Genomic DNA, 115,343 nt, shown 5'->3' with positions numbered 1-115,343 from the left:
CACATAGGGGCAAGGGTACATAGTGGATTAACACGTCCCATCCACGCTTCGATGCTTGCTTCAAAATACGGCACATTGATTTGGCCGATATCGTTGTCTAACCATTCATCAAATACCGTGCACAGGAACTTGCCCCATTGCGACGGTGATACACACCAGCTTTCAACCACAGAGTTCGGGTGACTAGGATCCATTTCAGGCATGCCTTGGAATATAACTTCTTCATTTTTCCAATGTTGTGGTGCCGTAGTTTTAAAGCTTTTTGGTTCTACAATCGGGATAAATTGCATTTGCTTTGATTTAACGTCCTCGCGTAAAAAACGATATATTTCCAGTGCGTTATCAGCGGTTAAGTTGTTAACACAAGTCAGCGTGGCAAAATTGATGTTGTATTTATGCAGGATCTTGATGCCCGCAAATGTTTGCTTAAACGTGCCTCGCCCAGCTCGGTTTACGCGGTAAGTATTGTGGAGCATTTCTGGTCCATCAATGCTAATACCTACCATGAAGTTATTCTTTGCTAAAAACTTGCCCCATTCGTCATTAAGTAAAATACCGTTAGTTTGTATGTTGTTTTCGATAGTGACATTCTTTGGTGCGTATTTTTTTTGCAAGCGCACTACGTCACGAAAATAGTTAACACCCAGTAGTGTTGGTTCGCCACCTTGCCAATGGAAAACAATTTCTGAATGATTTTGTTGCTCGATATAAGTGCGGATATAATCTTCTAACATGGCGTCTTTCATGACGGGCTTACAACCGTCTTTATCACCGAGTAATTCATCCTTGCTAAGGTAATAGCAGTATTGGCAATCAATATTACAGGCTGAACCAGTAGGCTTGGTCATGATGTTCATGCGCTTGGTCGGCTGATGCGGGTTATAGCTGTTCACGTCTTTTTGCACTATCAGGTTATCAGTCATGGTGTCTAGATTATTAGTCATGCTATCTCACTTAATTATCGGCGGTATCGTGTGTTGGTAATGGCAAACTCTCCTTAGTTTGTCGTAACGAGCTACCTAAGCAGCTCGTTACTTGTGCATAATCAATTAGTCATGATTATTGGTATTGAGCACGTTCCCAAATTTGCATTTTCTCTACAATCTTATCGATTGAGAATGAACCAGGTACTTGACGTGGTGGGAATTCATTAAAGGTATTTAACCACTGGAAAGTATAACCAGCGCCCATATACATGTACGGTAGGTGTTCAACCATCCAAGTTTCATATGCGCCTGATGTATCAAATGCTTCTTCATACGGGTCTTGACGTAAGTTGAAGATATAAGGCATACGACCTTCAGTCATCGGACAGCGCCATGCTTCAATACCGTGACACTCTTGGTATGAATAAAGGATCTTCCAATCACCTACACGTACACCAGCAACATCACCGCTATCAGTACCATAAACAAAGGCTTTACGTGGCCAATCTTTATTATCATCAGCTGTGGTTGATTTGCCTTCGATAAGTTTTGGCAATAAGTTGTAACCATCTAAATGGACTTTATATTTTTTACCATTCAGCTTAGTGCCTTTTTTCAGGTCAGCCGCGATTGTTGGTTCGCCTGCGGCAGCAAGGAATGTTGTCGCCCAATCATTGTGCGCTGCAATTTCATTAACCACTTGACCCGCAGGGATCTTAGCTGGCCAACGCACCATCGCGGGTACACGGAAACCGCCTTCCCATGTGGTATTCTTCTCGCCTTTAAAGCGTGATGCACCACCATCTGGCCAAGACCATTTCTCAGCACCGTTATCGGTGGTATACAGAACGATGGTATTGTCAGCGATCTTAAGATCATCCAATTTGTCCAGTAACACACCTACCATGTTGTCGTGCTCTACCATACCGTCGCCGTATAAACCGCCACGCTTAGACAGACCTTGGCTTTCTTCTTTTAGATGCGTCCAAACGTGCATGCGTGTCGAGTTGAACCAAACAAAGAAAGGTTTGTTTTCTTTATGTGCACGATCAATGAAATCGATAGCTGAAGCAAGGAACTCTTCATCAACCGTTTCCATACGTTTCTTCGTTAACGAACCAGTATCTTCTGTACGGCCATCAGCATAAGAATGGATAACACCACGCGGGCCAAAACGTTTCTTAAAGCCAGCGCCTTTAGGGTAATCAGCGTGCTCCGGCTCTTCTTCAGCATTAAGGTGATACAAGTTACCAAAGAATTCGTCAAAACCATTAGCAGTCGGTAGCTGTTCAGGGCGGTCGCCTAAATGATTCTTACCAAACTGACCCGTCATGTAACCCTTGTCTTTCAACATGCCAGCAATGGTTGGATCTTCTTGACGCATACCTTGGGTTGACCCAGGCATACCGACTTTTGTTAAACCTGTACGAATTGGATGTTGACCAGTAATAAACGCAGCACGGCCAGCAGTACAAGATTGTTCGCCATAGTAATCGGTAAATAACACGCCTTCACTGGCGATTCGGTCGATATTGGGAGTCCAATGACCTGCTTGTCCATGCGTATAAGCACTGATGTTATCAATACCAATATCATCGCCCCAAATAGCTAAGATATTAGGACGGTTCTCATCGGTGGTCGCAAAACTTGCCGTTGCAGTCGAGGCAAGAACAGCACCTATCGACAATTGCAAAAACGTCTTATTTTTAAACATAATAATGTCCTGTGATTGTTTTACTAAGTTGTGAATAGAATCATCAGGGACTATTCTCCATATGCTAAGGTATTCAGTAAGCAGTAAATTTACTGAATAAAATAGTCAATTGACTTACATCACTGAAATCATAATCCAAGCTCACAAAGTCTGTTTTGCAGTATTTTTACGCTAGTACTTTTATCCTAGTACCTTCACACTCGCGCTTGCGTGTTAAAAATGGAACTAAGAATGCCTGAATCTCCTAATAATGATTTCGAACAACTGCTCATGGCGCAATCGAGCGCGTTAATTTCAAGCTCGCCAAAAGACTTCATTCAACTCTGGCGTCAGATAGCCATGGATGCATTAGATTGGTTTAATATTGATAGGCTTACACTGTTTCCTAACTCGATGATCTTACTTAATGATGGTAAAACCGAGTCGGTCGAAAAAGCCGGTATTCCGCCACTAATTAAACAGCATTTTATTGATGGTAATTATCAGGACTACTTTAAGTTATTAAAAACCAAGCATGATTGGAACAGCTTTACCGCGCAGGAATTACAAAAAGATAAGTGTCTGGTATTAAATAAGTTACACGAGCAAGGTGGACGCTGGCACTGCATTATTCCATTGCAACTGTTTGGACAAAACTGGGGAGCGCTATCTTTCACCCGATTTGGCGATAATGATCAGCCGTTAGGCAATGAGGATTTAAAGCGCCTCAAGCTATTGTGTGAAATGTGGTTATGCTATTGGCAGCATTCAACGCTTGCCCGCAACTTACAGCAAGATATAAATGAAAATGAAAAATTACTACTGCTGAGTAAAAAACAGTGTGCTGTCCTGACGTTATTGGCGCAAGGCTATAGCGCTAAACAGTGTGCAGATAAGTTGTTCTTAAGCTCACGCACTATCGAATCACATAAATATCGTATGCTCGATATTTTGGAATTCGATAAACACACAGAATTAATCCAATTTGCATTACGTAACGGCTTAGGGATCGCCAGCGATTAATACACAACCAGTAATTCTACTGCTTAATCCCGCCTTTATGTCATTTATCATTGCTGCAAAATTATGCTACTACATACACTAAACAGGCTAAGAGAGCAGTCATAGGCAGATAGTGGTAGCAATGATAAATCGATATCCATAACGCTTAATATAGCGCTAGCAAACCTACCGACTACTAAAATCGGTAATCAACACCGACAGAGACTGTGACTTCTTCTGATCTTTCTTCACCATCAGATAAATTACTTTGTTCTGTTTGGAGCTTCATCGCATCGTATTTGACTTCAAGCATGATGTTAATGGTCTTATCGGCGACGTGAGTCTTGATACCTTGTACCCACATAATATTAGCCACTTGCATATCAACGCCTGAATATGATGAACCAAGATTGACATTGAATACAGAGAAGTGAGTCTCGTTCCAAGGGTGTACCGCATACAGGTTTACGGAGCCAAGATGAGCATCATTACCTTTGAGTGTTTGCTGAATATCAGCATCACTTACTGAAAAACCACTCACAGATAATGGTGAACCAGCCATGCTCGAATTAGCGAGTTCGGACAAATCAGCGGTCTTAAAGTCGATATAAGTATAATTTAATGAAGGAAAAAACAATGTGCCATCATCACTTTCTAACGGCAGCATATAACCTGCGGTGTACATACCGGCAGCCTCGTCTAAGCGATAAAGGTCCATGTATGCGCCACCAAATCGGTCGAAATGAGCTGCGCGAACACGGGCATTGTTAGACTGAGTGTAATATTCCGCGAAACCGATTGTTTGCGATATATCACTGGTTAAGCCGCTAGCACCGCCACCAGCAAGTAGCTTTAACTCGCCAGCGTCACTAGCAAATACAGCTGCTCTAAAGTTACTGTTTCTCGGGTCGGCATCATGGTACTCCTGATCATGCTGAGATTCCTGAGACTCATTAGCAAATACACTTGTGCTACATACTGCGCTGATAACACCAGCTGAGATTAAAGATAATAACGTTTTATTCATACCCATGACTTTCTCCAAATAACGATATAACGAGTCGATTAACTTGGTGGGGAATATGAATTAAACAGCCATTTAATTCCACTTATAGCCGCTATTAGCGATGCTAATAAAACCACAAACACCGTAATGGAAAAGACTTATGCATACCACTTATAATGAAAAAATAAACCTGAATTACCTGCGGATATTTAATGCTATTTATCAGGCGAGAAGCACCACCATTGCGGCTAAAAAATTAGGTGTTACTCAATCCGCTGTCAGCCAAACATTAGCAAAGTTGCGGGCATTCACTGGTGACCGTTTATTTTATTCAGCCAACAATGAGTTAGCACCGACACAACGCGCGATCATCATCAATGAAGGCTTGAACGAGAATATTCAGGCTATTGACGATTTATTATTACCAGTGAGTTTTTTTGAGCCTGAGCACTTTCATGGCGAGCTTACGGTAGCTGTATCAAGTGTGTTTTTAGAAAGTTTTGCCACAGAGTTCACTACCTCAGTCATATTTGAATCCTTGCCCAATGCCAAAATAAATGTCACTACGTGGACAGAAAATACCATGAAAGACATAATTGAGGGCCGTGTACATATGGCGATGAATTTCGATCCAATCAGCACACCCAAATCGATACGCTGCATTCCATTAACCCAAAGCCAAGGCATGATCGTGGCCAGAAAAGATCACCCTTGGGTTACAGGCGGTATGCTACAAGCGGAGTTTAATCAATATCCACTGGGCGGCTGTCTATTACCCGATACCCTTGAAAGTGAATCCTTGTTCCAGTCTCGTGATTTTAAGTCATTCGATTTAAAATATCGCTCAGCAAGTATGTCCGTGCTTAACTGCTTGGCCAAGCATTCTGATATTCTAGCGCTCACAGAAACATTATCGGCCTCTGTTTGCGATGACGACATGGTGTGCATCCAACCGCAATGGCTGAACGACAAACTACCGAACAAAATTAATCATGCATTCTATTATCTTGAAAAAAACCACCACGTACCCTTATATAAATTTAGCGCAGACATCATCAAAAAAGTGATCGAAGATAAACTCAATAATGTACTTAGTCGTACCGTAATAGTTAGTTAACATAGTAATTAGAGTGGCTAATTAACATTATAATTTAACCGCAGTGCAGGCGTGTCGAGGTCGTAATAACTGTCTTATTAATACAAACTTGATTAGACTGGAAATGATTCCCTTTTAGCGGCAGGATAGGCATGAAAAAAGATCTCTATAACACATTAGATCTGAATTTATTAAAGGTCTTCCTGATCCTTTCTCAAGAACTCAATATGAGAAAAGCATCTGAACGACTGTTTGTGTCTCAACCTGCGATTAGCCAGTCATTGACCAAATTACGCCATCACTTTAATGATGAATTGTTTGTCAAAGTTCCCACGGGACTCAAAGCAACGCCATTTGCAGAAACGCTAGCGGCATCTATTGCGCCCCACTTAAACGGCTTAGCGAACAGCATTAATCATAGCCTAAAGTTTGACCCTGCAACGCTCAATACATCGCTAAGAATAGCCTTATCACCCGTGGTACTTTCCTGCCTATCAGGTTCGCTTTATCAAGCGCTTAAAGCATCCGCGCCCAATGCCAGTATTGAATTGGTGAGCTGGTCACGGTCGACGCTTGAAGACATTCAGAAAGACGATGTATACCTTGGTATTAATTATGAAATAGCCGCGCCTGCAGAAGTCTATAGTAAAAACTTAGCAGACTTACGCGGCCAAGTGATCGTCAGAGATACCCATCCAATTAAGCGCTCGTTAACCACCCCTGATGATTATGCCGGTTATGAAATTGCCTCGATGATATCTCCCGGTTGGAATGAGAGTTTTAGCCTAGCAGCAGAGACGATGAAAGCCCATGGCTTGAAACATAAGGTCGGATTTCGCTCTGAATTCATAATGGTATTGCTGGATATTATTCAACATACCGACATGTACTTACCCCACACTAACCTATTCCCTATTCAGCAATATCCCAATCTGCGCGCCATGGATGTGGAAATACAAGGTGAAGATTTCTATATTGGTGTCTACAGTTATTGTCATACCAGACACCGTAATAGTGCTCTGTTCAACTGGCTGCACGACTTAATCTCAGGTGTTATTCAAACACAATTACAGCTCAATAATAAGTAATGCTTATCAGCCATATAAGACATAACGTTTAGCCCTGCGCCGGATATTTAAATAGTATTAACGAAAAATTATTACTCTTTCAATACAGGCGCATCCTATGAATAAGACACTTATTCCGTTACTACTGCTCAGTTCAACATCTGTGCTGGCTAATACAGTACATATTTCTCCAGAAATGAAAATTGGCCCCTATGAGGGAACAGGTATTTCTGGTGCGGGCATACAGTTAGGTTTGACTGATACCTTAGGCTTGGATGCCGTCTATTTATCTTACAGCCATACTTCAGCAGAATTTTTATATCTCGATAAAGACAGACTAAAAACATATCGAATCGGGGCACAAAAACAGCTAGTAAATAGACCGAAAATGTCACTACAGCTAGAAGCCGGTTGGGTTGAATATGAGGGTCAGCAAAGACGATTTGCGAGTAATGAGGTAAGATTCGCAGAAGCTACAGGTGTCAGTATCTCGGCTAACTGGGTGATTGCAGTGACGGATAATATTGCCTTCAGAGCGGGGACAGATCTTAACTATATTGATCGAGATAAAACATTTTTACCCTATGACCTTAGCGCAATGTTCTCAACTGGCATTATCTTTAGTTTTTAGTATTCACTCATCATACAAAGACCTGTAGGGACAAATCCCCCTACAGACTTATATTTACGTTGCTATTTATCGTGTTATTTAATAATCGACACACCGTCAACTTGCGCCACAGTGCTCGCTTCAGTACGTTCGATGGTTTTAACCAGCACTGATTGAATTGTTTCGTCTTCGCGCGCATCACTTTTACTTAAAAACTTTTGCGCTTGTGGTGCCGCGCCTTCTTCTAACGTGAATGTCATAACAACTTCTGTCGCAGTATCTGCCGTTGCACCAAAGTACTCTATCGATACCATCGGGTAGCCTTTAAAGCCTTTTTTAACTAACTTTTCGATACGTTTTTTTGCTTTATCTACATTCATTTATCTGAATCCTAAGGGTCATGAAACCTGAACCTATATAGTACAAGATATCTGGTTATTATCTTAATTATATTTCAGCAATTAAACCGTATATATCGATACGCTGTCATACAACTTATTGGCTTCAGTATTAAGCACGTTGGACTGTTCATTAGCATCAATCGAGTTGTCGGATAAAATATCGGACACGCTATTGATGTTATTTACGTTTTCAGAGATCTCACCGGTAACCGCGGTTTGCTGCTCTACGGCCGTGGCTATCTGCGTCGACATGTCAGAAATTTTTTGGATAGACACATTGATGTCATTGAACGATTCAGCGACCAGATCGGACTCCGACACGGTAGACAAGGCTAATTTCTCACTTGATTTCATCAGTACAGTAGCTTTACCAACAATATCTTGCAGTGTTTGAATTGTTTTTTGGATCTCACCCGTAGAGCGATGCGTTTTTTGCGAAAGTGTACGAACTTCATCAGCGACCACAGCAAAACCACGTCCAGCATCCCCCGCTCGGGCAGCTTCGATAGCCGCATTAAGTGCCAATAGGTTAGTCTGGTCTGCTATCGTTTGAATAGCGACAAGGATGCTATTAATTTCCAGTACGTGTGAATTCAACTCTTCGACCACATCAGATGTCTGTTTAATCTCGGTAGATAGATTACCAATCGACTTGATAGAACCAGAAATAATGGCTATACCTTTTTGGGCACTTTCAGAGGATGCTTGCGCAGAACTTGCAGCCTCTTCGGCATTGCGCGCGATTTCAACGGTTGCAGTTGTCATTTCGTTAATAGCCGTGGCGACCATAGAAACTTCAATTTGTTGTTCTTTGATTATGTTACTGTTTTCATGTGATTTTGCTTTGCTTATTTCAGCCATAGATTTAAGCATGGTCGCTTGATGTTTCACTTCTTCGACTAAAGACCGCTGGCTTTCAGCAACATCATTAAAGGCTTGGCTCAACTCTCCTATTTCATCTTCATTATTCGCATCCAAGCGGTGAGTAAGATCACCATCTCCCGCCGCGATTTCTTTTAACGATTTTGTAACTGCAAGTAATGGGTTTAATAATTTTTGAATAAATAAGAACATAAACAAAGATACAATTAAACTGACCCCTAATGCCGCAAATAATTGTATAAAGGCATTATCTCTAATATCTTGGGTGATACTTGCTCTATCAATAACGATAATGGTTCTTAGGTTTGTACCTTTAATTGGCGCAACATATACGGCACTGTCTATGCCATTAATCATGTCATTATAAAGCTTGGGCTGTTCATTATTTAAATATTTATTATCTAAAGAAATATCCGTTAATCTCTTATTAATTAGCGCTGTATTTACATCTGCAAAAATTTCACCTTTATTAGACACAACAAATATTTTTCCATTTCCAGGAATAAGTGTTTGCGCTAAATTAGAAATTAAAATATCAATTTTAACATCCGCACCAATCACCATATAAGAATTATAAAATGTCATTGCCCGACTCATAGAAACGACTCTATCTCCAGTTGCAGCAGCAACCGTAGGGTTATCCATAAAAATATCATCCATCGAGGCATTTTTATACCAGCCCCATTCTCTTGGATCATCATTCCCTTCAGGAAGTTCTACATCATCGGCGTTCTTTTGTTGGCCATCAGGATAAGCAAAAAAAACATTTTCAAAACTACCCGCATTTTTAATTATTTTTAAGGTATTTCGAATCATCATTAAAGGCGTTTTTTCAGGCATGCTATTCAAGGTATCTGATTTAGAACTTAACCAATCAGTTAAAGATTTATTATATGAATGTGCGGTATTTTCGATTCTTGATAAAGTCTCATTTTCGATTCTATTTTTAGAAGATAAATAGCTAGTTGCTCCAACGGCTCCAGCACCAATAAAAACAGCAATAGATGCGGTTAATACCAATCGAGCTTTCAAGGTTATCTTATTCATTTTCATTTTACGTTCCAAATTATAAGGCAAAAAGAAATACCACATCTGTTATTAATTAACAGTCATCATGACTCTATAAATAGTTGCGTGTATCAGCATGATACTCAGAACGAAAATATTACCTTAGATTTGTTTCATGTAATGAAAACGAGTGTTTAGTTGTGACTGTCACCTAACAATGTAGGGCTCTTTTCTTTCGTTTGTTAATTAAAACGAAAGTTGTATGGGTCATAATAACGCCCCACAACAATTTAAAAATACGATAATGCTCAGATCAGATAAAGTCTATGCGTGATATATAAGGGTTGCTATTGGTCAGTGCTTGCGGGGATATTTGCTTGGTTAATACTGCCGATATGCGCATATAGGCAGTATTCATTTATCGTGTTTAAGACGAGCAGCTTAGCACCATATTACGTCCCCACTCCGGCGGTAACGCGGCTAATTTTTCAAACTCAGGATGTTCGGCAAAGGGGCTGGCTAATACTTCCCGTAATTGATTTACCAAGCTGTAGTCATAAGCCGTTGCTTGCTCAATCGCTTGCTGCGCTAAATAATTACGTAAAATATACTTAGGGTTCACAGCATCCATTGCAACTTTACGCTCATCATCAACGCTTGATTCAAGCGTCAAGCGTTGCTGATATTGTAGCGCCCAAGTATCAAACGCATCACGGTCGATAAACTGATCACGAATAGCGCTATTCATCACAGTTTCAGTACGCTCAAAACTGCTATCCAAAGTGCTTTCGAAAACGCTTAACGAACGGAAGAAATAGGTGTAATCAACACTGCTACTCGCTAATATTTCTAACAGGTTTTTAATCAACTCACCATCGCCATCCTGCACTTGCTGTAAACCCAATTTAGCACGCATTAATTGACGTAACTTAGCCAAGAAAATATCATCATAGGTTTGCAGCGTGGCATTTAACGGTTCAACATCCATGAACGGCGTTAACGAACGGCCTAACGCCATTAAGTTCCAGTAACCGACTTGTGGTTGCTGATTAAAGGCGTAACGACCCGAGTAGTCGGTGTGGTTACAAACATAAGCGGGATCGAAGTTATCCTGAAACGCAAACGGACCATAATCAAAAGTTTGTCCCAAAATAGACATGTTATCGGTATTCATCACCCCGTGCACAAAACCAACCGCTTGCCAATGTGCCATTAACTCTGCGGTGGTGGACACGACTTGCTTATAAAATGCCAAATAAGGCACTTCAGCAGTTAAGGCATCAGGAAAATGTTGCGTTAAGGTGTAATCCAGCATCAACTTTAAATCGTCTAAACGCTGAGTATAATAAAAGTGCTCGAAGTGACCAAAACGCACATGCGACTCGGCAACACGCACCACCATAGCGGCTTGTTCAACTTGCTCACGCATTACCGCATCGCTACCAACAACAATACTTAACGCTTGTGTGGTGGGAATGCCTAATCCTTGCATCGCCGCACTACATAAGTACTCACGAATACTTGAACGTAATACCGCGCGACCATCACCTTGACGGCTATAAGGGGTTTTACCCGCGCCTTTTAAATGCAGATCCCACGTTGGGCTCTTGCTACTATTTCCGCGACTATCACTGCCTTTAACTTGCGCTAACAGCAAGCCACGACCATCACCTAAATCAGGATTGTAGTGACCAAACTGATGGCCCGTGTATTTCATTGCCAGTGGTTCAAAACCGCTGGGTAGATAATTACCCGAACATAACTGCAATAACGCATCACTGCCTACGACCGCATCATCAAGTCCGAGTAAAGCCAGTACTTGTGGATTTAAGCTGACCATTTTCGGATCACTTATGCCATTCGGTACTTGCTTGTTATAAAAATGCGCGGGTAATCTTGCATAATGATTATCACAGTTCAGTGCATCAACACTGCTTAGCGGATTATTATTTTTCATCAAATGCCATCGAAATAGAGTTAATACAAAAACGCTGACCAGTCTCTGTTGGTCCATCAGGGAATACATGTCCTAAATGCGCGTCACAGTTACTGCATGTCACTTCAATGCGTTGCATGGCTAAGCTGTTATCTTCGATATATACCACGGCGCCGTCTTTGATTTCTTTATCAAAACTTGGCCAACCGCAACCGGCATTAAACTTACTATCGCTGGTAAATAATTCGCTACCACAGCACTTACACTTGTATACGCCCACATCATTATTATTCAGCAAGGTGCCGGTATACGGATGTTCAGTACCTTTTTTACGGCATACGTAAAACTCTTCATCGGTTAATTCTGCTTGCCATTCGGCATCTGTTTTAGTCATGTCTTTTTTCATAAGGTCTTTGTCCATACTATTTTTATCCATAATGTGCTTTTCCTCACGGTTAATGAGTTGATTGTAAGCGGCCGTACAACGTTTGATAAAGCCCTTCAACCTGTAATAATTCATGATGTTGTCCTGACTGGCTAATTTCGCCATCATCGAGCACATAGATCAAGTCAGCCTGTTTAATGGCGCTGAGTCTATGAGCAATAATTAATGTTGTTCTGTCTTGTAAAAACTCGCTCAAGTTATGGTGTAAGCGACTTTCGGTTTTGGTATCTAATGCCGATGTCGCTTCATCAAATACCACCATTTGAGGTTTACTTAATACCATTCTGGCAATCGCTAAACGCTGGCGTTGACCACCAGAAAGACGTACGCCATTACGGCCAACTAAGGTATCTAAGCCATGCCCCAATTGCTCAATGGTGTCTGCCATTTCGGCGACTTGCAGTGCTTTCCACAGTTCATCATCGTTAAATTGATGACCCATAGATAAATTCTCACGAATAGAAGTATTAAACAAGATAGGTTGCTGTAATACCGTGGCAATGTTCTCACGTACTTTATCATAACCAATCTGGTTTAGCGGCACGTCGTTAATTAAGATCTCGCCTTGCTGTTTCTCGTATAAACCCAACAGCAATTGCACCAGCGTTGATTTACCACCGCCACTGACAGCCACAATAGCGACTTTTTTGCCTTTCGGGATCACCAAGTTTACATTGCGGATCACCTGATTTTCAGCGTTGTAAGCAAAGCACACATCTTTAAATTCGACGCTAACACCTTCTTTACCGGCAAACGGATCAATCACGCACGGGTACTGTGGCTCTTGAGTTAACTCAAATACACTGTTTAAACGTTTCAATGCCGCCGAGGCCGCAAAGTAAGTATATTGAATACTCAATAATTCTTGTACTGGCCCCATCATGAACCATAGGTAACCAAATACAGCGAAGATCTGACCTATGGTTAAATCAGCGAACACCACCATTAACATAGCAATGGCACGGAACACTTCAAAACCAATCAAGAAGATAGTAAAGCTTAAACGGTTAACCGCATCGGTTTTCCACTGCGATTGGATCGCGCTGTGACGTAGCTCGCTGGCGGCATCGACAACACGGCTAAAGTATTGCTTCTCACGTTGTGCAGTACGTAACTGTTGGATCGCATCTAAGGTATCAATGAGTGCTTCTTGGAAGGCTTCAAAGGCGGCATTCTCACGAGTTTTTAAGTTTTTAACCCGCTTACCAAATGAGCGAGAAAAATAGATCACCGCCGGATTCAACAGCAAAATGATTAAACCCAGTTGCCAATCAATCCATAACAAGATCGCAGCCGTACCGAGTATGGTAAGCATACTAACGAGGAACTTAGATAAGGTTTCAGCAAGGAATTTATCGATGGTTTCAACATCGGTAATACAACGAGAGCTGATAGCCCCAGAGCCTTGAGTTTCATATTCCGTTAATGACACCAACGGCAAATGCTGCATCAATTGGTTACGAATATAAAAGCTAAGATTCTTACCGATAATGGTAAATTGTCGCGCTTGCCAAACCGATAACACTAAACTTGAGAGACGTAGACACACCACCAAACCAAGGATAGCTAAGACATATAACTGTGGCCCCCACCATGACTCAGGAAACAGGTTTTGCATCGTTTGTACTGCAGTGCCGGGTTTCTCTAGCAACACCTCATCCACCAACAACGGCATCATCAAAGGAATTGGTACACTGACCAAAGTGGCAAATACCGCTATAATATGTGCGCTGATTAAGGGTTTCTTTTGGCGTAATACCCGCGCACGGATCAACTTCCAGCTGATTCGATTACCTGGCTTTTGTTGCGACGTATTTTGTAGAGAGGTCGGTTGATTGCCTTGTTGGCCTTCTTGCTGTGATTGAGAAGTTGTTTTTATCATAATGTCTATAAAACCCACGTCACCCTTAAGTTATTACGAATGATTATCAATTGCAGATTATGCCGTAGATTCACTCGCAACAACAGCTTTAATGCCTGCACTGTGCAGCTTAATGCAGATATCACCTTGTTTAAAAGCGATAGTCGGATTGGCTAATTGCTCACCTTCCACGTGTGGAGCTGAACGCTTAACTTGAATGCTGCTGTCATTCGTTAGCACTGTATCAATATTAGGACTAATCAAACGCAATGCGTGATCTAACTCATCCATACCCGTGGCATTACCAGGTAGTACAAGCTCAATATGTTCCCAACCTTGTTGTGGGTAGTGCTTCCCTGGTAGCGGCAGTTCAACACAATCAATTTGCCAATTACCTAAGGTTAATGGCTCAGCTAATACAATAATATAAATGGCACGACCGTTGACGATACTGTCAGAAATAACCTCACCACGTTGTTTGAATTCGACCAATAACGACTCAGCAAGGGCAATATCATTGACGCGTAATGCCACATGGTCGCACCATAGTGCCTGCGTCTTGGAGGCTGATTGTTCGAGCAATCCCAGTTGCTGTGCAAAGGCGAGAATGGCGTTAGAGAATGCAGGCCACTGCTGGATTAGATGTTGATATTGCATGGTAATTCCTTGTTAAAATTGTCCGGTAATGATACCACAGCAGCCATTTTTAATGAGTGGTTTATAAAATAACCATTTTTGATTCAGTGCAAAAAATTGAAATTTGCTGCTAATAAGCTCAAAAACACAGAGCTTTTAAGACATTATCCTGTTAAATTAAAGGGGATTTCTTTATTAACTTTTCATAATTGATATAGGGTGTGCTAATGAACAACGCTTTTGATGCAGTAAAAAGTTCTCGTCGTAAAAACAAACTAAAACGTGAAATCCACGACAATGATAAGAAGATCCGCGATAACCAAAAACGTGTTGATCTACTTGATAATCTACTGGACTATCTGAAACCAGAATTGACTCAAGCAGAAATTGTTGAAATTATCTCAAACATGAAATCAGATTATGAAGACCGTGTTGATGACCACATCATTAACGGTGCTGAACTATCTAAAGAACGCCGCGAAATTAGCAAAAAAATTAAAGCTATCACGAAAGCGGTTAACGAAAAGTAATTTGAATTCAATTATTAAGTGTAATCGAAACAAAAATTAAAATATAAAAGAAATCGAACGCTATACCCCTACATGATAATCCGCGCCTAAAGCACTTTTTATAAATAACTTTATAAAAAACTGGTTATAAAACATAAAAAGCGGATATCAACATTGAGATAGACACCAGATACAAGCTTGCTGCTCGGTCTGGTGTTTTATCTTAATACTAGTGCTAAATCCCCGTAAACGTTCATATATACCCACACGCCCATATATACCAGCATATTCTATATACCTCTATACACCAAAATGCCCGATATACCAACATGTCCATATATACCAACATTTTAGTTCATTACACCACTGTTTATCTTGGCGACTAAAATGCCATTTATAATGATGCCCCCTCAAAATCCGCAAAACCTTGTCACTCAGTTACCGAATGTAACCTAATGTAACTTTAGTAAAACAGATCACACTTTAGTAAAAGTTTAGTTAATATATTCTAAAATAACTTGTAGACTCCGTTTGAATTCACAAGGTGATCAACTTCGAAGCCCTGTGTTTATTATCCCTTGCCAATAAACAGAGACAAATAAAATGAAAACAATTTTTACTAAACTAACGATTGTTACTAGTTGTATTTTTACAGCACTATACGCCAATGCTGAAGAAGTTACTTCGCCAGCACATAGCCAAAATCAACCCGCTGAAATAAGTGAAGCGAGCTTTAATTTTTACGGCGAACTCGGTGTCGGTGGCCACTCAGCACTAGAAGGTGATGATAAAGGCCGTTACAGCGATGGTACGTATATCGAAGCCGGTCTAGAAATGGAGATTGGTAACTGGTTTGGTTTGCTATATGCAGAAGGCTGGACAGTACAAGTCGATGGCGAGGGTAATCCATGGGCTACAGGACACGGCTGGGGCGGTTTTGAAGGCGGCTTTAACCGTGCTTACGTTGGTTACCGTACCGATGATAAAACAGAAATTATTGTTGGTCGTAACGATTCCTCTTTAGATGATATCCAATGGTGGGGTGATGCCACTGTTGAATATGGTTATGCAGCGCCCAATACTCGCGATTTAAACTTCGCGGTAAAAGTACAAAATCTGGAAGGCAAAATGCGTTATAGCATCTCTGCAGCACCAGAAGGCAAGTTTGATGAAGATGACGCATTATTACATTTCGGTAAATACGATGAGTACGCCAATAAATATACCCAAGCAGCGATGGTTAACGGTTACGTACAATACGACCTAATAGAAAACCTCACGTTATTAGGTGGCGCTGAAGTAACTGATGGTGCTGGTGAAATGATTTTAGTGGGTGCGGAATACAAAAATGTCGCGGCACGCATATGGCATCACACCGACCAAGGCACTGAGACCAGTGAAGGCACAGAAACAGGCTTCATGGCCAGTACTTGGTATGAAGCAAGCCAAGGCGTATACCTATCTGCAGGTTACAACTATGCGAATAATGAACTAGAAACAGCTGAAGACGAAGTCACCTCTTACGTCAATGCTGGCGTATGGTGGGAATATGGCGATGGTAAATTTGCCACCGCAATGGACAGCAAATTTTACTTAAGCAACGACACATCAAAAGATGACAATCAAGTATTTATCATGCAGTACTTCTACTGGTAATAAGGAATTAAGATCATGACACTGAATAAATCACTTATTGCGCTAGCGATTGGCGCGGCAGTATTAACGACAGGTTGCACCACAACGCCGTCATCAATTTTTTCAACAACGAATGAGTTACAAGCAACAGAGTTCAAAAACGTTATCGACCGCTCTGGCTCACCAGAATACATGCGCGATTATGATTTTGATGATCACCAACGTTTTAACCCATTCTTTGACCTTGGCGCATGGCATGGCCACTTACTGCCAGACAACGATGAAGGCATGGGTGGTTTCCCAGGTACGGCATTGTTAACGGAAGAATACATTAACTTTATGTCAAACAACTTTGACCGTTTAAGCGTATTCAAAGACGGCAAAAAAGTAGCCTTCACCATGGAAGCCTACAGCTTACCGGGCGCTCTGGTACAAACATTAACATCTGCTGATGTAACAGTTGAGCTAACATTACGTTTTGCATCAAACCGCACATCACTACTAGAAACAAAAGTAACGTCAGCATCACCGGTTGAGCTAGTTTGGGATGGTGAATTACTGGAAAAAAATCACGCTAAAGAAGGTAAACCTCAATCAGATAAAACTATCGACCAAGCCTATCCTGATTACGACCGTGCACTTGTCGCAACAGACGATGGCTTAACGGTTACCTTTGGTAAAGTACGTGCGACGTGGTCATTACTGACCTCGGGTGATTCGGAATATCAGATCCATAAATCAATTCCGATGAATACTGTAATTGATGAGCATAAGTTTACCTCGAAAGCGAGTATTTCTGGTTCAACAACTTTCTACACAACCTATTCGCATGTGTTAACAGCGGAAGAGAATCAAGCTGAGCAAGAAAATATTAAAGCAATACTAGCGAACCCGACTGAATACTTAAATGCTTCAGCACAACGCTGGGAAGGCTATTTAGACAGCGGTTTAACCAATACACACGCAACACCAGCACAAGAGCGTGTGGCAGTTAAAGCAATGGAAACCTTAAACGGTAACTGGCGTGGTGTGGCTGGTGCTATGAAGTTTGATTCTGTAACGCCATCAGTAACTGCACGTTGGTTCTCGGGCAACCAAACTTGGCCGTGGGATACCTGGAAACAAGCGTATGCAATGGCACACTTTAACCCTGACGTAGCGAAAGATAACATCCGTGCGATGTTCGCTTATCAAATCCAAGCTAACGATTCAGTGCGTCCGTGGGATGCGGGTTATGTACCAGATTTACTGGCTTATAACACCAGCCCTGAACGTGGCGGTGACGGTGGTAACTGGAACGAGCGTAATACCAAACCAAGTTTAGCGGCTTGGGCTGTGATGGAAGTGTATAAAACCACGGAAGACAAAGCCTGGATAGAAGAAATGTATCCGAAATTAGTCGCTTATCATAACTGGTGGTTACGCAACCGTGATAACAATGGCAATGGTGTACCTGAATATGGTGCGGCGCGCGATAAAGCTCACAATGATGTAGACGGTAACATGCTGTTTACGGTTAAACGTGATGGCAAAGAAACCACTTATGCGGGTATCGAAAAGTACAACAAGACACTGGCTGAAGGTAACTTTGATCATATCGAAGTACCAGCACAAACAGCAGCGTCTTGGGAATCCGGTCGTGATGACGCCGCAGCATTCGGTTTTATCGATAAAAAACAACTTGATGCTTACGTAGCTAACGGTGGTAAACGCAGTGACTGGGATGTGGCATTTGCACAAAACCGCGCTGAAGATGGCACCTTACTTGGTTACTCGTTATTACAAGAGTCTGTTGACCAAGCAAGCTACATGTATAGCGACAATAAATACTTAGCACAAATGGCTGACATGTTAGGTAAAGATGATGAAGCGAAAGAATTCCGTGGCAAAGCGGATAACTTAGCGACTTATATCAATACTTGTATGTTTGATGAAAGCACAGGTTTCTTCTACGATATTCGTATTGAAGACAAAGAACTAGCAAATGGCTGTGCCGGTAGCCCAATCGTTGAACGCGGTAAAGGGCCTGAAGGTTGGTCACCGTTATTCAATGGCGCAGCAACACAAGACAATGCAGATGCTGTGGTTAAAGTGATGAAGGATACTAGTGAGTTCAATACCTACGTACCGCTGGGTACTGCCGCGATCTCAAGCCCTGCATTTGGTCCTGACATTTACTGGCGTGGACGTGTATGGGTTGACCAATTCTACTTCGGCCTAAAAGGCATGGAGCAATATGGTTACCGTGAAGATGCTGTTGAAATGGCAACGGCGTTCTTCGATAACGCGGATGGCCTAGTACAAGACGGTCCTATTCGTGAGAACTACAACCCGCTTACTGGTGAACAACAAGGCGCGCCAAACTTCTCGTGGAGTGCTGCTCACCTATACATGTTGTATAACGATTTCTTTACTGAAGAAGCTAAGTGAGTGAATAACGTAAACAAAGTAAAGTAGGTAAAGCACAGGTACATAACTAACCAGCTAAAATAGCTTTTAGTTAACAGTTGTTTACCCTAGGCTATTTCAATAAAAAAGGTCATCACTACAACGTGATGGCCTTTTTCTTTACCTGCTAACAATGCTAGTCTAACTGTCCCTAAGCCAATTAGCAGTCGATGTAATGAAAGCGCAATCCAAAGTATTCTCTCAAGCACGATCTAAAGCATTATCGAAACTCCCCTCTAAAGAAAGCCCATTTGTGTTTCTCGCCCTTGCCGGCATAGTCATGACCATGACGTTCTCTGCTTGGAATGCACTGCTAAATAACTTTGCTATCGAGCATGCTGCGTTTACTGGCGCCGAAATAGGCACGTTACAATCAATTAGAGAAATACCAGGATTACTGGCTTTCACTGCTGCGTTTGTATTGCTGATATTAACCGAGCAAATATTTGCCATTATCGCCTTGTCGTTACTCTGTATTGGTGTGGCAATAACTGGGTTTTTCCCCTCTGTATATGGCTTGTATGCCACAACTGTGTTGATGTCTGTGGGCTTTCATTATTATGAAACAATCAACCAATCGTTAAGTCTGCAATGGTTTAGTAAAGCCGAAGCCCCTGCCCTGTTAGGGCGTCTATTGGCGATTAAATCATTTGCCGCACTCTTTACCTTTGCTGGTATTTGGTTGGCATTTACGGTGTTTGAAGCCGATTACATTACTGTTTACATGGTCTGTGGTCTGCTCGGCTTAGCCATCACTGCATGGTTAGCAACGCACAAACCGGAAGTCAGCCATATGCATGTGCAACACAAAAAACTGATCTTGCGTAAGCGCTACAGTTTGTATTATTTGCTGACGTTTTTATCTGGTGCGCGCCGTCAAATCTTCGTCGTGTTCGCTGGTTTCTTAATGGTGGAAAAGTTTGGGTATGGCGTTACTGAGATCACCGCACTGTTCATGCTTAATCACGTTATTAATCTGTATTTAGGTCCTAAGATCGGGGCGTGGATTGGTCGTGTCGGTGAACGCCGCGCATTAACGCTAGAATACACGGGGCTTATCTTGGTATTTGTTGGTTATGCCTTGGTGGAGTCAGCAGAGATTGCGGCGGTACTGTATGTCGTTGACCATCTATTCTTTGCCATGGCGATTGCCCTGAAAACCTATTTCCAGAAGATTGCCGACCCGAAAGATATCGCCGGTAGCATGGGCGTAAGCTTCTCGATTAATCATATCGCAGCAGTGGTTATTCCGGTTGTCTTCGGTTTAATTTGGTTATATGACCCGTCGTTAGTATTTTATGCCGGTGCTGTGATCGCTTGCTTATCCTTGATACTGAGTCGTTTTGTGCCAGTGACCTACCACTCTGAATCAAGCGTGAGTGATAAAGCGCTTTAATGACTATTAGCAAATTACGATACAAAAAAGGCCATCACATTATGCGATGGCCTTAGTCTAAAGTACGACTTAAAGATTATTTAAACGCTCGTGAATAACGCTTCATGACCATAGTCGAACCATCAATATTATCAACAAACTTTTTTGCTGCTGGAACACTCATAAATGACGCCATCGACGCATCAGCATCTTCTGCTGATTGCCAGTGCACAATCACCAACCACTCGCCATTTTCCCCAGCAGCCGACTCTCGTGATATAAAACCAGGCTGTTTAGCAACATGTTGGTCTTCAACCGCTTTATCAATTGCTGCGAACTCGGTATATGAAACCCCTTCGTTAAGCTTTAGCGTCACAATTTCAATAACTGCAGTGTCTGACGCAAACGCGGTAGAAACGGTCATAATCATAGTTAACAATACTAAAGTTAATCTTTTAAAATAACGCATAATTAATATTTCCTCTGTTCAGGTAATCATAGCTTGGATTCAAAAAACTGATTAGTCTAGTTAGCTTAAAAACCAAATTTACCGTTGTTATTTTTCCATGCATCTTTCGCTAGAATGGGCTCAATAATGTCCCAGTGCTCTACAATTTTGCTGTTTTCAATTCGGAATAAATCATAGAAAGAAACCGGTTTTCCGGCAAAGCTACCCTCACTGATACTCAGTACAAAGTTACCTTCACCCAAGACGATATGATTTTGGCTATAAACCATTGTAATACTTTGTTTCGCCATAGCTTCCAGCGCCTGACCTAAACCTGAAAGGCCATCTGCAATGGCTGAATTGTGTTGCAGATAGTTAGCGTCACCGTCATCAATAAAACGACCAAGCTGGGCAAAATCACCTTTAACCAGGATCGTTTCAACAAAATCACCCACTAAGGCTTTATTTGCATCAGTCTTGTCTAAATCGCGCACTGCTGTTGGACCATCTAGCTGAGTGCGACCACTTGGGTTGGCTACGCTTTTCTCTGCCAAGTTATCCCAATGCTCGACGATTAGTCCATCTTCAAAACGAAACACATCAAAACCAGCTTTAGGGCCAAAGAAATTGTAGTCGGTATGGGTAAATACATAGTCACCATCTTGGAAAGCACGTTTAACATCAACCTTTGCACTTCCTACTGGCAATGCTTGCAGTACCGCACCAAAACCAGTAAGACCATCCGCCACGGTGAGGTTATGTTGCGTGTAGTTATCTGGGTTCACATAAGCGGCAGCCTGTTGGTCGCCTGTTTCAATACTATTAAGCAGGGCTACGGCTTTATCTTTGTTAGATAGACTCATTGTATTATCCTCAGTTGAAACTTGACTTGTGCATGCTGTAGTCACTAACACAGTAGCGGCTAACATCGCTGAAATACCTTTTTTCATCATTCTTACCTCTCGTTGGAATGAGGTAATATTAATAAAAACAGCCATGCTTTACATGGTCAAAATCAGAAGGAAAATGGTCAATTACGAACCTTGATATTGTTTTTGAAAACGTGAGGGAGTAATCAAGGTATGCTTTTTAAAATACTTAACAAAATTACTGGCATCCTCAAACCCTAATTCATAAGCAAGCTGCTGGGTTGGCATGCCATGTAGCACCAGCCGTCTTTTCGCTTCTAAAATAGTGTAAGCATCGATGAGTTGTTTGGCGGTTTGATTGGTGGCCAACTTGCAGATCTGATTTAACGTTTTGTAGGTAGTGTGCAGTTGGTCTGCATAATAAGTCGCATCTCGGGTGCGCTGGAAGTTGGCGGCAAGCAGGGCCACAAAGTCATTGAACTTACCCAGCTGACTTTGGTTTAATTTATCATGATGATTCTCTGGCATGACTCGGCGCAACATCAATGACAGCGAAGAAAACAGCAACATGACAATCAGTTCATTAGATTCCTGGTGTATTAGCTCTTTGCTAATTTCAGCCAACAGTTTTTCACTGCTGCTCATGGTTGCTGCGTCAGGAATAAAAACCGGCTGATAGGCGTACTCAAGGTGCGTTGGCGTAAACTCGGGCAATCTCATATTCATGAGTGCTTGATCGATAAATGCTTGCGTAAACAGCAGTACTTTACCTTGCGGTTTTTGGCTAAAATCAAACGCATGCACTTGGTTTTTTTGGACAAATATAAATGCGCCAGATTGATAGGGATAGTTAACAAAGTCAATTAAATGAGCGCCCTCACCTTCTTCTATATGGATAATCTGATGAAAATCGACTAGGTGTGGTAACGTCGGATTATGAGTCAGGCTATCTTTGCCTTGATACAGCGTTGCTAACTCAATCACTTCAATTTCGTTGTTTGCCGTTTTGGTGTGATTAAAGCCAACTTCAGGGATGTTCATATCGCAGCACTGCTCCATAGCATTCTGATTATTACTATTATTATAAATGATCCAAGGTATTAGATTAGCCCATTTATAAAGCTTCAGATACAAAAAAGGCCATCACATAATGTGATGACCTTTTTATTTACAAGCGATAAACACTAAACCAAGCAACGAATTGCTCGGTTAAGGATTATTATTTGCTTGCGATATATTCTTCGTAAGTACCGTCGAAATCAACGATGCCGTTTGGCGTGATATCCCAGATACGTGTAGCAACTGTAGATACGAACTCACGGTCATGAGAGATGAATAGTAATGTACCTTCATATTTCTCAAGAGCCATGTTCAATGATTCGATTGATTCCATATCCATGTGGTTAGTTGGTTCATCCATTAATAATACATTTGGTTTTTGCATCATTAATTTACCGTAAATCATACGGCCTTTTTCACCACCAGATAGCACACTTACTTTCTTGCTAATGTCATCATTAGAGAACAGTAAACGACCTAGGTAACCACGAACAGTTTGATCGTCATCGCCTTTTTCTTTCCACTGATTCATCCATTCCATTAGCGTTAAATCTTTTTCGAAGTATGATTCGTGATCCTGTGCATAATAAGCGATGTTTACGTTTTCAGACCATTTGTACTCACCCGCATCTGGAGTAAGTTCGTCTGCTAGCATACGCATTAGCGTTGTTTTACCAACACCATTGGTACCGATAATTGCGATACGTTCGCCAACTTCAACCATACTCTTGAAGTTAGAGAATAATGGGCCTTCATCAAAGCCTTTTGTTAGACCTTGAATTTCTAATGCATTACGGTAAAGCTGTTTAGCTTGCTCGAAACGAATAAATGGCGTTTGACGGCTAGATACTTTAACTTCATCAAGCTCAATTTTATCAAGACGTTTAGCACGTGATGATGCTTGTTTTGCTTTCGATGCGTTTGCAGAGAAACGCGCAACGAATGCTTTAAGCTCTGTAATTTGAGCTTCTTTTTTCGAGTTGCTTGTTAGTAGTTGCTCACGCGCTAATGTAGCTGCAAACATGTAATCATCATAGTTACCAGGGTAAACGCGTAGTTCACCGAAATCTAGGTCAGCCATGTGAGTACAAACACTGTTTAAGAAATGACGATCATGCGAGATGATTACCATTGTACTTTGACGTGCGTTTAGTGTTTCTTCTAACCAGTCAATCGTTGCGATATCCAAGTTATTCGTTGGTTCGTCAAGTAGTAAGATATCTGGATCAGAGAATAGTGCTTGTGCTAGTAGTACACGTAGTTTCCAACCTGGAGCAACTTCGCTCATTAGGCCGTAATGTAGGTCAACAGGGATACCAACACCGATAAGTAGTTCGCCCGCACGAGATTCAGCGCTGTAGCCGTCCATCTCTGCGAATTCACTTTCTAGATCGCCAACACGCATACCATCTGCTTCAGTCATGTCTGGGTTAGCATAAATCGCGTCACGTTCTTCTTTCACAGCCCACATTTCTGCGTGGCCCATAATCACAGTATCAAGTACAGTGTTAGTTTCGAATGCGAATTGATCCTGACGTAATTTACCAAGACGTTCGTTAACATCAAGACTCACGTTACCAGAGCTTTGATCTAAATCGCCACCTAGGATTTTCATGAATGTTGATTTACCACAGCCGTTAGCACCGATTAAACCGTAACGGTTACCGCCACCGAACTTAACTGAGATATTTTCGAAAAGTGGCTTGGCACCGAACTGCATTGTAATATTTGCTGTGCTAATGATAGGGAACGCTCCTGTCCAAAAATGGACTAAAATATAAATTACTGAATTTTAAGTTGGCGGAGTATATCACCTAATGTGATGTAAATCACGTAGTCTGATTGGTAAAATTGAAAGGATTTTAAAGTTATGGAGAGATAATTGAGGTTTACTTTTAAAAGTCTACTATTTAGTGATATACGAGTTCATATACAAGGCCGTGATAAAGATTATCGCGGCCTTGTATTAGCAAATATTCTGTATAAAACTATGGGCAATCGGTGATGATGCCGGCGTCACCATCACTCAACGAACTTGGCGCTGCAGTAGAATCGGCTATGTTATATAAGCATTCACCCAAAGCACTATTCAACTTGGGTCCAGCCATTCCGGGACTTGAAATGTAACCCCAAGAATTAACCGAAATGATATCCCAAACGCCATTACCATTATCTTGTAACCAAGGGCCACCCGAAGCACCGCCTGATAAACCGCAACTTGGTAACCACCAATTCACAGCACCTACCGTTGTCATGCCTTCAGCGCAATACATAAAGTGCGGGTCATCGGCATAGGAATAGCCTAAGCCATAGCTATAATCAACCGCACTACTTACACTGCCGCCCTCATCATGTCGAGGGGCAACAAAATTAATGCTTATCGCAGGTACAGCATCCGCTAATATGTCAGAACTGGCAGTATTACCACTGTGTGCGCCACTATCATTGACAACATAATAGGCGTGGTCCCATTCTATATTGTTCGGGAACGTAACTTGCGCCCAACCTCGATCAACAACACCAAATGCTGTACTCCAACAACCAATCACATCATTACTGCAGTTGGTATCTGTACCGCTACCTGAGTCACTTTGATTGGGAATGAACAGTACATTACGGGCAAAGGCTTTATTGGCATCGTCATAAACACAATGCGCGGCGGTTAAAATCAGTGAGCGACCCGTTGTCGAATCTTTAACAACCGTGCCCGAACAGACATAACCGTTCCACTGTCTTTGAAGTTGGTCCGCTGGCATTTCAAAATAGATACGCCCAGCCGCCCATTGCACATCAGCACTAACATCTTGTTCGATGATACTCCAATTACCATTAACGACAATTTCATCTGCTGCCGGTGGCTCAATAACATTATCACCAGTATCGATATCAAAACATGCTTCCTGAGACGTACTACGGTTACCACCACGTTTGGCGGTATCCCTCGCTGTCACGTACCAACACCATTTACCATCAGTAAGATCTTGGGCTGCTGCAGTCCAACCACCAGCATTAGATGAACTAGCTGAAACACTATAACTCGTTGGGTTAGCTGTCGGCCCGGTGATATAAAAATCAACCCGTGATACCGCGACATTATCAGTCACCGTCGCCGCCAATATAACAGTGGTATCAAGTACACCAGCATCCGGTGACAGATTAGATATCACTGGTGCAGTACTATCCCGACTACGCTTTGGTTTTCCAGCTAGTGGCTTCATGGTATGACCGTAAGGTATTAACTCACCCTGCTTAACCCGCATATAACCTTGTCCACGCGGATCAATGAGTAAGTCTCTGGGCACTGCAGCATTACGCCGTGAATTATCCCAATGTTTAAGGACACTAGCATGATTTGGATTCAGCCCGGCGTTTGGATTCGGGGCGGCAAAAGAAGTATTAATAAACGGAATAGTAAGGCTAGAGATAACAATAAGACTGATTTTAGCGAAGGCCATAATATTACTCACAATAATTGTAGCTGGGCGACGAGATCCTTCTCATCATCTAGCTTTGTAAGTATAGAGCTATATCTTGCTTAGGCCACTGCAGTTGGTACTTGCGAAAATAGCAACCATGCACCAAGTAATACAAACACTGAACCCATGATCTTATGCTGATAAATGTGGAAACGTTCGTTGGTTAATAATGATTTACCTAATGTGCCAACCGTGACCACCAGCAGTAAGTTAAACAACAAACCTAATACATTAAGCAGTAAGCCCAGTGCTAGCATTTGCTGGCCAGACGAAGTGGCAATGTTTGATGATACAAACTGGGGTAAAAACAATACAAAGAATAATAATGCTTTTGGGTTTAATAGATTGCTGAATACCGCTTTGCGATACAATGAACGCGCCATTTTACTGGTTTGATTCACTTCAGGCGCAACTACCGAGCTAGTGCGTAAACAATCCCAACCCATTTTCAATAAATACAAACCACCCAAAAAATGCAGCGATTTAAGGGCTATCGGGCTCATGGCGATCATCGCAGAAACACCCATCGCCGCTAATAACGTCAAGATAATACCTGATGTTGCGTTACCTAAGCTGGCAAATAATCCCACCTTGCGGCCATAACTTAAACTTGAACTGGCAATCAATAACATGTCAGGACCAGGGATAAGTAACAACGCCACAACAGCCGTTAAATAAAGGGGTAAAATAGAGAAATCAATCATGAAGAGTTCGCATTACAAAAAAAGGAACTGGATTGTAATACAATTAGCGATATTTTCACCTACTTTTTAAGCGGTAAGTGAAATCAATAACCAAAAGCTTAATTGGCGTTAATGGATCGCGCTAGATTAATGAAAACCACCGCTATTAAAAGTTCTCTTTCATTTCCAAATAACAAGCGCGGATATGTTCAATCAATAGCTGCACTTTTTTCGCTGGTTTGCGGGTATACGGATACACGGCATAAATACCGATGACTTTCGCGGTTTGCTGCGACAATACTTCCACCAGCTTGCCACTATCGAGTTCGTTATAAACCAAACATTTTGGTAAATAAGCTAAGCCCTTGCCTGCTAGCGCCGCTTGTTTTAACGCTACGGCATTGTTAGAACTGAAATTACCCGATACTTTGACATTGTAAGGGGCGTCATCATGGGTGAATAACCAATTGAATGCACCGCTGGTTTGGCAGGTATAACCTAGACAATTATACGGCGCCAGCTGTTCGGGGAATTGTGGTTCGCCTTGCAAAGCTAAGTATTCAGGGCTAGCGCAGATCATCCAACGCGAGTTAAAGATATGGCGGGCAATCAAACTGGAATCTTCTAAGTGACCAGTACGGATCACCAAGTCATAGCCATCGGCAACCAAATCGACAAAATCATTGTTCATCGACATATCTACCGTTAACCCCGGATGCTTTTCACAAAACTCAGACACGGCTCGCGCTAATAACAACTCACCCGAGATCGTCGGTACTGACATCTTGATATGACCCGCTAAGGTCTCGCTGTAACTGGTCACCGTATCAAAGGCATTCTTGGCGGTTTGGGCTATGCCTTTAGCACGATAAAACAACATTTCACCAGCTTCGGTTAAAGTCAATTTACGCGTGGTACGGAATATGAGTTGCACGCCCAAGTCTTCTTCTAAGCGGCTGATACGTTTACTCACCACAGACTTAGTGACCTTGTTCGCTTCAGCAACTTTGCTAAACGAACCGAGTTCAATCACTTGGGTAAATAACACTAAATCATCAATTTGCGGCATGCAATTCTCGGTTTACTAAAAAGAAAGGGTTGGATTATAGTAATTATACACGTAAACAACGGCAGATAACGAGACCCAATAACAATGCCAGTTCTAGGCTAAATGGATCTCGTTTCTTCTTAACTTATACAGTGCTACATATCAGCAATCACAACATAAGCGGCATGGATAGGACCATGCACACCAACCACCTTGATTAACTCGATATCAGCGGTTGAACTAGGGCCGGAAATAAAGTTAACGCACGACGGTAAACGTTCGCCCGCTTGGGCTTTATCATGCAACACTTTAGCAGCTTGAGTGATACGTGGCACAATTCGGCTTTGTGGCACCAAGAATACCGATGTCTGCGGTAATAGACTTACCGAACGGCCATGAGACGCAGCGCTGTGCAATACCATAGTGCCCGACTCTGCTAGCGCTTGTTCAGCAAACACAATACCGACTTTCGCTTGCTCTGCTTGCTTGATATTGACGTCGTTGGCTTGATCAGCATCCCAAGTATAGACATCATCAAACTGCAATTTCAAGCTGTTGGCGACGTCCAATTTAGCTAAGCGGTTATCTCCTGACACGACAATTTTACCAGCACCAAAACCATTACAAATAGTGGTTAAGGTTTCATGTAACTCATCTTTGTTGCAACTCACACCTAACGAACCTAAGTTAGTCTTGGTGAATTCTAGAAACACATCGGCAAGTTGTTGCTGACTAAACCCTGCCATCACATCATGATGCGGGTTATGTGGTAATGGTGGACGTTCAACACCTTGGGTATTGAGTTCGCGCCCCAGCTTAGCGGCCAATGAGCCCAGAAAGCTATCGCGGTTATGTATCTTAGCTTGCATGATTATTTCTCACTCTTATTAGCTTTAGCTTCAACTATACCTGTGACAGCAGCGGCATCTGTATCTACAGGAGTACCTGAAACAGCTGCATCGGCATCACGGTTAGCAAACCAACTGCGAAATGACTCGCCATCTGGTTGTGGTAGGTCACGGGCTTCAGTCCATTCAGCAACAGCGCCAACATTAATCGGTAACTTGCCATCTTTAATCACTTTCGGCGCAACTTTACCGCCCACCTTCATCGCCATGTTCCACAACTTAGGACTGGAATTAAGGTAGTTAAATGCCGATACCGTCATGCGTTCAGCTAAAGGAGTGATCTTTTTAATCACCATTTTTTCACGGTGCTTTAATAACAGATCTGATAGCGGGATCTTAACCGGACAGACATCATTACATGCTTGGCATAACGAACAGGCATACGGTAAGTCTTGGAAATCATCATAGCCACCCAGCAATGGCGACAATACTGCACCAATCGGACCTGAGTAGATAGAACCGTAAGACTGACCACCAATATGTCGATAAGCAGGACAAGTATTCACACATGCAGCGCAACGGATACAACGTAAGATATCTTTAAATTCTGAGGCTAAAATGTCTGAACGACCATTATCTAGAATAACTAAATGGAACTCTTCAGCACCATCCATATCATTAGATTCTCGCGGGCCGGTAATGGCGGTTACATAACCAGTTAATGGCAAACCTACCGCACTACGACACAATAAGCTGACCATGATATCCAGCTCTTCAAAGGTCGGAACAATACGCTCCATGCCCATCACAGCGATGTGAACTTTTGGTAATGAAGTGGCTAATCGGGCGTTACCTTCATTAGTCACTAAGCTAATTGAACCTGACTCGGCAACCGCAAAGTTACAACCGGTAATACCAATATCTGCTTCGATAAAGTCATGACGAATATGTTCACGGACAAAACGAGTCATTTCTTCTGGATCAGAACTGCCTTTATAACCAATCTTGTCTTCAAATACACCGCGGATCTGTTCACGGTTTTTGTGCAGCGCTGGTACCACAATGTGTGACGGTGGATCGCAGTCATCCACTTGTAAAATATATTCACCTAAATCGGTTTCAATCACTTCGCAGTTGTTACGTTGAATGACAGCGTTCAAACCAATCTCTTCAGTCACCATCGATTTAGATTTAACGACTTTCTTAGCGTTTTTTTCTTGGATGATATTTTCAATGTAGTCTGTAGCTTGTTGCGATGTTTCAGCAAAAAACACATGACCACCAGCCTTTTGCACGTTTTCACTTAACTGATGTAAGTAGTAGTCAAGGTTGTCTAATACATGCTCACGGATCTGCTTACCGTTTTCACGCCACTCATCCCAGTTACCGAGTTTATCCGCGGCTAATTGACGATTAGTGAACATACGCTCTTGGGCGTTGGCCACCGATTTACGCATAAAGCTATCTTGCATTTGATCTTTAATACGCTGTTTAAAGATCACATCACTGGTTTTCATCGACATGTTAGTTAACCTCCACGGTAAGGCTATCAACAGTATTGCTCATTAGCACATCAACAATATGCAAGACTTGCACGGTTTTGCCTTCACGCGATAAACGTCCGGCGATGTTCATCAGACAACTAACATCGGCACCAATTAAATAATCAGGGGTGACAGCATTAATGTTTGCTGCTTTCTCTTTGACCATTTCACCAGAGATCTCTGCCATCTTGATCGAGAAGGTACCGCCAAAGCCACAGCAAGTTTCTTGATTTTTAATGTCGACTAATTCTAGCCCTTCGACATTACTCAGTAATTTAAGTGGCTCTTCACGCACACCTAATTTACGGATAAGGCTACAAGAAGGATGATAAACACCGCGTCCTGGTAATTTTGCGCCGACGTTGACGATATTCAATTCGTTAACAATAAACTGCGTCAGTTCGAACAAACGATCCGATACCGTTTGGGCACGCGCCGCCCACTCTGGTTCATCTGCTAAATACTCAGGGTATTTCTTTACCGCTGCTGCACATGAACCCGCTGGCGTCACGATTGGATAGTCATTACCTTCAAAAGCACGGATTAATGATTTCATCGCTGGCTTGCTTGATTCGATATACCCGCTATTCAATGACGGTTGACCGCAGCAGCCTTGCTCTTTCGGAAATAATACCTCGCAGCCTAACTGCTCCAGTAATAGCACTGTTTTTTTAGCTACGTTTGACTTAACTACGTCACATAGACAGGTTACAAAAAAATTAACTTTCATCATCTCACCTTGCTCACCGAGCTTATTTTTTGCAGCATGATATAAGTAAGTATGGCAAAAAACGAACGTGATTAGCGCTAATAAATATATCAATAGATCGACTTGTGTGATCTTAACTTTATCTTAAATAGAACAATTTATTTTAAAACAAGCAGTTATATTTTAATTAAGAGCTCCCGGCAAGGCTTATTAGATCAAATATGGAAACAATGAAGTTCGACATTAATGGTAATACCGCCTTTTTGAGTTTAGTGCAATTAGTCAGCAGTTATCAAGCTCGGCACTATACTCAACAGAATACTCAACATAGATAGGACAAGGGGTTTGAGAGGGGCTCGTTGTGTAATAAAATAACGCATTCATGCTAATTAAATGATAAACCCTACTTTTTGTGGTTGAATTTCATCAAAATTATTTACCTAATTGCACTAAATCCATGAATCGATTAATTTATCGATAATGCTACGCCATTTTATTACCGTGTATTATGACAATCACTGTTTCTAATACCGCTACAATCATTTATAGACCATTACAGTTAACCATCTAAGTCATTGATTATATATAACTTGATGATTTACGCTTTTTTACACGTCATTGTTTATGTCACATTTGTCACCTATACGCCTAATTGCATACCTAATAAGAGGGGTGGAGTTTGCGGCTCAAGCTCTTACAATCCATCCCCCACAAGACACGGGTATTCGAAAAGCGCAGGCATTAACTGACTTGTACTTTATCAACAATACATTCAAACAATATTATAAATAGACTCATGCATAACTATCAGCGTAAACCCGATAGACTTATAGCCTGAGCACACATGGAGTGGGTAGCAATGACATCCCTAATCTTGGCAATGATGCCAATTCTCGTCCTTATATGGATGATGACGAAAAAGAATGGTGTACCTTCGTACATTGCACTACCAGTGACGGCATTGTTTGTAGCAGCACTGCAGATCTTTTACTTCCAAACTGACCTGACACTTATCTGGGCAAATGTAATTGCCGGAAGCTTGTCAGCTATTACCCCAATATCGATTATTGCCGGGGCAATTTTGATGAACCGCATGATGTGTTTATCCGGGGCTGAGAATACTATCAGTCGTTGGTTAGAAGGCATCAGCCGTAATAAAGTTGCTCAGTTAATGATCATTGGTTGGGCGTTTGCCTTCATGATTGAAGGTGCGTCAGGTTTTGGTACACCCGCAGCGATTGCCGCGCCTATCTTGGTTGGCCTAGGCTTCCCACCACTACAAGTGGCAATGCTAGCGCTAGTGATGAACTCGGTACCAGTATCGTTTGGTGCAGTGGGTACGCCAACTTGGTTTGGTTTCTCAAACTTAGGTTTAACTGATTCAGCATTGCTTGAGATTGGTCAGCAAACTGCGATGATCCACTTTGTCGCAGCCTTTGTTATTCCGGTATTAGCACTGCGCTTTGTCACGTCTTGGACAGAGATCCGTCGTAACTACTTCTTCATTCTATTAAGTACCCTATCTTGTACTGTGCCTTATTTCTTGTTCGCACAATGGAACTATGAATTCCCAGCATTAGTCGGTGGCGCGATTGGTATGACTATCTCGATTGGTTTAGCGAAGTTAAACATCGGTCTGGGTAAAGTAGCGGCAAGCACAGACGATAGCAACACAGTAAAAACGGTAATCAGCCGTGGCCAGATATTCAAAGCCATGACACCGACTATTTTGTTAATTGTTATCTTAATCGTGACGCGTATTAAACAGCTTGGTATTAAATCAATGCTGACTGATGCGACTGAAGCATTATCAGTATCACTGGGTGGTTTCGGTGACTTTAGTGTTAGCCAAGCGCTAATTTTCAAGTTAAGCAACATTCTCGGCACTAACGTAGCTTGGGCCTATAAAGCCTTGTATGTACCGGCATTGGTGCCTTTCTTATTAGTGGTATTGATTTCTATCCCACTGTTTAAGCTTAAAGGCAGCATGGTTAAGCAGGTATTCACTGAGACGGGTAGCCGTATTAAAATGCCATTCATTACGCTGATTGGCGCATTGATTATGGTTAAGCTGATGATGGCTGGCGGTGAAAACTCCCCTATCCTTATCATCGGTATGGCGTTCTCTGATTTGATGGGCACTAACTGGCAGTTTGCTTCCGCTTATCTTGGCGCGCTAGGTGCATTCTTCTCAGGCTCAGCGACGGTATCGAATCTAACATTTGGTGGTATTCAGCAAACGATTGCAACGACCGTTGGTTTACCAGAAACGACTATCTTGGCTCTGCAATCTGTTGGTGGCGCTATGGGTAACATGGTATGTATTAACAATATTATTGCGGTATCGACCATCTTGGGTATCTCGAATAAAGAAGGTTACATCATTAAACGTACAGTTATTCCGATGATTATCTACGGTCTGATTGCAGCGGTAATGAGTACGCTAATCTAACGGTAACTTGTAGGGTGAATAGCCCTGCTTGATAATTGTTTGAAATGAGAAACCAACGGCGAGAGCTGTTGGTTTTTTTGTAGCCTTATAACTCAATCTGTTTCATTTATTCAGCCTGAGCTGAGTGACAACATGAGTACCACTCATTGCTTTCACCGAATGCATTACTACTACTCGGCGTATCGACGGCCAACTTTATATCAAGGCCATTAATAACTTTGATTAAAATCCCATGAAACCACCTCAAAACAATAAATTAATCGTACCGTTTACGCAGAACGTTAAATACGTAAGACGTCGTTAATCTATGTTCCGCCATGTTTACAACGCCCCTATGCCGTTGACACACACTTACATTATCGTAATTTACGCTAGGATAAAACTAACGTAGCATAATTACCGATGCAGACACCTTATTACGTCGGCTCACCAAACTGAAGACGTTAGATTTAAATTTTGACTGACAGCTCCAATCATTAAAATGACTAATTAAGTGGTTTTTTTTAACAAATATTAAAGGATTAAAATGAAAAATTTATTAGTAATATCTGCCCTTGTTATAGGTTTATCTGGTTGTTCTGGTATTCGCCAAACAGACGAAACGTTTGGTTCACATGCAGAAAATGTTAATGTTTTATTTATGCAATTCCCTGGTGGTGATACGCAAGAACGAGCAATGGCATTAGCACCTGAAAATTCTGAAATCGTTACAATTAAATCAACAGTTTCGGATACTTCATCAGTTGTAGGTGTGTTAAACCGCATCATTGGTGTTGATCAAACTAAAGTCGCAGGCATAATCAAATAACACCTACGATATAAAAAATTGAAGGCTAAGTGCTATATAATTTCTCACTGGGCCTTCAGTAAATCTCCCACCCAATACAGCGTCTCACGACAATAACAAATACGCCAATCGAGTCGTGACATCTTGGATTAATCGCCCTACTTAATAAATATCTTTTGAGCTAGATAACAATTATTCTAGCTACTCTCCACTAGGAAAATTACATTCGCAATATGTATCGTGCGACTGGTAAGCTTTGATTTATGATTATTCTGATGTAAAAAACTGATTTTAAATAGAATATTGGATAACACGATGAATAAAGACTCATTTACAGGTCAGGCTGTTTACTCAAAAAAGGTACTTTCAATCTATGACATATGGGTTTTAGGTTTTTCAAATAGCTATTTATGGAAATGCCCAACGAGCCTCATTGGCAAAAAATTCGTAGCCTTGGTATCTGATAACCATTTAGATGTGGGAGTCGGCACTGGTTACTATTTAAAAAATTATCTGCCGAGCGCTGTTAAGCGAGTTGCTTTAGTGGATTTAAATAACAATAGTTTAGAGTCAACCTCTAAGGCTATCCAGCATTTAAATCCTGAAGTTTACTGCCGAGATATCTTAAAACCCTTAACATTAAGCAATGAGAAATTTGACTCTGTTAGCATCAATTATCTATTACATTGTTTACCAGGTGATCTATCTGAAAAAAGCATCGCGTTTTCACACCTTAGAGACGTAATGAATAAAGGCGCTGTGTTATTTGGTAGTACTATCTTAGGTAAAGACACTTCACAAAATAATCTCGCGAAGAAACTAATGGCTTTCTACAATAAGAAAGGCATATTTAGCAACGCCAATGATGATCTTGTGTCTTTGGATACGGCGTTGAAAGCGCATTTTTATGATGTGAAAATTAAGGTTGTTGGCTGCGTAGCAATATTCTCCGGTATAAAAATATAAGGCTTTAAACGGACAGATACAGCTGGCTGTTTTTCTTACAGTTGTATAGCTAGAGTATTAACCTTAATACAACTCATTACTGCGACTCGGAGTATCAACGGCCAACTTTATTGTAGTGGTAGAGTGATTTTTGAATAAAGTCAAAATCAGGTCCTTTTTATTCCACAAAACGTCGCTAAAGTAAGTCCATTCCACACCATGGACTTTATCATCTTTACTTAATTGACCAACGCCAGTGCCTTACCTACCTAAGCCATTACAGATGTAAAAATAGCAGAGTTTTTTTCCCCGTTACCACAGTGCCACCTAAACCTACGATAGTTTATTTTTAATACATAGATTCAAAGAGATAAGACTAAAGGTGACGTATTTAACTATATTGGAATGTTTTATAACTCAAAACGTCTACATGGTTTTAATAATATGTAATATCCGTTAACGTCTTAAAAGCAATAGCTTTCTAGTTTAGATAGTGTTTATAAAAGACTCGTTTGAGAAAAAGTCTTAATTAAAAATCAGAATATTGGAATTAAAACATTAAAAAGGGCGTTAGAAATGGACAACAATTTGATGGAAAACTTTTTAACCACGTTACATTCACATTCAAAAGACATAGGGATCACTAAGATTTATAGTGAAGTATTAAAAATGAATGGAACAAAAGTCTCAGCAGGCACATTCAGTAATAAATTCACTCCGACGTCTAAAGAACATAAATTAACGCTGACAGAGTTCATGTCTGTAATGAAAGTTTTAGAATTAGACGACAGTGGACGGCATGTCAGTGTATTTACAGATATGTTAGAAGTTTTCAGCTTGAAATGTGACAAACACTACGCAGAACCGAATATAATTATAAATTATAAATCAATCTCAAACGCATTGGTGGGAACAAGTAAGGAGCATGGCGATGTATCAAATGAGATACATGAGGCCTTAAAAAATAATAAGATCAGCCCTACTGAAATAATAAAAATCAAAAAAGAAATAAATGATGAGATTGATGCGTTAGTCAAATTGAAAGCTATTTTAATTAAAGCGAGTGATAGCAATGAACTTATAAAATAATGTTGTTTGTATACATATCTTAAGGTGCATGGGTAATTGTTACCCATTCATAACTGCTTCTATTTATTTCCCTGATCCTTTATAAAAAATACGGCCGACCGCAACAATACCCCACCCAATCTACAGCTCAACAGAGTTGCTACTGGCGATTTATAGCGAATTAGAAAAGGTCTGATTCACTAAATCTATTCTATTCAACTTACCTAATCAAATTTGCAATGTGAAAATAGCCCAGTGATTCACGTGTTTCACACCAAAATATAACGTTATGATTATTCCATTGAGAGGTGGTGAGGCAGCACTAGAGATGCCCCGCCATTAAAATTAACAACATAAATACAAGGCTGGGGTATGAAAAATTTACTAACAAAAGAAGAGATTAACGCTTTACGACTTGAGTTCCATGCCTTAGTTCTTGACGATACAGTTGAATTACCAGAAGAAATAATCAATGTATTGAAGAGTTACAATATTCACACCGTAATAATGGCAAATGGAAAAGTATGTGGCATTGAAGGTTAATCACATCAACAAGGGTTTATACGAGGTCGATTGAGCATTAATCAATAATACAAATTAAAGATGAGGTTACTATGAATAGGACATTAATAGATTTTTTCAATTCAAATGCCGAAAATAAAGCAAAAGAAATAATGAGAATGCGTGAATATCGCCGAAAAGAAGAGCTTCGCTTAGAAACACATAAAACAAAAATGATGATGCAACAGTTAAAACAAGCAACCTTACGATTGGAAGCCGTAGAACTAATGTCCCAATATCAAAGCTTGGGTGTAAACCAACACACAGAAAGTATGTTTCAGTTACCAACGCGAACAACAATAGATATCGTCATTTAAACTCATTTAAAGTACACGACGACCGATTTTAGATACAAAGAGCTCCTCACGGAAACAGGTATTTCCCTTCCTGAATAACGAGAGAAATATAAATGTAACTAACTGACATTAGTCAATTTATGCTCGTTAAATGAATGTTAAAATAACTCTGTATTAGATACTAGTTGTATCATGGCCGCAACTATGGACAAACGATGTTATTTAGAAAAGGAGTCTACTGATGGGATTATCAGATAAAGGATTAATGACACAAGCTCAGGGTATATGTTTTACTTGGCGCTTTACAGCCGATTGGCCGGTATTATCCGTCACTAAAAATATCAATCAGTTTGGCTATACCGTAGCAGCATTCCAGTCGAAGCAACATGTGTTTTCCGACATTATCCATCCTGACGATAAAGAACGTGTTGCCGCCGAAATGAATATATTCTTAGCTGCTAATATTGAATCGTTCCAGCAGCATTATAGGATCATCACCCATAGCGGCGAAATTCGTGATGTATGCGTTTATTCCGGCCCCCTGCAGCCTGGTGACCACACGGTATGGTATTCTATCGTCCATGATATTACCCAACAACACCAAGCCGAAATAGCCTTAGTCAAAAGTGAACAACAATTTCGAACCGTGATAGAGACAACGTCGGAAGGATTTTTGATCGTCGACAACCATTTCAATATTACTTTTGCCAATCATGCCTTTTGCCAACTAAGCGGATATGAACTCGCAGAATTAAAAGCTAATTCTGTCATTTATTATATCGCGCCTGAATTCAAACATATTTTTACACCATCATTGAACCGACCCGGTATTCAACAACACTGGCGCGAAGATTTTATTATTCAACATAAAAATGGCCAGCCGCTAAACGTACGTTTGACAGCCACGGCCATGGATGATGGCACTGGTTTTTTTGCTTTCATTACTAATATTACCGCTCATAAAAAGGCGGAAGTACAACTGCAAAAACTCTCAAGAGCTGTAGAGCACAGTGCTAGCTCTATCATGATCACCGATAAACACGGCATCATTGAATACATTAATCCCCGATTCTGCGAAGTCACTGGCTACAGTGAAGCTGAGGCCATCGGTCAGACCCCGAGTATTATTAGTACTAAGGAAACGCCACCAGCATGCCATGAAGAATTATGGGGTACCATACTTGCAGGTAAAAATTGGCATGGTGAAACCTTTAATCGGACCAAGCACGGCGCGTATTACTGGTCACTGATGTCCATTTCTCCAGTGATGGATGATCAAGGTGAAATAAGCCATTTTATTAGTGTCAGTGAAGACATCACCACACAAAAAGATCAGCAAATTAAAATTGAGAAAATTGCCCTTTACGACCCATTGACGGGCTTAGCGAATCGCCGTTTGTTATATGATCGCCTGAATCAATCAACTGAGATCCTACAACGCCAGCAAGGTGCTGGTATTGGGGTTATCATGCTTGATTTGGATCACTTTAAAGCCATTAATGATACTTATGGCCATGATGTCGGTGACGAACTGTTAAAAGAAGTGGCGTGCAGGCTAACTGACTGTGTGCGTACAGAAGACACGGTTTCTCGCCCAGGCGGTGACGAGTTCACCATTTTGCTACAGGATGTATCAGCCCCAGAAGACATTCAACCGGTCGCACAAAAGATCCTGCAATCGCTGCGTCGCGTTATAAACATTGAGAAATACAGCTTTAAAATCACCTGCAGTATCGGCATCAGTATAGCGCCGTTACATACCTACGAGCCAAAAGCGTTACTGAAGTATGCCGACCTTGCCCTTTACCGAGCGAAAGATAGTGGCCGTGACAATTTTCAATTTTTTGACGCTAATATGCCAGTCAAACATCAGGAGTGCATGTCGAAGGTATGATTGTAGAAGGAATGATAACGCTGGCGATACCGCGTTATTAGTCATCATCAAGCTTGTATCAAGGGTAGCATCAAGATCTTCCGTGATCTCTTGCGAAGCCATACCATATTGCCTGTTCAGATAAAGAAAGCGCAGTGTTAATACTGTCATCAAACAAATCACCAGAAATACAGATAGCATCCACAGCGTGCTGATCACCTAACTACTCACAAACGGCGCGGTTAAAATGCAGGTCAGTCACGTGAAGAATGCTAAGCTTCTCTCTTTTGGTCATGTGCTTTCGAACGCCTCTTTAAACGGTGAACATTTAAATTTAACCTCGAATTTCGTCTTTATACAAACGCTATTTAGCTATGGATATTATCATCCGCTAACATACCTTTAATATCATTCGCTAACATTTCAATAATATCGGCATAACTAAATTCTTCAGATAAATTATCATCATTAAAAACTGCTGTGCCGGTATATTTTTTATGGCTGCGACTTTGATAAACAGTAATAAGATGGCGATCTGGTGCAATCGGGCCGAATTCTTTTTTCACTTGATAATTAGGTAAATCACCAGTACCTGTGGTGCCAAATCTGACTGTTGCATTTAAGCTTTTACTACCCATGTTGTTCAATACAGATTGTAAAAATACAGACCCTTTTTGGGCAACACGTTCTTTAGTCCATAGTGGTTTTTTCATATTAACAAGCCTTCTTTGAATAAGTTGTTGAAGTACTAAAAAGCTGTGGTCTTGCAACCGTGCCAGCTTTTAATTTAATGCGTGATTGATTCTGTGAGTAGCCAAGTTCATTTGCAATCGCTTTAATAAAAGCGCCACATATTTTCTTATATCTGTCTTTTAGACTTTTATCTACGTCATCAGAGAATATATACAAGGTTAGTAGATTTGGAGTAATTACCTCAAGTGGGCTTTTACCAAGATATAAAGCTGCGTCAATACGAATCAGATTGTTGGGTGTTTTTAAAAATGCCCATAATTCTTTAACTTCTTGCTGTTCAAATAAAGATTGAAATGAAGAATGTGGCACAAAGTGCAATTCATCTAAATTTAACATTTTAACCCCTTTGATTTGGTCAGTCGAATACTATAGCTTTTTTTTGCTAGTAAGTCAAATCAACAGTAGGCGATTCATGTAGGTTGGGATTAAATAAAGGTCTTTAAATAAGGAGACTATCTGATTTAAAAAGCAAAAAAAATCCCGCTTACTGCAAATAAGCGGGATTTTTCATAAAGGATATATGCTTTGCTGCTACGGTAAAGACTAAGAAACCGGCAGAAGCAATGAACTAAGTTACACGCAACTCACTAGGAGCGGCTATCTCAATAAGCTCGGCATTCATTAGCCAAGATTAGAAAGAGTAACGAGCGCCCATGATGAATTCATCAGCATTGAGTGGATTCTTGGTAGTACCAGCAGAATTATCATCGTTGAATGCCACTTTATAGCCCGCATATGCAGCTACGTCACCAATATAACGACCATATTCAAATGCCACGAAGTTAAGGTCTAGTTCTTCGTTCTCATCAGCACTGTAATAGTTATATGACACGCTTACTGTATTTTGACCAAAGCCATAAGATGCGAATGCATCAACTGCATTGAAGTCATCATCAGCTAAAGTACCTGTTTGTACTAAACCTGAAACCAAAATAGTATCTTTAGTGTAACGCGCACCAACCATGTATACATCTGATGAGTTAGTTTCGTTCTCAGCCGCTTCTGTTGCCGCATAACCAGCACTCAATTCAACATTTTGCATTACTTGGTAAGCAACCATTAAGCCGCCGCCATTTTCGGTTTCTTTTAGGTTAGCAGATGCGTTGAATTTTAAATCACCTTTGGTAAAGCTATAAAGAATCGTATCTTCAGCTCGGTCACCACTTGCTGTGATGTTTTCGTTGGTGTAACCACTGAAGTATTCAGCCATATCGGTGAAGTCAGTCAGGTAAGTAACAGCGTTATCCTGTGTACCGTATGTTACTGTACCAAAAGCTGTTTCAGCACCAACATAAGCATAACGCGTTTTGTTTTTTACTGTTGTATCAGTTTCTGCGCTATCTTGTGTTAGTTCATATTCGAATTTACCAACTGCTGTTATATCGTCATTAATTTCGTGCTTACCTTGACCGTTTAAACGCACACGAGAAGCATCTGAAAAATCGCTATCGGCAAGTACGCCCCTAGCTTCAATACGCCCACCAAAAGAAAAATCATCAGTATTTACGCTTTCAGCCAGAGTCGGCATAGATACAACTGCTGCTAATGTGAGAGATAATGCTTTATTTATTTTTTTCATGAACAATTCCAAATTTGAGTGGTCAATAGTAAGGTCGAAGGTTACATAGCGATTTAATGTAAAAAGCTAAATAACTCTCTAAACACTAGATTAAAAACAAGTTTTCACGCTGTCGCTATTTATAAGCGTCATTAATACTCTCAGTTATAGCACGCGTACCTGCTTTGCTTGCGATCATTGTATTAGCTAAGCTAATAGCGCGTAACTCGTAAAAATACCAGTTTATGGCGACTCGTAACCCGTATCATAAAACAGAATAAGTACAGCCCATATTGATGCGACAATTTGCAGCGTTAAGTCAACGAAATATGATTGATTAAGCGATTAGAACGAAGGACCAGAAGCGATAGAAAGTTGTAATGATGAAGAGTGGTAAAGAAATATTAATTTAATAACAGCAGTGGCAAGCTTAAGCTAAATTATTAATATAAAAGCGCCGTCATAAAACGGCGCTAATAGCGATTAGTATGCAGTTGGATCCGCAACTTGTTCGCTAACGTCCAAAGTATTCAGTAAGCTAGTTAGCAGACCAGATACACCAAAACGGTAATGTTCAGCATCAATCCACTCTTGGCCCATAATATCGGCGGCCATATCTAAAAATAACTTCGCATCTTCAGTCGTGCGAATACCGCCCGCAGGTTTAAAACCAACACGATGAGCAACACCCATATCTTTAATCACGTTAAGCATGATTTCAGCTGCTTCAGGTGTCGCATTAACAGCGACTTTGCCAGTCGACGTCTTGATGAAGTCTGCGCCTGCTTCGATGCAAATTTCGCTAGCACGCTTAATTAAATGCGCTTGTTTTAACTCACCAGTCTCGATAATCACTTTAAGTAATGTATCACCACAAGCTGCTTTACACTGCTTAACCAATTCAAAACCTAACTTCTCATCACCAGCAATAAGCGTACGGTAAGGGAACACAACATCCACGTCATCTGCGCCGTAAGCAATCGCGGCTTTTGTTTCTGCGACAGCAATGGCAATATCATCGTTACCATGTGGAAAGTTAGTGACTGTCGCAATTCTGATTTCAGGCGTGCCTTGTTCTCTTAATGTCTTCTTCGCAATCGGAATAAATCGTGGGTAAATACAGATTGCAGCTGTGTTACCAACGGCTGTTTTAGCGTCATGGCACAAGGCAATCACTTTTTCATCGGTATCGTTATCATTCAGTGTGGTTAGGTCAATCAGGCTAAGTGCTTTTAAGGCTACTGCTTTTAAATCGCTCATGAATCATATCTCCAAAAGGACGCTTACGACTGTAATTGTAAAACACAAATACAACTAAACGTCTGAATTACTAAAATAGTGGGCTTGGATGTAACCGCGGGTTAAGGGAATTTACTACCCGCTGGTCAGCCTTTAATGTGCGGCTATCATAGAGAATTAAAGTGCATCGTCCCATAGGCTATTAGTTGAAACAGCTTTTCCATACAGAAAACGTCCTGCGTTTACCTTGCTGAAAAAGTGCTTTCCTAATTTAGAATTTAGCCCATTTAGCTAAGGCTTTATCCCAGTATGGTGGATGACCGATAGTATCTTTTAAGAAATGTATCGCCGTTCTCACTCTGGCTGGCAGATGTTTGTTGCGCGGATAAACGGCATAGGCAGGCATCTTTTGATTAGCACGCCAGTCTGGTAACAGTTGCACTAACTTACCGGTTTCCAATTCATCGGTGAGCAAGTAACTGGCCAGATAACCAATGCCTTTACCGGCAATAAGCGCGTCTCTAACAGCCTCGGCTAAGTTAACGCGATAGTTACCCGATACGCTGATGCTGAACTCTTCGTCGTCTTTAGCAAAAGACCAATGATTACAGCTACGGCTCTTACTGTGGTAAGTCACGCAATTGTGCTGAGTCAACTCATCAGGATGCTGCGGAGTGCCATGAGCCTGCAAATATTCAGGCGCGGCGAGTAACAAGAAACGCGTATCAGCGATGCGCTGAGCCACATAACCTTCGTTGATATCTTCATAGGTGGTAACCCAGAGATCTATCTCCTCAGCCAACATATCAACCTTGTGATCGAACAGGCTGACATCGATAGTGAGTTGCGGATATTTTATTTGCAGCTTGTCCAACGCAGGGATGATATGTAGCGTGGCAAAAGAGCGCGATAATGCCAAGCGAATATGCCCGGAAATTTCATCGCGGGTATCGGTAACTAACGTATCAGCCTCCTGAATAAGCGAGACTATTTGAGCACTGTATTCGGCATAACGCTTGCCCTCTTCAGTCAGGGTTCGCGTGCGAGTACTGCGATTAATCAGCTGCACGCCTAAGTCTTCTTCTAGGCTATGCAGCTGCTTACTGACATGAGACACAGATACTTTAAGCATCTCTGCCGCCTTCGTCAGGCTGCCACTTGTCGCCAAGGCATTAAAAAATACGATCTGATAGGCTCTGTGCTGTAAAAACTCTTTCATTTTATCTGCCTGTGATTACTACCATTACATTTACATTTACATTTACATTTACATTTAAAAATACAAATACAAATACAACGCTCCAACAAAAACTAATCGCCTAAACTAACCCAGTGATCAATTAAATAACGCGAAACTGAATCGACTCTTGGTACTTTAAAACCAGCTGTTTCATCGCCCCATTCACCAAACGATTGTAATTCTGCGCGAGAGAACCAGCGGGCGTCATCAATTTCATGTTTATCGACTTGAATATCATCACTGCTAGCATCGGCAATAAAACCAAGCATGATAGAGGACGGGAATGGCCAAGGTTGTGACGCTAAATACTGCACATTAGTGACGGCAATACCCGACTCTTCCATGACTTCACGAGCGACAGCTGTTTCTAATGTTTCACCGGGATCAACAAAGCCCGCCAAGGTCGAATACACGCCTTCTGGCCATTCTACTTGACGACCTAATAAGCAACGTTCAATGCCATCAGCGAACAACTTGCGCACCACCATAATCACCGCAGGATCGGTACGTGGGAAAGTTTGATGCTGACAATCAGGGTTGCTACATAATCGCGCATGTCCTGCGGCTACCGATGTATTCACCGTGCCACAGCGACCACAAAAACAATGCGAGCGATGCCAAAAGGCCAAGCCCCGAGCCAGTGCCATTAATGATGCTGATGGATTATCTAACATCACCGTCATCTTACGCAGGTCGTGAAATTCACCTTCAAGTAAAAATTTACCGATGACCGCAACATCAACATGGGTTAAATCCAAACCAAAATAAGGCGTATTCTCATTATTTTCATCAAGACCTAAAAATACCGCATCCGCTAGATCAAGGTGCTGAACAGCTGCAAGGGTTAAAAATAATGGCGCGTTATCCGCTTGGCTAAAATAATTCTGGTCGGCATGGGTTAATACCCAACGGCTATTATTATTCTTTTGGATTGCTAGCCATTCCGGACTTTTACGTTGATTAGATGCACGGTCGAGTAACATCTCGGTATATTTAAGCATTATTATCTTCCTTGCTTGCTTGCTTGTCTTTTTTGTTTTGTTTTGTTTTGTTTTGTTTTGTTTTGTTTTGTTTTCCATGAACCGCAACTTAACTAAAGTTATCTGCTTGGCGTTGGTAAAACTGATAGATATGTTCGATAAACAGTTTCACTTTTAATGGCTGCAATTTGGTATACGGATAAATCGCATAAATACCTAATGACTTAGCCACTTGTTGCGGTAGCACTTCAACTAAAGTACCCGCTTGTAAATCATCGGCCACCAGCACTTTCGGCACGTATATTAGGCCTAAATTAAACAAGGCGGCTTTGCGTAATGCAGCCGAATTATTGGCACTGAAGTTACCAGAGATCTTGACGCTGTAGTCTTCTTCACGGCCTTTAAATAGCCACTCGTTGGCGCCACTTTCCTGCTGGCTGTAAGCGAGACAATTATACTTATCTAAATCTTGAGGGCGTTTTGGTGTGCCGTTTTTGGCTAAATAGGTTGGCGATGCGCAGATCACCCATTGTGCTTGCACTAGACGCCGGGCAATATAACTCGAATCTTGTAAGGCGCCAGTACGAATCGCCAAGTCAAAGTTGTTATCAATCAAATCGACAAAGCAATTATCCAGATCCATGTGGATATGAATGTCGGGATAGCTGGCACTAAAATCGGCAATCGCTTCGGCTAAGATGATTTCGCCAGACACAGTCGGCACAGTTAAGCGGATCGAACCCGACAAGCTATCCCCTAGCCCATTCATGGCATCAACGGCACCTTGCACGGACTGGTAAATGGTTCTGGCATGTTCAAAAAAAACTTTGCCTGCTTCCGTTAACGTTAACTTACGCGTAGTACGGAAGATCAGCTGTACACCCATCTCTTTTTCTAAACGGGTAATGTGTTTACTCACCACTGACTTAGTTAAACCAACAATATCAGCCGCTTTACTAAAAGAACCTTGTTCAATTAGGTGATAAAAAATTAAAAAATCATCGGTACTTCGCATTATTGGTCCACTTTATGAAACAGTCATGTGTAATCGAGCTAGTATATCAAACAGTGCTAGATAGGTACTATATATAGCTCGGTATTATATCTAGATCTGTATCTAGACCTGTATATAGGCCGTATAAATACTACGTCTGAAACCGCATCATTACAAAATTTAAATAAACATAATGTGGCACATTAACGACAAAATAAAAATAACATAGCCACATGGCTAGGAGCCTACAATGTCTGACCCGTATCACGTACTGATTAGTAAATTACGCCAGTCCATCGATGACAAACGTATTATCACCGACCCTACGCTTACTTTAGCTTATGGAACGGACGCCAGCTTCTATCGTTTAATACCCAAGCTGATCTTACAACTGGCTAGTTTAGAAGAAGTGGTATCGGTCATTAAGGCTTGTTATGACATGGCAATTCCCGTGACATTCCGCGCCGCAGGCACCAGCTTATCAGGGCAAGCATTGTCAGATTCTGTGCTTATCATGCTCACCTCAGATTGGCGCAAACATAAAGTACTCAACAACGGCGAACAGATCTGGCTACAACCGGGTATTATCGGCGCTGAAGCGAATAAGATCCTAGCCCCTTATCAACGTAAGATAGGTCCAGATCCAGCCTCAATCAATACTTGTAAAATCGGTGGTATCGCCGCCAATAATTCATCAGGCATGTGTTGCGGTACAGCGCAGAACAGTTATCAAACCTTAGCAGGCATGACGGTGGTGCTTGCCGACGGTACCATTCTGAATACCTTAGATAAGGACAGTGTTGCGCAGTTTAAAATCAGTCATAAAGACATGCTCGATGATCTGACCAAGCTTGCCCAAGCCTGTAAAGACAATACTGCGTTAGCCGATAAGATCCGTCATAAATACCGCCTTAAAAACACCACAGGTTATAGCCTTAATTCATTAACCGATTACAGCGACCCGATTGAGGTATTACAGCACCTATTTATTGGTTCAGAAGGTACGTTAGGTTTCATTGCCGATGTTACTTACAATACGGTGATCGACCATAGCTTTAAAGCCACGGGTCTGTATTTATTCGCTGATATTGAGCAAACCTGTTTAGCGGTGAGTCAACTAGCCAATACCAGTGTTGCCGCTGTCGAATTAATGGATAATCGCGCTTTAAGTTCAGTCGCCAATAAACCTGGCATGCCTAACTTCATTACTCAACTTACAGCAGAAAATAATACTGAAGCCGCGGCCTTACTCGTTGAGATCCACGCCGAGAGTGACGCGGATTTAAACCAACAAGTGGTCCAAATAAATACGCTAATCGACCAGCTTAATCCAACTGAGGCCGTCGAGTTTAGCACCGATACCAAGGTCTACAATCAGCTATGGGCGATCCGTAAAGAACTATTCCCTGCCGTTGGAGCCGTGCGAGAAGTGGGGACCACTGTGATCATCGAAGATGTTGCTTTCCCTATCGAGCAACTCGCGCCAGCAGTACGCGACTTAGAAGTTTTATTTAAAAAGTACCATTATGATGAAGCGATCATCTTTGGTCATGCCCTCGCCGGTAACTTGCACTTTGTGTTTACCCAAGCATTTGAAACCGAACAAGAGATCGCCCGTTACAGTGGTTTCATGGATGATGTGGCGCAACTTGTTGCTGTTGAATATCAAGGTTCGTTAAAAGCAGAACACGGTACAGGCCGTAACATGGCACCGTACGTTGAACTGGAATGGGGCAGCGAAGGTTATGCCTTGATGCAAGACATCAAACGTATCTTTGATAAAACCGGTATTTTAAACCCCGGCGTGATCTTAAATGATAACAAAGATAGCCACATCACTGATTTAAAAGTGATGCCAGCTGCAGATGACATTATTGATAAATGTATCGAATGTGGTTTTTGTGAACCGGTTTGCCCATCACGAGAATTATCACTAACACCACGCCAACGTAATACCGTGTACCGTGAAATCAGTCGTTTGCAACGCAGCCAAGAAGATCCCGCGCGTCTTGCCGAGTTAGAAAAATCATTTAAATACCTCGGCATTGATACTTGCGCCGCAACGGGGCTATGCGCAGAGCGTTGCCCTGTTGATATTAATACTGGCGACTTGATCCGTAAATTACGCCAACAGCATTCTCCTATCGCTAACGTGATAGCTCGTTGGAGTAGTGATCATTTCGCCGGACTAACAAGTGTAACCCAAGCTGGCTTAACTGTCGCTAACGGTATCCACAGTGTATTAGGCACCAAAACCATGCGCACTGTGACTAAAGCAACTCATAAGATCACTGGCGGCGCGGTGCCATTATGGACACCAAGCATGCCTAAAGCGGCAGGTAAGGTGAAGCTATTAGCTAGTACGAGTGATGGTTTAGGTCTTGCACATAAGAAAGTGGTTTACTTCCCAAGTTGCGCCGCGCGTAATATGGGCACAGCCAAAAATGCCATGGATAACCGTCCACTGGCTGACGTCACTCAAGCTGTTCTACAAAAGGCTGGTATTGAAGTCATTATGCCAAGCAAACTATCTGAAAAATGCTGTGGTATGCCGTATAAGAGTAAAGGCTTTGTCGATACTGCATTGACCAAGTCACAACAGTTAGAAGCAGCGCTTTGGGAAGCGTCAGAGCAAGGTAAATTACCCGTGTTAATGGATACCAGTCCATGTGCCAGCACCAGTATTGAATTGATGACTAAAGACATTGCTATCTACGAACCTTTCCGCTTTGTGGCAGAGTTCGTGATGGAGCATGTGGATATTACCCCGCAAGCAGAACCGGTGATGTTACATGTGACTTGTACTTCACGTAAGCAAGGTTTAGCAGGGGTGATGGAGAAAGTAAGTCGCGCCTGTGCAACACAAGTTATTATTCCAGACGACATTCAGTGTTGTGGCTTTGCCGGTGATAAAGGCTTTACCACGCCCGAGTTAAACGCATCGGCATTATCGCCACTAGCACGTCAAGTACCGAGTAATTGCAGCGAAGGTTATTCAAATAGCCGAACTTGTGAGATTGGTTTGTCTGAGCACAGTGGAATTGAGTACCGCTCGATCTTGTATCTGGTAGATAAAGTCAGTGAGAAACGAGCTGGTTAATCATAATACGACTAGCTAAGTGCTATTGCGGTTGGTGATTCAGATTGATAGTTGATAGTTGATAGTTGATAGTAATAAGGTAGGTCAGAGGCCTGCTTTTTACTTTTTACTTTTTACTTTTTCAATACTAAATAATCCCCTACACTCCCCGTGCCTTTACCCACTTCAGCAAAGCCTTTTCGCAGATAAAACTGCATTGCTTTTTCATTTTCGACCATGCATTTTAATATCTGTGGTCTGCCGTTTAATTCACTCAACATCGTTAACAATGCAGAGCCAACGCCCATGCCTTGCGCAGCATCGGCCACAAACAAATGATGAATAAAGTTATCCGGTTCACAAACCGCAATAAAGCCCAGCACCTTGTCATCCGCAACAACTAAATAAACAGTGTCATCGGTAATGTGCTCATCAAAATCTTTTATCTGATAGCCACTACTATCTAGCCAAGTAAACGTTGACGTTCTCGTTACCATATACAGCGCACGTAATGCCGGTAAATACTGCGGAGTGTAAGCGACTATTTCCATGTGTAGTTCCTTCCATAAACGATAATGTCCATATAAGATAACACTCACATATAAGTCATCACTTAACGTAAGTCTGTACGGTGTATTCCATAAATCGCATGGGCGATTATCTCACCATTAACATTTTCAAAATTACTGATAATACCTTCTAACGTCATGTTCAAACGCTCACATACCCTGCGGCTTGCAGTATTATCGACTGCTGCGCGTATCTCTACTTTCTTCATGTTCAACTCAGAGAAAGCGTATTCGATTAAAAAACTCACGGCTTTAGTAACTATGCCTAAACCTTGATATTTTTCACTTAACCAATAACCCACTTCAACCTTTTTTAGTTCCTGATCTATACTGTTAAAGCTGATATTACCGACCACTGTATCCTGATAAATAATCCCGCACGTCATGGATTTACCTTCTGCATACCCGAGTAATGATTTGCGGATAAAATCAAGAAAGAAGGCTTCATCATTGGCTTCTGCCGCCCAAGGTAACCATTTTGATAAATAAGCACGCTCAGCTGTAACTATCTCTAAATAGCAACTCGCAAATGACGGTTGCACAATAGCTAATTGTAAATCTGGTCCGATATTTAGTGTAAACATAAGCTTTCCCAATAGGATATCAATATTTCATACTAGATCTTATTCATACCTCAAACAAGGTAACTGATCACAGATGTAGAATAAAAATAGCTAACATCGTCACCTCTGCGAGGTTCATAACCAATTAATGACGGCGATAGTCAGATAACTTGAATAATGCCGCAGTAAGGGTTGCCAAGGGGTCTCGATTGCACTTTTTACAGACTCTTTTCTGCTGACCACTAATATGTTGATAATGGTGTTTTGTTCGATGTAATGACAGTTTTTTGTCGCACAAAGCACAATGCGGTTTATACGGTAAAAGAATCATTTCGGTTATGATCGCAGGGAGTATTATCAGGGCTATAATGATGGTAATAAAAGTGTATTCCACAAGTATCAATCTCTTTATCAAGGAGTGAATAAAGCAGATATATTGTCATACTAGAGCAACTTCGAATGTCCGAAGGTGGACACTCGATCGTGGTTCACAGCCAATCTGATTAGGCGTGGGTATAACTAATGATATTGTGGATAGTCACTGGTTTATCCGTCATATTACGGTAACCGTGTGACTGGTCAGCGTTAAATTTAATACTCTGCCCTTGCTGCAAACTATGCCATTCCTGCTCAGTACCATCCGCTGCTAAGGCTAAGTAATATTCCATCGTGCCATCAACCGCAATGATATGCTCGACTACGCCACTATTATGCGCTGCAGAGATGTGCTGACGTTGTGGATCTAAAGTGATCTGGAATACTTCTAGTTTGGTCAGCGCGTCATAAGGAAATAACGTCACTATGTGAATATCATCTTCGCGATTCTGTAATTTACTTAGGGTCATATTTAGCGCTGTATTGGCAACGTGATTTGTCTGTGTTTGCGCTAAGTCCGTCAGGAAGTAAGAAAGCGGTAATTCAAAACCATTCGCAATACTCCACAGTCGTACCACGGTGGGACTTGATTCTCCGCGTTCAATTTGTCCTAGCATGGCTTTTGATACACCTGTATGTTGACTGGCTTTATCTAAACTCCAGCCTTTGTTACTGCGCGCAGTTTTAAGACGACTGCCTAAAGATGTGTGAATATTGATAGTAATGTCCTCTGTGTCTCTTTTTATAATTTTCTTATATAAGAATTTTGTATAACTCTCTGTCATAACAAACAAGAAGCTTGTGCGTTATAACATACAGTGTTATTTTGATTAAATTAGCCGTGCGCTATAACGCACAAACACTTTATCACGTAATGCCTAGTTGGAGAAGTCGGGACAATGACCAGCACAATATTAAACAGAATAAACATGGGTTTCATTGCCGCCTTGGTCGGCTTTACCAGCTCCATTGCCCTCATATATCAGGCTGCCTCTAATCTCGGTGCAGATATAGTGATGATATCAAGTTGGGTGTTTGCGCTAGGGCTTGGTATGGGACTCACCTCTATCGGCTTATCTATTTATTACCGCACGCCGTTATTAATCGCCTGGTCGACCCCCGGCGCAGCATTACTGATCACCAGTACCCTAGGTTTTAGCATTAACGAAGCCGTGGCCGCCTTTATCTTCTCAGCTTGTCTAATTACCTTATCAGGTGTTTCAGGGTTATTTGAAAAATTAATGAATCGGGTACCACTACAAATCGCCAGTGCCATGTTGGCAGGGATCTTACTGTCTTTTGGTATTGAGGTATTCAATGTCATGAATCAGTCTCCCCTGTTGGTTGGACTGATGTTTATCAGCTTTTTAATTAGCAAAGCGCTTGTTCCTCGCTTTGCCATGCTGGCGATTTTAATCGTCGGTATTACCTCTGCATGGCTGCAAGGGCTGTTTGTTGTACCTGATTTAGAATGGCACTTAGGCCAGCTGGTTTACATTGAACCAGAGTGGAATATTACTGCGCTAATCAATATCGGCTTACCGCTATTTCTGGTCACGATGGCAACTCAAAACATGCCCGGCATTGCCATTTTAAAAGCCCACGGTTACCAAGCACCGGTATCCAAATTAATGACGGTGACAGGCTTAACCAATATTCTCATTGCGCCCTTTGGTGGTTTTGGTATTAATCTAGCCGCTATCACGGCTGCAATCTGTATGTCAGCAGAAGTCGATCAAGATCCGAAGAAACGTTATTGGGCGGCAGTAAGTGCCGGCGCTTTTTATCTATTAATGGGGATTTGTGCATTAAGCCTAATGACCTTGTTCCAAGCCATGCCTACAGCCTTAATTATGGCGCTAGCGGGTATTGCGTTATTTTCAACAATTGGCGGTAGTTTGCAGCATGCCTTTATTGAATCGTCTTATAGAGAAGCCGCACTGATGACCTTCTTAGTCACCGCGTCTGACTTTACCTTATGGAATATAGGCTCGGCACTGTGGGGGGTTGTCGCAGGGTTAATAACCATAACCGTGACGGCGCTGGTTGCAACTAAAAAGGGGGCGTAATCGCGATTACGACTCCCCCCTCTTTTTTATAAACTTAATTATAAATTAGTGCATGTTATTAAGCTTGTTGTTCTTGGTCATCGGATTCAAACCAACGGTAAACAATACCCGCTAATATCGCACCAACAATGGGCGCAACCCAGAATAACCATAACTGCGATAAGGCCCAGTCACCTTGGAAAATAGCCACACCAGTACTACGTGCAGGGTTAACCGACGTATTGGTAACAGGGATAGTAATTAAGTGAATTAAGGTTAAGCCAAGACCAATGGCAATAGGCGCAAAACCTTGTGGTGCGCGTTTATCCGTTGCACCTAAAATAATAATCAAAAACATGAACGTCATGACAATTTCAGCCACTAGTGCCGCAACTAAACTGTAACCACCTGGAGAATGTTCGCCATAACCGTTCGATGCGAAACCAGCACTAGCATCAAAACCTGCTTGACCACTAGCAATTACATATAAGGTTGCTGCGCCGGCAATACCACCCAGTACTTGGGCGAAAATATAAGGACCCAGTTCTGTCGCAGAGAAACGACCGCCCGACCAAAGGCCGATTGAAACTGCCGGATTGAGATGGCAGCCAGAGATATGGCCAATCGCGAACGCCATGGTTAATACAGTCAAACCAAAGGCCAGCGATACACCTAACAGACCAATACCTACATCTGGAAATGCCGCCGCTAACACAGCACTACCACAACCACCGAGTACTAACCAAAATGTACCAATAAACTCAGCACCGAGCTTTTTTGTTAATGTCATTATTTATTCCCTTATATATTTTCATGACCACCTATCATCATTGAAAGTGATTTCATTCGAAATGAATCATTCCACAACATAGTGGGTCAAGTGGTAATCACATCTATTTGAAATACATAAATAAACACCAACACACAATTAAATAGCCAGTGTTTAATGAACATTTAAAATATTAACTTAGCATAGTTCAAAACGGCTCAAAACGTCAGTTTTGTGCCCACGTTGACCTGTCCTTGCCACATTAATTCGGAATCAACCAACCACTTACAATTGCCACTATTACAAAACAGTGCCTGCGAACTATTAATAAATGTGGCATACCCGCGCATATCTGCAAACAAGGCAAAATTTGGGGTGAATTGATACTCAGCACCGCCGCCAATGCCCATAGAAAAACTGGTTTCATTAGAGAAGCCATTATCGGGACGCATTTGCGTTAAACCAGCACTGGTGGTGATATACGGTCGAAATTTACCTTGTGGGAAATACAAAGCACCACCTAAGTGTAAATAGTCGATTTCCAGCTTGGTGACCTCTGGTTGATTTAAATTATCGCCAATACTAAATTCTGTCGATTGATGACTATAAAGTAAATAAATACTGCCTGGATCCGGCGTTGTCACACCAGCCATGATCCCCCAATGCTCAGACTCGGCAATTTTAACCGTACTTTCTTCTTCGGTTATACTGTCTATTGTTGAAAAATCAGTGGTACCAAAAGCGTAACCACCAAAGGCGGCGACAAATCCGTCTGCAGCCACAATCCCTGTGTACATCAAGGCAGTCATCGCGAGCACGCTAACGCCAAGTCTTTGCTTATACTTCATCATACATCCTGTAATATCGTGATTGTCTGTTAAAAATATAGCACTACCGTGTGTTTATCTGCATAAACGGGATCACTTTTTTAACAAAAAACTATATACTCCCCTGCTCAATCGCCCTTTGCTTTCATAATACGAGATACAGATATGCTGCACCAAACGTTACAACACTACTTTGGCTACGATCAATTTAGAGAAGGCCAAGAAGCTGTAATTAAAAATATTGTCAGTGGCAGTTCAAGTGCAGCGATTTTCCCAACAGGCTCTGGTAAATCATTATGCTATCAAGTATCGGCGTTACATCTGCCACATTTAACCTTGGTTATCTCACCGTTACTGGCCTTGATCCAAGACCAATTATTGTTTTTAAAAAAGCATAATATCGCCGCAGCTAAAATTGACTCAAGCATGTCCGTCGATGAAGTCCGCGATACCATGTCGAAAGTGCGTGAAGGCGAAGTAAAGATCTTAATGATCTCGGTTGAACGCTTGAAGAATGAACGCTTTCGTAAATTCATCAAACAAGTACCCATTTCATTATTAGTGGTCGATGAAGCGCATTGTATTTCAGAATGGGGTCATAACTTTCGCCCCGATTATCTGAAACTACCGCAATATCAAAAAGAGCTGAATATTAAGCAAGCCTTGTTATTAACCGCAACAGCAACACCATCGGTTATTAAAGACATGGAAACCAAGTTTAATATCGCCCCGAACAATATAATCAAAACCGGTTTCTATCGTGCCAATCTTAGTTTGTTAATGCATCCGATTGCCCAAGATAAAAAGCTGCATGCACTAACTCGCTGGTTAGGTAAGAAATCAGGGCAAGCATCAATTGTCTATGTCACCTTACAAAGAACCGCCGAAGAGCTAGCCAGTGCCTTGCAACAATCAGGTATTGAAGCGGTGGCCTATCATGCGGGTATGCCAACCGATATACGTGAAGAAGTGCAGCAAAAATTTATGCGTAATGGCATCGATTGTATTGTTGCCACTATCGCTTTTGGTATGGGCATTGATAAAAGTAACATCCGCAACGTGGTGCATTTTGATTTACCGAAATCAATCGAAAACTACAGCCAAGAAATTGGTCGTGCAGGCCGTGACGGCAGTGATTCACAATGTCTGGTATTAGCCAATTTAGATAACCAAAGTATCCTAGAGAACTTTGTCTATGGTGATACCCCAGAGCTCAATGGTATTGAAGCAGTACTTAGCGAGATCCAATCTGCTGGTACTGAATGGGAACATACTTTATACGGGCTATCTATGGGCAGTAACTTGCGTCAAGCACCGTTAAAAACCTTATTAGTGTATTTAGAAATGCAGGGCATCATCAAGCCACTGTATTCTTATTTCGCGGAGTACCGCTTTAAGTTCTTAAAAGATCCGGCGCAAATACTGAATCAGTTCACCGATGAAAAACGCGTGTTCATTGAAGAGATATTTAACGCATCACCAGCAAAACGTACTTGGGCAACGGTTAACTTTGAACGCATGAGCGAAGGTTATCAAGAACAGCGTAGCCGCGTGATCACCGCACTGGAATTTTTGCATGAACGTAATAACATAGTGCTAGAAAGTAAATTGATGACAGATGTATATCAGATATTGAACTCGCGTTTTGATAGCCAACAATTAGCCGAAACCCTGCATAAACAATTTGCCCATAAAGAACAAAGTGAAATAAAGCGTGTGCATGCGGTTGGTCAGTATATTCAAAGTGCGCAATGTTTGAGTAAAGGCTTATCAACCTACTTTGGTGATGATAAAGCACCAGGGCAATGTGGCACTTGCTCTGTCTGTCAGGGACGTGTGGCGCAACTGCCTTTACCTGCAACCATGCCCGCCTTATCAGCACAACAAGTGATGGAGCTTAGCCAAGGATTTATCAGTGCTTGCGATAAGCAGCCAACGCCCGTATTGATCACGCGTTTCTTGTGCGGCATCAGTACCCCCTTGTTCATGAAGATGAAAGCCAAGAAGATCAGTAACTTTGCCGCGCTGCAAGCCTACCCTTATCAGCAAATATTAACGCTGTTAACCAACCAGCAATAATTTTACTCCCGATAAAAAAATAGCGCTACAGATGCTGCAGCGCTATTTTTTATTCATCATTCCAAACTAAGCTTGAAACGTTTAACCACTATTTATTCGGAACGACTAATTATAGTGCTTTAAGCGCTAATTCATAGTTAGCTTCGTCTGTGATTTCAGCTACTAATTCGCTATGTGTAACAACACCTTCAGCATTGATACATACAACAGCACGTGTTGTTAAACCACGTAATGCGCCATCAGGGATCGCAACACCATACGCTTCTGCAAATTCAGGGCTGCGGAATGTTGATGCATGTTGCACATTAGCAATACCTTCAACTTCACAGAAACGACCTGTCGCAAAAGGTAGATCCGCAGAAACACATACTACAACAGTATTTTCTAGCGTTGCAGCAGCTTCATTGAAAGCGCGTACACCAGCAGCACATACAGGCGTATCGATACTTGGGAAAATGTTAAGTACAACTTTCTTACCTTGTAAACCAGTAAGCGTTAAATCAGACAAGTCTCCAGCTGTTAATGAGAATGCAGGAGCTAATGAACCAACCGCTGGGATTGTGCCTGAAATGTTTACTGCGTCGCCTTGAAAAGTAACTTGAGTCATATTGTTATCCGTTTATTGAATGAATACTATTAATTTAAAACCGCTCACGAAATTGATCTAGATCAACAAGGTGAATTGAAATATATAACGTAACGACATCAGTGTACACGCCAAATATGTAAGGGAGTGTAAGGTCATACCTATTAGTTCTTGTTATGACATCCAGTTATTCCACTAAAATACTTATAAAAAAAGGGCGATGCATTAACTGCATCGCCCTTTTTGTACCTAGAGGTTAACTACCCAGTAGCTAACCTCACGGTAAGGATATTAAACAAGTTTTTTAAGTGCGTTAGCAACGAATTCAACTTGTGGACCAATCACTACTTGAACAGCAGTTTTACTTGGCTTGATTACACCTGGTACGTGGCGCTTAAGTTCAGCGTCATTTACTAGTGCAGAATCTTTAACATCAAGACGTAAACGTGTCGCACAGTTATCGACGTGTACTAAGTTGTCTTTACCACCAACAAGTTCGAAAACTTTAGCAGCAACTTCAGCGTGTGAAGCTTTACCCGCTTTAGCCGGAGCTGCAGCTTCTTCACCAGCGTCTTCACGACCTGGAGTTTTAAGGTCAAACTTAACGATGATAGCGCGGAATGAAGCGTAGTAGATTACGAAGAATACAGCACCTTGAACTAGTAGCATGTACCACTGTGTTGCAAGTGGATTACGTGAAGATAATACTAAATCAACTAGACCAGCACTGAAACCGAAGCCTGCAATCCAATGCATTGAAGCCGCGATGAATACAGATACACCCGTTAAGAATGCATGTAATACGAATAGTACTGGCGCAACAAACATGAATGAGAATTCTAGTGGTTCTGTAACACCGGTGAAGAATGTTGCGAAACCAGCAGCCATCATGATAGATGTTACTTTAGCTTTGTTTTCAGGTTTAGCAGTATGGATGAACGCTAACGCTGCACCTAATAGACCAAACATCATGATTGGGAAGAAACCAGCTTGGTACATACCAGTAACACCAACAGTTGCGCTGCCGTTTTCTAGTGATTGTGCGCCACCAAGGAAGTTAGGAATATCGTTAATACCAGCAACGTCAAACCAGAACACTGAGTTAAGTGCATGGTGAAGACCAACAGGGATAAGCATACGGTTAAAGAATGCGTAGATACCAGCGCCTGTAGGGCCCATATCTTTAATGCTAGTACCGAAAGTTACTAGACCATCAAAAATCATTGGCCAGATGTACATAAGTACAAATGATACGCCCATCATGACGAAAGACGTTACGATAGGAACAAGGCGACGACCACTGAAGAAGGTAAGTGCTTTAGGCAACTCAACTTCACTGAAGCGGTTGTAAAGTTCAGCAGAGATAACACCAACTAGGATACCAACGAATTGGTTGTTGATTTTACCGAAGGCTGCAGAAACTTGGTCAGCGCCAACACCTTGGATAGCAGCAACTGCACCCGGTGAAAGTAGCGTTGTCACAACTAGGAAGCCAACAAGACCAGCAAGCGCGGCTGAGCCGTCTTTGTCTTTTGACATACCGTAAGCAACACCGACAGCAAATAGCAGAGACATATTATCAATGATTGCAGCACCAGATTTGATGAAGAATGCTGCAAGCATGCTTTCACCACCCCATGCGACTGGATCAATCCAATAACCAATACCCATTAATACAGCAGCAGCAGGTAAAACTGCCACTGGAACCATTAGTGCACGACCAATTTTTTGCAAATAGCTAAACATACAGCCATCATCCTTATCTTAAGTTTAAAATCCAATTAAATGTTTTGTTCTTGTTATGAAACTGTAGCAATACCATTACAAGAACAGACTTCGTACTTACTTCATAACTTATTTCGTAATGTAAAGTAAGAAGGCACTAATGACAAACCAAATTCGCCTTTAATTCCCTGCATTGTGATCTGATTCAACCATTTGAGCATAAAAAGACAAGTTTTGATGGCTGGATCCTAAAACTTAATTTACAATTAAAAAAAAGTATCAATTATCATTAAAAAACTATAGAGAGTATCGCATGAGATTAATTCCTTTGAATACCCCAGCTCAAGTCGGTCGCTGGAGCGCAGCTTACATCGTTAATAAAATTAACGCGTTTAATCCGACTGCAGATAAGCCGTTTGTTTTAGGCCTACCAACTGGCGGTACTCCACTTACTACATATAAAGAGTTAGTCAAATTACACCAAGCTGGTGACGTTAGCTTCAAGCACGTAGTTACGTTTAATATGGACGAATATGTTGGCATCGACAAGCATCACCCAGAAAGCTACTACACATTTATGCACAGTAACTTTTTCAATCACATCGATATTCAAGCAGACAACATCAACCTACTAAATGGTCAAGCTGAAGATTTAGAAGCTGAATGTCAGCGTTATGAAGATAAAATCAAAAGCTACGGTCAAATCAGCCTCTTTATGGGTGGCGTCGGTGTTGATGGTCATATCGCATTTAACGAACCAGCATCATCTCTGGCTTCACGCACACGAATTAAAACACTAACAGAAGATACGCGTATCGTTAACTCACGCTTCTTCGACAACGACATTAACCAAGTGCCAAAACTAGCACTGACTGTTGGTGTTGGGACACTATTAGATTCAAAAGAAATTTTAGTACTGATCACAGGCCACAACAAGGCATTAGCCCTTGAAGCGGCAGTTGAAGGCAGCGTAAACCACCTTTGGACTATCTCTGCACTACAACTACACGCCAAATCAATCATTGCTTGCGACGAACCAGCAACGATGGAATTAAAAGTTAAAACTGTACGCTACTTCAAACAGCTAGAAGCGCAGAACATTCAAAGCTTTATCGCGGAGTAAGTCTATGTATGCTCTCACTAATTGTACTATCTACACAAACGACAGAGTGTTAACTGAGCACTGTGTAATTGTCGATGGTGAATTCATTCATGACCTAGTGCCTGTTGCTGACTGCCCTACTGAGATCACCAAGATTGATCTTGCAGGCGCAAACTTAACGGCTGGTTTTATTGATTTACAACTGAATGGTTGTGGTGGGGTATTATTTAATACTGATATTAGTATTAACACCCTTGAAATCATGCAAAAAACCAATGAACGCTTTGGTTGCACTAGTTACTTACCAACATTGATCACCGCGACCGATGATGCAATGAAGTCAGCTATCGATACCATGGCGGCTTATTTAGACAAGCACAGTAACCAAGCATTGGGTTTACATTTAGAAGGTCCTTACCTGTCTACTGCGAAAAAAGGCATTCATAGCATTGACCTGATTCGTCGTAGTGAGCAGGCGATGATCGACCATATCTGTGCCAACAGTGCCGTAATTTGTAAAGTAACTTTAGCACCTGAACATACTGACGCGGCACATATTGCCCAATTAACCGCAGCAGACGTATTGGTATCCGTTGGCCACACTAATGCAACTTATACCGAATGCATGCAAGGTTTTGATGCTGGCGCTCGTTTTGCGACTCACCTATTTAACGCGATGACTTCGATTACCGGTCGCGACCCTGGTGTAGTTGGCGCGATTTACGATCATAACGACGTTTACGCCGGTATTATTGTTGATGGTCACCATGTCGATTACGCCAATGTACGTATGAGCCACAAGCTGATGGGCGAAAAATTAGTCTTAGTGACTGATGCTGTCGCGCCAGCCGGTGCTAACATCGAGTCTTTTGACTTCGTAGGCACAGAAGTGTTCTATCGTGATGGTAAATGTGTTGGTGCCGATGGTACACTAGGCGGCTCAGCATTAACTATGATCGAAGCAGTTGAAAATACAGTGAAACACGTTGGCTTACCGCTAGACGAAACACTGCGCATGGCAAATCTATACCCTGCAAAAGCAATTGGTGTGGACGATAAACTTGGTAGCATTGCTAAAGGCAAAGTTGCGAATTTAACAGCCTTTGATGCGGACTTCACTGTTATCAAAACGATCGTCAACGGACAAGTGAAAAGCTTCTAATTATGAAACATAGCCCAGTCGCCAATATTGAATTTATTAAACAAGTCAATACGGCTTCTGTTTATCGCCTTATCGATGAACAGAAGCAAATTTCACGCGTTGATTTAGCAAAACTTAGCGAGCTAGCGCCTGCAAGTATTACTAAGATGACACGTCAATTAATGGCGGCGGGGTTGATTAAAGAAGTTGCACAACAAGCCTCAACTGGTGGTCGACCAGCCATATCGCTAACTTGTGAGACCGAACCATTTGTCTTTCTTAGCTGTAAACTCGGTCGTAATAATTTAACTATCGCCTTGCATGATATTGCAGGAACGAAGCTGGTTGATTATAACGTTGCTTTAAATACTGCCCCTAACAACGATGTGATACCGTTTTTATTAGCGCAAATAGCCGATTTCATTAACGTAAACCTTAAACCTGACACACAAAGTCTGATCGCCATTGCGGTGACCTCTCCCGGCTTGATCGACCGTGAATCAGGTACCATAGTGTATCTACCAAAACACAATTTAAAAGATATTCCACTCGGAAAAATGCTCACTAAAGCGTTTAATGTGCCCGCTTTTATTGCCAACCATACTCAGTCGTTATCATTGGCGGAGCTATATTTTGGTGCCGCGCAAGACTGCGAAGACAGTGTATTACTGTCGGTGCATGACGGTGTCGGTTCTGGCATTATTAATAACGGTAAAATTTTTACTAACTACAATAACCAAGTCGGTGAAATCGGTCATATCCGTATTGATCCGCTCGGCTTACCTTGTCACTGTGGCAGTCATGGTTGCTTAGAAACCATCGCCTCTAATGAAGCGATTCTGAAACAGGTCACAGGGTTGATTAAACAAGGCCACGAAACATCGCTGACACTCGAAGCCTTAACTATCGAAGCCATTTGTAATGCCGCGAATAGTGGCGATGAATTAGCCGTACAGGTATTGCAACGAGTGAGTAAGTTACTCGGTCAAGCAATCGCCATTATTGTTAACTTATTTAATCCTCAAAAAGTGTTGATCAAAGGCGAGATCGTAGCCGCTAAGAATTTAATTTTCCCGATGATTGAACACAGTGTGCAACAACACGCTTTAGGCAGTTTTGTACCAAACCTGATCATCAGTGAAGCCGAGTTTCAAAATGAACCATCAATGGCGGGTGTCGCGTTAGTACGTAAATCATTATTAGAAGGTGGCCTGCTGAGCTATATCATTAATGAGCATGACGCTTAGTTAGCCGATACAGACCCAAGCGCCGTCAGCTCGTTTGGGTTCCTCTTCTCCATCTTAGTTATCATTGTTGCTTTTATTTGGTATAATCCGCTGTATTCAGCCTTGCTGAACAATCCCTTTATTGACTGTTAATGAGTACTAATATGCATTTTGATGACAATATCCGCATGGTTTTCTCGACTGAAACTGGCCGTATTAAAGAAGAAAAACAAATTGAAGCGGCACCAGAAGGTGACGGTATTGTGCGTATTCGCCGTGAAACTAAAGGCCGTAAAGGTAAAGGCGCGACGACAATTAGCGGTATCGACTTACCCGAAAAAGAATTAAAAGCACTGGCTAAAGAATTAAAAAAGAAAAGTGGTGTGGGTGGTAGCGTTAAAGACTTCATCATCGAGATCCAAGGCGACCAACGTGAGATGGCGAAAGAATTTTTAGAGAAAAAAGGTTATACCGTTAAACTCGCTGGCGGTTAGTTCTCCTCATTTTATAAATAGTTTTATAAATAGTGTTACAACACCCCTTATCAATGTGCGGCAGCAATAACACAAAGCACATTGATAAGTTATTATTGCAGTAAGTTAGTCATCAAGGTGGGTAGCAGAATTACCATAGGGGTAATTAAACGCACTGTAGCTTTCTACATATTCCTCAGTATCCTCTCGCATCTCTAAATAGGTATTCGAGTTCCCCAGCGGATGAGGGTATATATAAGGCGTATCGTTATTGTCTATTGGCTCCTCAAAATAACCATCCGTTCCCTGTGGATCACTACTACAAGCGCTCAACACACCTGATATAACGATGAGCATCATCCAAATTTTTGTCACGGTTTTCATCATTCACACCTCATATTTTTACTAATATTTTCTGCGATACATTAATTATAAATTAACTATAGCTCCTAGAGTGATTGGCGTCACCTTAACGCCGAGTTACATACCTCTCTAAACACTTGTCATTTTTATCAAATCAAGGCAACATAACCCTGTCGGCAGTGATCATATAATCCGCTGTACGATATAATTCTCAGGGCGGGGTGTAATTCCCCACCGGCGGTAATAATCAGGCCTACGATTTATTCGTAACCTATTTCAGCCCGCGAGCGCCTCAGTCGTCTTTTTTATAAAGTCATCACTTAGGGTCAGCAGATCTGGTGAACGCTATGCCACATAGCCTAGTCCAGAGCCGACGGTAATGTTCATATCATAAGATATGGCTAAGTCCGGATGAGAGAGAATATAAGATGCGTTAACGTCTACCTTGGTAGATGGCGAATAACGTACCTCTAATTCTGCACGCCCTGATTCTGGAACCCAATATTTTTATAGTTGTATATTAAGGATTAAAACCATGAATCAGTCTTTACTTTCCCCTTTTGGCGACGCAATCACACGTGTTGAAACAGCATTAACGGCATTACGTTTAGGCAAAGGGGTTTTAGTTGTTGATGATGAAGACCGCGAAAATGAAGGCGATATGGTGTATGCGGCAGAGTCGCTTACCAATGAGCAAATGGCACTATTGATCCGTGAAGGCAGTGGTATTGTTTGTGTTTGTCTACCTGATGAGCGTGTTAAACATTTAGAACTTGCGCCTATGGTTGAGAATAACTCAAGTCAGTATGGCACTGCATTTACCGTCAGTATCGAAGCTGCTGTTGGTGTGACAACGGGTGTATCAGCAGCGGACCGTGTGACGACGATTAAAGCTGCGATTGCAGATAACGCCATGCCAAGCGACCTTGCCCGTCCAGGCCATGTTTACCCACTACGCGCACAACCGGGCGGTGTATTAACACGTCGAGGACATACCGAAGGCACCATTGATTTAATGAAGCTAGCCGGACTAAAACCAGCAGGAGTATTATGTGAGGTCACCAATCCCGACGGTACTATGGCGCGTTTACCTGAAATCATTACGTTTGGTGAAAAGCATAACTTACCGGTATTAACCATTGAAGATATTGTGACTTATCGTAATGCACTATTAGAGCAAGTCGGTTAACCACATAGGTGTATTAAAACATCAGTGCTATAGAAACATTCTTGCGATAAATGTGACACAGTAGCGGCCGACTCGAGAAGTTTACCTTATACTTAGAGTATTGCTGTTTGTGTTCAATCGCTTACGAGTTAGAGAATAACTACAATTGAGAGCGTCAAAATAGCGTTCTCAATTGTATAGGTTAAAACGCCCGCCATAAATCACCTTTCCTTACTTCGGATATACGCTAACACCACAGCCATTGATATAAAAATCGACAAAAAAATTCGCTCCTCTAATGATTTTTCACCATGACTAAAGGACACCGTTGATGAAGAAAAAACCAACACAACTTATCAAATTCGCACTTCTTAGCAGTTGCATTATATCAGTCTTTACAGGTACTACTTTTGCTTCCCCCGCTCCTGAAGGTACTGTAACACTAGGGTTTAATCATAAAATCCCTGAAGAGATAATGACCCCAAATAAGGTTGAAACTCGTATTGGCGAGCTTAATTTTTATGATGGGATCCCAACTCAAGCGACTCTCGACAAGGTGTATGATAATTTAGATTTCATTCGTGGTGTCGATGTATTTCTTAATTTTATTCCCGCAACATCAATCGAAGGGATCCGTTTAGGCTTTAAATCTATGGGTGCCGATGACTCAAATGAAGTCTTAGTATTCGATAACCTAATGGATTCTAATCCATTATTTTTAACCGGTAACACAGACACTGTTTACGCTGGTGCTATGCTCGACCTTGAAAAAGACGGGGTTACTGTGGTTGAGATACCTGCTGGAGCAGGACCAGGAACGCTGAATGATGCCTTTTTCCGCTTTGTAGTCGATATGGGCGCACCAGGACCTGATGCACAGAAAGGTGGCACGTATGTTATTTTGCCGCCAGATTATGAGGGAGAGCTAAAGCCAACCCTTAATGCCATGCAGGACAGAAATAAGGACACTAGAGCAAGTATCATGATTGGCGATACACAACAGAAAGTGTGGATTGCACAATCAACAAGTTATAATAACTGGCTTATTTTGCGCGGTTTCTTGAAAGATGGAAAGCCTGATCATGCTGCGAACATGTGGCGTACAGGTCTCAAAATCTATCCGCTTGCTGACGCTAAGAGTCCCAAACAAATGAAGTTTATTAATGGCTCGGGTAAGTATTTTAATACCGTTCACGCTAATGATTATAAGTTTTATGAGGAGCTTTGGCATGTGATCCAAAAAGAGCCAGTAGCATTCATCGACCCAGAACTTCGTGGCCAGGCTGCTGCTATTGGTATTCAGAAAGGCAAACCTTTCGAGCCCGATGCACGCATGAAGGCAATTTTAAAAGATGCGGTAGCAGTTGGTAATGCAACGGCGCGTGGTATCGCCTTTAAGTCTCGAGATAAGAGTGCTTATCTGTTTGAAGGAAAACAGTGGTTTACAGGCTTTATTGGACGAGATTACCGTTGGTTAAAGGATGACGGAAATGGCGGAAGAAACATGGATGCACGAACGCTTTTTTTCTACATTGCAACTGTAAATACACCAGCAATGGCATTGCAAATACCGGGGGTTGGGTCTAATTACGCCATGACAACAGGCGATAACAATGGCGACATTCTTTATGGTGAAAAGAATTATAAAGTTACCTTACCGGCTGATGCACCAGCTAAAGACTTCTGGTCCATGGTTGCTTACGATCCACAAACGCGCTCAGAACTACAAGTTCCGAATGGCTCGTTTTTCCCAAGTAAGAACAATAAACGTGATGAACTTATCTATAATAAAGACGGCTCAGTCACCTTGTACTTTGGACCTGATACACCAAAAGGTTTAGAGGTAAACTGGACCGAAACCACACCCGGTAAAGCTTGGTTTGCTATGTTACGTTTATACGGCCCGCTGCAACCTTGGTTCGATAAAACTTGGCAGCCAAGTGACTTTGAATTGATAAAGTAACGCAGTAATTAAACAGACCCTGTAAATCAGTCAATATAAAGCAAAGGCAGCCTCTCACAATAACAGAGGCTGCCTTTTTCGTACTATTTAGATGCGGCAGGAATTGTATTATCCGTTGCTGATTCAGCTTCACCGCGCTTTGCTTTGTAAGTATTAACAGGCTCACCTTTATACATGGCGACTTTGATAAAGAACACCATAAACAACAAATCATTTAAACCGTAAATGGTATAGAAGATACCGGCAAACAAGTCTGTCTCATACAAGGTAAATAAGCTATTTGTTGCTAACCAATAAACCCATGCACACACATACACCATTTTCTCAATCGCAAAAACAGAAACTAATAAACGGATACTACCTTTCGTCAGAGCGGCAGCAAAGTAAGCCAGTCCCCATACGATAATCATCACCAAACCAAAGTTAGACATGACAACCGGGTCAGCCTCATTAATGGCGGTATTACTAAATAATTGTGAGAATGTCAGCACACCGCCAATATTAACCAAAGCGGCGAGTATAAGACCATATTTAATTACTTTGCTATTCATTATGATTCCCCTATTAAATTCCGATATAAATATCTCGGTTTATGACAATAATATAAAACATAAAATCCGATTTTATTTATAAAAAATCATTAAAATTTAATAAAGATCACAACAATAACCTCATTATTTATCAATTCACCTTGGGTTCATATTGCTTGTTTAAAGTCAAAAATGAGTTCTTGTGAGTCCGGTAATATCAGCTCTTTGAATTGCTCAGCAGGATCAGGGATGATTAAACCATCAAATTTCACCGGGTCATCGCCGACCGCACTGCAGCTAAACGCTACGGTATAATATCCAGATGGTAGGTACCCGAAAGCATAATCACCGGTAACTAAATCAACAGATGTAGATGCATAAGGAGCAGTCAAACTAGGGTCTGGTAATGGATCAATGAACTCAATATCAAAGTTATCAGCTAGAGAATCAATCAACAATCCCTGACCTTGGTATAAATACACAAAATTGCCTGTTGCAGCGTCACAATCTTCAGCTTCAAGTAAGCTCGCTTCCACATTACCGCTCAGCGAAGCAGCCTTATCGGTATCAACAATCGTTACACCATGTGGTTTTAAAATATAGCCCTTGTTATTGACGTTATTACCACGCATTACTAGAGATTTACGTAAATCAAACTCAATGGTAAATGCCTGCACGGCTTCATCAATAACGGTAAAACCACCTAGTTTTAATTCATTACTGGGTTGTTTTAAATCTTCTTCTACACCAGGCGCTGCTATTTTTATAACATAATTAAGCGCTTGTTCAGGCTTGATATGAATGATTAAATTTTTATATTCACCGGTACGTAATGCGATATCACTAATTATCAATGCCGATTGAGTGCCTGGATAGTCTAATAAATTGATTTGTTCATAGCCATCGATGTCATGAAAAGTACGTTCGCCGTCTGCATGAATAAACTCAAGCTGATCAAAAGCAATTACCACGGCTGATAGCCCTTCAACAGGGGCATCGGAAACAGAAAAGGAGACATTGGAATACGAAGTATCATCATTATCACCACCGCAAGCAGCAACCAACAATGAAGATGATACAACAAGCAAACAAGATTTAATAAATTTCAAAACATTACCCGTTAATAAAGAAATATACATCAACTATAGCCATTGATGTGACATATATCACTTAGCCGGAATAATACTTCAACATAAACTCACAGTCTTACTTTTCTCAAAAAAGGTCGTCATTGCGCTTGCTTCTAACGGTTTACTAAAGTAATAACCTTGGCCATATTCACAATTATGTTGTTGCAAGAATGCCAATTGAGATGGGATTTCAATACCTTCTGCAACCACATCTAAATTCATGCTGTGGGACATGGTCATAATTGTTTCAATTAGAATATCATCGCGAGCATGACCAATTTCACTCACGAATGAGCGGTCAATTTTAATTTTGTCTAACGTGATACGCGATAAGTAGCTTAAACTTGAATAACCAGTACCGAAGTCATCCAACGCAATTTTAATGCCCATCGCTCTAAATTGAGCAATTTTATCAAGCGCAGTATCACCACCATCAAGTAATACAGATTCAGTGATCTCTAGGGTAAGTTGTTCAGGGTTAACGCCATATTTTGTTAATGTATCTTCGATAATGATAATAAGGTCAACATCTTGTAATTGTATCGGGGATAAATTTACTGCGATTTCGTTTATATCAATATTTTCGTCAGCATCCCATTGTGCTAATTGACGGATCGCTTCACATACAACCCAACGACCAATATTAATAATGAGACCTGTTTTCTCCGCTAACTCAATAAACTGTAATGGTTGTACTAACCCTAGTGTTGGATGCTGCCAACGTACAAGTGCTTCGGCTAAGCGATACTTACCGGTTTTTAAATTAATAATAGGCTGGTAATGTAAACGTAATTCATCACGAGGGAGTGCCTGACGCAGTTCAACTTCCAATTCAAACTGTTCATGCCCTGCCGTTTCCATTTCAGGCTTGAAATAATTAATCTGATAAGTTTTATTATCACCGGTTTTTTCGACAGCAAGGTCAGCAAAATGCATCAGTTTACCTGCATCTTTAATCTTGCATTCTTGGCTAATGACCACACCGCAACGCGCCTGACAGGCATGGGTGATAGCACCAATTTGAATGGGCTTACAAATTGTGTCTAAAATGTAATTGATTCTATGTTCTAATAACTCACGCTTGCTATAAGGTAAAATCAACACAAACTCATCACCACACCAACGGCTGACTTCTTCATGTTCTCGGCATAATACCGTTAACCTATTGGCTATTTCGATTAATAACGCATCCCCGATATCATGACCAAATCGGTCATTTAACATACCAAAATTATCAATATCAATCAGCACTAATGCAAAGGGCGCATGCTGCTCGGGAAAGCGGTTTTCAATGCTATTTAATAACGCATAACGATTGGGTAATTGTGTCAATTGATCAAGGTAAACCAAATCTTTTAGCGCTTTACGTTGTTTCTTTTGCTCTGTAATAACCAAATTAAAATGATCAGATAAATCTGATAGCTCATTCTCATATCGAGATTGATGAGTGTTCAACGTTGTCTTTCTTACTGCATTATCATCTTCAAGATGTTCTGAGACAAAATCTTTGGCATTATCCAGTAACTGATAAATTGGCGTAATAATTTTAATGCGTAAACCCCAGAATAACGCTGTGCTTAATGTGACGAAACTGAACAATAAGGTTAATATACTCTGCTCTAACTTCTTATAAGCATTGGCATAAGCACTGTTTAACGGCAGTACGATGAGCACCGAAGCATTCGCTGTGCCTTGCGCAGAAAACATCGGTTTATAAGCAACTAAATAAGGAATATCGTCCACCGACGTGACTTCATAGACCCCTTCTTCTGCTGCTGGCAACGGCTCTGTCATGATAAGCGCTAAACTCTCTTTCGCTCTTGTAATACCATAATGCGAAGCAATAACACTCGCATCGCTATCGACAATAAAAGCGGCGCCATCTTTCGGAAAGAAATCATCGGTTAATTGCTCACTCCACCATTCAAGCGATACAACCGCCACTGCAGCTGCAATAATTTGCTTATCATCACCGAAAACAGGCACTGAGAAGTTCATTGAAGCGAGGTCACTGGCTCTGTCATGTTGAAATCGGCTCATTGAAAACGTACCATTTTCAATAGTATTGCTAAAATAGGCTCGGTCAGCCACATTCACCGCTTGCTGTAGCGGCAGCGCATTACAAAGCAGATCACCATTTGCCAATGGCACACCGATATTAGTAAACAGTGGATTAAGGCGTTGCACACGCGCAACAAAAATAGAGCAGAGCGGGTCTTTAGGATCTCGGAGAGCACTTTCTTGAGCTAATTTAAATAAAATAGATTTGGTATAATTAATCTTATTCTGTTGCTGAGTAATTACTTTCTCTGCAAATTGAAATGCGTCATTACGTATTTTTTGCTTTTCGGTACTGAAAGCATGCCAAGTATGATATGACATCAATAATGATGTGGGGATCAATGCAATCGTTAAAATAATAATAAATCTAGAAACCATAGGTCGAATTATCAGCAAAGTATTCCCTTTGATTAACAAGCATTACCGCAATGTCAGTAAGCGTTAAACATCAATTAATAATCATCAAGGATTACAGTCTACCGATAGCAAGGAGGTATGTGAATATCAATAGCTTATTTAACCATTAGTCACTCACATTAATAAGCATTTATAATGCATTAATACGTATTAACATACTAATAATATTATTTTTTAACCAGCTTAGTTGAATGGCGGCTATAGCTGACTATACTGTTAACAAAAAACAAGCATGGCATCATCATCATAAAAACAGCCAATAACGCATAATAATAGAAAGCCATAAAATCCTCTTTTAACTAGTATTTAAAAATAATGTTAAATCCATTAACAAATCAAACACTACCAACAATTGGTTAGTTTTATAGCCCTCATTCGGAAATAATGATTATTTAGCTCCGTTTTGTGGCAAAGATCATATTTCATTATGTGGTGCAATGATAACGCTCATAACACCACTTATTTCATAGCTAGACATTGTTATATAGTTTACTACATAGTCCGTCTAATTAACGTCACGCTGGACATATTCAATAAACGCCAACAGCTCAGCAAACCAATCAACCCGACAAAAATCGCACCTGCGCCTATGCCTAATAACCAATATTGAAAGTGGAATGCACCTGGCATTTCAAAAATACGACTTTGTAAAATATAGACACCCAGCTCCATGGCCATACTCGCCATCAGCCCAGCCAGAGCACCCAAAGCGACAAATTCAAATAACACGCTATTACGCAGTAAGCGTCCACTCGCGCCTAATGTCCTTAGAATTGCCAGTTCACGTTCACGCTCTTCCATACTAGCTTGTACTTGAGCCACTAATACTAAGCTCCCAGCTAGCACCACCAGCAACAGAATAAACTCAATGGCGATAGACACTTGCCCTATCACACTGCGTAACTGAGTGATAATGGCATCTACATCAATCAAGGTGATTGTAGGATATTGGGTGAGAAAATCTTGCAATGCATCTGTCGCGTCATCCGGCACATATAACGACGAAATATAAGTGGCGGGAAAATCCGCCAGCACATGTTGGTTAAAGATCATGTAAAAGTTAGGCTGTAATGTTTGCCAGTTCACCTTACGGATACTACTCACCATCACCAGTACTTCTTCACTACCTAACTGAAACGTTAAGTTGTCACCGATCTCGACATCCAGCTTTTCTGCTAAGGTCGATTCAACCGATACCAGCGCACGGGTATCTTCAGGCTGCCACCAACTACCAGCAATTAAGCTGTTTTCATAAGGCAAACCATCACGCCAAGTCATGTTTAACTCGCGGCCAACACCACGGCGGCCATTATCCGCTGATTTAGTTTCTTCTTTACTGACACGCTTGGTCACTTGATCATCATTAATTTTGGTTAAACGACCACGCACCACAGGAAACAGTCCACTGGACTCAATGCCTAACGAATCAACAAAATTATTCACTGGCTCAACTTGGTTGGCGGTAATATTGACTAAAAAACGGTTAGCACTGTTATCCGGCAACTGCTGCTGCCAATCATCAATCAAGCCATTTTTCATTACCACGATAATCAGCAGTAATTGAATGGCGATGGTAAAACTAATCAATTGCACTGCATTTTCATTGGCGCGACGTTTTAAATTCGCTAACGCTAAATGCCAAGACTTACCGGCTTTGCTGCCAGCCGATCGCCCGGCAAGCATAAATAAGCGCCCAATAACCAGCAGTACTAACGCCACCAGCACGCCACCAATTAATAACGCCGCACTGAGTACTGCATCTTGGCTAAATAAATACAATAAGGTAAAAATAGCTAATACCGACGGTAGCGGATTCATTAATCGGCTGAAAAAGCTGTTTTCAGCACCATTACCACGACCGCGTAGCAGCGTCATAGGTGAAGTTTGTACCAACTCTCGTAAAGGCGTGATCGCAAATGCAAAGGCACAAATAATACCAGTAACAATTGCCACTACGAAGGGATACGCCATGTTACCGGTGGTCGAGGTATCAAGATAATCACGCATGGCGTACAAGCCGAGGTTCAATATCAAATAACCAACCACCAAGCCTAAACTGATACTTAATACACTTAATAGCGACCAATGCAGGCAATACAATTTCGACACATAACGCTTAGATGCACCCATGGCTTTAAACACAGCAACGACTGACTGGTGACGTTGGCTATAACGGCGACTTGCAACTGCCACCGCAACGGACGCTAAAACAATGCCAAGCATACTGGCCAGTGATAAGTATTTATCCGCTTTGCTTAGCGCTCTCGCTAACGGCGAGTTCTGTGATTTAATATCATACCAACGTTGGTTATCACTTAACTGTGGTTTGAACCACTGCTCAAAAGCAGCAATATTATCGCCTTCTCCTGCGAACAGGTATTTATAACTTAATCGACTTCCTGGTTGAATTAATTCAGTCTTGTGTATGTCTTGGCTGTTAATAAACACCACGGGACCAGAACTAAATACACTAAACGATGCATCCGGTATTTGGGTGATAATCCCAGTGACTGTAAAGCGCATTACCCCAACTTCAATGCTATCACCCAGCGCGATCCCTAGTTGCCTTAACCCTTTTGCCTCTAACCAAGCTTCACCTGATTTTGGCGCATTCGACGCGACCGCTTGCGTACCATCTAATGACGGACTCACTAATAGCTCACCACGCAATGGATAAGTATCCGATACCGCAGACAAAGCCGATAGCGCCATTTTTTCATCCGTAAATACCATGGATGACATTTGGATCTGCTGGGCTTGAATTAGCTCTAAACTGGTGGCCTTGGCTAATACCGCAGGATCTATTACACTGCCAGTATCCAACACCCTATCGGCAGCAATGAAGGTACTGCTTTCGGCAGTTAATGCTTGTTTAACTCGGCTCGAAAAACCCGACAATGCGAATACGGCAGACACGGCCAGCACAATGGCCAACAAAATAATGGTTAGCTCACCGCGTTTTAACTCGTGTTTCAATAAACGCAGGGAGTGTTTATGCCAATAGCTCATCGCTGTTCACTCGTCTGTTGTTTTGCTAAAGGCTCAGCAATGACAGACGCAACATGCGTTTCCGTTAACTCGCCACTCTCCATGGTCACTTGACGCTGGCAACGCGCGGCTAATTTAGGATCGTGTGTCACCAGTATCAAAGTAGTGCCCTGCTGCTTGTTAATTTCAAACAACAAGTCTGCAATGTGCGAGCCCGTTTTGGTGTCTAAGTTACCCGTAGGTTCATCAGCAAATAAAATATCCGGTTTAGAGATAAACGCGCGGGCAATCGCCACTCGCTGTTGTTCGCCACCGGAAAGCTGTGAAGGGAAATGCTCGGCTCTATCGGCTAAATCAACTTTGGCTAATAATTCCCGCGCGAGTTGCTCAGGGTTGTCCATCTCAGCTAACTCTGCTGGTAACATTATATTTTCCAACGCCGTTAAGCTATTGATTAACAAAAACTGCTGAAAAATAAAACCGACATGTTTCGCGCGAACGGCACTGCGCTGTTCTTCATTAAATTGGTGCAATGGCTTATTTTTTAGAAAAACTTCACCACTCGAAGGTAAATCTAACCCCGCTATAATAGACAATAGGGTAGACTTACCAGAGCCAGATGCGCCAACAATCGCTAATGAATCACCTGCTACCACAGTTAAATCCATCGGATGTAAGATATCCAAGGTTTTAGCATCTGTTTTAACTGATTTAGTTAAGGCACTTACTTTTAATATAACGTCGGAATTTAGCTTCATGTTTAAAAATGCCTTTAAAGTATTATTATTGATGGTTATCTTGTTACCTGCAGCACATGCGACAGCTAACCATAAAATTTTGTTATTGGGTGACAGCCTTAGCGCCAGTTATGGTATGACACAAAATGAAGGCTGGGTAACCCTGCTTAATCAGCAGTTATCGAAACAAAAAGCCCCGTATAACATTATTAATGCCAGTATCAGTGGTGAGACTACCGCAGGCGGTCTGTCGCGGTTACCCGGTATTCTGGCTAAGCAATCCATTCATGCCTTGATTATCGAACTGGGTGGTAACGACGGTTTACGTGGCTTTCCCCCGAAGTTAATCAAGAGCAATCTAACCCAAATGGTTGATCTAGCACACGCGCAGAATATTCCTGTGTATGTGATGAATATTCGTATTCCACCTAATTATGGCCCACGCTACAGCAAAATGTTTACCGATGTATTTGCCCAAGTTGGCAGTGAAAAAGACATTACCGTGTTGCCGTTCTTCATGGAACAGATCGCGATAGATCCAAGCCTAATGCAAAATGACGGTATTCACCCCAACCGTACAGCTCAACCTAAGATTGTCGATATCATGTCAAAGCAGTTAGCCACTATTTATAATGAACATAACTAGTTGTCGATAGTCGTGAATAAATGCGTAACTGAACAAGATAAACCAGTTACGCAGGCACTGTCAGGATGGATTTCACAAATACGGGTAAAGTATTGTCAGGACGCTTTATTTTAAGGAAAGTTAAAATAAGCCCATTTGTTGATCGGTTATCAAATCAAAACTCAGGCCAATAAAAGGTAAGATACCATCAGCAATTGGTTTAATTTGTTTTTCAATGTAATGTTCAAAATCCAATACTGAATGTTGATGCTCGACTGCTTCAGGACCATTCAGGGTTAGCACATAGCTGATCCACGCTTTGTGCTGGTAACGCAGTGGCTGGCCTAATTGACGATTCTTCTCATCCGCCGCGCGCGCCGCTTTTACATGTGGCGGCACGTTTTTCACGTATAACGCGAGTTCTTGGCGTAAACGCTTACGGTAAACCAACTTGTCGTTGAACTCACCGGCTAAGGTTTTTTCGACTATTTCCAGCACATAATCTTCGACCGCGATATTATGAAATACCCGATGGTATAACTCTTTCTGGAACATCTTCGCCAGATCAGTCCAATCGGTGCGCACGGTTTCCAGCCCTTTGAAGATCAGCTTTTCACCGTCTTTGGTATCCACTAAACCGGCATAACGCTTTTTACTACCTTTATCCAAACCACGAATAGTGGGCATTAAGAACTTGTGATAATGCACTTCGTATTCAATATCTAAGAAGCAATCAATGTCGTAGTCTTCACGTAGGTGTTGCTGCCATTGTTGGTTAATATATGCCGACAGTTCAGCGCCCATACGGTCGGCTTCCACACTACGATTAGCTGGCGAGCCACTGTAGCCCTCAGTAAATTTGGCAGCATCAAGTAACACAAAAGTGGAATCGGTATCACCGTAGATCACCTTGTAACCCTTGGCTTCGATCCAAGCTGCCGTGGTCTGCATGATCTCTTGTCCACGCATGGTGATCGACGAGGCTAAACGGGTATCATAAAACCGACAACCGCCAGAGCCTAACACCCCATAAAACGAGTTCATTAAGATCTTAATCGCCTGCGAACGGGCAGCATCTTTATCCAGTTTAGCTTGATCACGCTGCGACCACAGTTCGGTAATAATATCGGGCAGGTAATGCTTCTCTCGATCAAACAAACCACCACGGAAACCAGGGATCGCCTCAGTTGGGTTTTGTACACCTTCTAATAAACCAACCGGATCAATCTTAAAGGTGCGAATAATCGACGGATACAGACTTTTAAAATCCAGTACAATGACATGATCATATAACCCAGGGAATGAGTCCATCACATAACCACCGGGACTGGCCATTACCCCGCTCTCACGTAGATTTGGGGCGATATAACCCGCGCGGTGTAACTTAGGCAGGTACACATTGGTAAACGCCAATACTGAGCCACCGTTACGATCTAATTCCAATCCGGTTAATTGTGAGCGTAATAACAAGAAATCCAACAATCGAGTTTTAACAAAGATATCCCACACTAATACGCAATCTTGCAGATTGTATTTGGCTAATTTAGGTTTATTGAAATAGAAATCGTGGTTAATCTGTTCCATGCGGTTATCAACATCGTCAGTATCTTTACCAACACCGAGTATTTCTTGCGCGACGTTTTCTAAACTAAAACTCGGGAAGTTATAGGTAGCGGTTTTTAGACTATCAATACCATCCACCACGACTCGTCCATGTAAGGTTAAGAAGCCTTGCTGTTGTGGGGTGCGGCCATCACGCCAATGCAAGTTTTGACCACCACGACCCAGTGCCAATTTTAGGTTGTGGAATGTGGCACGTTGCGCTAATAAGCGGAAATCAAAGTTAATCACGTTCCAACCAATAAAGATGTCCGGATCGTAACTGATCACAAAAGCTTGCAGCGCTTGTAATAAGCTTTTCTCATCAGCAACCCAGTGGATCAACGGCTCATCGTCAGGATCTTGCGCTAAATTTTCATTCGCTTTTATTTGTGCCTGAACGAGGTCTTTATCAAGCTGCTCGCCTATCATGTAAACCCGTTTAAAAGACTTACCGTCAGGACAATAAGCAGGGCTTAATGAATATAAACCAATGGAGTAAAGCTCGCCGTGTTCTGAACATTCGATATCCAGCGAGATCTGTTTAATCTTGTCTACTAAGCTGTCTGGCAGTTCCGCTGGCTTAAGTTGAGCTTGCTGAAATTCCACATAACCTTTACGTTGTACAGGCGTGCCGGTGAACTCCACAGCCCCTTTAACAAAACGCTCCATTAAGTAACGTTCAGCCGGGCGAATATCCGCTTCTAATACCGTAACCAACTTACGTCTTAATAATTCTTGGGCGCGATGATAGTCATGTGAAGTCTGGAAATAAAAGGCGCTCATCAACTCTAAATCAAAGCTACGTAGCTGCAGATCTTTATAATTAAAGCGTGGATTCAATTCACTTAAACAGGCTAAAGCAGTAGTCAGTTGGTCTTGAGGAATGAACATGACCAGCGGCTGAGTTGCCGGGATCAATTTAACCGCACCCATTTCAGATGCTAACCAGTAACTTAATTCATTATTACCATTACGATCACGGCTATGGCGCGATAATAAAAAACCCAGATATGTAGCTGACAAAATTAACCAAAAAAAGTAGTTTAAGACTGGTTAAGTGTACAGCATTTTTAGAAGCGTGAAAATATTTACACAAACATGTAATCGGATATCATCATCTGTTTAAAATATGTTATAAAGCCTAACTGAATAACGAATTAATAATTTTAGACTTAATAAAGAAGAGAATACGCTTGTGACCGCAACCCTTAAACCTTTTATCTTACTACTCGTCAGTGGCTTTTTACTCATGCTAGGTTACGGCCTGAGTAATATTTTATTGCCTGTGCGCATGCAAAATGACGGTATCAGCGTCGATAACATCGGTATCATCTTATCTATGCTATCTGTGGGTTTTTTACTGGGTGCGATTTATAGCCGTAAATTATTACAACGGGTTGGTCATATCCGCATATTTGCGATGTGTGGTAGCTTAACCTCGGTCGCGATCTTACTTTCAGGTTTATATCCAGAACCATTAATGCTTGCAGCAATGCGTATGCTAACCGGGTTTTGTATGGCCTGTGCCAATGCTACGCTCGATAGTTGGTTAAGTCACAGCGCCACAGAAGAAAGCCGTGGACGGGTATTATCAATTAACCAAATGGTGATCATGTCGGCACTGTTTTCTGGGCAATTCTTGTTAAACGTTGCACCAATCACCGATGTGACATTATTTATTATCTCAGGTATTTTATTTAGCCTTTCTATCACCCCTATCGTGATCAGCAAGCAACTGGGTCCACAAATTGAAGACAGTCAATCCATGTCCTTAATGACCATCATAAAACTATCTCCACTGGGGGTTATCTGTTGTTTTTACGGTGGTTTTCTGTACGCGGGTTTAGTTAATATGCTGCCTATCTTTGCCAGCGATAACGGTATTCAAGGCTTCAGCTTATCCATTTTTATGGGCGCATCTATTTTTGGTGCTATTATTTTTCAATATCCAATAGCCTATTTATCTGACCGCTTTGACCGTCGTAAAATCATGATCGCCATGGTATTAATCATCGCAGCATTGTCTTTATTAGTGCCGCAGTTAATTAATACTGCGCAATTTAACCTTACCTTATTAGTCATAGCTGTCGTCATGGGCTTAACCGCTTGCCTCTATCCAATGAGCATGTCAGAAACGTTTGATAAGGTATTGCGGGAACAAATTTTAGCTGCCATGGGCTCACTACTACTGATTTATGCGCTGGGTAGTATTCTCGGTCCTAATCTCGCGTCTATCGCTATGAACATGTTTGGCAGTGCAGCATTATTTTCATTTACGAGCATAACCGCCATTACCTTATTGGCTTTGATTATCGGTAATATGCTGAAGCAGACAGCGTTACCGCGCGATGAACAAGAAAACTTTATCATGCAAACGCCTTCCGGTGTGGCATCAGAACTGGATCCTAGAACGCAGTATGCACAGCCATCTTTCGAACAAACCTCTGAAGTGGAAGTAGCTATTAGTTTAGCTGCTAAAAACCCTGCGGCTGCCGTGAACATGGCCAAATCATTAGCGATGCGCGATCCTAACAACGCCTCTAACTTAGCGGCGGCATTAAGTACCATTGACGAAATTGACATCAGCCGCTTGTACCATGCAATCACCACTGCCGCACCCGAGATGAGCATACATATTGCAGAAGCACTCACCAACGCTTCGCCAGAACAAGCGGACGAATTAGTTGACTGGATCACCACCGAACGTCCTGACCAATTTACCAGTATTATTGTCGCTATCGCCAATTCAATGCCAGACAACGGCATTGATATGATGGAGCTTGCTGCCGAGAATATGGTTGAAGATCACCAAGATGAACTGCTAGAAATGACCGACCAGTACATGACCAGCCTATCTGACTCATTAGATGATATGCGTCCTGTCGATCGTACCGCAGCCGCCACTGAGCAAACTGCAACAGAGCTGTATAGCCGTTTAACCGATGTATCCCCTACCCAATCAGCCGACTTCGCCTTGGCGGTATCGGAAGCATACCCAGAATCATCAAATGTGGTTGCTGAAGCCTACGTCAGCAATCTAATTGAAAGCGAACAAGCGACACCTGGCGATGCAACGGCGAACATTGAAAGTGCGGTTAATGACTATGTAACTCAAGTTGCTGAAACCATCCCTGAATACGCTGCCGATATTGCCAGTACTATGATTGACTCGGTACCCGACATAGCCTCTGACATGGTAGAGATCTTACAAGATTCAGATGTGTTTAATGATAGTGATCTGAGTACATCGATCCAAGACAAACCAGAGCATGATGAGCTAGAAGAACAGTTGCAATATGCAGTACAAACGCAAGCAGATGAGATTGATAAGAATAGTTAAGGATTAGCGTTTAAACAGACTGAGACTAAAATGGAATAAAGTGGAATAAAAAACACTAACCAAACACAAGTGTATTTGGTTAGTGTTAAGTTCAAACCTTACAGATTAAAACAATGCTTTATTCAGCCATAGATGGCAAAGAATTGACGCGATGTAACCCAGTGCGATGACTGGTGCCCAACGTAAGTGACCTGCAAACGTATACAAACCACGTGCTTGACCCATTAGCGCAACACCAGCTGCTGAACCGATAGACAATAAACTACCGCCCACGCCTGCTGTTAAGGTAACAAGTAACCATTGTCCCAATGACATATCAGGTTCCATGCTTAGTACTGCAAACATCACTGGAATATTATCGACAATCGCTGACAAGAAACCGACTGCAACGTTAGCAACCGTGGTATCCCACGTGCCGTACATAATGCCAGACGCCAGACTTAGGTAACCCATAAAGCCTAAACCACCCACACACATGATCACGCCGTAGAAGAATAACAAAGTATCCCACTCGGCTTTTGCGACCTTGTTAAACACATCAAAGGGAACAACGCCACCAAGCTGCTGCAAAGCTTTCTGGTCATTTTCCAACTCTGCTTTCGCGCGTTTACGCTCTAACGAGATTGGTAATGTTTTACGCAGGAAGTAACCGAAGAATTGTAGATAACCTAAACCTGTCATCATACCCAGTACTGGCGGCATGTGCAGTACACTGTGCGCAGCAACTGCTGAAGCAACAGTCAGTAGGAATAACAACACAATACGCTTGGCACCACGTTTGGTATGCACGACTTCTTGTACGCCAGATAACTTAGCGTTTTTAGGAATGAAGAAGGTCATGATCGTCGCTGGTACAATAAAGTTAACCACAGATGGTAAGAATAGCGCGGCGAATTCATCAAACGCGACCATGCCTTTTTGCCATACCATTAAGGTTGTAATATCACCAAATGGGCTGAACGCACCACCCGCATTCGCGGCAACCACAATGTTAATACAGGCAAGATTAATGAACTTCTTATCTTCACCTGCAACCTTAAGCACCACAGCACACATCAACAATGCAGTAGTCAGGTTATCGGCAACTGGTGAAATAAAGAATGCGAGAATACCGGTTAACCAAAATAGGCCTCTAAGATCAAGACCTTTACTTAACATCCAACTGCGCAATGCATCAAATAACTGACGCTCTTCCATCGCATTGATGTAAGTCATCGCTACCAGTAAGAATAGCAATAGCTCTGCATACTCTAACAAGTTGTGCCTAAATGCAGTCTCAGCGAGATCAGACATGCCCAAGTTAGCATAATGCCAACCGATGAGTGCCCAAATCACACCTGCAGCCACCAACACAGGTTTTGATTTTCGTAAATGTAAGTGCTCTTCCGCCATTACCAGCAAGTATGCGCAGGTAAAGATGATGATAGCAAAATAGCCTATTCTGGATGTAGTGAGGTCAACGATTTCCCCACCGCCACCTGATGCAAACGCGAACGTTGCCGGTGCCAATCCAAACAAAATAATTAAAATAAGCTTCATTGCCATGTTATGTGCCTTCCCTCTCAAAATGATAAAAACTTGTTCAATGTATGTTATAAAATTGTTTTTCGCTATTGGCAACATCCTTTTTAGTGAGGTAATAGCTACTTTAATGTTTTTTATCAATTCATTTTTAATTAATCGTTCACGATAAATACGTTTTGACACTAATCCTGCGTGCTGATGACAATTAACAGGAAGAATCGGATAAGCCCTTGATCAAAAACTATCTATTGCCTACCATCTAGTACTTATTAATATTCATTACCGTTACTCGGCATTAGCAAGGATACCCACATTGGATCAAGAATTAAGATTAATCGTTTCCCAATGGCTCGCAGACAGCGATGCATTAAATAAAGCAGATTCAAATACTTATAATTTAATATTAATCGTACTCTGTTTGAGTTTAGCGAGCATATCTTATTGGGTGGTAAAGCGTATTGTGGTCGAAGCCATGAAAATAATGTCTGTGCGCTCTAAAGTCACTTGGGATGATACCTTTGTTGCTCATGGCGTATTAGAGAAGTTTGCTTTATTAGTGCCGCTATTAGTGATCGATTTATTACTGCCGTTATTCACGGTACTCTCCCCTTTTATCACCGAAGTCGTTGGCCGAATTCTCAGTGCGCTACTGGTGATATTATTGATACGCGGTATCTATGCGGTGCTTAATGCCATTGCCCAGATTGCAGATGAACATACAGCTACACAGCGACTTCCGGTGACCAGTTTCAATCAATTACTTAAACTGTTCTTATTCTGTGTTGCTGCCATTATTACCGTATCCATATTATCTGATCGTTCACCTATTTATTTTTTAAGTGGTCTAGGTGTAGCAACTGGTTTCATCATGATGATATTCAGAGATACTATTTTAGGTTTTGTTGCCGGAATTCAACTAGCAACCAATCAAATGGTCACTAAAGGTGATTGGATCCAAATGGATAAATACGGCGCTGACGGTACTGTTGAAGAAGTCACTCTGACCACAGTGAAAGTGCGTAACTTTGATAAAACCATTACCATGCTACCTGCTTATGCCTTGGTATCTGACGCCTTTAAAAACTGGCGAAGCATGACGGAATCAGGGGGTCGCCGTATCAAGCGTAGTGCCTTTATCGACATTCAAAGTATTGGTTTTTTAAGCCAAGAAGATATCGCGCGTCTTAGCCATGTGTATTTATTAAAAAATTACCTCGCTGATAAAAGTTTTGATATTAATACTTTTAACCTGCCTTTTAGTGACAATGAACACGCGATAAATAGCCGCGGTTTAACCAATATCGGTACATTTAGGGCATATTTACTCGCTTATTTGCAACAACATCCAAAAGTACGTAAAGACATGACGTTGTTGGTAAGACAGTTAGCACCGACGACACAAGGTATGCCAATCGAGATTTATATCTTTGCCAATGAAACCCGCTGGGCTTTTTATGAAGATATACAAGCCGATATATTCGACCATATTTTCTCGGTATTACCGGCATTTGGATTACAGGCTTTTCAACAGCCCAGTGGCAATGATATTCAAGGATTACAGCGTCAGCAATCAGCATAAGTCAAACGTATGCATATAAGCCTACTCTGGTTTTACCAGAGTAGGCTTATAATGTTATTGCCGAACAAACCTTTCTTTTATTGGTTGTTTTTATTATATTGTGAGGTACTGATAATCAACCGTAAGCTATTCAATGCAAATGACTCATGATCTTAAAATACTGCGGTTGATAAAAATAATCCCCCCTACCATTGTCATTATATTTGCCATCTTAGTTAACATTATTGTGATTAGCAATAATCAAGCAGCGCTACAAGATGACATAAAGATACTGCGCCAAGATTTCATAAAAAAAGAAAAAGAGTTAGTTAAATACCAAGTTAAACAAATATTTCAGCAAATCACTTACGAAAAAAATAATACCGAAGTATTGTTAAAGCAAGATATCAAAGCACGTGTGTATCAAGCTCATGCAATTGCGACCAGTATTTATGAACAAAATAAAGATAAATCTGAAGCGCAAGTCACCAAATTAATTTCTGATGCATTAAGAAGTGTCCGCTTTAATCAAGGCCGTGGTTATTATTTCATTTATAAAACCAATGGTATGAATGTCATGCACCCGACCATGCCAACATTCGAAGGCACCTCGAAGTGGGATTTCCAAGATGTAAGAGGTAATTACGTTGCTCGTAATATGGGGCAATTAGTTAAAAATAAAGGGGAAAGTTTTTACCGATGGTGGTTTGTTAAACCCCAAAATAAACAACAAGAGTTTGAAAAAATTGGTTTTGGTAAACGTTTTGCCCCCTACGACTGGTTTATAGGCACGGGTGAATATGTTATAGATGTCGAAAATGACATTAAACAACGTCTATTACAGCTGATTTCAAAGATACGTTATGGTAACAATGGTTACATTTTCGTTATTGATTATCAGGGTAATTATTTATCTCATTATCAAAAAGACCTTGAAGGCACGAATAGATATAACGTGCTTAACCAAAAGGGTGTAGCAACTGTTCAGCAAATTATCGACGTTGCCAAACAAGGTGAAAACTATCTGCATTATATAAGTACAGTGATGCCTAGCACCTCGAAACCAGCTGAAAAAATAAGTTATATTATGGGTTTACCAGACTGGGAATGGGCAATCGGCTCTGGGGTATATATTAGCGAAATTGAAGATTACCTCGCCACGCGCGAACAAGCCATTGGCCAACAGCATAATGAGCAGTTATCTAATATATTATGGCTGAGTTTACTCGTCACCTTATTTTTTGTGGCTTTATCGCTGGTTTTAGCGAATTACTTAGGCCGCCGATTTGCCTTATACGAAAACCAAATTAGTGCCGACTTTGCGGAATTAAATCAAATTAAAGAACAACTGCAATATCAGGCGCTACACGATTCGTTAACGACACTACCAAACCGCACGTTACTCGATATTCAGATAGAACAAGGTATTGCTCTGTCGAAGAAAAATAATAAAAAATTAGCCATCATGTTTGTCGATCTCGATGATTTTAAGAAAATAAATGATCTGTATGGCCACTCCGTTGGCGATAAGTTGCTATCAACACTCGGCACTGTATTTAATCAGCTATTGTCTCCTGGTGATAACGTCGCTCGTTTTGGTGGTGATGAATTTATCTTTTGTTTCCCAGAGCTAGACGGTTTAATCGATGCCGAGAAAAAAGTACAAAGTATCTGCGCGATCTTCAAACAAAGCTTTATGATTAATGGTAAATCAATTCATTCAAGTTGCAGTATCGGTGTGGCAATGTATCCAGATGACGGTGATGCGAGTGAGCAATTGATTAGTAAGGCTGATATTGTCTTGTATAAATCCAAGTCACAACAAAAAGGCAATTATTTATTCTTTAATGATGCGATCAATACTCAGGTTAAACACGATCTGTTACTGGAGTCTGAATTACATTTAGCGATTGAAAAAAATGAACTAGACGTGCTGTATCAGCCGCAAATTGATGTAGCCACAGGGCTTATTTACGGGGTTGAGGCATTAGTCCGCTGGTATAATCCCAAGTTGGGACATATCTCGCCAGTGGAGTTCATTAAAGTGGCAGAAGACGTAGATATGATCAATGAAATTGGCCGCTTTGTCATTGAAAAATCATTAACGGATATTTTACGCTTTAATCGCGACAGCGATATTCAGCTGCAGCTATCAATTAACATCTCTCCCAAGCAATTGATGGAACCCGATTTTGTCAGCAACCTGATTAAGATAACCACTGACATGGCGGTTGATAATAACCTAGTGACGTTGGAAATTACTGAGAATGTATTGATTAATGATTTAGCTAAAGTACAGCCGATTCTGCAATCGATCAGGGACAATGGCTTTAAGTTATCACTTGATGATTTTGGTACCGGGTACTCGTCTTTAAGCTACTTGAGTAACCTACCGATTAATGAAATAAAAATTGATCGTTCATTTATCGATAAATTGCTGACTAATGATCAAAGTGAATCCTTAGTCAAAACCATTATCGCGCTTGGAGAGCTTTGTGACGTAACAGTTATTGCCGAAGGCGTCGAAACAAAAGAGCAGTATGCTCGTCTTCATCATTATAGCTGTGACTTGGTTCAAGGCTATTATTTTGACCGTCCACTGCCATTAAAACAACTGATAACAACGTATCAAAAAAAACGCGCTATCCCAATGCTGATTAGCAGCAGGATAACGCGTTAGGCAATAAAGTCTATGCTCTGGTAATTAAAGACTTACCATTTAGAAGCGTGTGCTTAGATACGTGTACGTGTCTTAGCTTTACCTTTGCTAGGGCTACGCTGTCTAGTTGGTGCTTTCTTACCATGTAGCGGTATACCTGAACCAGCTGGCTTAGTACGGCCTTGGCCTTTACCACGTGGTTCATTAGTTTCTTCAATTTCTTTACCCAATCGACCGTCTTTCTTCGGCTTTTGACGTGCTTCATTATTTTTCAATGAACGACGGATACGGCCTTGACGAATACGTGTTTCTTTACGATCTAAGTTACGAGCAGTTGTTTCAGGTGGTAATGAAACGATAGCGCGTAAGTAGTTAATCTCATCAAGTGCAAGTTCTGACCAACCGCCACGTGGTAAACGACGATCAAGTACTAAAGAACCATAACGGATACGGATAAGACGACTTACCTGAATACCTTGAGATTCCCATAAACGACGTACTTCACGGTTACGACCTTCACTCAATAATACGTTGTACCATTGGTTAAGACCTTCGCCGCCAGTGCCTTCAGCAACACCTTTAATTTTTTGGAATTTAGCAGGGCCATCTTCTAACTCAACACCCATACGTAAATTCTGAATAATTTTTGGTGTTACTTCACCAAAGATACGACAAGAGTATTCACGTTCTACTTCGTGACTCGGATGCATTAGACGGTTTGCTAACTCACCATCTGTCGTAAATAACAATAGGCCAGATGTATTGATATCTAGACGACCAATTGCGATCCAACGGCCGCTTTTTAATGGTGGTAGACGATCAAATACAGTCTTACGACCTTCTGGATCTTTACGCGTACATAACTCACCTTCAGGTTTATGGTATGCAAGAATACGACATACGTCTTCTTCTACTGTAACAACACGTACCGGATGGCCATCAAGACGAACTTGATCCGTTTCTTCAACACGGCTACCCAATGTCACAATGTCACCATTAACGCTGACACGGCCTTCTGCGATCACAGCTTCCATCTCACGACGGGAACCTAAACCAGCACGTGCTAGTACTTTCTGTAGCTTTTCACTCATCAGTTTTCCTAAATATTAAGTTACGATCTTATTTCGCAATTAAAAAATTTTGTATGTGCAAGATATAGTTAAATATCCAACACAGTTATTTTTATTTGATACCGTTAGATATCCAATACAATTTCATCATCCATGGCGGCCAATTTAGCCAATAACGCTTCATCCAATGGGGGCAATTCTTGAATACTTTTAATACCAAAGTAATCTAAAAATTGTGTGGTTGTCGCATATAAAGCCGGTCGTCCCGGAACTTCTTTACGGCCAATCACTTTGATCCATTCCCGTTCTTCAAGGGTGTGGATCGTTTGGCTGCTCACTGCAACCCCACGAACTGCTTCAATATCACCCCGACTAACGGGTTGACGATAAGCAATCAATGCTAATGTTTCTAATGTCGCGCGCGAATATTTAGGCGGTTTTTCCTGCAACATCCGCTGCAACCAAGGCGTTAAATGTGAACGCGCTTGAAAGCGGTAACCACTGGCAACTTCCACCAGCTCGACACCTTTGCCTTGATAATCTGTCATTATCTCGGCAATGTAAGCGGCTACTTGCTGACGGCTTAAACCTTCATCGGCAAGCACATCACGACATAAAGCCGCTAATGATAACGGTTTCTTAGCAACAAAAATAGCCGCTTCGATGATCTGTTTATAAGGTGTTGTATTCACACTCAGGTCTCATACTTATTCGGCTAAGCTTAAGTATATCTCACCCAAAGGATTATTCTGGATAAGGCTAATTAAAGACTCTTTAAGTAACTCAAGGATCGCCAGAAAACTAACCACAATACCGCGTCGTCCTTCTGCAGGATCGATAACTTGATGGAAAGTTCGCACTTTACCATCTTGCAGTAATGCCAATATATGAGTCATCTTTTCACGCGTGGTTAATATCTCACGCTGGATCTGATGATGCTCAAAGTGTTCTGCTTTCTTGAGTAATTTTTGCAGATTATACGCCAAGTCTCGCAGAGATACTTCTGCTAATAACGGTGTAGTAGTAATATTTTCTAGCAGTTCTGCGTTAGCAACAAAAATATCCCGTTGGATCCGCGGTTGCTTGTCCAAATCTTCTGCTGCATTTTTAAATATTTCGTATTCTTGTAACTGTCGGATCAGCACTAAACGTGGGTCATCCAGCTCTTCTTCTGCCATTACTAATTTAGGTAACAGCAAACGCGATTTAATTTCCGCCAGTAATGCTGCCATCACCAAATATTCACCGGCTAATTCAATTTTCAACGTGGTCATCAGATCCACGTACTCCATGTACTGCGCGGTGATTTTTTGCATCGGTAATTGCAAAATATCCAGTTTTTGTTTTTTAATTAAATACAGTAATAAATCTAATGGTCCTTCAAATGCGTCTAAGAATACACTCAATGCATCTGGCGGAATAAACAAGTCCTTGGGTACTTTACGTAATAACTCGCCATTAACCTTGGCAATCGCAGTGCTAGACTCTACCACTGGTTACACAAAAGATGATGCATCACCAGCACCTTGACGGAGGATCACTGCATCCCCTTCAGAATAATCAATTACTGTTGTCACTTGCTCACCTAAATAACCACCATTAATGATCAGTTCGACTTGGTTTTCAAGTTGATCGCGAATAGCTTCAGGATCAAACTCAGCGCCTTCATTACCCGGTAATATCAACGATGTTGACATCATAGGTTCACCTAGCGCTTCAAGTATGGCTAATGCAATCGCATTGTCAGGCACACGAATACCGATGGTTTTACGTTTCGGATTCATTAAACGACGCGGCACTTCTTTAGTGCCTTTAAAAATAAAGGTAAACGGACCTGGGGTATTATTTTTAAGCGCGCGGTAAGCACTATTATCAACACGTGCATACGACGACAGCTCAGATAAATCACGACACAATAAAGTAAAGTTATGCTCTTTATCTAACTTACGAATTTTACAAATACGCTCTAACGCGGCTTTGTCACCAGTATGACAACCTAACGCATAACCCGAATCTGTCGGATAGATGATTACACCACCGTCACGTAATATAGCCACGGCCTGACTGATTAAACGCGCTTGCGGATTATCAGGATGGACGTAAAAAAATTGACTCATAATAATGATTCCTTAACTGTTGAATGACCTTTGCTGATACTGCTTAACGGCTGCTTAGCCATTCAACTCATGCTTAATTACGTTTAGTTACGCTTAAGCATCTTGCCCCACTTAAGCACTTTGCTCAGCAGTGGAGACTCGTTTCGTATCTATTTCAGGCCACGACGACCACACAGGGGTGCAATCTTTAGGGATATATAAATTTCGACCTAACTCTGTCCAGCTGCTTGGTCGATGAAAATCAGAACCAACAGACCCAGATAAATTATAATCGCGGGCATAAGTAGCCAGCTGAGTACGCTCGGTAATACCTTGTTGTGGCTGCCCTACTTCCATGGCATCACCACCCGCTTCTGCAAAGGCAGTGAGTAATCTTTTAAACCACTTAGTTGACAGTTTATACTGCAGCGGATGAGCCAGTACAGCTTGGCCACCAGATTGATGAATTATTTCAATCGTTTGTTCAATTGTTGCCCAGTTGGGTGGCACATAACCAGTCTTGCCTTTGGCTAAGAAACGTTTAAATACATTTTGGAAGGTATTTTCAACGCCTTGCTCAACCAAGTATTGAGCAAAATGGCTACGCGTAATACTAGCATCACCAGCCAGCGCTTTTGCGCCGTCATATGCACCAATAATACGTGCTTTAGCTAAACGATTACCCATTTCCACGGCGCGCTCTTCACGCTTATTACGCTGCTCCGCTAAAAAAGCCTGTAACGCTGGGTTAGCGATGTCTACATTTAAGCCGACTACATGAATTTCATGATTTTGCCAGTTAGTTGAAACTTCAACTCCATTGATTAACGTCAGCGGCAGTTGCATCTCGGCAATAGTCTCATGTCCTTCCTGCAGGCCGTCAGTGGTATCGTGATCGGTAATAGCAAACACATCAACGCGACGTTCAACCGCACGTTGCACCAATTCAGCTGGACTTAAAGAGCCGTCAGAGGCGGTAGTATGAGAATGTAAGTCGTATATCATAAAAATAAAGCGTATCCAGCGATAAAGAGTGTCAAAAAAGAAACAATAAAGTCCCATTATAAGTTTTATTTAACAATTTCACACAAATATTAATAAATGTATTGACAGTAATAGCCCAAAACGCATAAGTTTAACCTACTTAGATAACTTTATGGCTCAGAAGCAATGCAAATTATTACAAACCAAACAATCAGTTGGTGGTGGCACATTCCTCTTTAAACGGGCATGTGATTTTGTGATATCTGCAGTAAATGTAAATCTACAAAAATAACAAACATTAAAGCCCGTTTCATTGAAACGGGCTTTTTTATTGGAAATTTTAGCACTCTAAAGCAAGGAAAGTACTATGACGCAACGATTAGCGCCAGGTAAATTACATTCAATTCAGCAAGATTGTCCGCACATTGATGATCCCCTTGCATTCTACCGTCACATGTATCGCCCAAGCGGTAACAGCTTATTATTAGAATCTGCTGACATCGTTACCAAAGCCGCACTGCAAAGTTTAATCTTGCTAGATGCTGCGGTTAAAATCTCTTGTTTTGGCCGCACGGTTCAATTCAGTGCATTAACCAAGAATGGTGAAAATTTACTGCCATTCTTAGCTGGCGAATTTACTGCCCAGTTTGGTGCCGATACCATTACATCTCTGAGTCATAACCAATTAGCATTAAGCTTTGCGCCGACAGACGACAGTCTCGATGAAGATTCTCGCTTACAGTCATCATCACCGTTCGATGCACTGCGCACCATTATCCAGCGCGTCATTCCAGAAACTCCGTTTCACGAAGCGTTATTCTTAGGCGGCTGTTTTGCCTATGACATGATTGCCAGTGTTGAAGAATTACCTAAAGTACCGGATGGCGCTAATATCTGCCCTGACTTTGTATTTTATGTCGCTGAAACTTTAATTGTCATTGATCGTCAAACCCAACAATCAAAGTTAATTGGTAGCGTATTTGGTGGCGAGCACTTTGCTACGGCATTGAACGAAACGGAAGCAAAACTAGCCCGCATCCAAACCGAATGCACAACGGTATTAGCCGCTAACACCGACATTAAAACCGCAGACCTAACACTCAACGTCGATATCAGCGACAGTGAATTTTGCGCAACGGTAGAAGGATTAAAGGACTACATTCGTAAAGGTGATATTTTCCAAGTTGTACCATCACGTTGCTTTAACCTACCTTGCCCTGATTCACTTGCTGCTTATGAAAAGCTCAAGCAGACGAACGCAAGTCCGTACATGTTCTACCTCAACGATTCAGACTTTGTATTATTTGGTGCATCACCAGAAAGTGCATTGAAATATGATGCACAAAGCAATGACGTTGAGATTTACCCAATTGCTGGCACACGTCGCCGTGGTTTCCGCGCTGATGGTTCGATTTGCCCAGACTTAGATGGTCGTATTGAATTAGAACTTCGCCAAGATAAAAAAGAAACCGCAGAACACATCATGCTGGTTGATTTAGCCCGTAATGACGTCGCCCGCATTAGTCAGCCTGGCACCCGTTATGTCGCCAACCTGTTAAACGTTGACCGTTACAGCCACGTGATGCATTTAGTGTCTCGTGTTAAAGGTAAACTACGTAACGACCTTGATGCTCTGCATGCTTATCAAGCGTGTATGAACATGGGTACCTTAGTCGGCGCACCAAAGATCCGCGCCGCTGAATTGGTACGTCAAGTTGAACAACAACGCCGTGGTAGTTATGGCGGTGCAGTAGGCTATCTAACTGGTGATGGCACTATGGATACTTGTATTGTTATTCGTTCGGCATTTGTAAAAGACAACACAGCCTATGTACAAGCAGGCGCTGGTGTGGTTTACGATTCCAACCCACAAGCAGAAGCCGATGAAACCCGCAGTAAAGCGGCGGCAGTATTAAATGCCGTAGCACTCGCGCAAGGTTCATCACTGGCTGCGATCATGACAGCACAAGCTAACTCAAACACAAACTATTCAAGCACAACTAGCAACGCTAAGTAACGGAGGCAACATGAGCAACACTTTATTTTTATTAGACAACTTTGACTCTTTTACTTACAACCTAGTGGATCAATTCCGTAGCTTAGGCCATGACGTTAAAATTTATCGTAATAGCATCAGTGCAGAAGCGATTAAACAACAAATCGATGCATGTGAAAATGACCCAATTGTGGTACTTTCACCGGGTCCCGGTAATCCATCTGAAGCAGGTTGTTTGTTGGAACTAATCCGCTTATGTCGTGGTCAATATCCAATGATTGGCATTTGCTTAGGTCACCAAGCTCTGGTACAACAATATGGTGGCGTAGTTGGCCGTGCAGAAGAGATCATGCACGGTAAAGCATCATCGATTACCCATGATGGTCAATTAATGTTTGCTGGTTTAAGCCAGCCGCTACCCGTTGCCCGTTATCACTCATTAGTGGCAACCGAAGTACCAAGTAGTTTAACGGTTAATGCCGAATTTAACGGTATGCCAATGGCCATTATTCAGCCTGAAGACCGAGTGATTGGCTTTCAATTTCATCCCGAATCAATATTAACCAGTGAAGGCGCCGAGCTGTTAAAGAATACCCTAGCATGGGCAACAGCATCAGCAACAAGTCCTAAGGAGTAGGTCAATGGAAAATAATAATGTAGTAGCACCAACAATCGCCGACATTCTAGAAAAATTATATGCAAACCAAGTTCTGACACTCGAAGAGTCAGAAACGGTATTTACCGCGGTTGTAAAAGGTGAAATGGATCCTATCGTACTTTCATCAGTGCTTACGGCGTTGAAAATTCGCGGTGAACAACCCGATGAAATTGCCGGTGCTGCACAAGCATTACTGGCAGCAGCGACGCCTTTCCCTGCGATTGACGAATTACATGCCGATTGCTGTGGTACTGGTGGCGATAACATGAATACCATTAATATCTCAACAACAGCCGCGTTTGTCGCTGCTGCTTGTGGATTAAAAATGACCAAACATGGTAATCGCAGTGTATCAAGTAAGTCAGGCTCGTCAGACCTATTAGAAGCCTTTGGGATTAATTTAATCCAAACTCCAGAACAAGCCAAAGCTTGCCTTGATGAATTAGGCATTTGCTTTTTATTCGCACCGCAATACCACGCCGGTATTCGCCATGCAATGCCAGTGCGTCAAGCACTAAAAACCCGCACCATCTTCAATGTGCTAGGTCCACTGCTGAACCCAACCCGCCCACAAGTACAATTGATGGGGGTGTATGATGAATGCCTCATACGTCCAATCGCTGAAACCATGGATAAACTCGGGGTGCAACGCGCATTAGTCGTCCACGGCAGTGGCTTAGATGAAGTCGCCTTGCACGGTGAAACTAAAGTGGCTGAATTGAATAACGGCATGATCACTGAATACACCATCAGTCCAGCAGATTTTGGCGTTGAACGTTATGATGTAGCTGAACTACGTGGCGGTGATGCAGCAGAAAATAAAGTCATTATCGAGCGCCTGTTATCTGGTCATGGCAGTGATGCACAAAAAGCCGCAGTGGCGATCAATGTATCGGCATTATTAGTGATTGCAGAGATAGCAACAGACTTTAAACACGGCACAGAATTAGCAATGGCGGCAATTGATGATGGCCGCGCATTAGCGTTAATCAACCAACTAGCCGTAAAAAGTCAGCAAGCCTAATCTTACCTTGTTCTTAGTAGAGCTTTGAGTACTGGTCTTAATAAAAGGAAGGAAGCATAAATGTTAACGCAAGAGTTACAGCAAACCATTCTCGGTAATATTGTCGACGATAAAGTGACTTGGGTTGCCGCGCGTAAAGCCAGCCAACCATTAGCGAGTTTTATTGCTGAACTAGAACCAACAGATCGTGATTTTTATGCCGCGTTATCAGGTAAGCCGACCAAGTTTATTCTGGAATGCAAAAAAGCATCACCATCAAAAGGACTCATCCGTCCCGAATTTGACCTAGATTTAATTGCCGGTGTCTACAAAAACTATGCCGCAGCAATCTCGGTATTAACCGATGAAAAATACTTCCAAGGTGACTTTGAGTACGTGACAAAAGTACGTAGCATAGTGACACAGCCAGTGATCTGTAAAGACTTCATCATTGACGAATACCAAATCTATTTAGCCCGCTTACATCAAGCAGATGCAACGCTATTGATGTTATCGGTATTGGATGACGCTGAGTACATTGCCTTAGCGAAAGTAGCTCACAGCCTAAACATGGGCGTGCTTACCGAAGTAAGTAATGAAGCTGAGTTAGTACGTGCAATTGCCTTAGATGCAAAAGTGATTGGTATTAATAACCGCGATTTACGCGATCTGTCAATTGACTTGAATCGAACTAAAGAAATAGCACCAAAGATCCCAAGTGATCGCATCATTATTTCAGAGTCTGGTATTTATAATAACCAACAAGTCCGTGACTTAGCTAATTACGCTAATGGCTTCTTAGTCGGCAGCTCATTGATGTCAAAAGATGATGTCGATTTAGCCTGTCGCCGATTAATTTTAGGTGACAATAAAGTCTGTGGCCTAACGCGTCCTGAAGATGCAAAAGTGGTACATGAACAAGGCGCTATCTATGGCGGTCTTATCTTTGCCCCAAAATCACCACGTTGTGTTAACTTAACAACTGCGCAAGACATTATTGCCGCAGCGCCACTGGCTTACGTGGGTGTATTTGTAGATGAACAAGTCACACTGGTTGCGCAATTAGCTAATCATTTAGGTTTAGCCGCGGTGCAACTGCATGGCAGCGAAGACGACAGTTACATTGCGATGTTACGCGTCTTACTCGACGATAACATTCAAATTTGGCAGGCGCACGGTGTTAGCGAGCAAGCAGCAGAATTAAGTAAAGAGTTAAGTAAAGACCTAGATACAGCCAAGGTTGATCGTCATTTAGTCGATACCAAGGTAGCAGGACAATCAGGCGGCACAGGACAAGCATTTGATTGGTCACTGCTAACACCAGAAGATTGCAGTAAAACTATGTTGGCAGGTGGATTGAACCCTGACAACGTCGCAGACGCAGCGAAACTCGGTTGCTTAGGACTGGATCTAAACTCAGGATTAGAATCAGCTCCAGGTATTAAAGATACAAACAAAATTATCGCGGCATTTAGCGCGCTTAGAAATTATTAAAGGAACTATATCATGGCAAAACTTAATGCCTTTTTTGGCGAATTCGGCGGCCAATACGTATCGCAAATCTTAATACCTGCATTAGATGAATTAGAAGATGCATTTATCGATTCACAAAACGATCCTGCATTTGAAGAAGAGTTTCAAACGCTATTGAATGAATACGCAGGTCGTCCAACACCCTTGACGCTATGCCGTAACATTACCGCAGGTTCAAAAACCAAGATCTACCTAAAACGTGAAGATCTACTTCACGGTGGCGCCCACAAGACCAACCAAGTATTAGGTCAAGCGCTACTAGCTAAACGCATGGGTAAAACCGAAGTCATCGCTGAAACAGGCGCTGGTCAACACGGTACAGCGTCAGCATTAGCCTGTGCGCTACTGGGTCTAAAATGTCGCATCTACATGGGTGTGAAAGACATGGAACGCCAAAAACCCAACGTATTCCGCATGAAATTAATGGGCGCTGAAGTGATTGGCGTTGATTCCGGTGCTGGCACATTGAAAGATGCGTGTAATGAAGCGCTGCGTGACTGGTCTGCCAACTACGAAAAAGCGCATTACCTATTAGGTACTGCCGCTGGTCCTCACCCATTCCCAACGATAGTGCGTGAATTCCAAAAAATGATCGGTGAAGAAGCCAAACAACAAATCTTAAAAGCGGAAGGTCGCCTACCGGATGCAGTTATTGCTTGCGTTGGCGGTGGTTCAAATGCCATTGGTATCTTCAACGACTTTATCGAAGAAGAAGGCGTGAAACTGTACGGTGTTGAACCTGCAGGTAAAGGTATTGCCACTGGTGAGCATGGCGCACCAATTGCCGAAGGTACTAACGGTATTTTCTTTGGCATGCACTCGCTATTGATGCAAGATACTTACGGTCAGATCCAAGAGTCTTACTCTGTATCAGCTGGTCTAGATTTCCCATCGGTTGGTCCACAGCATGCACACTTGTATACCTCTGGTCGCGCTCAATACCCATCTGTTACCGACGATGAAGCACTTGCGGCATTCCAGTTATTATCATCACGCGAAGGGATTATTCCTGCGCTTGAATCATCGCACGCATTAGCTTATGCGCTGCAGATGATGGAACAGGATATGGATAAAGAACAAATTTTAGTGGTTAACTTATCAGGACGTGGCGATAAAGATATCTTCACCGTGGCTGATATTCTTGAAGGTAAAGGAGCACTATAATGGGAAATGTAATGGGACGTTATCAACAAGCGTTTGCAGCGCTAGCAGAAAAAAATGAAGGCGCTTTCGTTCCCTTTGTAACGATTGGCGATCCAAACCGCGAGCAATCAATGGCGATCATCGAAACACTGGTTGCGGCGGGTGCTGATGCCTTGGAACTGGGTATTCCATTCTCAGATCCAGTCGCTGATGGTCCAACGATCCAAAAAGCCACCACGCGTGCACTAAACGCTGGTATCAACCCTGATATCTGCTTTGAAATGCTCACTGAGATCCGTGCTAAATATCCACAAATGCCAATCGGTTTATTATTGTATGCCAACCTTGTATACGGTAACGGTACCGATAAATTTATGGCGAAAGCTGCGGCTGCTGGTGTTGACTCATTATTAATTGCCGATGTACCGGTACAATACGGTCAACAATTTAAAATCGCTGGTGACAAAGTGGGTATTGAAAGTATCTACATCGCGCCGCCAAATGCCAATGACGAGACCCTAAAACAAGTTGCTGAGCAAGGTGCTGGTTATACTTACCTACTAAGCCGCGCTGGTGTAACGGGTGCCGAAACGAAAGCAGAAATGCCAGTGGGTCCATTATTGGAAAAACTGAAATCGTTTAATGCTGCGCCTTGTCTACTTGGTTTTGGTATCTCGTCACCAGAACAAGTTAAAAAAGCCATTGCAGCTGGTGCAGCGGGGGCCATTTCCGGCTCTGCTATTGTCAATATCATCGAGAAAAACTTGGGTGATAATGCGCAAATGCTACAAGAATTAGCTGCATTTGTGACGCCAATGAAAGCAGCGACACGCGCGTAAGCTAACCTATAGCCAAGTATTATTTAAATGCTTGGCTATTAACGACATATAAAGCTTTACCAATTAAGCCCTTAGTGCCTATTATTATGACTATCGCAATACGATGGTTAGATAACATAGCGCTAAGGGCTTTTTTAGTTCTGTAAATTATTTATCACATTACCTCCTAAGGAAGCACCATGACAGGTTATTTCATTCAAGCATTCATTTACCTGTTTGCTGCCGTTATCACGGTACCCATTGCTAAACGTCTTGGGCTCGGTTCGGTGCTCGGTTATTTAATTGCCGGTGTTATTATCGGCCCTGTTATTGGCTTAGTGGGTAGTGAAACCGCGACGATTCAGCACTTTGCCGAATTCGGTGTGGTGATGATGTTATTCCTGGTCGGACTCGAATTAGAGCCGCGTATGCTCTGGGATATGCGCCACCGTCTTATCGGTTTAGGTGGATTACAAGTCGGCTTAACGATCGCTGCAGTGATGGGGATCGCGCTTGCGCTAGGTTTAGACTGGGGACTGGCCCTGACAATTGGCTTGGTATTCTCGTTATCTTCGACAGCTATTGTATTGCAGACCTTTAACGAAAAAGGCCTGACCAAAACCGAAGGCGCACGCTCTGCATTCTCAGTGTTACTGTTTCAAGATATTGCCGTGATCCCGATGCTGGCGTTAATTCCATTATTAGCAATCCCTGAATTGGTTGAACAAGCACAAAATGCCGTGCAAGCCGCGAGTGCGCAGCATGAAGAGTTATCCCTAGTCGCCAATATCTCAGGTATTTATTATGCCTTAGTCATTGTAGTGGCGATCACCGGCGTCATTGTTGGTGGTCATTACCTCAGTCGTCCGTTATTTAAATTTGTCGCTAGCTCTAAAGTTAACGAGATCTTTACCGCGACCTCATTAATGTTGGTGATCGGTATCGCCGCTATCATGAATTTAGTCGGTCTGTCCCCTGCCCTTGGCGCCTTTTTGGCTGGTGTCGTGCTGGCAACCAGTGAATTTAGACATCAGCTTGAAGCTACTATCGAACCTTTCAAAGGCTTGTTATTGGGCTTGTTCTTCATGACAGTTGGCGCTGGTATCGACTTCACAATTCTGTTTAACGACACCAGCACTATCGTTTCGATAACGCTCGGTTTAATGTTAGTGAAAGCAGCAGTATTATTTATCCTGACTGTGGTATTTAAAATCAAAGGCAGCGACCGCTGGTTACTGGCGCTGAGTTTAGCCCAAGCGGGTGAGTTTGGTTTTGTATTACTTGGCTTTACCGTTAACAACCATGTGCTACCCGTTGACCTAGCGCAAACCTTATCCTTGTCAGTTGCGCTGTCGATGTTTTTAACACCCGCATTATTTATCTTTTATGATCGCGTAATTTTACCGCGTTATATGGATAAGACTAATCAGCAAGAAAATGACGATATCGAAGAGCATGGCGATGTCATCGTCGCTGGTATCGGCCGTTTCGGCCAGATTGTTAACCGTCTATTAGTTGCGAACGGCGTGAAAACAGTGGTACTGGATCATGACGTTAATATGATCCAAAGAGTGCGCTCATTTAAAATGACAAGTTATTTTGGTGATGCAACCCAACCTAGCTTGCTTGAAACAGCTGGCATAGCTAACGCCAGCTTATTTATCGTTGCGATTGACGATAAAGCCAGAGCAGTAGATTTAGTGCGTTACATCAAGCAGCATTACCCACAAGTTAAAGTCCTAGCGCGCGCATATGACCGTGGCCACGGTTATTCGTTACGTCACGCAGGGGCTGAGCATGTCGTCAGCGAGACCTACCATTCAGCATTAGTGCTAGGCTCGCAAGCACTGACTAACCTTGGCTTTAGTGAACAACAAGCAAAAGATGTCAAACTCACCTTTAAAGCAATAGAGAAACAAAGTAAAAAAACTTTATACCAAACTTGGTTGAATAATAGTGAAGACGATAAGTTTAATACCGCTTATCGAGACCTGTATCTACAGCTTGAAGATAGTTTAGCCGAGGTAATGAAAAATCGAGATAAGTCTGAAAAACCAATAAATTACGATATTTAGAAATAAAGCGACACAGCAAAGGTTGAATGAATAGTATGACTCCAGCAGTAAAATTAGCTAAAAAGGCAAAAATAGCGCATAAGACGCATGAATATAAGCATGATTCAAACGCTGGATCTTATGGCTTAGAGGCGGCAGAAAAAATGGCTGTCGCTGCAGAGCGCATATTCAAAACCTTAGTGGTGGATTTGGGAGATAAAAAGCTTGTCGTAGCCGTTGTCCCCGTCACCGCGATGCTCAATCTAAAAGCCATAGCCAAGGCAGCTAAAGCCAAAAAAGCGGTCATGGCAGATAAGAATGATGTGATGCGCTCGACTGGTTATGTACTTGGCGGAGTTAGTCCGTTAGGACAAAAGAAGCGCTTACTCACCGTCATTGATAGCTCTGCACTCACACATGACACTATCTATGTGAGTGCCGGTCGCCGAGGCTTAGAGATCGAACTAAGCCCCTTAGACTTAAAGCAGTTAACCAATGCTGAGTTTGCGGCTATTAGTAGTGAATAACAATTAGTAACGACTATCCTATTTCTATTTCTATTTCTATTTATAGAAAAATAAAAAAACCAGTAGATCGCTCTACTGGTTTTTTTATTTAAAGGCTCAAATAATAGCGAGTTAGCTAAAAGTCATATCGGGCAGCCATGTGCCACTGGTCTTCAGTCTTCACTATCGCATTATCTAAAATAGGTTCATCTATAATGACGTATTCAGTCACCAGTCGGAAGTTTTTATTAAACTGATACGCAAGACCCAATGCGGTTTGATCGACAGAGTTTTCACTTATATTATCGGTATCACGCTGTTTATAAGTAACCGTGCCCGTTAGCTTATCTAAGCTGTAAGCAAGAGAGAACTCATAGGCCATCCAGTCATTTATTCCGGTATCATTATCGGTACTATCGCCAACAATGGATGCGGTTAAGCCCTTAAGTTTATAACGAGCTGCGACGAGAATGGTGGAGCGGTCATAATCTGCATTAGCCGTATAATTTTCCGCCATTACACCTGTATAGGTTGCACCTAACTCCAGGCCGAAATCAAAGCCATAAACACCACCAAGCGAATAACTCGATTGACTTGATCCGGTGCCACTTTTATCTTTTGAAGTATCAACACTGGATTCAGGTTGCACATGCGCCACTAAGTTAAGGTTATCATCAAGCATCTTAGCTTCAAGTTTTAAAATATTAGCTTGTCGACCTAAGTTACCTAGCGCGGGATTACCTGAATAGTTCGTGGTACCGGCATCAGCCCAATCAGCAATGATTTCATCTGCAGCATAATTACGACCAAAGGTCAGCTGTCCCCAATCATTCTTCAATCCGGCATACATCAAACGCGTTTTAGATGTTGAATTAGCGTCACTGTTGTCGCGGGATTCAAATTGCATCTCAATATGCCCAAGCGCGCTTAAATCATCATCTAAATTTGAAGAGGCTTTAAAACCAGTGCGAAAATAGCTATCTGAACGACCATCACTTTTTACATCTTTACCATCTTCATAAATATAAGCGGCATAAGCTCGGCCATACAAATCAACCTGATTAGCATCATCCTTATACACATTCACAGTAGCTTGTGCTGTAGGAACAAGACTCGCGAGTATTACTGTGACTAACAATGTCTTTTTCATGATTCTTCCCTGTCTATTTAAGTAATTTTTTATTTAACTTTTATTTAAGTAATGTTTTATTTAGCTATTATTTAAGTAAATTGTTATTCAAGGTAAGTGTTTGCAGCCTTACAGTTGGCCACTAGTAAATGGTAGTTGTTTTCTGGGAAAGTGATGATGTGGCAAGATTTTTTATACTAAAAAGTGATCGCGCATCAGTATTTTGGAAAGTTAATCTTAAGTAATGTGCGTTTACAACGATTCGTTTTATAGAACTCTAGGATAATAATGAGCAGTGAAACGAGCGCTATAAATAACAAAAGCCCAGTAGCGTGAACTACTGAGCTTTTTACACCAAAATATTTTGGTTCAATGTTTAAATTAAAGCTAAGTGCTAATTAAAGCGAAGTACCAATTAATACGATGATTAAAGTAGGGCAAACAAATTTCACATACCATGGCCATACTTTCCAGAACATACCGTTTACGTCGGCGCCGTCTTGAGCTTTAATTTCAGCCAGTAGGCTATTACGATGCCACACCCAACCCACAAAGATAGCAAGCCCTAAGCATACCAAAGGCTGAATGATTTCAGTCGCTAGTGTGATCATAAAGCCAAACATGATGTCAAAATTGCTCACAACAATCATGGCTAATGCAATCAATACAACACCAACAATCCAAGTTACTTTCTTACGAGCCATCCCCGTCTTATCGACAATATAACTTGTTGGGACTTCTACAACCGAGATAGCGGATGTTAATGCCGCAACAGACATCAAGGCAAAGAAGATAATAGCAACGACATGTTCAGCTGCCCCCATCGTTGCAAACAACGCAGGTAGTACAGTAAATACCAAAGTATCAGAGCTTAATAAATTGCCGCTGGCATCAAAGATGATCACACCGTTATGCTTAGCAACATACATGGCTGGTAGAATAAGCATAGCCGCTAAAATTGCAACACCTGTATCCATCAAGGTAACGTGTACAGCTAATTTGCTGATGTTCTCTTTAGGCTTCAGGTATGAACCATAGATCATCATTGCGCCCGTACCAATCGATAGCGAGAAGAATGTTTGACCCAGAGCACCAATTATCACATCAGGGTGTAATACTTTGTCAAAATCAACAGTAAATAATGCTTTAACACCTTCACTTGCACCTGGTTGGAACAAGATATAAATAACGCTGGCAATCAAGATAGCGAACAAGAGTGGCATTAAACGCTTCGACCATTTTTCAATACCGTCTTGTACGCCTTTTTGAATCACATATACAGACATTAAAGCAAACACTAAAGTAAAGACGATATTACGAGACAATGAAAAATCAATTAACCAACGGCTTGCATCATCTGCGCCAACCATAGTTGCAATCGGTGCCAGCGTATTACTCACGAACCAACCTGACAACACAGCGTAGAAACTGAAGATCAGCGCCGCACAAATAACAGATGCAAGACCAATAAAGCGACCAATCATTTTAGTTGCAGGACTACGACCTAATTTCGCCATCGCGTCAGCAGGGTTAGTTTGGCCGTGACGGCCAACCATCAATTCAGCAACCAACATTGGATAACCAAGTAAGAAGATAAGGAACATGTACACCATTAAGAATGCACCGCCGCCATTACTTGCCGCTTGCGTCGGGAACCCCCAAATATTGCCCACACCAACAGCAGAACCTGCCGCAGCCATTATAAAACCAAACCGAGAACCAAAGTGTCCTCGAGACGCGCCGTCGTTATTCTGTATTCCAGCCATTTACCCGTACCAAGTTTGTTAAATTCAACTAATGATAGGATTTATACCTGAAAAAAAAGCCGAAGCAACAGTTATAAACTATAAAAATACATAAAAACCAGGATTTAAATCTAACTTAAAGGTTTAACACAGCAATATAAAACCAACAAAATAACATGTCACGCGATTAAATTGCGCAACCATCCATGTTATAGCCCGCAAATAGCAACCCCTGCCAAGAGAGCTGCCCCATAAATATTATAACTTTCATCAAATCGTCAAATTTACTGGTTAATATCCGTACTTGCCATATCAAATCATAATGTACAATAAAAACAACGTGTCACATTCACAGCACATGTAATCAACAATAAGGACGCAAAACATGTTAAGGAAGATAACAATATTACTGGGTTTATTTATATTATCCCCAGCGCTATGGGCAATGAGCCAAGTGCCGGTTGAACGTCATACCATTATTCAATTTACGAATAGTACACCACATACTTTATCTGCCTATATTGCAGCAGGTAGCAATGTAGAGTTGCTAGCAACACAAGTAATGCCGTTAAGCACAGTAGCATTAGCCGATATTACCCGCACTGATGTTGACGATGACATTACCATTGCATTAAGCAATGCAGAATATAGCTTTAACTTAACCCAACGCGTTATAAACAGTGAACTTGCCTTTGGCATAGAGAGTGAAACGGTAACCATCGAGCCACAAACTGACAGTGCAATCCAGCGCGTAGAGCTACAACTTGCCGATCACACCAACACGTTAGCTTTTAACAGCGAGAAACTCAGTAAAGGCGGTAAGGTGAATTATGTATTACAGCTGCAAGATCAAAAACCAGCCATTGGCCCGGGTAACGAATTTAGCTTATTAAGTTACAACATTTGGGCTACCACCATATTTGGTTCTAAAAAAGTCGATACCCGCTTAACGGAAATGCCTGCAGTATAGCAACTGCAATGGCATTCAGTGCGCTGCAACCCGTGGCGTTATCTATACCCGTATTAATAAGCAAGGTCACATTTACCATATCTTTGCTACGCATACACAATCATCTGATGACGATGTTAACCGCACAGCACGCTTAGCACAGCTAGAAGAAATGGGGGAGTTTATTCGCCAACAAAATATTCCGGCAGATGAAGCAGTCATTCTAGCGGGCGATTTTAACGTCAACAAAATTGGCTTGCCTGGTGATCGAGATCTGATGACAACGATTCTTAATGCCAGCGAACCTGAGAATAAAGGTCATAACCTGTCTTTTGATTCCAACACGAATCACTGGGCTGAGAAACCTTATTTAGAATATCTGGATTACACCTTAACGGGTAACGACAATTTACAACCTCTCAGTGCAAGCCAAGAAATATTCGCACCACGAGCATTAACAGAATCTCTTTGGGGAATTTGGGACTTATCCGATCATTACGCCGCTCGCGGATATTTTATCTACTCGAACAAGCAATAGCAGGATAAAACTCTGCGCCTGAATATTTCAGCGTCTATTCTCTATTAGATGCTGAAAAATCGGCTTAAAACTCGATATTACTACTAGATGAATACTCAAAACTAGGCAGTTACACTAATTTCACTTCGAAACAGCTAAAAGTACTATTCAAATAAAGTTGAGGCCTACTATCATTAGTGTGATCTGTGTATACAAATAAATTGCTAACAATTTGTTAAAACCCACAAAGCTACCCCTTTCTAGCTATCACTATGTTTTATTGATCATTATAGGAACAATGTTAAAACTAATTTGACAACAAAGGGCAGCATAAAACTCTGCTAAACTATAATATGACACTACAACTCAGAACAAAAACAATCAGGTGTTCAATAAGCATACAAATAAAAAGGTTGTTAATAAAAAACACGTAAAACATCAAAATATTTTGATAAATACGGGGTATTTTTTAGGTTCGAAGCAAAAAAGCGATCTCCATCACTTTAAATAAAACTCAAATCATTATCCTATGCAGCAGTTGAGATTAAGCATAAAAACACAGGTGAGAACAAAATGTCAGAGCAAGCAACTACAACAGTCAAGGGAAGCACTACGAACGCTGCTAAATGGAACAAAGCAGACACAGAATGGGTATTAAGTTTATTCGGCACAGCGGTAGGTGCTGGTGTTTTATTCTTACCTATTAAAGCAGGTTTAGGTGGTTTTTGGCCGTTAGTAGTTCTAGCATTACTTGCTGGACCAATGACATGGTTAGCGCATAGATCACTTGCTCGCTTCGTTCTATCATCAAAAAATCCAAATTCAGACATCACTGATGTTGTTGAAGAACATTTTGGTAAAGGCGCAGCAAAATTAATTACATTTGCTTACTTCTTTGCTATTTACCCTATCGTATTAATCTACGGTGTTGGTATTACGAATACATTTGAAAGTTTCATTGTTAACCAACTTGATATCTTTACTGAAATCCCACGCCTAGCGGCTGATGGCGCACCTTTGCTTAACGAAGCTGGTGTTCAATTAATGGATAAAGTAAGCGGTATCCCACGTTGGTTACTATCTGGTGGTCTAATTCTAACAATGACTGCGCTGATTCTATTCGGTAAAGAGTTAATGCTTAAAGCAACATCAGCATTAGTTTACCCACTAGTATTCATCCTGTTCGGTTTATCTTTATTCTTAATCCCGAGCTGGAACACTACAATGCTAACAGAAGTACCGGAAGCATCGTCTTTCCTACCTGTTATCTGGTTATCGATTCCACTGATTGTGTTCTCATTCAACCATTCACCAATCATCAGCCAGTTTGCTAAAGCACAACGTGAAACTTACGGTGATAACGCAGTACAAAAAACTGACCTTATCTGTAAGCGTGCTGGTCAAATGTTACTTGGTTTTGTAATGCTATTCGTATTCTCTTGTGTGTTATCACTATCACCAGAGCAACTAGCACAAGCTAAAGCAGAAAACATCTCAATCTTGTCTTACCTTGCAAACGTACATGACTCAGTATTAATTCAATACTTTGGTCCTTTCGTAGCATTCGCAGCGATTACGTCTAGCTACTTCGGTCACTACTTAGGTGCTCAAGAAGGTCTAAACGGTCTAGTTAAGCAAGTTGTTCCAAAAGCATCAGAGAAGAACATCAGTACTTTCTCTATCGCATTCATCGTACTAACTACATGGGCTGTAGCAATTATCAACCCAAGTGTACTAGGTCTTATCGAAACAATTGGCGCACCAATGATTGCAGCTATCTTGTTCCTAATGCCTATGTACGCAATCAAGAAAGTACCTGCGATGCAAAAATATGCTAGCTCTAAAGCAGCGAACATCTTCGTTACTATCTGTGGTCTTATGGCTATCACTTCAGTAATCTACGGTTCATTCTAAATCGAACTTAACGACTACTTATTAATGTAGTTAAGAGTAGAACGAAACCGGCGAGTAACCTCGCCGGTTTTTTTGTATCTGTCATTTGAGAAGACATCACCCTAGCCCTTACTCTCAAAACATGACCCAACCCTAACTCTCCCCTTCAAAAAGTGAATACAATTTTACTGCGTTATCATGACCTTTAACATCAGTGAACTTGCCGACACCAATATCTAATTTTTCAACATCCCCTAGGTAATTATTGTCATTTTATTTTACCCTTAAGTAAACTAGTGTTAACGTTTACATAAGTCACCCTAACATAGATAAAATTAAAGGATTAAACAGCGTATTATGGCAACTATCAAAGATGTAGCAAAAGCAGCAGGCGTATCAGTTGCCACGGTTTCTAGAGTCGTCAACAAGTCACCAAAAGCCAGTAAAGCGGCAATAGTCTCGGTTAATGCGGCGATGAAAGCCTTAGCTTACCGTCCTAACGCTAATGCTCGCGCACTGGTAAACCAAAGCACCAATACTATCGGGGTGATGGTTGGCGATGTCTCAGATCCTTTTTTTGGGGCGCTTATCAAAGCAGTTGATAATGTTGCTCGCAGCCATCATAAGCATTTATTAATTGGCAATGGTTACCATGATGCCAAAACTGAAAGAGAAGCGATTGAACTGCTGATCAATAACCGCTGCGATTCTCTCGTGATCCATGCCAAAGGTTTAAGCAACCAAGAACTGATCGAATTTGCCGAAGAAGTACCAGGGTTAGTGCTCATCAACCGCCATATTCCTGAAATTGCCGAACGCTGTATTGCATTAGATAATCAACAAGGTGCCAATATCGCAACCCAGCATTTAATAGCTCAAGGTCATCAGCATATTGGTTATATTAATTCTTGCCACGATATTGACGATTCACACGATCGCCAAGCTGGCTACTTACAAGCATTAACCAGCCATAACCTCAGCCTAAATACAGACTACATAGTGGCAGGACAGCCAACAGATGAAGGGGGGGAAGCGGCGATGACTGAGCTGTTAGCCCGTAAGCTACCGATCACTGCCGTCGTTTGTTATAACGATTATATGGCGGCAGGCGCGTTAACAGCCCTTGAAACACAGCATATTTCAGTCCCAAATGACATTTCATTGATGGGTTTTGATAATGGTCTAATTGCCAAATACCTGCACCCGAAACTCAGTACCATGCACTATCCAATTCAAACCATGGCCGAGCAAGCAGCAGAATTATCTTTAGCACTAGCGAAAGGCTCGAATAGTGACATTAAAGGTAAGGTATTTGAGGCGATATTAGTGGAACGGTTATCCGTGGCTAAGCGCGCTTAGCCTAAACGATAAAACTGAATGATGAGCCTAAGCGATAAACCTCTTAAGCGTGCTCACTTGCAGTTCAGCACCGAGATCATGCCCTTAGATGGGTCATTCACATCAGGTATAAGCCGCAATTTTTTCAAAAACGACGTCTTTATTAAAAGGTTTTGCGACATAATCATCCATGCCAGATTGGTAACATTTTTCAATATCTTCGACAAACACGCTCGCGGTTAAAGCAATAATAGGCAGTCGCTTTTTCGCTTGTTGTTGCTCCCATTCACGAATAGCACCAGTGGCAGTAAAACCATCCATAACAGGCATCATACAATCCATTAATACCAGAGAGTAATCGAGAGACTCAGCTTTAATCATCTCTAGCGCTTCTTTACCATTATTGGCTAAGACAACAATAAAGCCTTCTTTTTTAAGTAATAACGTCGCTACTTTTTGATTAATAAGATTATCTTCTACGACTAGAATAATTTTCTTTTTACTATCGTCATTAACGAGAACATCGGCTTTTTCTATCATCAATTTAGGTACACCAGTTGATAACGAAGTACGACTTTGCGGTGATTTTGTTAACGCTTTACGTACGATTTTTGCAAAACGTTGACCTAACAATGGTAGGGTAATTAAACCATCAATAGTGTGGTTAAAATCAATATGTTCATTTCTTTGTTGTGTGCAAATAATCAATGCTGGGTGGTTATCTAAACCATTCAATTTTTCAATGTCTGTCAGTGTTGACGCTGATGTATTCTGACAATAAATAATCAGCGCATATTGCTTAGCGACCGTCATAAAATTAGCATCCTGCGCTATGACTGTCGGGGTTAGTCCCCATTTTAGGCATTCTGACTCTAGCTGTTGTGGAGCCTTATTTTGCTCACTGATAATTAAACATGGCATACCACTAAAGGCTGTTAAAGCAGAACTTCTGGGGTCAATCACAGCTACATCAAGGGTGAAATAGAACTTACTACCAACGCCCTTTTCAGATTCAAGTTTAATCTCACCACCGAGTAACACCACTAATTGACGGCATATGGGTAACCCAAGTCCGGTACCACCAAACTGTCGTGTGATAGAGCCATCTTCTTGGATGAAAGGCGCAAATATTTGTTCTAATTTATCCTCACTGATCCCTATTCCTGTATCCTGCACTGCAAATAGTAATCGTCCAGTGCCCTTAGCTTGCTGTTCGCTATTTTTCGGTTCATAACCCACCGATAACGTCACCGTGCCCTGCAGGGTAAACTTAATCGCATTCGACATCAGATTCATCAATATTTGGTGTAAACGGTGAGCATCGATCATCACTAATTCAGGCAGTTCTGGTGACAATTCAATTTGTAACGATAAACCTTTCTCAGCGGCTTTACTCTGCACTATCGTGACGGTGTCATACACCACTTCAGCGACATTCGATTCCTGAGCCACCAGCACAAGATGACCTGATTCTATTTTCGATAGATCTAAAATATCGTTAATCAGTAATAATAAAATTTTCGATGAGGTATCTATGGTTTGTAAATATTCCACCTGCACAGGGGTTAACGCTGTGCTAGCAAGAATATCCGACATACCAATAATGCCATTTAACGGCGTGCGAATTTCATGGGACATATTGGCTAAAAAAGAGGTTTTCGCTTTGGTTGATGATTCCGCTTTTATTTTTTCTATTTCAAGATATTCGGTCTTTTTATTAAAAGAACCAATCAAATTGGCAATTTCATCTTTATAACGATAATTAATATCGATGATTTCACCGACATCATTTTCATTAATCTGCTTTGATATTCGAGTAATAGGATTTATTAACCAATGATTTATAATGTAATACCCAATAATCACACAGACCAATAATAACGGTATAATACCCATTTCAATATTAACAACTTGCGTATAAACATCATCTGCCACGGTATGGTGAGAGTTAATAACTTCAAGCTGCCAATTAAACTTACTCAGGCTATTTTTAACAACGTACATCCCTTCTATTACATTGAATTTATAGTCTGCAATGGCAATACTTTCGCTGTAAATACGCACGCCTAATTGATGTTCTGCGGCATGAGATTCTATGACCCCCACCATGCCTTTTAACGAAATATCTATCGTTGCTACACCCGCAAATTGGCCATTATTAAAATACGGTTGTGATGCGGTAATCATTTTTTGCTTAGTGAAAGGGTCGACGTATACCGCTGACCAGGATATTTTACGCTGACTATTTTCATGTGCGACAGAGGTATACCAAGGCTCTAACTGATAAGGTGCCGCTGCAGGATTGTTATAATCATTAATGAATTCAACATTGCCCAGTTCATCTCGGGAAAAGAATAAACTCGCTAAATTTTGTGCTGTAATTAGGCTGTTGGGTTCAGGCCAGATACCACCACTGATGATGATATTATTACTCTGGTTAAATACCGAAAAAGTCATTTTTTTAAGTACGTCGACAGGATAACCACTAACCGCAACGCCAACTAATCCATGCAAAGTGGCGACTGAACGCTCTAAAGGCTCTTCAATTTCATGGGCCAGTAATTGAGTTCTTAAATTAAGGTTATTTTCGAGATTATCACGGATAGGTGGTTCGACGACATAATAGGTAATGCTGGCAATTATGGTCATGAGTAAACAAGTATAAAAACCCAGCGCAATAATACTTTTTTTCTTTAAAGACATTTGACCACCATAAAAACCAATCACTTACCTAGTAGTATAAGTAATCTCAGTCCTTTGCATTAAAAAATTAGCCTAACTATGATCTAAGACTCATTTATTTGCGCCAGATTATCCCTAGCAAGCCTCACGACTGGTAAGAGCTTGCTATAGGAAATGATATAGAAAATGATCGGACTACAGATTAAACTGATAACTAGTTTGCTGTTGGTAGACGTCTTCAGGTTGCAATATGCTGCTTGGATGTTCCCAATCAGGACGGTTGAGCGCATCAGGTACAAACTGGGTTTCTAAGGCGATACCGGCGTAATCTTGATACTCACCACCCAGGCGATTTGGCGTGCCCGCTAACCAATTTCCGCTATACAACTGCATGGCTGGTTTGCTGGTAAACACATTCAAGCTCACGAGATTATCTGGCGATGTTAAACTGGCTGCTAGCGCCCCTTGCAAACAGTCTTTAGCTAACACAAAAGCATGGTCGTAACCTTTCGCAGTTTGCTGTTGTGTATCTAGCATGAAATCTTGGTCAATACACTTCTCAGTGGTGAAATCAAAGTGACTACCTTTAACGTTTAACCACTCTCCAGTCGGGATCCCAACTTCATCTGTTGGCACAAACGTAGCACTGTTGATAGTTAGGCTGTGAGTTAACGCTGACTCGCCACTATCCGCCCCCAGTAAATTGAAGTAAGCGTGATTGGTCAGGTTAATCGGCGTTGCTTTATTGGTTTGTCCCTGATAGCTAATGACAACGGTATTATCATCAGTAAGTTGATAGGTAACTTTCACAGTCAACTCACCGGGGAAACCTTGGTCGCCATCAGGAGAAAATAATACAAACTCGACACTGTTCTGCTGGCTACTTTTATCAGAGCTTATGTCAGTGCTTTTATCAGTTTCTACATCAGTGCTTACACCATGGTTTATGTCACGATTATCCGTGGCTAACCAGCGACGTTTATTAAAACCGTCCGTGCCACCATGCAAGGTATTGCCTGCTTGATTCACATCGACTTGATAGCCAACACCCGCAATAGAGAACTGGCCTTTGGCGATACGGTTAGCCACACGGCCAACGGTCACGCCCATATAACTTTGCTGGTATTGGAAATCGGCCATGTTGTTTTGACCGAGTAATATTTCGCGCAGCCTGACTGTATCAGTACCTTTACCAGCCCCTTTATCTGTAACAGGTACTTTGCAACTTAGCCAAGTGGCACCGATATCCATTAAGACAATGCACATGCCGTTATTATTTGTTAATTCAAACAACTGAGCTGGGCGACCATCAAAGGCTGCCTCTGCGGTCATGCTGTCGAACAAACTTGATTGTTCAATCATCATGACACCCTATACTGCTGACACTAATCCAGCGCCATTTTTTGCTTGGCACACATAGATAGATTCTTTTAAACCCGTCGCTGGCTCATACAACTCTTCAACTGCACTGCGCACTGAATCGACTAATGCCGGTGGTACTAATGCAACGATACAACCACCAAAACCACCACCCGTCATGCGCACACCGCCCTCAACGCCGATAACGTTTTTAACGATATTAACCAAGGTATCCACTTCCGGCACAGTGATTTCAAAATCATCGCGCATTGACGCATGCGATTCTGCCATCAACTCCGCCATACGTTTAATGTCACCAGCAGCCAACACACTTGCCGCTTCAACGGTGCGATCATTCTCGGTGATCACATGACGAGCACGTTTTGCGACCATCTCATCCAGCTCATGTTCTTTGGCATTAAATGTTTCGATAGAGACATCGCGTAATGCTTTCACACCAAAAATACGTGCAGCTTCTTCACATTGCTCACGACGAGTATTGTATTCAGAATCCACCAGCCCGCGTTTCTTATTCGAGTTGATGATCACTACCGACATGTTTTCTGGCATAGATACCGCAGTCGTTTCAAGACTACGACAATCGAGTAACATGGCATGATGTTCATTGCCTTGTGCTGAGACCATCTGATCCATAATGCCGCAGTTACAACCAACAAATTCATTTTCAGCTTGCTGGCCGTTTAAGGCCACTTCTGCTTGGGTGATATTCAAATGGTATAACTCTTTAAACGTTTGACCGATAACCACTTCAAGCGCTGCAGATGAGCTTAACCCTGCCCCCTGCGGCACATTACCAGTCACCGCAATATCGGCACCTTTAAATTCAAAACCGCGCTCTAATAAACACTTAACCACACCACGAATATAATTCGCCCACATTTTATCGTCTTGGAAAGTGATCGGCTGAGTAATATCAAATTCATCCGTGGCATTATCATAATCAACGGCAACCACACGCACGATATTGTCATCACGCGTTGCTGCTGCCACCACGGTTTGATAGTTGATTGCACAAGGCAATACAAAACCATCGTTATAATCGGTATGTTCGCCAATCAGGTTTACACGACCTGGGGCTTGCACAATATGCGTTGGTGCATAGTTAAGTACTGCGTTGAATGCATTTTTTACGTTTTCAATTAAATTTGTCATCGGTGCCTTCCACATTTTGTAGGGTTGCTATTTACTATTCTTGTTAACGTGCTTACGCTTGTTCTTTATAATGTACGTCGCTGACATCACGCAGTTTTTGCGCAGCTTGCTCGGCGGTTAAATCGCGCTGGCTTTCAGCTAACATTTCATAACCCACCATGAATTTACGCACTGATGCAGAGCGTAATAGCGGCGGATAGAATAATGCGTGTAATTGCCAATGTTCTATATCCGTGCCTTCTTCAAAAAACGGTGCGTAATGCCAGCCCATTGAATAAGGGAATGAACATTGAAACAGATTGTCATAACGGCAAGTCAGTTTCTTAATCGCTAACGCTAAGTCATCACGCTGCGCTTCAGTTAATTCGCTCATGCGGCGGATATGTGTTTTGGGCAACAACATCGTTTCGAACGGCCACGCCGCCCAATACGGTACAACCGCAAGCCAATGCTCGGTTTCAACGACTGTACGTTCGCCGTCTTGTAATTCTGATTCCACGTAATCAACTAATAAGTTCGAACAGTGTTCTTGCTGATATGCTTTCAGTAGCTTTTCTTTACGTTCAATTTCGTTAGGTAAAAAACTATTTGCCCATACTTGTCCGTGTGGATGCGGTTGTGAACAGCCCATTGCAGCGCCTTTATTCTCGAACGCTTGTACCCACAGATATTCTTTACCTAATTCTTCAATTTGTTCATTCCAGGTATCAATCACGCCGCGGATCTTTGCCGTTGGCAGTTCTGGTAACGTCTTACTGTGATCGGGTGAAAAACAAATAACGCGACTTAACCCACGTACACCTTCAGTTTTGAACAACGGATTAGTTGATTTAGGCGCTTCAGGCGAATCAGGCATCAGCGCGGCAAAGTCATTGCTAAATACATAAGTGCCGTCGTAATTTGGATTCTCATCACCGGAGATACGCTTGTTAGTTGGGCATAAGAAACAGTCTTGGTCATACGTCGATAATTCCGCCGTATCCGGAGCTTCATCTTGACCACTCCACGGGCGCTTTGCTCGGTGCGGTGATACTAAGATCCATTGACCCGTTAGTGGGTTATAACGACGGTGCGGATGATCAATAGGGTTAAACTCTTCATTACATTCTTTATTAAATTCTGAACTAGACATAAGCTTAATATCCTTGTGGATTAGTTGACTGCCAGCGCCATGTATCGGCACTCATTTCCATTACATTACGGCTGGCTTTCCAACCTAAGTCTTTTTCTGCTTTTGCTGTACTTGCCCAACACTCGGCAATATCACCAGCGCGACGTGGACATACTTGATATGGAATTGGTTGACCAGAGGCTTGTGCAAACGCATTGACCATTTCTAATACACTTGAGCCTTTACCTGTGCCTAAGTTGTATATATGCAGACCTGATTTTTTACCCACAGTCGTTAATGCAGCAATGTGGCCATCAGCTAAATCCATCACGTGAATATAATCTCGTACGCCAGTGCCATCTGGTGTTGGGTAATCATCACCAAATACCGACAGAGATTCACGACGACCTACAGCCACTTGGGCAATAAACGGCATTAAGTTATTTGGGATCCCTTGAGGATCCTCACCCATGGTGCCAGACGGATGCGCGCCAACCGGATTGAAGTAACGCAATAACGTAATGCTCCAATCATTATCTGCAGCAAACAGATCTGAATAACATTCTTCAATGATGTATTTACTGCGGCCATAAGGATTCGTTGTCGCACCGGTTGGTGAATCTTCAGTAATCGGGACTGTTTCAGGATCGCCATACACGGTAGCCGAAGAGCTAAATACAATGCTTTTGACATTGGCTTTACGCATTGATCGCGCCAGTACTAAAGATCCGTTTACATTGTTGTCGTAATATTCCAGCGGTTTTTGTACTGATTCACCGACGGCTTTCAATCCAGCAAAATGAATAACCGATGCAATAGTATGCTCAGTGAAAATACGGTCGAGAAAGGCTTCATCACGCACATCTCCCTGATAGAAAACAGGGCGCACCTGCGTTAATGCTTCAATACGATCGAGTACAGCTAATTTACTATTATCTAAATTATCGATAATGATAGGCTCGATGCCCGCTGCAATCATCTGTACACATGTATGACTACCGATGTAGCCCATGCCACCTGTTACCAGTACTTTCACAATGAATTCTCCCGCAATTTTGAACACAAAATAGGTAAATCTATAAGATATTTACGTACCCTACCGCTCAAATGTAAACGTTTCCACAAAAACAACTACCAATTGGTAAACATTTTACTAAAAGTGAGATTTAGGTATCAAAATCATCATTTTTTCCGTAAAATAACTACCCTATAAAGAATAATATGACTGGGCTGGAGGATGAATGGCAACATTAAAGGAAATCGCCAACGAAGCTAAGGTTTCATTAGCGACAGTGTCGCGAGTATTAAATGAAGATCCGACATTAAGCGTAAAAGAAGAAACCAGACGACGGATCTTTGAAATCGCAGAAAAACTGGAATACAAAACCAGTTCGACGCGTAAACTTGCTAGCGCATTACCGGCTAAAGCAAAAGAGCATCTGCATTTCTTAGCACTGTATAATTACAAGCAAGACACCGAGATTAATGATCCTTATTATTTAGCGATCCGTCACGGCATAGAAACGCAATGTGACAAGTTTGATATCGTGCTGACGAATAGCTACGATAACAATCTCGATATTAAGAATCCAAAAGTAGATGGCATCTTATTAGTTGGTCGTCAAACTGACGAACAGTTAATCGCGATTAAAAAAATCACGAAAAACATTGTTTATATTGATTATACCGATCACGACCAAGAGTTTGACTCCGTGGATATTGACCTTGTCAGGATCAGTAAGGAAGTTGTTAATTTCTTTACTAATCAGGGATATAGTCGAATCGGTTTTATTGGTGGGCAAGATGACATCAATACACCGGACATCCGTGAACAAGCTTTTACTGAATATGGTCAGTTAAAAGGTGTTGTCTCAGAAGCTGATTTATACCGTGGTGATTTCTCAAGTTCATCAGGTTATAAACTGGCAAAGAAGATGCTGGAAACGGATCACCCTAATGCATTTTTCATCGCGTCAGATTCGATTGCCATTGGGGTATTACGTGCTATTCATGAACAAGGTTTATCGATACCAAACGATATTGCCTTGATCAGTGTGAACGATATTCCCACTGCTAAATTTACTTTCCCGTCTTTGTCTACCGTACGCATTCATTCAGAACTGATGGGCAGTCAAGGGGTTAACTTATTAATGGAACGTCGCCGTGATCAACGTGTGATCCCTATTAATGCTTACATTCCAAGTAATTTACGCTTACGTGGCACCACCAAAAAATAAGCTTTAAACACCTCAATAATGAAAGAAAGCAGTGTATGACTACGCTGCTACTTTCCTTCAAATCGCCCTTACCCTCCTTTAATCCCCATTAAACCTTCATTTAACTCTGCTTTAATTCTGCTTTAATTCTGCCTTTAATTTTTATTCGACTTTCTT

The 115,343-nt window shown here is 41.7% G+C and carries 94 protein-coding genes and 1 riboswitch (1 of these 95 only partly in view); of the genes, 41 read left to right on the top strand and 53 right to left on the bottom strand.

The annotated features are described in order from the left end of the window. A protein-coding gene (locus tag CXF93_RS03685) for an anaerobic sulfatase maturase (RefSeq protein ID WP_101061093.1) crosses the window boundary here: on the bottom strand, nt 1-944 show its 5' portion. The gene continues 388 nt to the left of window position 1, outside the view; 944 of the gene's 1,332 nt are visible here — the first part of the coding sequence; the start codon lies at nt 942-944; the stop codon falls past the left edge of the window. A 115-nt stretch (nt 945-1,059) separates the two neighbouring features. Then, nucleotides 1,060-2,640 (bottom strand): arylsulfatase, encoded by a 1,581-nt coding sequence (locus CXF93_RS03680; protein WP_101061092.1) that lies wholly within the window; start codon nt 2,638-2,640, stop codon nt 1,060-1,062. 231 nt (nt 2,641-2,871) lie between these two features. On the opposite strand from CXF93_RS03680, the gene CXF93_RS03675 reads away from it, so the two are divergent. Further along, nucleotides 2,872-3,642, top strand: coding sequence for a response regulator transcription factor (locus CXF93_RS03675; protein WP_101061091.1), 771 nt, complete (start codon nt 2,872-2,874; stop codon nt 3,640-3,642). Between the two features lie 175 nt (nt 3,643-3,817). On the opposite strand, the gene CXF93_RS03670 is transcribed toward CXF93_RS03675, so the two are convergent. Further along, nucleotides 3,818-4,654 carry a hypothetical protein gene (locus CXF93_RS03670; RefSeq protein WP_101061090.1) on the bottom strand — a complete coding sequence of 279 codons (837 nt, stop codon included), beginning with the start codon at nt 4,652-4,654 and terminating at the stop codon, nt 3,818-3,820. Nucleotides 4,655-4,787: 133 nt separating this feature from the next. Between CXF93_RS03670 and CXF93_RS03665 the strand changes: the two genes are divergently transcribed. From CXF93_RS03665 to CXF93_RS03655, 3 genes are all read left to right on the top strand, one after another. Continuing rightward, a complete protein-coding gene (locus CXF93_RS03665; RefSeq protein ID WP_101061089.1) occupies nt 4,788-5,744 on the top strand; it encodes a LysR family transcriptional regulator in 957 nt (318 codons plus the stop codon). A 131-nt stretch (nt 5,745-5,875) separates the two neighbouring features. Then, a complete protein-coding gene (locus CXF93_RS03660) occupies nt 5,876-6,811 on the top strand; it encodes a LysR family transcriptional regulator (protein ID WP_101061088.1) in 936 nt (311 codons plus the stop codon). Between the two features lie 97 nt (nt 6,812-6,908). After that, nucleotides 6,909-7,421: a hypothetical protein gene (locus CXF93_RS03655; protein ID WP_101061087.1), complete on the top strand. Its 513-nt coding sequence runs from the start codon at nt 6,909-6,911 to the stop codon at nt 7,419-7,421. Nucleotides 7,422-7,495: 74 nt separating this feature from the next. Here the strand turns inward: CXF93_RS03655 and CXF93_RS03650 are convergent, their stop codons facing one another. From CXF93_RS03650 to CXF93_RS03625, 6 genes are all read right to left on the bottom strand, one after another. Further along, on the bottom strand, nt 7,496-7,780 hold the full coding sequence (locus CXF93_RS03650; protein ID WP_101061086.1) for a hypothetical protein: 285 nt from the start codon (nt 7,778-7,780) through the stop codon (nt 7,496-7,498). 81 nt (nt 7,781-7,861) lie between these two features. Then, entirely contained in the window at nt 7,862-9,736 is a 1,875-nt protein-coding gene (locus CXF93_RS03645) for a methyl-accepting chemotaxis protein (protein ID WP_232784095.1), read from the bottom strand. 382 nt (nt 9,737-10,118) lie between these two features. Then, a complete protein-coding gene (locus CXF93_RS03640; protein WP_101061085.1) occupies nt 10,119-11,648 on the bottom strand; it encodes a YdiU family protein in 1,530 nt (509 codons plus the stop codon). Then, on the bottom strand, nt 11,638-12,048 hold the full coding sequence (msrB, locus tag CXF93_RS03635; RefSeq protein WP_101061512.1) for a peptide-methionine (R)-S-oxide reductase MsrB: 411 nt from the start codon (nt 12,046-12,048) through the stop codon (nt 11,638-11,640). Before msrB ends, CXF93_RS03640 begins: the two co-directional genes overlap by 11 nt. A gap of 34 nt (nt 12,049-12,082) precedes the next feature. Beyond that, nucleotides 12,083-13,954 carry an ABC transporter ATP-binding protein gene (locus tag CXF93_RS03630; RefSeq protein ID WP_101061084.1) on the bottom strand — a complete coding sequence of 624 codons (1,872 nt, stop codon included), beginning with the start codon at nt 13,952-13,954 and terminating at the stop codon, nt 12,083-12,085. A 57-nt stretch (nt 13,955-14,011) separates the two neighbouring features. Continuing rightward, the gene (locus tag CXF93_RS03625; protein ID WP_101061083.1) at nt 14,012-14,590 is read right to left on the bottom strand and encodes a VOC family protein; all 579 of its coding nucleotides are present in this window, start codon (nt 14,588-14,590) and stop codon (nt 14,012-14,014) included. Nucleotides 14,591-14,796: 206 nt separating this feature from the next. Here CXF93_RS03625 and CXF93_RS03620 point away from each other — a divergent pair, with 206 nt between their 5' ends. From CXF93_RS03620 to CXF93_RS03605, 4 genes are all read left to right on the top strand, one after another. Next, nucleotides 14,797-15,099 carry a DUF496 family protein gene (locus CXF93_RS03620; protein WP_101061082.1) on the top strand — a complete coding sequence of 101 codons (303 nt, stop codon included), beginning with the start codon at nt 14,797-14,799 and terminating at the stop codon, nt 15,097-15,099. A gap of 582 nt (nt 15,100-15,681) precedes the next feature. Beyond that, nucleotides 15,682-16,734: a protein YgjJ gene (gene ygjJ / locus CXF93_RS03615; RefSeq protein ID WP_101061081.1), complete on the top strand. Its 1,053-nt coding sequence runs from the start codon at nt 15,682-15,684 to the stop codon at nt 16,732-16,734. A gap of 15 nt (nt 16,735-16,749) precedes the next feature. After that, nucleotides 16,750-19,143, top strand: a complete 2,394-nt coding sequence (ygjK, locus tag CXF93_RS03610) for an alpha-glucosidase (protein ID WP_101061080.1) — start codon at nt 16,750-16,752, stop codon at nt 19,141-19,143. Nucleotides 19,144-19,441: 298 nt separating this feature from the next. Continuing rightward, nucleotides 19,442-20,557, top strand: a complete 1,116-nt coding sequence (locus tag CXF93_RS03605; RefSeq protein ID WP_232784122.1) for an MFS transporter — start codon at nt 19,442-19,444, stop codon at nt 20,555-20,557. Between the two features lie 76 nt (nt 20,558-20,633). Here CXF93_RS03605 and CXF93_RS03600 read toward each other — a convergent pair whose 3' ends face one another. The 10 genes from CXF93_RS03600 to CXF93_RS03555 form a co-directional block, all read right to left on the bottom strand. Beyond that, complete coding sequence (locus tag CXF93_RS03600; protein WP_101061078.1) at nt 20,634-21,005, bottom strand: antibiotic biosynthesis monooxygenase; 372 nt, start codon at nt 21,003-21,005, stop codon at nt 20,634-20,636. A gap of 65 nt (nt 21,006-21,070) precedes the next feature. After that, nucleotides 21,071-21,934 carry a nuclear transport factor 2 family protein gene (locus tag CXF93_RS03595; RefSeq protein WP_101061077.1) on the bottom strand — a complete coding sequence of 288 codons (864 nt, stop codon included), beginning with the start codon at nt 21,932-21,934 and terminating at the stop codon, nt 21,071-21,073. An 84-nt stretch (nt 21,935-22,018) separates the two neighbouring features. Further along, the gene (locus CXF93_RS03590) at nt 22,019-22,894 is read right to left on the bottom strand and encodes a helix-turn-helix transcriptional regulator (protein ID WP_101061076.1); all 876 of its coding nucleotides are present in this window, start codon (nt 22,892-22,894) and stop codon (nt 22,019-22,021) included. Nucleotides 22,895-23,072: 178 nt separating this feature from the next. Further along, entirely contained in the window at nt 23,073-24,656 is a 1,584-nt protein-coding gene (locus tag CXF93_RS03585; RefSeq protein ID WP_101061075.1) for an ABC-F family ATPase, read from the bottom strand. A gap of 244 nt (nt 24,657-24,900) precedes the next feature. Further along, entirely contained in the window at nt 24,901-26,367 is a 1,467-nt protein-coding gene (locus tag CXF93_RS03580; protein WP_232784094.1) for a serine protease, read from the bottom strand. 80 nt (nt 26,368-26,447) lie between these two features. Then, complete coding sequence (locus CXF93_RS03575; RefSeq protein ID WP_101061073.1) at nt 26,448-27,092, bottom strand: LysE family translocator; 645 nt, start codon at nt 27,090-27,092, stop codon at nt 26,448-26,450. Between the two features lie 145 nt (nt 27,093-27,237). Continuing rightward, nucleotides 27,238-28,140, bottom strand: a complete 903-nt coding sequence (locus CXF93_RS03570; RefSeq protein WP_101061072.1) for a LysR family transcriptional regulator — start codon at nt 28,138-28,140, stop codon at nt 27,238-27,240. A gap of 134 nt (nt 28,141-28,274) precedes the next feature. Further along, entirely contained in the window at nt 28,275-28,988 is a 714-nt protein-coding gene (locus CXF93_RS03565) for a lactate utilization protein C (RefSeq protein WP_101061071.1), read from the bottom strand. Nucleotides 28,989-28,990: 2 nt separating this feature from the next. Beyond that, nucleotides 28,991-30,490, bottom strand: a complete 1,500-nt coding sequence (locus CXF93_RS03560; protein ID WP_232784093.1) for a LutB/LldF family L-lactate oxidation iron-sulfur protein — start codon at nt 30,488-30,490, stop codon at nt 28,991-28,993. Nucleotide 30,491: 1 nt separating this feature from the next. Continuing rightward, the gene (locus tag CXF93_RS03555; protein WP_255418813.1) at nt 30,492-31,244 is read right to left on the bottom strand and encodes a (Fe-S)-binding protein; all 753 of its coding nucleotides are present in this window, start codon (nt 31,242-31,244) and stop codon (nt 30,492-30,494) included. An 835-nt stretch (nt 31,245-32,079) separates the two neighbouring features. Between CXF93_RS03555 and CXF93_RS03550 the strand changes: the two genes are divergently transcribed. The 7 genes from CXF93_RS03550 (at nt 32,080) to CXF93_RS03525 (ending at nt 39,223) form a co-directional block, all read left to right on the top strand. Then, a complete protein-coding gene (locus CXF93_RS03550; protein WP_101061069.1) occupies nt 32,080-33,672 on the top strand; it encodes an L-lactate permease in 1,593 nt (530 codons plus the stop codon). 526 nt (nt 33,673-34,198) lie between these two features. Continuing rightward, entirely contained in the window at nt 34,199-34,480 is a 282-nt protein-coding gene (locus CXF93_RS03545) for a tRNA modification GTPase (protein WP_101061068.1), read from the top strand. 294 nt (nt 34,481-34,774) lie between these two features. After that, on the top strand, nt 34,775-35,425 hold the full coding sequence (locus CXF93_RS03540) for a bifunctional 2-polyprenyl-6-hydroxyphenol methylase/3-demethylubiquinol 3-O-methyltransferase UbiG (RefSeq protein ID WP_101061067.1): 651 nt from the start codon (nt 34,775-34,777) through the stop codon (nt 35,423-35,425). Nucleotides 35,426-35,980: 555 nt separating this feature from the next. After that, the gene (locus tag CXF93_RS03535; protein ID WP_101061066.1) at nt 35,981-36,493 is read left to right on the top strand and encodes a phage regulatory CII family protein; all 513 of its coding nucleotides are present in this window, start codon (nt 35,981-35,983) and stop codon (nt 36,491-36,493) included. Between the two features lie 351 nt (nt 36,494-36,844). After that, the gene (locus CXF93_RS22035) at nt 36,845-37,015 is read left to right on the top strand and encodes a hypothetical protein (RefSeq protein ID WP_198551577.1); all 171 of its coding nucleotides are present in this window, start codon (nt 36,845-36,847) and stop codon (nt 37,013-37,015) included. Nucleotides 37,016-37,086: 71 nt separating this feature from the next. Beyond that, nucleotides 37,087-37,350, top strand: a complete 264-nt coding sequence (locus tag CXF93_RS03530; RefSeq protein ID WP_101061065.1) for a hypothetical protein — start codon at nt 37,087-37,089, stop codon at nt 37,348-37,350. A 220-nt stretch (nt 37,351-37,570) separates the two neighbouring features. Next, the gene (locus CXF93_RS03525) at nt 37,571-39,223 is read left to right on the top strand and encodes a bifunctional diguanylate cyclase/phosphodiesterase (protein ID WP_101061064.1); all 1,653 of its coding nucleotides are present in this window, start codon (nt 37,571-37,573) and stop codon (nt 39,221-39,223) included. Nucleotides 39,224-39,570: 347 nt separating this feature from the next. On the opposite strand, the gene CXF93_RS03520 is transcribed toward CXF93_RS03525, so the two are convergent. From CXF93_RS03520 to CXF93_RS03490, 7 genes are all read right to left on the bottom strand, one after another. Continuing rightward, entirely contained in the window at nt 39,571-39,915 is a 345-nt protein-coding gene (locus tag CXF93_RS03520) for a hypothetical protein (RefSeq protein ID WP_101061063.1), read from the bottom strand. A 1-nt stretch (nt 39,916) separates the two neighbouring features. Then, complete coding sequence (locus CXF93_RS03515) at nt 39,917-40,291, bottom strand: hypothetical protein (protein ID WP_101061062.1); 375 nt, start codon at nt 40,289-40,291, stop codon at nt 39,917-39,919. Nucleotides 40,292-40,586: 295 nt separating this feature from the next. Then, nucleotides 40,587-41,534 (bottom strand): porin, encoded by a 948-nt coding sequence (locus CXF93_RS03510; RefSeq protein ID WP_101061061.1) that lies wholly within the window; start codon nt 41,532-41,534, stop codon nt 40,587-40,589. 462 nt (nt 41,535-41,996) lie between these two features. Continuing rightward, complete coding sequence (deoC, locus tag CXF93_RS03505; protein WP_101061060.1) at nt 41,997-42,773, bottom strand: deoxyribose-phosphate aldolase; 777 nt, start codon at nt 42,771-42,773, stop codon at nt 41,997-41,999. 250 nt (nt 42,774-43,023) lie between these two features. Beyond that, on the bottom strand, nt 43,024-43,971 hold the full coding sequence (locus CXF93_RS03500; RefSeq protein ID WP_101061059.1) for a LysR family transcriptional regulator: 948 nt from the start codon (nt 43,969-43,971) through the stop codon (nt 43,024-43,026). A 92-nt stretch (nt 43,972-44,063) separates the two neighbouring features. Then, nucleotides 44,064-44,993 carry an NAD(+) diphosphatase gene (gene nudC, locus CXF93_RS03495; protein WP_101061058.1) on the bottom strand — a complete coding sequence of 310 codons (930 nt, stop codon included), beginning with the start codon at nt 44,991-44,993 and terminating at the stop codon, nt 44,064-44,066. Between the two features lie 88 nt (nt 44,994-45,081). Continuing rightward, a complete protein-coding gene (locus CXF93_RS03490) occupies nt 45,082-45,987 on the bottom strand; it encodes a LysR family transcriptional regulator (protein WP_101061057.1) in 906 nt (301 codons plus the stop codon). A gap of 229 nt (nt 45,988-46,216) precedes the next feature. Between CXF93_RS03490 and CXF93_RS03485 the strand changes: the two genes are divergently transcribed. After that, entirely contained in the window at nt 46,217-49,066 is a 2,850-nt protein-coding gene (locus tag CXF93_RS03485; protein WP_101061056.1) for an FAD-binding and (Fe-S)-binding domain-containing protein, read from the top strand. A gap of 113 nt (nt 49,067-49,179) precedes the next feature. Here CXF93_RS03485 and CXF93_RS03480 read toward each other — a convergent pair whose 3' ends face one another. The 3 genes from CXF93_RS03480 to CXF93_RS03470 form a co-directional block, all read right to left on the bottom strand. After that, on the bottom strand, nt 49,180-49,596 hold the full coding sequence (locus CXF93_RS03480; RefSeq protein WP_101061055.1) for a GNAT family N-acetyltransferase: 417 nt from the start codon (nt 49,594-49,596) through the stop codon (nt 49,180-49,182). Nucleotides 49,597-49,658: 62 nt separating this feature from the next. Then, nucleotides 49,659-50,198, bottom strand: a complete 540-nt coding sequence (locus CXF93_RS03475; protein WP_101061054.1) for a GNAT family N-acetyltransferase — start codon at nt 50,196-50,198, stop codon at nt 49,659-49,661. Nucleotides 50,199-50,680: 482 nt separating this feature from the next. Beyond that, complete coding sequence (locus CXF93_RS03470; protein WP_101061053.1) at nt 50,681-51,337, bottom strand: helix-turn-helix domain-containing protein; 657 nt, start codon at nt 51,335-51,337, stop codon at nt 50,681-50,683. A 114-nt stretch (nt 51,338-51,451) separates the two neighbouring features. On the opposite strand from CXF93_RS03470, the gene CXF93_RS03465 reads away from it, so the two are divergent. Continuing rightward, nucleotides 51,452-52,621 (top strand): benzoate/H(+) symporter BenE family transporter, encoded by a 1,170-nt coding sequence (locus CXF93_RS03465; RefSeq protein WP_101061052.1) that lies wholly within the window; start codon nt 51,452-51,454, stop codon nt 52,619-52,621. Nucleotides 52,622-52,679: 58 nt separating this feature from the next. Here CXF93_RS03465 and aqpZ read toward each other — a convergent pair whose 3' ends face one another. Beyond that, the gene (gene aqpZ / locus CXF93_RS03460) at nt 52,680-53,390 is read right to left on the bottom strand and encodes an aquaporin Z (protein WP_101061051.1); all 711 of its coding nucleotides are present in this window, start codon (nt 53,388-53,390) and stop codon (nt 52,680-52,682) included. 197 nt (nt 53,391-53,587) lie between these two features. After that, the gene (locus CXF93_RS03455) at nt 53,588-54,217 is read right to left on the bottom strand and encodes an outer membrane beta-barrel protein (protein ID WP_101061050.1); all 630 of its coding nucleotides are present in this window, start codon (nt 54,215-54,217) and stop codon (nt 53,588-53,590) included. A 144-nt stretch (nt 54,218-54,361) separates the two neighbouring features. Here CXF93_RS03455 and CXF93_RS03450 point away from each other — a divergent pair, with 144 nt between their 5' ends. Beyond that, nucleotides 54,362-56,275, top strand: a complete 1,914-nt coding sequence (locus CXF93_RS03450) for an ATP-dependent DNA helicase RecQ (protein ID WP_101061049.1) — start codon at nt 54,362-54,364, stop codon at nt 56,273-56,275. Nucleotides 56,276-56,384: 109 nt separating this feature from the next. Here the strand turns inward: CXF93_RS03450 and tpx are convergent, their stop codons facing one another. Both tpx and nagE read right to left on the bottom strand, forming a co-directional pair. Then, entirely contained in the window at nt 56,385-56,882 is a 498-nt protein-coding gene (tpx, locus tag CXF93_RS03445) for a thiol peroxidase (RefSeq protein ID WP_101061048.1), read from the bottom strand. A gap of 270 nt (nt 56,883-57,152) precedes the next feature. After that, the gene (nagE, locus tag CXF93_RS03440; RefSeq protein ID WP_101061047.1) at nt 57,153-58,607 is read right to left on the bottom strand and encodes an N-acetylglucosamine-specific PTS transporter subunit IIBC; all 1,455 of its coding nucleotides are present in this window, start codon (nt 58,605-58,607) and stop codon (nt 57,153-57,155) included. 292 nt (nt 58,608-58,899) lie between these two features. On the opposite strand from nagE, the gene nagB reads away from it, so the two are divergent. From nagB to yciH, 4 genes are all read left to right on the top strand, one after another. After that, the gene (gene nagB, locus CXF93_RS03435; protein WP_101061046.1) at nt 58,900-59,709 is read left to right on the top strand and encodes a glucosamine-6-phosphate deaminase; all 810 of its coding nucleotides are present in this window, start codon (nt 58,900-58,902) and stop codon (nt 59,707-59,709) included. Between the two features lie 4 nt (nt 59,710-59,713). Continuing rightward, on the top strand, nt 59,714-60,850 hold the full coding sequence (gene nagA, locus CXF93_RS03430; RefSeq protein WP_101061045.1) for an N-acetylglucosamine-6-phosphate deacetylase: 1,137 nt from the start codon (nt 59,714-59,716) through the stop codon (nt 60,848-60,850). A gap of 2 nt (nt 60,851-60,852) precedes the next feature. Next, nucleotides 60,853-62,076 carry an ROK family protein gene (locus CXF93_RS03425; protein WP_101061044.1) on the top strand — a complete coding sequence of 408 codons (1,224 nt, stop codon included), beginning with the start codon at nt 60,853-60,855 and terminating at the stop codon, nt 62,074-62,076. A 143-nt stretch (nt 62,077-62,219) separates the two neighbouring features. Continuing rightward, nucleotides 62,220-62,549, top strand: a complete 330-nt coding sequence (gene yciH, locus CXF93_RS03420) for a stress response translation initiation inhibitor YciH (RefSeq protein WP_101061043.1) — start codon at nt 62,220-62,222, stop codon at nt 62,547-62,549. A gap of 105 nt (nt 62,550-62,654) precedes the next feature. Here the strand turns inward: yciH and CXF93_RS03415 are convergent, their stop codons facing one another. Beyond that, entirely contained in the window at nt 62,655-62,915 is a 261-nt protein-coding gene (locus CXF93_RS03415) for a hypothetical protein (protein WP_157824412.1), read from the bottom strand. 179 nt (nt 62,916-63,094) lie between these two features. Beyond that, nucleotides 63,095-63,318: riboswitch (FMN riboswitch) on the top strand. Between the two features lie 108 nt (nt 63,319-63,426). On the opposite strand from CXF93_RS03415, the gene ribB reads away from it, so the two are divergent. Next, complete coding sequence (ribB, locus tag CXF93_RS03410; protein ID WP_101061041.1) at nt 63,427-64,080, top strand: 3,4-dihydroxy-2-butanone-4-phosphate synthase; 654 nt, start codon at nt 63,427-63,429, stop codon at nt 64,078-64,080. A gap of 310 nt (nt 64,081-64,390) precedes the next feature. Next, nucleotides 64,391-66,022 carry a DUF1254 domain-containing protein gene (locus tag CXF93_RS03405; RefSeq protein WP_101061040.1) on the top strand — a complete coding sequence of 544 codons (1,632 nt, stop codon included), beginning with the start codon at nt 64,391-64,393 and terminating at the stop codon, nt 66,020-66,022. Between the two features lie 83 nt (nt 66,023-66,105). Here CXF93_RS03405 and CXF93_RS03400 read toward each other — a convergent pair whose 3' ends face one another. The 5 genes from CXF93_RS03400 to CXF93_RS03380 form a co-directional block, all read right to left on the bottom strand. After that, nucleotides 66,106-66,573 carry a hypothetical protein gene (locus tag CXF93_RS03400; RefSeq protein WP_101061039.1) on the bottom strand — a complete coding sequence of 156 codons (468 nt, stop codon included), beginning with the start codon at nt 66,571-66,573 and terminating at the stop codon, nt 66,106-66,108. Nucleotides 66,574-66,719: 146 nt separating this feature from the next. Next, on the bottom strand, nt 66,720-67,661 hold the full coding sequence (locus tag CXF93_RS03395; protein ID WP_232784092.1) for a DUF4382 domain-containing protein: 942 nt from the start codon (nt 67,659-67,661) through the stop codon (nt 66,720-66,722). A gap of 78 nt (nt 67,662-67,739) precedes the next feature. Next, a complete protein-coding gene (locus CXF93_RS03390) occupies nt 67,740-70,139 on the bottom strand; it encodes an EAL domain-containing protein (RefSeq protein ID WP_232784091.1) in 2,400 nt (799 codons plus the stop codon). A gap of 513 nt (nt 70,140-70,652) precedes the next feature. Next, a complete protein-coding gene (locus tag CXF93_RS03385) occupies nt 70,653-73,169 on the bottom strand; it encodes an ABC transporter permease (protein WP_101061036.1) in 2,517 nt (838 codons plus the stop codon). Then, complete coding sequence (locus CXF93_RS03380) at nt 73,166-73,906, bottom strand: ABC transporter ATP-binding protein (protein ID WP_101061035.1); 741 nt, start codon at nt 73,904-73,906, stop codon at nt 73,166-73,168. Before CXF93_RS03380 ends, CXF93_RS03385 begins: the two co-directional genes overlap by 4 nt. On the opposite strand from CXF93_RS03380, the gene CXF93_RS03375 reads away from it, so the two are divergent. Then, nucleotides 73,905-74,531, top strand: a complete 627-nt coding sequence (locus CXF93_RS03375) for an arylesterase (protein WP_101061033.1) — start codon at nt 73,905-73,907, stop codon at nt 74,529-74,531. The two genes, CXF93_RS03380 and CXF93_RS03375, sit on opposite strands and share 2 nt — an antisense overlap. Nucleotides 74,532-74,651: 120 nt before the next feature. On the opposite strand, the gene CXF93_RS03370 is transcribed toward CXF93_RS03375, so the two are convergent. After that, nucleotides 74,652-77,135, bottom strand: a complete 2,484-nt coding sequence (locus tag CXF93_RS03370) for a DNA polymerase II (protein ID WP_101061031.1) — start codon at nt 77,133-77,135, stop codon at nt 74,652-74,654. Nucleotides 77,136-77,307: 172 nt separating this feature from the next. Here CXF93_RS03370 and CXF93_RS03365 point away from each other — a divergent pair, with 172 nt between their 5' ends. After that, on the top strand, nt 77,308-79,452 hold the full coding sequence (locus tag CXF93_RS03365) for an MFS transporter (protein ID WP_101061029.1): 2,145 nt from the start codon (nt 77,308-77,310) through the stop codon (nt 79,450-79,452). Between the two features lie 105 nt (nt 79,453-79,557). Here the strand turns inward: CXF93_RS03365 and nhaD are convergent, their stop codons facing one another. Then, nucleotides 79,558-80,997, bottom strand: coding sequence for a sodium:proton antiporter NhaD (nhaD, locus tag CXF93_RS03360; RefSeq protein WP_101061027.1), 1,440 nt, complete (start codon nt 80,995-80,997; stop codon nt 79,558-79,560). Between the two features lie 292 nt (nt 80,998-81,289). Between nhaD and CXF93_RS03355 the strand changes: the two genes are divergently transcribed. Together CXF93_RS03355 and CXF93_RS03350 are read left to right on the top strand one after the other, a co-directional pair. After that, nucleotides 81,290-82,555 (top strand): mechanosensitive ion channel family protein, encoded by a 1,266-nt coding sequence (locus CXF93_RS03355; RefSeq protein WP_101061025.1) that lies wholly within the window; start codon nt 81,290-81,292, stop codon nt 82,553-82,555. A gap of 226 nt (nt 82,556-82,781) precedes the next feature. Beyond that, the gene (locus CXF93_RS03350; RefSeq protein ID WP_232784090.1) at nt 82,782-85,214 is read left to right on the top strand and encodes a cache domain-containing protein; all 2,433 of its coding nucleotides are present in this window, start codon (nt 82,782-82,784) and stop codon (nt 85,212-85,214) included. A gap of 53 nt (nt 85,215-85,267) precedes the next feature. Here CXF93_RS03350 and rluB read toward each other — a convergent pair whose 3' ends face one another. The 5 genes from rluB to CXF93_RS03325 form a co-directional block, all read right to left on the bottom strand. Further along, the gene (rluB, locus tag CXF93_RS03345; protein ID WP_101061023.1) at nt 85,268-86,284 is read right to left on the bottom strand and encodes a 23S rRNA pseudouridine(2605) synthase RluB; all 1,017 of its coding nucleotides are present in this window, start codon (nt 86,282-86,284) and stop codon (nt 85,268-85,270) included. A gap of 104 nt (nt 86,285-86,388) precedes the next feature. Beyond that, nucleotides 86,389-86,961 carry an SMC-Scp complex subunit ScpB gene (gene scpB / locus CXF93_RS03340; RefSeq protein ID WP_101061021.1) on the bottom strand — a complete coding sequence of 191 codons (573 nt, stop codon included), beginning with the start codon at nt 86,959-86,961 and terminating at the stop codon, nt 86,389-86,391. 9 nt (nt 86,962-86,970) lie between these two features. Continuing rightward, nucleotides 86,971-87,756: a ScpA family protein gene (locus CXF93_RS03335; protein WP_101061019.1), complete on the bottom strand. Its 786-nt coding sequence runs from the start codon at nt 87,754-87,756 to the stop codon at nt 86,971-86,973. 3 nt (nt 87,757-87,759) lie between these two features. Then, nucleotides 87,760-88,380 (bottom strand): L-threonylcarbamoyladenylate synthase, encoded by a 621-nt coding sequence (locus CXF93_RS03330; RefSeq protein ID WP_101061017.1) that lies wholly within the window; start codon nt 88,378-88,380, stop codon nt 87,760-87,762. Nucleotides 88,381-88,491: 111 nt separating this feature from the next. Further along, nucleotides 88,492-89,364 carry a PHP domain-containing protein gene (locus CXF93_RS03325; RefSeq protein WP_101061015.1) on the bottom strand — a complete coding sequence of 291 codons (873 nt, stop codon included), beginning with the start codon at nt 89,362-89,364 and terminating at the stop codon, nt 88,492-88,494. 346 nt (nt 89,365-89,710) lie between these two features. On the opposite strand from CXF93_RS03325, the gene CXF93_RS03320 reads away from it, so the two are divergent. The 8 genes from CXF93_RS03320 to ybaK all read left to right on the top strand — a co-directional run bounded on the left by CXF93_RS03320 (nt 89,711) and on the right by ybaK (nt 99,075). Then, nucleotides 89,711-91,360 (top strand): anthranilate synthase component 1, encoded by a 1,650-nt coding sequence (locus tag CXF93_RS03320; RefSeq protein ID WP_101061013.1) that lies wholly within the window; start codon nt 89,711-89,713, stop codon nt 91,358-91,360. Between the two features lie 10 nt (nt 91,361-91,370). After that, a complete protein-coding gene (locus tag CXF93_RS03315; protein WP_101061011.1) occupies nt 91,371-91,976 on the top strand; it encodes an aminodeoxychorismate/anthranilate synthase component II in 606 nt (201 codons plus the stop codon). Between the two features lie 4 nt (nt 91,977-91,980). Further along, a complete protein-coding gene (gene trpD, locus CXF93_RS03310) occupies nt 91,981-93,021 on the top strand; it encodes an anthranilate phosphoribosyltransferase (protein WP_101061009.1) in 1,041 nt (346 codons plus the stop codon). A 60-nt stretch (nt 93,022-93,081) separates the two neighbouring features. Next, nucleotides 93,082-94,494, top strand: coding sequence for a bifunctional indole-3-glycerol-phosphate synthase TrpC/phosphoribosylanthranilate isomerase TrpF (gene trpCF / locus CXF93_RS03305; protein ID WP_101061007.1), 1,413 nt, complete (start codon nt 93,082-93,084; stop codon nt 94,492-94,494). Nucleotides 94,495-94,506: 12 nt separating this feature from the next. Continuing rightward, complete coding sequence (gene trpB / locus CXF93_RS03300; protein WP_101061005.1) at nt 94,507-95,697, top strand: tryptophan synthase subunit beta; 1,191 nt, start codon at nt 94,507-94,509, stop codon at nt 95,695-95,697. After that, nucleotides 95,697-96,515, top strand: a complete 819-nt coding sequence (trpA, locus tag CXF93_RS03295; protein WP_101061003.1) for a tryptophan synthase subunit alpha — start codon at nt 95,697-95,699, stop codon at nt 96,513-96,515. The genes trpB and trpA overlap by 1 nt, the downstream gene beginning before the upstream one ends. Before the next feature lie 179 nt (nt 96,516-96,694). Then, nucleotides 96,695-98,569 (top strand): monovalent cation:proton antiporter-2 (CPA2) family protein, encoded by a 1,875-nt coding sequence (locus CXF93_RS03290; RefSeq protein WP_101061001.1) that lies wholly within the window; start codon nt 96,695-96,697, stop codon nt 98,567-98,569. Between the two features lie 35 nt (nt 98,570-98,604). Continuing rightward, nucleotides 98,605-99,075 carry a Cys-tRNA(Pro) deacylase gene (gene ybaK, locus CXF93_RS03285; protein WP_101061509.1) on the top strand — a complete coding sequence of 157 codons (471 nt, stop codon included), beginning with the start codon at nt 98,605-98,607 and terminating at the stop codon, nt 99,073-99,075. A gap of 115 nt (nt 99,076-99,190) precedes the next feature. Here the strand turns inward: ybaK and CXF93_RS03280 are convergent, their stop codons facing one another. Next, nucleotides 99,191-100,204, bottom strand: a complete 1,014-nt coding sequence (locus CXF93_RS03280; RefSeq protein ID WP_101060999.1) for a porin — start codon at nt 100,202-100,204, stop codon at nt 99,191-99,193. 377 nt (nt 100,205-100,581) lie between these two features. Further along, entirely contained in the window at nt 100,582-101,949 is a 1,368-nt protein-coding gene (locus CXF93_RS03275) for a sodium-dependent transporter (RefSeq protein WP_101060997.1), read from the bottom strand. Nucleotides 101,950-102,313: 364 nt separating this feature from the next. Here CXF93_RS03275 and CXF93_RS22195 point away from each other — a divergent pair, with 364 nt between their 5' ends. The 4 genes from CXF93_RS22195 (at nt 102,314) to CXF93_RS03260 (ending at nt 106,646) form a co-directional block, all read left to right on the top strand. Beyond that, entirely contained in the window at nt 102,314-102,898 is a 585-nt protein-coding gene (locus CXF93_RS22195) for a hypothetical protein (RefSeq protein WP_232784089.1), read from the top strand. Beyond that, complete coding sequence (locus CXF93_RS22190; protein WP_369832196.1) at nt 102,888-103,415, top strand: sphingomyelin phosphodiesterase; 528 nt, start codon at nt 102,888-102,890, stop codon at nt 103,413-103,415. Before CXF93_RS22195 ends, CXF93_RS22190 begins: the two co-directional genes overlap by 11 nt. Nucleotides 103,416-103,967: 552 nt before the next feature. Next, on the top strand, nt 103,968-105,308 hold the full coding sequence (locus CXF93_RS03265) for an aromatic amino acid transport family protein (protein ID WP_101060995.1): 1,341 nt from the start codon (nt 103,968-103,970) through the stop codon (nt 105,306-105,308). 336 nt (nt 105,309-105,644) lie between these two features. After that, entirely contained in the window at nt 105,645-106,646 is a 1,002-nt protein-coding gene (locus CXF93_RS03260; protein WP_101060993.1) for a substrate-binding domain-containing protein, read from the top strand. A 102-nt stretch (nt 106,647-106,748) separates the two neighbouring features. On the opposite strand, the gene CXF93_RS03255 is transcribed toward CXF93_RS03260, so the two are convergent. From CXF93_RS03255 to galE, 5 genes are all read right to left on the bottom strand, one after another. Beyond that, nucleotides 106,749-109,328 carry an ATP-binding protein gene (locus CXF93_RS03255; RefSeq protein ID WP_101061508.1) on the bottom strand — a complete coding sequence of 860 codons (2,580 nt, stop codon included), beginning with the start codon at nt 109,326-109,328 and terminating at the stop codon, nt 106,749-106,751. A 174-nt stretch (nt 109,329-109,502) separates the two neighbouring features. Continuing rightward, complete coding sequence (gene galM, locus CXF93_RS03250; RefSeq protein ID WP_101060991.1) at nt 109,503-110,672, bottom strand: galactose-1-epimerase; 1,170 nt, start codon at nt 110,670-110,672, stop codon at nt 109,503-109,505. 6 nt (nt 110,673-110,678) lie between these two features. Next, nucleotides 110,679-111,839, bottom strand: coding sequence for a galactokinase (galK, locus tag CXF93_RS03245; protein WP_101060989.1), 1,161 nt, complete (start codon nt 111,837-111,839; stop codon nt 110,679-110,681). A 52-nt stretch (nt 111,840-111,891) separates the two neighbouring features. Further along, the gene (locus CXF93_RS03240; RefSeq protein WP_101060987.1) at nt 111,892-112,971 is read right to left on the bottom strand and encodes a UDP-glucose--hexose-1-phosphate uridylyltransferase; all 1,080 of its coding nucleotides are present in this window, start codon (nt 112,969-112,971) and stop codon (nt 111,892-111,894) included. A 4-nt stretch (nt 112,972-112,975) separates the two neighbouring features. Beyond that, on the bottom strand, nt 112,976-113,986 hold the full coding sequence (gene galE, locus CXF93_RS03235; protein WP_101061507.1) for a UDP-glucose 4-epimerase GalE: 1,011 nt from the start codon (nt 113,984-113,986) through the stop codon (nt 112,976-112,978). Between the two features lie 205 nt (nt 113,987-114,191). Here galE and ebgR point away from each other — a divergent pair, with 205 nt between their 5' ends. After that, complete coding sequence (gene ebgR / locus CXF93_RS03230; RefSeq protein ID WP_101060985.1) at nt 114,192-115,187, top strand: transcriptional regulator EbgR; 996 nt, start codon at nt 114,192-114,194, stop codon at nt 115,185-115,187. Nucleotides 115,188-115,343 lie beyond the last annotated feature (156 nt).

The organism is Moritella sp. Urea-trap-13 (genome assembly GCF_002836355.1).
GTDB lineage: Bacteria > Pseudomonadota > Gammaproteobacteria > Enterobacterales > Moritellaceae > Moritella.
This window is presented reverse-complemented; position numbering and strand designations above follow the sequence as displayed.

Coding starts and splice junctions, on each gene's coding strand:
- CXF93_RS03375 (WP_101061033.1), top strand. CDS start 73,905: ATGTTTAAAAATGCCTTTAAAGTATTATTATTGATGGTTATCTTGTTA.
- galM (WP_101060991.1), bottom strand. CDS start 110,672: ATGATGATTGAACAATCAAGTTTGTTCGACAGCATGACCGCAGAGGCA.
- CXF93_RS03490 (WP_101061057.1), bottom strand. CDS start 45,987: ATGCGAAGTACCGATGATTTTTTAATTTTTTATCACCTAATTGAACAA.
- nagA (WP_101061045.1), top strand. CDS start 59,714: ATGTATGCTCTCACTAATTGTACTATCTACACAAACGACAGAGTGTTA.
- ribB (WP_101061041.1), top strand. CDS start 63,427: ATGAATCAGTCTTTACTTTCCCCTTTTGGCGACGCAATCACACGTGTT.
- CXF93_RS03275 (WP_101060997.1), bottom strand. CDS start 101,949: ATGGCTGGAATACAGAATAACGACGGCGCGTCTCGAGGACACTTTGGT.
- CXF93_RS03525 (WP_101061064.1), top strand. CDS start 37,571: ATGGGATTATCAGATAAAGGATTAATGACACAAGCTCAGGGTATATGT.
- CXF93_RS03645 (WP_232784095.1), bottom strand. CDS start 9,736: ATGAAAATGAATAAGATAACCTTGAAAGCTCGATTGGTATTAACCGCA.
- CXF93_RS03255 (WP_101061508.1), bottom strand. CDS start 109,328: ATGTCTTTAAAGAAAAAAAGTATTATTGCGCTGGGTTTTTATACTTGT.
- ygjJ (WP_101061081.1), top strand. CDS start 15,682: ATGAAAACAATTTTTACTAAACTAACGATTGTTACTAGTTGTATTTTT.
- CXF93_RS03540 (WP_101061067.1), top strand. CDS start 34,775: ATGAATAAAGACTCATTTACAGGTCAGGCTGTTTACTCAAAAAAGGTA.
- msrB (WP_101061512.1), bottom strand. CDS start 12,048: ATGGACAAAGACCTTATGAAAAAAGACATGACTAAAACAGATGCCGAA.
- aqpZ (WP_101061051.1), bottom strand. CDS start 53,390: ATGACATTAACAAAAAAGCTCGGTGCTGAGTTTATTGGTACATTTTGG.
- CXF93_RS03570 (WP_101061072.1), bottom strand. CDS start 28,140: ATGCCGCAAATTGATGATTTAGTGTTATTTACCCAAGTGATTGAACTC.
- CXF93_RS03470 (WP_101061053.1), bottom strand. CDS start 51,337: ATGACAGAGAGTTATACAAAATTCTTATATAAGAAAATTATAAAAAGA.
- CXF93_RS03555 (WP_255418813.1), bottom strand. CDS start 31,244: ATGATGAAAGTTAATTTTTTTGTAACCTGTCTATGTGACGTAGTTAAG.
- CXF93_RS03605 (WP_232784122.1), top strand. CDS start 19,442: ATGACCATGACGTTCTCTGCTTGGAATGCACTGCTAAATAACTTTGCT.
- nudC (WP_101061058.1), bottom strand. CDS start 44,993: ATGCTTAAATATACCGAGATGTTACTCGACCGTGCATCTAATCAACGT.
- tpx (WP_101061048.1), bottom strand. CDS start 56,882: ATGACTCAAGTTACTTTTCAAGGCGACGCAGTAAACATTTCAGGCACA.
- CXF93_RS03325 (WP_101061015.1), bottom strand. CDS start 89,364: ATGATATACGACTTACATTCTCATACTACCGCCTCTGACGGCTCTTTA.
- CXF93_RS03680 (WP_101061092.1), bottom strand. CDS start 2,640: ATGTTTAAAAATAAGACGTTTTTGCAATTGTCGATAGGTGCTGTTCTT.
- CXF93_RS03330 (WP_101061017.1), bottom strand. CDS start 88,380: ATGAGTCAATTTTTTTACGTCCATCCTGATAATCCGCAAGCGCGTTTA.
- ebgR (WP_101060985.1), top strand. CDS start 114,192: ATGGCAACATTAAAGGAAATCGCCAACGAAGCTAAGGTTTCATTAGCG.
- nagE (WP_101061047.1), bottom strand. CDS start 58,607: ATGTTTAGCTATTTGCAAAAAATTGGTCGTGCACTAATGGTTCCAGTG.
- CXF93_RS03595 (WP_101061077.1), bottom strand. CDS start 21,934: ATGAAAAAAGGTATTTCAGCGATGTTAGCCGCTACTGTGTTAGTGACT.
- CXF93_RS03520 (WP_101061063.1), bottom strand. CDS start 39,915: ATGAAAAAACCACTATGGACTAAAGAACGTGTTGCCCAAAAAGGGTCT.
- CXF93_RS03260 (WP_101060993.1), top strand. CDS start 105,645: ATGGCAACTATCAAAGATGTAGCAAAAGCAGCAGGCGTATCAGTTGCC.
- galK (WP_101060989.1), bottom strand. CDS start 111,839: ATGACAAATTTAATTGAAAACGTAAAAAATGCATTCAACGCAGTACTT.
- CXF93_RS03660 (WP_101061088.1), top strand. CDS start 5,876: ATGAAAAAAGATCTCTATAACACATTAGATCTGAATTTATTAAAGGTC.
- CXF93_RS03280 (WP_101060999.1), bottom strand. CDS start 100,204: ATGAAAAAGACATTGTTAGTCACAGTAATACTCGCGAGTCTTGTTCCT.
- CXF93_RS03545 (WP_101061068.1), top strand. CDS start 34,199: ATGAAAAATTTATTAGTAATATCTGCCCTTGTTATAGGTTTATCTGGT.
- trpD (WP_101061009.1), top strand. CDS start 91,981: ATGGAAAATAATAATGTAGTAGCACCAACAATCGCCGACATTCTAGAA.
- CXF93_RS03240 (WP_101060987.1), bottom strand. CDS start 112,971: ATGTCTAGTTCAGAATTTAATAAAGAATGTAATGAAGAGTTTAACCCT.
- CXF93_RS03655 (WP_101061087.1), top strand. CDS start 6,909: ATGAATAAGACACTTATTCCGTTACTACTGCTCAGTTCAACATCTGTG.
- CXF93_RS03405 (WP_101061040.1), top strand. CDS start 64,391: ATGAAGAAAAAACCAACACAACTTATCAAATTCGCACTTCTTAGCAGT.
- CXF93_RS03485 (WP_101061056.1), top strand. CDS start 46,217: ATGTCTGACCCGTATCACGTACTGATTAGTAAATTACGCCAGTCCATC.
- deoC (WP_101061060.1), bottom strand. CDS start 42,773: ATGAGCGATTTAAAAGCAGTAGCCTTAAAAGCACTTAGCCTGATTGAC.
- CXF93_RS03625 (WP_101061083.1), bottom strand. CDS start 14,590: ATGCAATATCAACATCTAATCCAGCAGTGGCCTGCATTCTCTAACGCC.
- CXF93_RS03290 (WP_101061001.1), top strand. CDS start 96,695: ATGACAGGTTATTTCATTCAAGCATTCATTTACCTGTTTGCTGCCGTT.
- trpA (WP_101061003.1), top strand. CDS start 95,697: ATGGGAAATGTAATGGGACGTTATCAACAAGCGTTTGCAGCGCTAGCA.
- trpCF (WP_101061007.1), top strand. CDS start 93,082: ATGTTAACGCAAGAGTTACAGCAAACCATTCTCGGTAATATTGTCGAC.
- CXF93_RS03450 (WP_101061049.1), top strand. CDS start 54,362: ATGCTGCACCAAACGTTACAACACTACTTTGGCTACGATCAATTTAGA.
- yciH (WP_101061043.1), top strand. CDS start 62,220: ATGCATTTTGATGACAATATCCGCATGGTTTTCTCGACTGAAACTGGC.
- CXF93_RS03630 (WP_101061084.1), bottom strand. CDS start 13,954: ATGATAAAAACAACTTCTCAATCACAGCAAGAAGGCCAACAAGGCAAT.
- CXF93_RS03565 (WP_101061071.1), bottom strand. CDS start 28,988: ATGCAAGCTAAGATACATAACCGCGATAGCTTTCTGGGCTCATTGGCC.
- CXF93_RS03670 (WP_101061090.1), bottom strand. CDS start 4,654: ATGGGTATGAATAAAACGTTATTATCTTTAATCTCAGCTGGTGTTATC.
- nagB (WP_101061046.1), top strand. CDS start 58,900: ATGAGATTAATTCCTTTGAATACCCCAGCTCAAGTCGGTCGCTGGAGC.
- CXF93_RS03515 (WP_101061062.1), bottom strand. CDS start 40,291: ATGTTAAATTTAGATGAATTGCACTTTGTGCCACATTCTTCATTTCAA.
- trpB (WP_101061005.1), top strand. CDS start 94,507: ATGGCAAAACTTAATGCCTTTTTTGGCGAATTCGGCGGCCAATACGTA.
- CXF93_RS03415 (WP_157824412.1), bottom strand. CDS start 62,915: ATGATGAAAACCGTGACAAAAATTTGGATGATGCTCATCGTTATATCA.
- CXF93_RS03320 (WP_101061013.1), top strand. CDS start 89,711: ATGACGCAACGATTAGCGCCAGGTAAATTACATTCAATTCAGCAAGAT.
- CXF93_RS03600 (WP_101061078.1), bottom strand. CDS start 21,005: ATGCGTTATTTTAAAAGATTAACTTTAGTATTGTTAACTATGATTATG.
- CXF93_RS03580 (WP_232784094.1), bottom strand. CDS start 26,367: ATGGCCTTCGCTAAAATCAGTCTTATTGTTATCTCTAGCCTTACTATT.
- rluB (WP_101061023.1), bottom strand. CDS start 86,284: ATGAGTGAAAAGCTACAGAAAGTACTAGCACGTGCTGGTTTAGGTTCC.
- CXF93_RS03530 (WP_101061065.1), top strand. CDS start 37,087: ATGAATAGGACATTAATAGATTTTTTCAATTCAAATGCCGAAAATAAA.
- CXF93_RS03400 (WP_101061039.1), bottom strand. CDS start 66,573: ATGAATAGCAAAGTAATTAAATATGGTCTTATACTCGCCGCTTTGGTT.
- nhaD (WP_101061027.1), bottom strand. CDS start 80,997: ATGGCAATGAAGCTTATTTTAATTATTTTGTTTGGATTGGCACCGGCA.
- CXF93_RS03590 (WP_101061076.1), bottom strand. CDS start 22,894: ATGAACATCCCTGAAGTTGGCTTTAATCACACCAAAACGGCAAACAAC.
- ygjK (WP_101061080.1), top strand. CDS start 16,750: ATGACACTGAATAAATCACTTATTGCGCTAGCGATTGGCGCGGCAGTA.
- CXF93_RS03640 (WP_101061085.1), bottom strand. CDS start 11,648: ATGAAAAATAATAATCCGCTAAGCAGTGTTGATGCACTGAACTGTGAT.
- CXF93_RS03465 (WP_101061052.1), top strand. CDS start 51,452: ATGACCAGCACAATATTAAACAGAATAAACATGGGTTTCATTGCCGCC.
- CXF93_RS03265 (WP_101060995.1), top strand. CDS start 103,968: ATGTCAGAGCAAGCAACTACAACAGTCAAGGGAAGCACTACGAACGCT.
- CXF93_RS03675 (WP_101061091.1), top strand. CDS start 2,872: ATGCCTGAATCTCCTAATAATGATTTCGAACAACTGCTCATGGCGCAA.
- ybaK (WP_101061509.1), top strand. CDS start 98,605: ATGACTCCAGCAGTAAAATTAGCTAAAAAGGCAAAAATAGCGCATAAG.
- CXF93_RS03480 (WP_101061055.1), bottom strand. CDS start 49,596: ATGGAAATAGTCGCTTACACTCCGCAGTATTTACCGGCATTACGTGCG.
- CXF93_RS22035 (WP_198551577.1), top strand. CDS start 36,845: ATGAAAAATTTACTAACAAAAGAAGAGATTAACGCTTTACGACTTGAG.
- CXF93_RS03620 (WP_101061082.1), top strand. CDS start 14,797: ATGAACAACGCTTTTGATGCAGTAAAAAGTTCTCGTCGTAAAAACAAA.
- CXF93_RS03500 (WP_101061059.1), bottom strand. CDS start 43,971: ATGAAAGAGTTTTTACAGCACAGAGCCTATCAGATCGTATTTTTTAAT.
- CXF93_RS03535 (WP_101061066.1), top strand. CDS start 35,981: ATGGACAACAATTTGATGGAAAACTTTTTAACCACGTTACATTCACAT.
- CXF93_RS03510 (WP_101061061.1), bottom strand. CDS start 41,534: ATGAAAAAAATAAATAAAGCATTATCTCTCACATTAGCAGCAGTTGTA.
- CXF93_RS03315 (WP_101061011.1), top strand. CDS start 91,371: ATGAGCAACACTTTATTTTTATTAGACAACTTTGACTCTTTTACTTAC.
- CXF93_RS03380 (WP_101061035.1), bottom strand. CDS start 73,906: ATGAAGCTAAATTCCGACGTTATATTAAAAGTAAGTGCCTTAACTAAA.
- CXF93_RS03385 (WP_101061036.1), bottom strand. CDS start 73,169: ATGAGCTATTGGCATAAACACTCCCTGCGTTTATTGAAACACGAGTTA.
- CXF93_RS03665 (WP_101061089.1), top strand. CDS start 4,788: ATGCATACCACTTATAATGAAAAAATAAACCTGAATTACCTGCGGATA.
- CXF93_RS22195 (WP_232784089.1), top strand. CDS start 102,314: ATGTTAAGGAAGATAACAATATTACTGGGTTTATTTATATTATCCCCA.
- CXF93_RS03475 (WP_101061054.1), bottom strand. CDS start 50,198: ATGTTTACACTAAATATCGGACCAGATTTACAATTAGCTATTGTGCAA.
- CXF93_RS03455 (WP_101061050.1), bottom strand. CDS start 54,217: ATGAAGTATAAGCAAAGACTTGGCGTTAGCGTGCTCGCGATGACTGCC.
- CXF93_RS03550 (WP_101061069.1), top strand. CDS start 32,080: ATGACATCCCTAATCTTGGCAATGATGCCAATTCTCGTCCTTATATGG.
- CXF93_RS03575 (WP_101061073.1), bottom strand. CDS start 27,092: ATGATTGATTTCTCTATTTTACCCCTTTATTTAACGGCTGTTGTGGCG.
- CXF93_RS03425 (WP_101061044.1), top strand. CDS start 60,853: ATGAAACATAGCCCAGTCGCCAATATTGAATTTATTAAACAAGTCAAT.
- CXF93_RS03650 (WP_101061086.1), bottom strand. CDS start 7,780: ATGAATGTAGATAAAGCAAAAAAACGTATCGAAAAGTTAGTTAAAAAA.
- CXF93_RS03560 (WP_232784093.1), bottom strand. CDS start 30,490: ATGTCGATGAAAACCAGTGATGTGATCTTTAAACAGCGTATTAAAGAT.